Origin of the sequence: Rathayibacter sp. AY1D1 (genome assembly GCF_002932635.1) — a bacterium.
In the GTDB taxonomy this organism is placed as follows: Bacteria; Actinomycetota; Actinomycetes; order Actinomycetales; family Microbacteriaceae; genus Rathayibacter.
Window position 1 is genome coordinate 1 of record NZ_PSVY01000011.1, and the last position, 89456, is coordinate 89456.

Sequence of the window (89456 nt, forward strand, 5' to 3'; positions counted from 1 at the left end):
GCCGATGGTACTGCAGGGGGGACCCTGTGGGAGAGTAGGACACCGCCGGACACCATTCACGATGGCCACCCAGAAATGGGTGGCCATCGCTGTTTAACCACCACCTCGGATCCCCGCTGCTCACTGGAGCGCGGTGCGGGTTAGGGTGGTGCGACGGTTACGGCCGTCCTCCCCGCCTTCGGGTGGGTCAACTCCACAGAGCATCACCACGACAGGCGAGGAACGCATGGACGACTCAGGATCCGACCGCAACGACCGGGACTCCGGACGTCGTGACGAGCGGCCGCCTCGCGCCGGCGGCCCCGGCCGCTCCTCGAACGATCGCGGCGGCTCGGGCGACTCCCGCCCCCGCCGCGACGGTGATGCTCGTCCTCCCTATCGTGGCGGTGGCGACTCCCGTCCGCAGCGTGATGGGGACTCTCGTCCTCCGTACCGTGGTGGTGGCGATTCGCGTCCGCAGCGTGATGGGGACTCTCGTCCTCCTTACCGTGGCGGTGGGGATTCGCGTCCGCGGCGTGATGGGGACTCTCGTCCTCCTTACCGTGGTGGTGGGGATTCCCGTCCGCAGCGTGATGGGGACTCCCGTCCTCCTTACCGTGGCGGTGGGGACTCTCGTCCGCAGCGTGATGGGGACTCTCGTCCTCCGTACCGTGGTGGTGGGGACTCTCGTCCGCAGCGTGATGGGGACTCTCGTCCTCCGTACCGTGGTGGTGGGGACTCCCGTCCGCAGCGTGATGGGGACTCTCGTCCTCCGTACCGTGGTGGTGGGGATTCGCGTCCGCAGGGTGATGGGGACTCTCGTCCTCCGTACCGTGGTGGTGGGGACTCCCGTCCGCAGCGCGACGGGGACTCTCGTCCTCCGTACCGCGGGGGTGGGGATTCCCGTCCTCAGCGCGATGGGGACTCCCGTCCTCCGTACCGTGGTGGTGGGGATTCCCGTCCGCAGCGCGATGGGGACTCGCGTCCTCCCTATCGCGGTGGCGACTCGCGTCCGCAGCGGGACGGTGACTCTCGGCCTCCCTATCGCGGTGGCGAGTCGCGTCCCCAGCGTGACGGGGACTCCCGTCCTCCTTACCGTGGCGGTGGAGATTCGCGTCCGCAGCGTGATGGTGACTCCCGCCCTTCCTACCGTGGTGGTGGCGACTCTCGTCCGCAGCGTGACGGGGACTCGCGTCCGCCGTTCCGCGGTGGATCGCGCGATGGGGGAAGCAGGCCGTGGTCGGACGATCGTCGGGGCGGCGGACGCGGACGCGAAGGCTTCGGCGGCGGACGCGGCGGCCCCCGCGAGGAGCCGGAGCTCACCGAGGAGGAGCGCGAGCGGCGCTCCCTCCAGTCGGTGCGTCCGCGCCACGACGACCCGGACCTTCCGGACGACGTGCAGGCCAAGGACCTCGACAAGGTCGCCCGCAACGAGCTGCGCACGCTCTCGAAGGACAACGCCGAATGGGTCGCCCGTCACCTGGTGATGGCCGGCCGCCTCCTCGAGGAGGACCCCGAGCTGGCGCACCGCCACGTGCTCTCGGCGGCCCGCCGCGCGGGACGCATCGCCGTTGTCCGCGAGTCGCTGGCCATCTCGGCGTACGCGACGGGCGACTTCGCCCTGGCGCTGCGCGAGCTGCGGACCTTCCGTCGGATCTCCGGCTCGGACGAGCAGGTGCCGCTGATGGTCGACTCCGAGCGCGGCGTGGGCCGGCCCGACAAGGCGCTCGAGCTGGGTCGGTCGATCGACCGCACCACGCTGAGCCCCGGCGCGCAGGTGTCGCTGGCCATCGCCATGTCCGGCGCCCGCCTCGACCTCGGGCAGGCGGAGCTCGCTCTCATGGAGCTCGAGATCCCGCAGCTGGACCCGGACCGCGCGTTCTCGTACAGCCCGGATCTCTTCGCCGCCTACTCGCTCGTCCTCGAGGAGGTCGGCCGCTCCGAGGAGGCGGCCGAGTGGCAGCGTCGCGCTGACATCGCGGCGCAGGCCGTCTTCGCGGCCGAGGGCGGCGGTGACGACGAGACGATCGAGGTGATCGAGGAGGAGCACGAGTCGGCGGAGGCCGAGTCCGCTCCCGATCGCGTTGAGGAAGGGACCGCGGTCGACGACGCGGACGACTACCTGGACGACGAGGACGGCCCGACCGCCGTCGACGACGCGGACGAGGACGAGGTCCACCGGACTGTGTCCGAGGAGATCGCCGACGACGACGACGCGTACGCGGACGACGCTGATGCGACCGCTGGCGCCGAGGCCGACCTCGTCGACACGGACGAGCCGACCTTCGCGGACGAGTCCCTCGAGTCGGACGATCTCGCCGAGACGGACCCGGATGAAGCTCTCGACTCGGCTGGCCCGACCGCCGACGAGTCGGTCGAATCCGCCGACACCATCGAGGAGGACGCCGATGTTCCGCAGCAGCAGGACTGAGCCCACCCCGCTCGACGGCCGCGACTCTGTCCTGGCCGACCTCGACGGGGTCGTCTACAAGGGTGCCGACGCGATCCCCTTCGCGGTGGAGAGCCTCAACCGAGCGGCCGAGACGCTGCGGGTCGGCTACATCACCAACAACGCCTCCCGCACGGACGCCTCCGTCGCCGGGCACCTCTCCGAGCTGGGGCTGAGCGTCCGGCCCGAGGACGTCGTCACCTCCCCGCAGGCGGCGGTCGTGCTGCTCGCCGACCTGGTGCCGGCCGGCTCGACGATCCTCGTCGTCGGGGCGGAGGGCCTCACCTCCGAGGTCGAGCGCGCCGGGTTCGCCGTGACGCGCAGCGCGGAGGACTCGCCGGCGGCGGTCATCCAGGGCTTCGCGCCCACGGTCGGCTGGGAGCAGCTGGCCGAGGCCTCGTTCGCGCTCCACACGGGGATCCCGTGGGTCGCGACGAACACCGACTGGACGATCCCCGTCGCCCGCGGCATCGCCCCGGGCAACGGGACCCTCGTCTCGGCCGTGCACACCGCGGTCGGTCGGCTCCCGGTCGTCGCGGGCAAGCCCGAGCGGGCCATCTTCGACGCGGCGACCGCGCGCTTCGGCTCGACGAACCCGCTGTTCCTCGGCGACCGGCTCGACACCGACATCGCCGGCGCGAACGGCGCCGACATGGAGAGCGCCCACGTGCTCACCGGGATCGACCGGGCCAAGCAGCTCCTCGCCGCGGAGCCCAAGCTCCGGCCGACGTACATCCTCGGCGACCTGCGCGAGCTGCACCTGCCCTACCCGGCGACGACGGTCTCGCGGAACGGCACGCACGCCGTCCGCGGCGCCAAGGTCCGCCTCGACGGCGACTCCGTGGTGATCGTGGACGCCGGCGACGACGCGACCGATCTGCTCCGGGCCGCCTGCTCGGTGATCTGGTCGTCCGGCCGCGCGATCTACGGCCTCGACGTGCCGGAGTCGCTCTACAGCTGAGCCTGCTCGGCGGGCTCCCGGCGTCCCTCGCGGCGCAGGAGCCCGTCGAGCCGGCCGGCCAGACCGACCGCGACGATCGCGATCAGCGCGGCGTACGAGAAGGTCGCGGCGAAGACCCCGGTCCCGGCCCCGATCAGGCCGGTGACCGCCGCCGCGAGGAGGCCCGTCAGCGCGAGGGAGACCGAGGCGCCGGTCGAGTCGGCGATCTGCAGGGCCGAGCTGTTGAAGCCCTCCCGGCCCGGAGCGGAGAGCGCGAGCGTCATCGTCCCCATCCGCGGGAACATCGTGCCCATGCCGCCGCCGGCCAGGAACCAGCCCACGCCCGCGACGATCGGGCTGAGGGCGAGCACCGTGACGAGCAGCACGACTCCGATGCCGGCGAGCACGAGCGACGTGCCGAGCCGCATCGCTCCGCCGTGGCTGAGGCGGGTACCCGGGCGTCCCTGGATGTTCGAGCCGAGAGCCCAGGAGACGGCGCCCGCGGTGAGCATGGCGCCCGAGAGCCAGGGTGGCAGGCCGTACTGCTCCGAGAGCAGCAGCGGCAGGTAGACCTCGGTGCCGAAGAACGCCGCGGCGACGAGGGCGCGGAGGAGGATCACCGACGGCAGGACGCCCCGAGCGCGCAGCGTGCCGTCCGGCAGGAGCGCGCGAACCGCCACGACCACGACCACCACGGCGGCCGCGGCCAGGAGCCCGGCGAGATCGGGCGCGAGCTCGGCGCTCGTGCTCAGCACGACGACTCCGGCCGAGACGACCACGGCGCGGGCGATGCGGCCCACTGCCCGGCGATCGAAGGGGAGGCGCTCGCGCGGCTCGAGCGAGCGGAGCGTCGGCGCGATAGCGGCGCTCGCGAGGGCCACCAGGGCGACGACTCCGAAGAAGACCCAGTGCCAGCTCGCGAGCTCGGCGACGACTCCGGCCACCAGCGGCCCCACCAGCGACGGCACGACCCAGGCCGCGGCGAAGGCGCCGAAGATCCTCGGATGCAGCTCGCTCGGGTAGACCCGCGCGACGAGCACGTAGAGGGTGACGGTGATCCCTCCGCTGCCCAGCCCCTGCAGCAGGCGGGCCGCCACGAAGACCGGCATCGACTGCGCGGCACCCGCGGCGACGAGACCCAGGGTGAAGAGCAGGATCGCGACCACGAGCGACGGCGTCGGGCCGCGGCGGTCGGCCGAGGAGCCGGCCGCGACCATCCCGACCACGGCGGCGGCGAGCGTCGCCGCGAAGGCCAGGGGGTAGAGGGCGCGGCCGTCGAGATCGGCGCTGACGATCGGCATGATCGTCGTCACGGCGAGCGACTCGAACGCGCAGAGGAAGACGAGGCTCGTCGTTCCGATGGTCGTCAGGAGGAGGGGAGCCGAGGTGATGCCGCGGCGATCACGAGAACGCACCTGCTCAACAGTACGCCGAGCGCACGGCCGGTCAGCGGTAGACGGCCCAGTCGTCCTTCGCGAGCACCGTCGGGGTGCCCTCGATCTCGACCAGCCAGCCGCGGTCGTCGCGCTCGAGGTAGCGCCCCTGCACGATCTCGGGGGCCCAGCCGCCGTCGCGGGAGGAGATCCAGCGGACGAAGCGGACGGTGCCTCCGCGCCGGAACAGTGTGCCGTTGTGGTCGCTCATGCGGGGATCTTCTTCACGGAGAGGTCGTCGGGCGACGAGGTTTCGGGGAGGAGGTGGAGGCCGAGGCGGCCGTTCGAGGCGTTCGAGAGCTCGCGCAGCCAGTGCGGGTTCAGCTCGATCGCGGCGGTGCCGTCGTACTCGTAGCGGGTGGGGATGCCGGGGTGGAGCCACAGTTCGGACCGGCGGCCCTCGGCGTCCTCGATCGTCAGGAGGAAGCCCTCGCCGCGGCGGAACCGCGAGGTGATCACGGTCTGGAGGTGGGCCAGGGCGCGGTCCTCGAAGGAGTGCGAGCTGGCGGGTGCGCCGTAGAGCAGTCGTCCCATCGCGCGCACCTCCTCACCGTCGGCGGCGCACGGAAGGCGTGCCGCACCGTCGACACTAGGTATTGCTAAGTCGGTTGACTAACAGTCTCGGCGCCGACTGCGCTTTCGGGACACACGCCGTCCGAACGCCGGAGAAGTGGTTCGATGGGGGCAGCGAGTTCCCGTCCGGGGCGCCTGCCGCTCGGAAGGTGCACTTCGATGGACGCTCGGCCAGACCTGTTCGCTCTGCTCGCGCGATTGCGCACGGCGGAGCGCGACTACGACGGCCGTGTGGAGCGGCGCCTGGGCATCGGCGCCACGGATCTCGCGGCCCTGCGGCTGATCGGAGTCGGGGAGCGGCGCGACGAGATCGTCCGCGCCGTCGACCTGTCCGCGGCCCTGTCGATCACGACGGCGGCCGTCTCCCTCCTCGTCGACCGCCTCGCCCGCGCCGGTTACGTGGACCGCACTCCCGACCCGTCCGACGGCCGCGGCCGCATCCTCTGCTTGACGGAGCGCGCGCAGAAGGCCATCGTCGGCACCGACGACCCGACCTACGAGCAGATCCGCGCGATGGTCGCGAAGGTGCCCGAGTCGGAGGCCGCGACCGTCGCGGTGCTGCTCGACGGCCTCAGCCGCATCCTCGAGGGGCAGCCGCCGCCCGAGCTCGTCGACTGATCAGCGCTGCAGCGTGGCGCTCGGCGACTCGCCGAACCGCTCCGCGTAGGCCGCGCTGAAGCGGCCCGCGTTCCCGAAGCCCCAGTGCCGGGCGACGGCGGCGACCGTCGTCCCGAGGGGCGGACTCACGGCGAGCTCCTCCCGGGCGCGGTCGAGCCGCACCAGGCGCAGGTAGGCGATCGGGCGCATCCCGAGCACCCGCTGGAACGCGGACTGCAGGCCCCGGACGGTCAGGCCCGACGCCGCCGCCATCTCGGCGGGGCCGATCGGCTCGCTGCAGTGGGCGTGCACGTACTCGACGGCCGTGCGGATCCGTGCGTTCCGAGGGGCGAGGAGCTCGGGCGGGACCGGAGCGGACTCCGGAGGGTAGAGGTCGAGCAGCGCAGAGGCCGTGGCGCGGGTGAGCTCGTCCCAGAGCAGCGGCTCGACGCGCTCGCTGCGCAGCGCGCGGGCGGAGTCGGCGACGGCGGTGCGCCAGCGGCGGATCGCCGCGGCGTCGGGGCGGTGCTCGGAGTCGAAGACGAGGGACCCGACGAGGCCCCGCTCGGCGGCGACCCGGTCGACCACTCCCCGGTCGAGGTGCACCAGGCGCTGGTCGAAGTCGACGTAGTCGAAGGCGAACGGCCGGCCGACGGGGAAGAGGACGGGACGGTTCTCCTCCATCGCGATCGAGGCGCGGCCGACGTCGATCCGGCCGGAGCCGCCCACGATCCACTGCACGACGACATCGTCCGAGTCACCCACGCCGCCCGCGAGGCGCCCGGACATCCGCGAGGTGCGGAGGGTCATCCCGCCGTCGCCGATGGCGGCGTAGCGGTAGCTGAAGTCTGCAGCGGTGGTGGCGGCGCGCCACTCGTCGCCGTTGTAGAGCCGCGCGAGGCTGTGCCGCGCCTCGTCCGGATCCTCGCCGCGGGCCTCCAGCCGGACGCGAGGGTGGTGATCGTCCACAGGTCGTTCCGGTGCCTCAGCGCGTGAGGCGCTCGATGAGCTCGCGGTAGCGCGCGGCCGTGCGCTCGACGATCTCGGACGGGAGGGTCGGCGGGAGGCCCTGGCCGTCCCAGTTGTCGGAGAGCCAGTCGCGCACGATCTGCTTGTCGAACGAGCGGCCGCGGATGCCGGCGTCGTAGTCGTCGGCGTCCCAGTAGCGGGAGGAGTCGCTCGTGAGGACCTCGTCGCCGAGGGTGACGACTCCGGTCCCGCGGTCGACCCCGAACTCGAACTTCGTGTCGGCCAGCAGCACGCCGCGGGCCAGGGCGATGGTGGACGCCTCGCGGAAGACGGCGAGCGAGAGGGTGCGCAGCGCCTCCGCGGCCTCCTCCCCGACGATCTCGACCGTGCGCTCGAAGGTGATGTTCTCGTCGTGCTCGCCCTGCGGGGCCTTCCACGCGGGGGTGTAGATCGGCTCGGGGAGCGCGTCGCCGTCGTGGAGGCCCTCGGGGAGCGGGACGCCGCAGACGGAGCCCGTCTCCCGGTACTCCTTCCAGCCGCTGCCGGAGAGGTAGCCGCGCACGACGCACTCGATCGGGAACATGTCGAGCGTCTTCACCAGCATCGACCGGCCGCGGACCGCCTCGGGGATGTCGCCGGGGATCAGGTGGTTGGGGACGTCGGAGAGCTGCGCGAACCACCAGAGGGAGAGCGTGGTCAGCAGCTCGCCCTTGCCGGGGATACCGGGCTCGAGGACCGCGTCGTACGCGCTGACCCGGTCGCTGGCGACGACGAGCATGCGGTCGGCGCCGAGCACGGGGTCGGCGTCGTCGGGGGTGTAGAGGTCGCGCACCTTGCCGGAGTAGGCGTGCTGCCAGCCGGGCAGCGGCGCCGTGGTGTCGAAGGACAGGGAGTCGTCGCGGGTCACCGCACCATTCTCCCCGATCCGGGGGGCTCCGCGGCTCCTGAAGACCTCCTGTGTCCTGGCGGATCGGGGCTGTCAAGCACGCGCGGCCGCCGATCCCGCGCGCCTAGCGTCGAGACATGACTTCGCAGAACGACCAGACTCCGCAGAACGACCAGTACACGTTCCAAGACCCGACCGCGATGTTCGCCGACATCGACACGGAGGCCCAGTACCAGGAGGGCTCCGGCCTCGACTCGAAGATGGACGACCCCGCCGACCGCGGCGAGTCGACCTACCGCGGCTCCGGCCGTCTGACCGGGCGCAAGGCGCTCGTCACCGGAGGCGACTCGGGCATCGGCGCGGCCGTCGCCATCGCCTACGCCCGCGAGGGCGCCGACGTCGCGATCGTCTACCTCCCCGAGGAGGAGTCCGACGCGAAGAAGGTCGTCGCGTTGATCGAGGAGGCCGGCCGCACCGCCGTCGCCATCCCCGGCGACATCACCGACCACGACTTCGCGGTGGGCGCCGTCGCGAAGGCCGTCGAGGGCCTGGGCGGACTCGACATCCTGGTCAACAACGCGGGCAAGCAGCAGCACGTCGAGGACTTCCTCGAGCTCTCGGACGAGCAGTTCGACGAGACCTTCAAGACCAACGTCTACGCGATGTTCTGGATGACGAAGGCGGCCGTGCCGCACCTCGCCCCGGGCTCCGCGATCATCAGCACCTCGTCGATCCAGGCCTACCAGCCGTCGCCGATGCTGGTCGACTACGCCAGCACGAAGGCCACGATCAACACGTTCTCGAAGGCGCTCGCGCAGCAGCTCGCGCCCAAGGGGATCCGCGTGAACGTCGTCGCCCCGGGCCCGATCTGGACGCCGCTGCAGACCGCGGGCGGCCAGCCGTCCGACAAGCTGCCCGAGGTCGGCTCGCAGACGCCGCTCGGACGCTGGGGCCAGCCGGCCGAGCTCGCTCCCGCCTACGTGTTCCTCGCCTCCCCGGAGTCGAGCTACGTCGTCGGCGAGACGCTGCACGTCAACGGCGGCATGCCCACGCCGTAACACTCGGCGCTCACGGCGGGCCCGGTCGCGGAGCGGAGGAACCTCTTCCGCGCCGTGGCGGGGCCCGCCGTTTTGGTTGTCGTAACAATCGACTGCTGTGCAGGTTCGTGCGCGAGAGTCGGTGCATGACCGATTCCCTGCCGATCCTCGACCTGTCCCGCCTCGACCGGGGGGAGGCGGAGGCCGCCGCCTTCCGCCGCGACCTCCGGGAGACCACGCACGACGTGGGCTTCTTCTACCTCGTCGGCCACGGCGTGCCCCAGGACCTCCTCGACGACGTCGTCGCCGTCTCCCGCCGCTTCTTCGACCTGCCGGAGGAGGAGAAGCTCGCGATCGAGAACACCCTCAGCCCGCAGTTCCGCGGCTACACCCGCTTCGGCGCCGAGCTCACCAACGGCGACGTCGACTACCGCGAGCAGGTCGACATCGGCATCGACCGACCGGCCGTTCCCGCCGGGCCCGGCGTCGCCGACTACGAGCGCCTCGAGGGGCCGAACCTCTGGCCCGAGGCGCTGCCGGAGTTCCGCGAGGTCTTCGAGCGCTGGCACGCGGAGCTCGCCGCGGTCGCGATCCGGCTGCTGCGCACCTGGGCCGTCGCGCTCGACGCCCCGGAGGACGTGTTCGACGAGGCGTTCGCCGAGCGGCCGTTCTCGCTGGTGAAGGTCGTCCGCTACCCGGGCACCTCCGACCCGGAGCCCAAGCAGGGCGTGGGCGCGCACCGCGACGGCGGCGTGCTGACGCTGCTGCTGGTCGAGCCCGGCAAGGGCGGCCTGCAGGTCGAGCACGACGGCTCGTGGATCGAGGCACCCGCGATGGAGGGCGCGTTCGTCGTCAACATCGGCGAGATGCTGGAGCTCGCCACGGGCGGCTACCTCAAGGCCACGCTGCACCGCGTGATCTCGCCGCTGATCGGAACGGACCGGATCTCGATCCCGTTCTTCTTCAATCCCGCGCTCTCGGCCACCATGCCCTCGCTCCCGCTGCCCGAGGAGCTCAAGTCCGGCCTCTCGGTCGACCCGACGAACGCGCCGATCCTCGAGACCTACGGCGAGAACGCGCTGCGCTACCGGCTCCGGGCCCACCCGAACGTGGCGGCCGCCCACCACGCGGACCTGCTCGCTCCCACCGTCTGACCCGGGAACGACGAAGGGCCCCCTTCCGCGCGAGCGCAGGAGGGGGCCCTTCGTCGTCAGTGAGTCAGCAGCGCGCGGCGGCCACGGGGACCGTCGCGGTGAACGCGGGCTGGCCGGTCGCCGATCCGGTCACCGTCACCGTGCCGGCCGGCATCGAGGCCAGGCGGGTGGTGAAGGCGGCGGAGGCGGACGATCCGGGTGCGATCGCGGTGAACGACTTCGAGCCGTAGGCCGAGGTGATCGTGACGTCCGCGGCAGCGGTGTCGGTGTTCTTCACGGTCGCGGTGAGCACGATCTTGCCGGCGACGCAGCGCGTGGCGACGGCGGGGACGAGCTCGAGGGTGTCCAGCGGGACGGCGGCCGAGACCGACGTGCGCACCAGCTTGTCCGCGTACCCGGTGTAGGAGGCCGTGACGCCGGTCACGCCCGCCGGGACCGAGACGCTCGCCGAGCCGCCGGAGAGCGGGACGGTCGAGGTCCACGAGCCGCCGGTGAAGGTGACCGAGCCGACGACGTCGCCCCTGTCGGCCGCCGCGACCGTCGCCGTGACCGTGCGGCCGTCGGCGGTGAGGGTCGTGGTGGAGTCGACGGCAGTGACGCCGGTCCAGTTCTTCATGGCGGTGAGGACCGTCTGCGGGACGCTCACGAACGCACCGTGCCGCGGGCTGGCCGGGAGGCCGGCGCGGCTCTTGGGCGAGACGTTCCAGTCGGCCGACTGCGAGAGGCGGTTCGTCTGCGAGCTGCCGGCGATGGCCGCTCCGGAGGTGATGAAGGCCTTGTAGCCGCCGTCGCCGTAGTTGTCGACGAGGAACGCGTAGCCGTCGCCCGCGCCGGTGGTGTCGTTCGGGTCGCCCGCGTTCAGCTTGATGATCTCGGGTCCCTCACCGGCCTGGCCGGTCTCGAGCGAGGTCATCCGGGTGTCGGTGAGCTGCCAGGTGGTGTTCGGGTCGGCACTCCAGTTCGAGGAGGTCGTCCCGGCGGTCAGGACCTTCGACTTCTCGAGGAAGATGTCCTTTCCGGCCTCGAGGGTGCCGGCGGCGCCGCCCTCCTCGTTCTTGGTGAAGCGGTAGTAGTAGTCGCCGATCTTCGTGATCGTCGAGTCGATCCGCGCGTAGCCGGTGTCCTGCCAGGTGGCGGGAGGAGCGGTGAAGGTGCGGAAGTCGCGGGTGATCACGGAGAAGACGCGGGAGTAGAGCTTGTCGTTGTTGGTCTTCGTCGCGTCGGAGTAGAGGCGCGAGGAGAAGAACACGACGTAGGACTGCAGGGCGTCGTCCCAGTACGCCTCGGGCGCCCAGGTCATTCCGGCGGCCGGCTGGTTCACCGTGATGCCGGTGTCGGCGCCGTTGGTGCGGGTCCACTGCACCAGGTCGGTCGACTCCCAGACCTCGATCTTCAGGCTGCCCTTGGACTGGGCGTCGCCCCAGCCGGTGCCGCAGGAGATGCAGAGGTCGGTGGCGACCATGTAGTACTTGTCGCCGTTGTGCGAGCGGAGGATGAACGGGTCGCGCAGGCCCTTCGTGTCGGTCGTCGAGGTGATGACCGCCTTCCCGCCGTTGACCGGCGAGAAGGTGAAGAAGTCGTTGCCCGAGGTCGCGGCCTGGTAGATCTTCTCGTCGCCGTCCGACTTGAAGTACGCCGAGGCGTAGCCCGCGTCGGGAGCGGTGCGGCCGAGCTCGGCGACCGTCAGCGTGAAGGCGCGCGTCTCGGCGACGCCGTTGAGGGTGGCCGTCGCGGTGAGGGTGACGGTCCTGTCTCCGGAGCCGTAGGCCGGCCGGGTGACGACGCCGCCGCCGCGGTAGGGGTCGGCCGCGCCGACCGCCGGAGCCGCGTAGGAGGTGTTCGTCGGAGTGACGAGGGCCGGGTCCGAGGAGGTCCAGGTGATGTCGGTGCCGTTCCGGGCGCCCTTCACTGCGAGGGGGAGGTTCTCGGTGGTGCGCGTGGCGAGCTTCAGCGCGTCGAGGTCGTCGTTGATGCTCGGGGCGAGCACGACCACCTCGAAGGCGATCGTCGCGCCCTGGGCGGTGGTCGCCGTCAGGGTGACCGGGGTGTTCTGCGCGATCGAGCGCGAGACGACGCCGGTGGCCGAGACGACCGCGCTGTTCGAGGAGGTCCAGGTGAGCGGGACGCCGCTGCTGGAGGCGGGTAGCGTCAGGTTCGAGGAGACCTGGGTCAGCGACGGGTTGCCGGCCAGCAGGACGGGCTGGATGTCCGAGCGCAGCAGGGCGGAGGTCGCGGACGCCTTCGCCGTGGCGGTCGGCATGCTCGAGGCGACCTGCTCGGCGGTGAGGGAGGTGTCCCAGAACTTCACGTCGGTGACGTCGGCGGTCACGAGCGCGTCGCCGGAGTAGAGCGAGCGGCCGAGGTAGCCGAGAGTGGACCCGGTCGGCACGATGCTCGCCATCGACTTCGTGGTGTTCGCCGTCGAGATCTGCGTGCCGTCGCGGTAGAGGGTCAGCACGGTGCTCGACCCCGTGCCGGTGCCGACGAGCGTGAGGGTCGTGAACCCGGGGTTCAGCGTGCCGCCGAACGGCATGCGGGTCTCGCCGTTGTTGGTGGGCTCCTTGACGCGGATGCCCGCGAGGACCTGTCCGCTGGGCGAGCCGTCGGGGTTGCGCGGGTTCACGAAGACGTGGTTGCCGAGCTGCGTGGTGTTCCACGGGCCGACGCCGTCGCCGATGACCCAGCCGAACTGGTTGGCGGTGGTCTGCGTCTTCACCGTGTACTCGACGGCGAAGGCGTTGTCGGCTCCGGTGACCAGGCCCTGGGGGAGGCTCGCGTAGCCGTCGTTCTTGAACCGGGCGACCTGGTCGCCGCCGGCGTTCGCGAAGGACGCGTCGGTGAGGCCGGTCAGGGTGGCGTTGCGTCCGTTGCCCGAGATGTCGAGCAGGGCCGAGCCGGCGTGCGACATGTCGTAGTGCGCGGTGGGCGCCGGGACGTCGACGGCCTGCGCCGAGACGGGGACGAGAGCGCCGGTGAGGGCGACGCTCGTGCAGGCGAGAGCGGAGAGGAAGAGGGATCGCACGCGGCGCCGAGGCGCGGCGGCAGGGGGCTCCGGGGAGCGTCGTCTCATCGTCGAGACCTTTCCTTCAGGGGAGGGATGCGTCGAGCCGAGGGGACCGACGCGTGTGTTCACGTTAACGTGTGAGCCGCCTCAGAGCCATGGGGGAATTGCTCCGGCGTCGGGAGCGAACCATGCGCCAGGGGCACGCCTCGGCGCAAGACCTGCACCCCCGAGCGCCCAGGGCGTAGCGTGAGCCCACCGCATCCTGGCCCCCGGTGACGGAACCATGCCCATCCGCCTGCCCTGCGAGGACTTGACCATGACGACGCTCTTCCACACCGGTGGCTCCCTCTCCCTCGACGACGCGACCGCCGACGCCGTCGTCCGCTACTCGCTCGCGCTCGCGCAGCGGCACCGGATGAGCACGGTCAGCGTCGCCGACGACTCGGCCCCCTCCTCCGTCGTGACGCTCACCGTCGGGCTCGGCGTCCCCCTGGTGGTCGCAGGGGCCGGTAGCGCAGCGGCGGAGTCGAGCACCGAGATCCTCGAGCGCCTCGACGCGCTCGACAGTGCGGGCGGACCGGTGCCCGCCTCGGACGTCGACCCCCGCGCGACGTGGGAGCTCGAGAACGAGTACTGAGCTCTGAGCCGCGGCGCCGCCGGCGCGGATCCGCCCCGCTCCTGCTCCGCGCGCGCGGAGCGTCAGCGCCGGTAGTCGCGGATGATCTCCTGGGCGAGCGTCGTGATCGGGGTCGACGTCGCTCGCGCGCGGACCCGCAGCACCTCGAAGGCCTGCTCGACCGTGGTGCGGTGGGCGTAGGCGAGGATCCCCTTCGCCTGCTCGATCAGCACCCGGCTGTCGAGGGCGTGCTGCAGCTGCTCCTGAGTGACCGTGCTCTGCTGGAGCGCGCGCTGGTGCAGGATCCCGATCGTCGCGACGTCGGCGAACGCCTGCACGACCGCGATGTCGTCCGGATCGAGCCGCCCCGGCCGGGCCTGGAAGAGGTTGAGGGAGCCGATCGTCGTCCCCGCCGAGCGCATCGGCACGCAGTGCGCCGAGAGCACGTCGAGCTCGACCGCCAGCGTCCGGAACTCCGCCCACTCCTCGCCCACGGCGCGGGCGTCCTCGACGATCACCGGCCGCCCGGTCTCGAAGCACTGGATGCACGGGCCCGACCCGCTGTCGAGCTGGAGCAGCTCGATCAGCCGGGTGTCCTCGTCCGTGGAGGCGAGCACCTCGAGGGAGCCGGTGGAGTCGGCGAGGACGAGCCCCGCCGAGACGGCGTCGAAGAGGGTCGCGCTGCTCTCCACGAGGGTCTGGGTGAAGTCGACGACGTCGTAGTCGTCGACCAGTGTGTCGTAGAGGGCGACGAACGTCTGGATGACGCTGCGCTCGCGGGAGTTCGTCACCATGTGTCGTCCTGGGCGGTGAGAGGGCGGTCGGGGAACCCGTCGTGCCGGGCCACGATGCCGGAGGCGACATCGACGACGGAGCGCTGCTGGGCGAAGGCGTGGGCGCGCAGCAGCAGCTGCGCCTCCTCCGCCGTGCTGCCGTAGCGCGCGATGATCATGCCGGTCGCCTGGTGCACCACGCGTCGGGAGCGCGGATTCGTGCTCTCCTCGACCTCGTTGTCGCGCAGCACCGCGGCCAGCACCAGCAGCGCCGTCGCGGTGGTCGAGGCGCTGATCCGGCCGAGGAGGGAGTCGCTGAGCGACGTGGGGCGGCGGGAGTAGAGGTCGACCGCGCCGATCGAGAGCCCCGCGATCGAGAGCGGGAAGGCGAAGACCGCGCGCACCGCCGTGGGGCCGATCGCCTCGGTGAAGAGCGGCCAGCGCTCCTCCGCGCCGGTGTCCGGCACCGAGACGGGGCCGGCAGCGCGGATCGCCTCCCAGCACGGGCCCTCGCCGAGGTCGATCTGGATCTCGTCCAGCCGGCTCGCGGTGCTGTCGCTCGCGGCGACGGTCTCGCCGCCGAAGGGGCTGCCGAGCGTGGAGATCGCGACGCCGTCGATCGGATACCCGCGCAGATACGGGTCGCAGAGAGCGTCGGAGTCGGTCACCGCGCCCATTTTAGCCGTCGGCTCCGCTCGGAGCGACGCTCCGCCGGACCGGCGGGGACCACGACGCGGTGACGCGCGGGGGCCCGCCTGGCTGCGCTGCCCGGGCGCACGAGGCGACGGCCCGTGAAGCGGCTCGTCGGGCGCGGACGGTGCATGGTGCGGGGCGACGGGAGCCGGAGGACGGCGGCCTGCACGGCGACGGAGCGGCTCAGGCCGGGGTCGATCGAACCGGGACGCTCGAGGGCGGCGATGAGGTCGTCGAGGACGGCGAAGGCGGGATCTGTCATCACGGCTCCTGGCCGGGTGTCCGCGGCCGTTGTCGTGCGCCGAGGCGCGGGAGGTGTCGATCGGGTGCCGCCGTGCGGGGTCCGCGCACGACGTCGACGAGGTCCTGCCCGACGGTACGGGGCGCGGATCGACCGGACGACGTGGTTGACCTCTCGGAGGTCCGCCGCTACTCGTGCTCTGCGTTGAGCTCGTCGAAGTCGTTCGTGATGATCGACAGCGGGGTGTACGGCGTGATGAGGAGGAGCGCCGGGTTCGCGCGACCCTCGCCGTAGTTGACGGTCAGCCACTGCGGGGTCGGGGAGGCCAGGGCGGCCTCGACCTCGGTGCGGAACTCGTCGAGGCTCCTGTTGTTGACGGTGTAGGCGGTGCCGTTGTAGATCAGGTCGATGCGCTTCACAGCTGGTCGCCCTTCGCCGGGGGACGCACCGGTTCGGCGGGTTCCGAGATCACGTACAGCCCGCCCGCGGAGTTCGCGAGGTCGGTGAGCGCGGAGATCCAGGCGGGGTTGATGCGGGGCATCCGGCCGCCGAAGTACTTGTAGCGGAGCGCGTGGGAGGGGTGGATCCAGATCGCGCTGCGGCCGTCGCCCATGCTGTGGTCGTCGCGCCAGCTGAGCAGGAACGACTCGTTGCGGCGCAGCTTCGCGGTGATGACGATCTGCAGGTGCGCGAGCACGCGGTCCTCGAAGTCGATCTCGACGGTCCCGTCGTAGTGCAGCTTCCCCATCGGCGTCTCCAGCCCCTGATCTCCGGCCGGCAGGCGCCCGCCGTTGCCACCACCCTTCCGCAGACCGGAGGGATCCGACAACCCGGCTGCCATTCTCTGCTCGATCTGTCCAGGTCTTCCGTCAGCGGCGGTCCTCTGTCAACCTCCTCCCTCCACGCAGCCGGCGCTGCCGAGCATGGACGGCATGAAGCACATCCTCTTCGCCGACAAGACGATCCTCGTGGGGGACGAGGCGGCCGACGCGCTCGTCGAGTACGCCGTCGCCCTCGCCGCGAAAGGCGCGGCCGACACCGTCGAGTACACGGGGATCGGCGCGGACGGCGGGACGGTCGACGCCACCTTCCTCGTGAACGCCGCGGCCGCCCTCATCGTCGAGACCACGCCGAGCGACCTGCCCGAGCCGGACAACGCGGCGGAGGTGGCACGGCTGCGCGAGCGGATCGACGCGCTCACCGGCGAGCATCCCGTGCAGCCCGGCGACGGCGAGCTGACCAGTGGTGCCGACTACGAGGACTCCTACGAGCAGTGAGTGGTTCCCCGTGGTGCGCGTCCGGGCGCGACCGGCGTCCGCTACCACTGCGAGGCTCCGCAGTGAACCCCCTGATCGGCTGAGGGGAGGCGGACGTACCGTGGCCCTGCGGGTCGCCGACGACACGATCACCGGTCGACCGCTACGGGCACGGCCGCGGGTCGGCCGGGGAGGACGGACACCATGACCGGAGACCATCCCTTCTGGGTGCGCCTCGCGCGCAAGGAGCCGCAGTGCGCCATCGTGCGCGGCCGGGTCTTCGAGATCGGCGCCCCCGACGAGCGGGACGGCGCCTTCCTCCTCACGGTCTGGGAGAAGGGGCGGCCCGTCGGGCACGTCCTGAACGTGGATCCGCCCGCCTACAAGCCGTGCGGACCCGGGCACCCGGTCGAGCCGCAGCGGGTCGACGGGGTCGAGGAGCTGCTCGAGCTCCTGGTGCCCCAGCGCACCCGGCTCGCGGCGCACGGCTGACGCCGCTCCCGTCCGCGGGGGCCGCCCGAGTCCTGTGCACCGGGAGCGGGGCGAGCGCTGAGCACCGGTTGACTGACGCCCGGGACGGGGGAGTCGTGCGGCCGGGCGGCGGCTGGCATCCTGACCTCGGTGCGACGAGCGCGCCCGCGAGGGGGAGCCCGATGAGCACCACCGAGGACGTCGACGACGGGACCGCTGAGTTCGGGTACCGCCCCTCCCTCACCCGCGGCATCGGCCGCTTCGGCAGCTTCGCCGCGGGCGTGAGCTACATCTCGATCCTGACCGGCACATTCCAGCTCTTCTCCTTCGGCTTCGCGCTCGGCGGTCCCGCCTACTGGTGGTCCTGGCCGATCGTGTTCACCGGGCAGCTCATGGTCGCGCTGTGCTTCGCTGAGCTCGCCGCCCGCTACCCGGTCGCGGGCTCCGTCTACAACTGGAGCAAGCGCCTCGCCGGGCCGACGGTGAGCTGGCTGGCGGGCTGGCTGATGGCCACCGCGTCCGTGGTCACGCTCGCGGCCGTCGTGCTGGCGTACCAGGCGACGCTCCCGCAGATCTGGAGCGGGTTCCAGCTCGGCGGCTCCGCGGGGGTGAGCGCGGTGGTCTGGGGAGGACCGCTGATCGCGTTCACCACCGCGGTCAACGCGCGCGGCGTGCGGCTGATGGCCCGGATCAACAGCGTCGGCGTGCTGATCGAGCTCGTCGCGGCGGTGCTGCTGGTGGCGGTGCTCGCGGTGAACGTGGTGCATCCGCCGACCGTGCTGCTCGACACCAGCGGCTACGGCGGGAGCACGCCGGGCGGGTACGCCGGCGCGTTCCTCATCGCCGCGATCGCGTCGGCGTACGTGATGTACGGGTTCGACACCGCGGGTTCGCTCGGCGAGGAGACGGTCGATCCGCGCCGGACCGCGCCGACGGCGATCCTGCGGGCGGTGACCGCCTCCTTCGTCCTCGGCGGCCTCATCCTGCTGCTGGGGATCCTCTCGGCGCCCGACCTCGCCGACCCGGCGCTCGGGCAGGCGTCGGGCGGGCTGCAGCGGATCGTGCTGCAGGTGCTCGGCGGCCCCCTCGGATCGGTCCTCCTGCTCTGCGTGGTCGTCGCGATCACGGTGTGCGCGCTGGCGGTGCACACGGCGGCCATCCGACTGATCTTCGCGATGGCCCGCGACAACGCCCTGCCTGGCAGCCGCGTGCTCGCCCGCGTCGACCCGCGGCGCGGGACACCGGTGGCGCCGGCGCTGGTCGTCGGGGTGCTCGCGGTGCTGATCCTGGTCGTGAACATCGGGACGCCGGCGATCTTCACGGCCGTGACGAGCGTGGCGGTCATCCTGATCTACCTCGCCTACCTGCTGGTGACGGTGCCGCTGCTGATCGCCCGGCTCCGCGGCCGGTGGCCCGCAGCCGCGCCCGGGCGCTTCTCGCTCGGCCGCGCGGGCCTGCCGGTGAACGTCGTCGCGGTGCTCTGGGGCGCGGCGATGACGGTCGACCTCGCGTGGCCGCGCGTCGAGGTCTACGGGGAGGAGCTGCGCTGGAGCGCGGTCGTCGTGGTCGCCGCGGTCGTCGGGATCGGCCTGGCCTGGTTCCTCCTCCGCGGCCGGCACCGCCTCGGCACCCTGCCCGCGCACGCGCTCCCCTCGCCGCCGCCGCAGGGCTGAGTCGCACGAGAAGGCCCGTTCTCGAGGGGCAGGACGATCCTTCCCGGGCGACTCGGCGGCGGCACCGGGAGGAGGATGGGGGAGCGGGTGCTCGGCCGAGCGCCGCGGGGAGGAGCGCGCGTGCGGAACCGCCTGGCGACTCCGTCCCTGCTCGCGCACGCCGTGCTCATCCAGGCCGTCGCGTTCCTGCTCCGGCCGGCCGCCGTCTACCAGGCGATCCGGCTCGACGTGCCGGCCTGGGCGCTCGGGGCGCTCGGCGCCTCGTTCGCGCTGGTGCCGCTGCTGATCGCGCTGCCGGTGGGCGGGCTGGTCGACCGGGTCGGCGCCCGGGCCGTGATGGCCGTCGGCTCGCTCGTCGCGGTGGGAGCGGCCGCGGTGCTGCTCCTGGCGGGCGGGAGCGTCGCGGGGCTGCTCCTCGGCATCGCCCTGCTCGGCGCGGGGCACCTGGGCTGCGTGGTCGGGCAGCAGACCGTCGTCGCGGGCGGCACCGGAGGGACGCGGCTCGACAGCCGCTTCGGCTACTACACGTTCGCCGCGTCGCTCGGGCAGGCGATCGGGCCCGCATTCATCCCGGTGCTCGCGGGCGGCTCGGTGCGGCCCGACCCGGCGCCGCTGTTCCTCGTGGGCGGGATCCTCGCGGTGCTGCTGCTCGTCTCGACGGCGGGGATCCGCAGCCCGTCCCCGCGCGGACCCGCGGCGGAGGGGGCTGCGGCTCCGGGCTCGACGCTCGGTCTCCTCCGGGTGCCGGGCCTCGCGCGCGCCCTGCTGACCAGCGCGACCGTCGTCGCCGCCGTCGACCTGACCGTCGTCTACCTCCCCGCCCTCGGCGCCGAGCGCGGGCTCCCGGCTGGCGTCGTCGGGGCCCTGCTCACCGTGCGCGCGCTCGCGTCGATGGCCTCGCGGCTCCTCCTCGGCGCGGCCACCGCCCGGCTCGGGCGCACCCGAGTGATGGTGGGCGGCATCCTGATCTCGGCGCTCTGCCTGGTGCTGGTCGCCCTGCCCGCGCCGACCGTGCTCCTCTTCGTCGCGGTCGCCGCCCTCGGCCTGGGCCTCGGGATCGGCCAGCCCATCACGATGTCGTGGCTGATCGAGCGGACCCCCGCCGACCGCCACGGCCGCGCCCTCGCGCTGCGCCTGGCCGGGAACCGCCTCGGGCTGATCGCCCTGCCCAGCCTCCTCGGCGTCCTCGCGGCGGCGGCCGGAGCGGGCGGTGTCCTCATCGGCACCGGTGCCGCGGTCGGCGCGACCCTCCTCCTGCTGCGCGGGGTGCGCCTGGACTGAGGTGCCGGGGGCGCAGCGGATCGCCGGCGCGCGCCGCGTTCCCGGGCCTCTCCGTCGGAAGACCGGAGGATCAGCTGCCCGGCTCCTCCACGCGGACGTCCTCGGCGGCCTTGTCGGCGCGCCAGCCGCGCCAGACCGGCTGGCGGAGGGTGCCGGAGGCGGTGCGCTCGCGGTAGCGGACCTCGCCGACCAGGACGGGCGACACCCAGTGCACGCCGCGCGACTCGAGCGGAGGGACGGAGACGGCGGGCTCCTCGGTGGCGTGCTCGGCCAGGCGGTCGACCAGTCCGCGGCGCTCGCGGTCACTGAAGCCGGTGCCCACACGGCCCGAGTACGCGAGCCCGTCCTCGCCGGGGATCGCGGTCAGCAGCGCCCCGACCGACCCCTGGAGGCCGCCCTCGCCCTCGCGCCAGCCCACGATCACGACCTCCTGCAGCCGGTGGTGGGTGAGCTTGATCCAGTCGCGCGAGCGGCTGCCCTCCTGGTAGCGCGAGTCGCGGCGCTTGGCGACCACGCCCTCGAGGCCGAGGGTGCGGCTGGTGGCCATCGCCTCCTCCAGGTCGCCGTCGAACACGGACGGGACGTGCACGCGCTCGTTCTCGGCGACGAGCTCGACCAGTGCCGAGCGACGGGTGTCGTAATCGCTCCCGGTCAGGTCCTCTCCTGCGCGCTCGAGCAGGTCGAAGACCATCAGGTGCACCGGAGTGGACCGGGCGGCCGCCTCGATCTCGCGCGGCTTCGTCAGCCCGCCGCGGGTCTGCAGGGCGCCGAAGTCGGGGCGCCCGCGAGCGTCGAGGGCGACGATCTCGCCGTCGAGCACGGCGTCGGCGGCGGCCTCGGCGAGCGGGGCGAGCAGGTCGGGGAACGCCGCGGTCAGGTCGTTGCCGTTGCGGCTCGTGAGGGTCGCGGTGCCGCCCTGCACCCGCACGAGAGCGCGGTAGCCGTCCCACTTCATCTCGATCGCGGCCCCGGGGTCCACGTCGCCGCGGCGTCCGGCCGTGGCGAGCATGGGGCGGTGGCGGCGCGGAGCGGAGTCCTCGGCCGGGCGGTCTGCGGAGGGTGCGGGCCGGGGAGCGGGCGACGCGGCGGACGCGGCCGCCCGGCCCCGTCGCTGCGTCCCGTGCCCGTGAGCGGGACCCGGCGCCATCAGGTGCAGGAGCCAGTTCTTCTCGGCGCCCTCCCTCGAGCCCGTGTGCAGCAGGGCGTAGCGACGGGGCTCGCCGCCGAGCCCGCCGTCGGGGCGGCCGGTCAGCACCGCGATCACCTCCTTCCCCTCGCGCCACTTCTCGAGCGCGTAGGTGCCCTCGTCCCAGATGCGCACCTCGCCGCCGCCGTACTCGCCGGCCGGGATCGTGCCCTCGAAGGTCGCGTACTCGAGGGGGTGGTCCTCGGTCTGCACCGCGAGCCGGTTCGGGTCGCCCTCCAGCGGCGGGCCCTTCGGCACCGCCCAGCTGACCAGGACGCCGTCGTGCTCGAGCCGGAAGTCGTAGTGCAGGCGCCGCGCGTGGTGCTCCTGGATGACGAAGGAGTCGCCCGAGGAGGAGCCCGCGGACCCCGCCTCGGGCACCGGCTCCGGCGTCCTCGACGCGTCGCGCATGCTGCGGTAGGTCGCCAGGCGGTCGGAGGAGGCGTCCGTCGCGGCGAAGCCCGCCATCCGCTCCGGGGTCGGCTCGAGCCCGGCACCCCGGGCGGCGAGCAGCGGGCGGAGGAGGTCGCCGTCGCTCCGCAGCCGCTCCACCACCTCGTCGGGCGACAGGTGGCGCAGGTTGTCGGCACCCAGCTCCTCCCACGTGCGGGGCGCGGCGGCGGCCGGCCGGAGGCGCCCCCGGAGGGAGTAGGGGGCGATGGTCGTCTTCGCCGCGCTGTTCTGGCTCCAGTCGACGAGGACCTTGCCCTCGCGCAGGGTCTTCTTCATGCCCGAGACGACGAGGTCGCGGTGGTCCGACTCGAGCACGCGCGCCAGCTCGTGCGCGACCGCCGAGATCTGGTCGCTGGAGGCGGAGGCGTCCAGTGGGCAGTAGAGGTGGATCCCCTTGCTCCCACTGGTCACCGGCAGCGGAGCCAGCCCCATCCCCTCCAGGAGGTCGCGGGCGAGGAACGCGACCTCGGCGCACTCGGCGAGTCCGGCACCCTCGCCCGGGTCGAGGTCGAGCACGAGGCGGTCGGGCGGACGGCGCTCGCCGTCGGAGCCCACCCGCCACTGCGGGACGTGCAGCTCGAGCGCCGCCTGCTGCGCCAGCCAGGTGAGCCCGGCGACGTCGTCGACCAGCGGGTACTCGACGTCGCGCGACGAGTGCGCGAGCCGGGTCCGGCTCAGCCAGTAGGGGGCGGAGGAGGGGAGGTTCTTCTCGAAGAAGACCTCGCCCGGATGCTCGGCGGTGCCCACTCCGTCGACCCAGCGCTTCCGGGTGACCGGGCGGCGCGCGAGATGGGGAAGCATCGCGGAGGCGACGGAGGCGTAGTAGGAGAGCACGTCGGCCTTGGTGAAGCCCGTCTCCGGGTAGACGACCTTGTCGAGGTTCGTCAGCCGCAGCCTCCGCCCGCCGACCGAGACGATCTGCTGCGAGGCGGCCATCCACCCATGGTGGAGGCAGGTGCGCGCCGAGGGAACCCCGGACCGTCGCGGGAACCCGCAGCGAGCCGCCTCCACGACTCGGGGTTCCCTCGGCGGCGGGGAGTAGCGTCGACGCACCACGTCCGAAGGAGCCCTCCGTGCCCGACACGATCGCCGACATCCCCCTCACCACGATCGACGGCACCACGTCGACCCTCGCCGACTACCCGCCCGTGCGGCTGATCGTCAACGTCGCCTCCCGCTGCGGCCTCGCCCCGCAGTACGAGAAGCTCGAGGCCCTGCAGAAGAGCTACGGGGAGCGCGGATTCACGGTCCTCGGCTTCCCGAGCAACCAGTTCCTCCAGGAGCTGAGCGACGAGGACAAGATCAAGGCGTACTGCTCGACGACCTGGGGGGTCACCTTCCCGATGTTCGAGAAGGTCCGCGTCAACGGCCGCTCGGCGCATCCGCTCTACGCGGAGCTCACCAAGGCGGAGGACGAGAACGGCAAGGCCGGCCGGGTGAAGTGGAACTTCGAGAAGTTCCTGATCACGGCCGACGGCACGGTCCACCGGTTCCGCCCGACGGTCGAGCCCGACGACCCGCGGATCGTCGACCTGATCGAGGCGTCGCTCCCCAACTGATCCCGCTCAGGGGCGGGCGCGGGGCGGAGCACGCCACCCGTCGCGGATCAGCGGTCGCGGAGCCCCAGGGCCGAGCGGGCGTCCGCGGGCTCGACGCCCTCGGGGCAGACGATGTCCGAGACGTCGAACGGCGTCGCGCGCGAGAACGGGATCATCTCGATCCCGTCGACGTGGCGCAGCAGCACGAGGCCGCCCTCGCCCTCGCGCAGGCTCCGGCGCACCTGGCGCAGGAAGATGCCGGCCATGTCGAGTTCGACGACGAAGGAGCGGCCGCTCACGTCGATCCGGCAGCCGATGACCGGCTGGGAGCCGACGGAGACGGAGTCCGGCACGCGGCGCGGCTCGATCGGCTGCTCCTTGCGGAGGGTCCGCACCGGGGTGAGGGTGGGCAGGCCGGTCGCTCGCGCGGTGTCCGTCATGGTCGTCTCCGTCCGTCGACGTCCGCCGATGGTTCCGGGGACGTCTTCTCGACGGTACTTCGCGTCCCCCGCAGAGGGGACGGGGTTGACGGCCGTGCGATCAGGGGGCAGCGGGGCCCAGGAGCGGCGGAGCTCAGGAGCCCTGGCGCTGCTCCTCGGGCTCCGGCAGGACCGAGAGCTCGCCGTGCATGCTGGCGACGCTGAGCATCTGCTCGATCCACGCGCGGTTGAGCTTGGGCTGGTGCGCCTCGGTGAAGCGGAAGTGCAGCGGCACCGACGGGTGCAGCCAGACGGAGCTCCGGCCGTGTCCGGTGGAGGCGTCCTCCATCCACGAGAGCGAGAAGGCTTCGTTGCGGCGCAGCTTCGAGAGGACGGCGACCTTCAGGTGCGCGAGGACGCGCTCCTCGAATTCGATCTCGAGGTTCTGCGGTCCGTAGATGAGCGTGGCCACGGGCCCCCTTCGTTCATCGGGCCGGCCCTGGCGGACGGCTCCTCGGGGGACGGTATCCGCTCGGACCCCGGTGCGGGGAATCGGGCGGAAGACACGCCGGACCCCCATTGACAGTCCCGCGGACGGGACGTAGCACTGCCGGGCGTGCTGGGCGCCACGTTAGCCGACGCATGTAGCGAGAGTCGATGTTCCGTCGCGGATCTCCCGTCGGCCGGGGCCGGCCCGGGAGCGAGCGCGGGCACCTCCGGCTGCCGGCCGCGCCGCTCAGGATCCCGTCACGGCCCGGCCGGCGCGTCCCACCCCTCCTGCGGAGTCGCGCAGGTGCCGCGGAAGACGTACTGCGACGGAAGCTTCCGCTGGTGCGAGGACCAGTCGATCGCCGGCCGACGCTGATCCGGAGGCAGGTAGCCGAGCCGGTACACCGCCATCAGCTCCAGCTCGTCGGGCACGGCGAGCAGCGACTCGATCCGCGCCCACGCTCCCGGCACCTCCATCGGGAACGACACGAACTGGATCCCCATCCCCAGCTCGACCGTGCTCAGCCAGACGTTCTCCATCGCGGCGCCCATGCTGAACACCGAGTAGAAGGAGGAGAGCTCGCCCGGCCGGTACTCGGAGCGGTCGAGCATCACCCCGAGCAGCAGCGGCGATCCCGCGACGAGCCGGCGGTTCTCCTCGCCGAGCGTCTGCGGGACGCGGAGGGAGTTCATCAGGAACTGCCCGCGCTTCGTGAAGACCTGCTTCGTGAAGGGGCGGAGCGGAGCCGGCAGCTTGTCGAACAGCATCCCGTCGCGCCGCTGCTCCATCTCCTCGCTGCTGAAGCGGAAGTAGGGCTTGTAGCGCTCGAAGAACGTGCCGTTCGACATCGCGGTGGTCATGCTCTCGCCGCTGATCGCGGCGATCCGGTCGATCGTCTCGCGCTCCTCGACGAGCACGAACCGCCACGGCTGGCTGTTGAGCTGCGAGGGCGCCCGGCCGGCCACCTCCATCAGGAGCCGCTGGTGCTCCTCGGAGACGGGGTCGGGCAGGAACGCGCCGTTGGTGGTCTTCCGGCGCCGGACGACATCGAGGAACTCCATGCCTCGATCCTGCCCCGATCGATCGCGCAGAGGGGGGAGCGGCGGCGGCCCGGGGCGCGCGCGGTAGCATCGAGGGTCCTGTGCAGGCTCGAGGGAAGCGGTGGAACGGTGAAGACGAGGGTCATCTTCTACCTCCTCGGAGGTGTGTTCGTGCTCGGCGCGGGCATCAACTCGGTCGTGGGCAGCGGCTTCTCGGTGCCGAACCTGCTGACGATGCTCTGCGGCGCGCTGATCCTCGCGATCGCCGGCTGGCAGGCGCTGCGCTCGTACCGCTCCGACCCCGACCGCGACGTCGAGCCCCCGCGCTAGAAGCCGGGGCGCGTCAGCGCAGGGCCGACCCGGCCCTCAGACGCTGGAGCACGCCTCGGTGCCGCGCCGGCCGCCGCGTCCGCCCGAGAGCGGCGAGCACGAACGGAGCCGCCGCCAGCGCGATCGCCGGGTGCCGGCGTCCGTGCGTCCCCGCGAAGGGGATCACCGCCAGCGGGACGGCGGCGGGAGCCAGCGCGGACGCGGCGCGGGGGTCCGACCGCCGCAGCGTCGCCCAGGCCAGAGCGGTGAGCGTCGACGTGCAGATGTAGAGCGCGTGATGGATCCAGTGCCAGCGGCCCGTGCGGAGAGCGCCGGTGGCGACGGCGGTGCCGAGGGCGCAGTTGGCGGAGTAGCTGACAGCGGCGGCGCGCAGCCAGAGCGGACCGGAAGCGCTCGCCCTCCGCCGCGTCCTCACACCTCGCCCCGCGCAAGCAGCAGCCGGTAGGGCGCCGCGCGCTCGACCCGCCACCCCTCGGGCGCCACAGCCCGCAGCTCGGCGGCGGTGAAGCTGCGCCGCACCGACAGCGACCCGTCGTAGTGGAGGAACGAGCCGGCCGCGATCGGTCGCGTGGCCAGCAGGTAGGCCGTGTAGGCCAGCCGCGAGCGCTCGATGTCATTGTGGAGGGCGCGCGGGGCCAGGCGCTCGCTGTCGGCGAGCAGGTCGGCGAGTGATTCCGGCGACAGGTGGTGCAGCACGTGGTTGGAGGTCACCAGGTCGAAGTGCTCGCCCTCGGCGACCAGGTCGGCGCTGCTCGCGCGGCGGAACTCGACTCCGGGCGGCGCGGGCGTCGACGTGGCGAAGGCGGAGGCGCGCTCGTCCGGATCGACGGCGGTGATCGCCAGGCGGAGGCCGTCCTCGCGGGCCCAGCCGGCGAGGGAGCGGGCGACGTCGCCGCCTCCGGAGCCGATGTCGAGCAGGCGGAACGGCTCGTCGGGCCGCAGCAGCGGACGCAGGCGCGAGCGGTAGAGGCCACGCCACCCCGAGACCAGCCGGTTCACGGTGCCGAAGCGGGCGTAGGTGGCGTCGAGCAGGGTGCGGTCGCAGTCCGGGTCGTCCATCAGCTCCTGCTCGGAGACCTCGCGGTGGCGCAGGTCCGGCGCGAGAGGGGCTCGCGGAGTCACTCCCCGCCCCGCTTGGTGAGCAGCGCGAGCTCGACGGTGAGGCCGGGGCCGAACGCCATCGCGCCGATCCGCTCGCCGTCGGCCGCCTCGCCGTGCAGCAGGCGCCGCAGGATGAAGAGGACGGTCGCGCTCGACATGTTGCCGTTGGTCCGCAGCACCTCGCGCGACGGGGCCAGCTGCTCGTCGCTGAGGGCGAGCGAGGCCTGCACCTTGTCGAGGATGCTGCGGCCGCCGGGGTGGATCGCCCAGCGCTGCACGTCGCTCCGCTCGACCTCGGCGCCGGCCAGCAGCGGGGCGACGGCCGCCTCGATGTTCGCTCCGATGATCGAGGGCACGTAGGTGCTCAGCCGCATCGAGAAGCCGTGGTCGCCGATCGTCCACGCCATCTCGGTCTCGCCCTCGTCGGTGAGCGTCGTGGCGAGCGCGTCGAGCTCGAGCACCGGGGTGCCGGGCGCGGCCTCGCGGGCGGTGACGACGGCCGCCGCACCGCCGTCGGCGAAGACGGAGGTCGCGACGATCTGCTCCGGGTCGTTGGAGCTGGTGAGGTGGATGGTGCACAGCTCGACCGCGACGACGAGGACGACCGCCTCCGGGTCGGCCTCGCAGAACTGGCGGGCGGCGCGCAGGCCGGGGAAGGCGCCGTAGCAGCCCATGAAGCCGAGGTGGAAGCGCTGCGTCGAGGGTGCGAGGCCGAGGCGGCGGACCAGCTGGTAGTCGGGCCCCGGGGCGTAGAAGCCGGTGCAGGAGACGGTCACCACGTGGGTGACGTCCTCGGCCGTCATCGACGCGGATGCGAGGGCGCGGCGGGCCGCCTCCGTGAAGAGCTCGGGAGCGCGCTCGGTGTAGACGGCGTTGCGCGCGGCCGTCCCCGGGTCGAGCACCAGGCCGCTCCCCGCGTCGTAGAAGACGCTCGCACCCTCCCGCTCGACCCGGTCGAGCTCGTCGACCACCGTGCTGCGGGTGTCGATCCCGGACGCGTCGAAGGCCGCGCCGATCAGGCGGGACCCGAGCCGGGTCATCGCGGGCTGGGACGCGAAGAGGTCGCGCACCTCGGACTGGCGCAGGACCGTGGTCGGCACCGCCGTCTCGATGCTGCGGATGTGCACACTCACCCGCAGGAACCTATCGCGGAATCCTGCGGGTGAGCGGTGCCCTGGAGCGTGATCAGAGGATCGGCTTCCCGCCGGTGACGGCGATCGTCGACCCGCTGATGTAGCTCGCCTCGTCGGAGGCGAGGAGGACGTAGGCGGGGGCCACCTCGGCCGGCTGCCCGGGGCGGCCCAGCGGGACCTGCTCGCCGAACTCGGCGACGGCCTCCTCCGGCATGGTCGAGGGGATCAGCGGCGTCCAGATCGGGCCGGGCGCGACCGAGTTGGCGCGGATGCCCTTCTCGCCGAGCGCCTGCGCGAACGAGGCGGTGAGGCTGAGGATCGCCGACTTCGTGGCGGCGTAGGGGAGCAGCTGGTACGACGGCTGGTCGGACTGCACCGAGCTCGTCGCGATGATCGACGCGCCCTCCTTCAGGTGGGGCAGCGCCGACTTCACGAGGTGGAAGTAGGCGCTGATGTTCGTCGCGATCGTGCGGTCCCACTCCTCGTCCGGGATGTCGGTGACGCTCTCGCGGCTCATCTGGAAGGCGGCGTTGCTGACGAGCACCTCGAGGTGGCCGAAGCGCTCGACGGTCTCGGTGACGACGGCGCGGCAGTGCGCCGGGTCCTGCAGGTCGCCGGGGAGGAGCAGCGCCTCGCGGCCGGCCTCCCGGACCCACGTCGCGGTGTCCTCGGCGTCGTCGTGCTCGTCGAGGTACGAGATCGCGACGTCGGCGCCCTCGCGCGCGAACGCGATCGCGACGGCCTTGCCGATGCCGCTGTCGCCGCCCGTGATGAGGGCGACCTTGCCGCTGAGGCGGCCGGTGCCGCGGTAGCTGGTCTCGCCGTGGTCGGCCTTCGGCGTCAGCTCGGCCTCGGTGCCGGGCGGTGTCTGCTCGGGGGATTCCGGAGTCATGACTCTCCCTCTCGTGTCGTCGGTCGGTGCCTCCATGCAAGCGGGTGGGAGGGAGGGGGCGCAGGGGGTTGACGCCCGGACCGCTCCGTCCTGTCGTCAAGCCCGCGACACCGAGGGCTCCCTGGGTCTTGACTGAGCGTGTCGCCCTTCTTCGGGGCGCTCGGCCAGGAGGTTCGACATGAGCACGACAGACAGGGATCCGGCTGACGGCGGACTGCCGCGACGCGCAGAGGGCTCGGCGGCGGGCGGCACGGCGCGCATCGACTCGGCGGGGGACACGGGAGCGGCTGCGGCGACGGACCGCTCCGCGACTCCGGACCGCTCCGCCTCCTCGGACCGTTCCGCCTCGACGGACCGCTCCGCTTCGACGGACCGATCCGACTCGGCGCACTCGGCCCCCGAGCACCGCGCGCCCGTCGACCCCGACTCCGCCGAGGCGAAGCAGGCCCGTGCGGCCGCGCGCAAGGACATCCACCAGCGCGAGCGCGACCGCTTCGGCGGCTTCAAGATCGGCTGCGCCTTCTTCGGCTGGCTCGCCGCCACCGGACTCGCCGTCCTCCTGACCGCCCTCGTCACCGCGATCGGGGCCGCCGTCATCGGCACCCAGGACGTCACCGGCGACCTCGCGGCCGACCCCGCCGCGTTCGGCTGGGCGGGCGCGATCGCACTGCTGGTCATCCTCCTCGTCGCCTACTACTGCGGCGGCTACGTGGCAGGCCGCATGGCCCGCTTCAGCGGAGCGAAGCAGGGCGTCGGAGTGTGGGCCTGGGCGGTCGTCGTCGCGATCGTCGTGGGCATCGTCTCGGCGATCACCGGCGGCAGCCAGGCGCTCTCCGCGGTGAGCGGCTTCCCGACGATCCCGCTCGACGCCGGCGACGCCACGGCCGCGGCGGTCCTGACGGCGCTCGCCGCCCTGGTCGTCGCGCTGGTCGGCGCCGTGCTCGGCGGTCTCGCCGGCATGCGCTTCCACCGCCGCGTCGACCGCGAGGGCCTCTCCGGCCTCTCCGTCTGACGCTCCCGTCCCTGCTCCCTCCCCGGAAGCTGCCGCTCCGTTACGCCACGCACGCCGTGTCGCGCACCGGAGTGGCAGCTCGCGGAGGGGAGGTAGGGTCCATCGCGTGACGGGGGAGCGAGGGACGCGGCTGGCGGACGAGCTGCGGGAGTGGGACGCGGGCGCGCTCGCGGACCTGCGGGACGAGTACCTGGCGTTCCTCGAGCAGCGCGGCGAGTCGGCGCTCGAGCGCGACGGCGGCCCCGAGCACGTCACGGCGAGCTGCTTCGTGCTCTCGCCGAATCTGGCGCAGGTGCTGCTCTGCTTCCACCGCAAGGGCCGGTTCTGGGTGCAGCTCGGCGGTCATGTCGAGCCCGGTGACGACTCCACGGCCGACGCGGCCCTCCGCGAGGCGCAGGAGGAGAGCGGAGCGGCACGACTGCAGCCGCTCGGCGTCCTGCCCCTCGACCTCGACCGGCACGCGCTCGGCGACGGCTTCGGCCGCTGCTCCCGCCACTGGGACGTGGGCTACGGTGCGATCGCCGATCCGGACGCTCCCGTGACCGTCAGCGACGAGAGCGACGACGTGGCCTGGTGGCCGGTCGACGCGCTGCCCGCCGAGGTGCCGCCGGGGTTCGCCGAGCGGCTGGCCGGGGCGCTCGCCGCGGCGCGTCTCCTCCGCGATGCGGGGTCGCTCGGCGGCTGATCGAGGCCCGCCTCCACCCACTCCGCGTCCCGGCAGCGCGCCTGCGACGAGTCCTCCCCGTGACTCCGGCGCCGTGCGGCACGATGGGGCGATGAGCAGCACCGCTGACCCCGTCGTCGTCCTCGCCGGTGCGAGCGGATTCCTCGGGACGGACCTCGCCCGCCGCTTCACCGCCGACGGCTGGACGGTGCGGAGGATCGGCCGCTCCGGGCCGGACGCGCGCTGGGGCGACACCGTCGGCATCACCCGCGTGCTCGACGGTGCGCGCCTCCTGGTGAACCTGGCCGGCAAGAGCGTCGACTGCCGGTACACCGCGGCGAACCGCGCCGAGATCCTCCGCTCGCGCGTGGCGACCACCGCGGAGCTGCACCGGGCGGTCGCGGCGGCCGCGACTCCTCCGCCGGTCTGGATGAACGCGAGCACGGCCACGATCTACCGGCACGAGGAGGAGCGGGCGAACACCGAGGACGAGGGCGTGCTCGGCGAGGGCTTCTCGGTCGACGTGGCGCGGGCGTGGGAGTCGGAGTTCTTCGCCGGGGAGACGCCTGGCGTGCGGCGCGTGGCGCTGCGGATGTCCATCGTGCTCGGAGACGGTCCGGCGACGGCGATCCTGCTGCGGCTGGCGCGGCTCGGCCTCGGCGGTCCGCAGTTCGACGGGCCGTGGCCCTCGACGCGCGCGCGCCGCGAGGCCGGTGTGCACCACGAGCACCGGCGCACCCGCGGCCGTCAGCACTTCAGCTGGATCCACGTGGAGGACGTCCACCGGTCGATCCGCTTCCTCGAGGAGTCGACCCTCGACGGGCCGGTGAACCTCGCGTCGCCGAATCCGAGCGACAACACCGAGCTCTCCCGGCTGCTCCGCGCCGCCGTCGGCCGCCGGATCGGCGTGCCGGCTCCGCGCTTCGTCCTCGAGCCCGCGACGCTCCTGCTCCGCACCGAGTCCGAGCTCCTGCTCAAGTCCCGCTGGGTCGTGCCCGCCCGCCTCGAGGACGCCGGCTTCACCTTCGCGCACCCCCACCTCGCCGAGGCCCTCCGCACCCTGGCCTGACCCGCCCCCCGCGAGGCGACCGACCTCCGCCGCGAGCCCGTGTCGCGGAGGTCCGAGTCCGAGCGCGGATCCACCCCACCCCGGCCACCCTCGAGGCGTCGACCGGAACGCGTGCCGAGCGTTCTGGACGCGCCGACCGCGCCCCGCTCTCCGAGTACCCGGCCGGTCTCTGAGTCGACCGCGCCACGCCGCGCGGGGAGCGGCGTGGCCGACATCACGCTGAGGTCGCTCTACTTCGCGACCTTCGCCGCGATGTCGCTCCGATACAGCCCGCCGTCGAGGTGGATCAGGTCGAGCGCGCGGTACGCCCGCTCCCGCGCCTCGGCGAAGTCGGCACCGCGTGCGACGACGTTGAGCACGCGGCCGCCGGTGGCGACGAAGCTCCCGTCGACCAGCTGGGTCGCCGCGTGGGCGATGGTGACGCCGGGGACGTCCGCCGCCGCGTCGAGTCCGGTGATGGTCCGTCCGGTGACGGCGTTCTCGGGGTAGCCCTCGCTCGCGAGGACGACCGTGACGGCGACCTCGTCCGTGAACGCGGGCCACGGGACGGAGGCGAGCGCGCCGGTGGCCGCCGCGTGCAGCAGCGCGGACAGCGGGGAGGCGAGGCGGGGGAGGACGACCTGGGTCTCGGGGTCTCCGAAGCGGGCGTTGAACTCGATCACGCGCAGGCCCGCGTCGGTCACGATGAGGCCGCAGTAGAGGAGTCCGACGAAGGGGGTGCGCTCGCGCTCGAGCTGGCGGATGGTCGGGATGGCGACCGTGTCGATCACCTCGTCGACGAAGGCGCGCTCGCTCTCCCAGCGGTCGGCGAGCCAGGGGAGCGGGGAGTAGGCGCCCATGCCGCCGGTGTTCGGCCCCTCGTCGCCGTCGCTCAGGCGCTTGAAGTCCTGCGCGGGGGAGAGGGGGACGACGTCGTGGCCGTCGGAGAGGAGGAAGAGGGAGACCTCCTGGCCGGCGAGGAACTCCTCGATGAGGACGTCGCCGGACTGCAGCCAGAACTCGGCGTGCGCGATCGCGGCGCTGCGCGACTCCGTCACCAGGACGCCCTTGCCCGCGGCGAGGCCGTCGGCCTTGACGACCGAGGGGAGTCCGTACTCGTCGATGGCGCGGGTGGCGTCGACCAGGGTGGAGACGCGGGTCGCGCGGCCGGTGGGCACGCGGGCCATGTCCATCACGCGCTTCGCGAAGGTCTTCGAGCCCTCGAGTGCGGCGGCGGCCCGGTCGGGGCCGAAGGTGGGGATGCGGCGCTTGCGGAGCGCGTCGGCGACTCCGGCGACCAGGGGCGCCTCGGGGCCGATGACGACGAGCTCGATGCCCTGCTCCACCGCGAAGTCGCTGACCAGCCGGGGGCTGTTCGTGTCGAAGTGGATGACCTCGACGTCGCGCGCGATGCCGGCGTTGCCGGGCGCCGCGATGATCTCGTGGTGCTCCTCCTCCGCGAGGAGAGCCGTGATGATGGCGTGCTCACGGGCACCCGAACCGAGGACGAGGATCTTCACCCTGACAGGATAGGGCGCCCCGCGCCGGGGCTGGTCCCTGTGACGTCCTCCTCCGCAGGGCGGCGCTGCGGACGCCGACACGCCGGGCGGAGCCCCGCGGAGGCCTCCGGGAGCGAGCGGCGGCGGCAGGATGGGTGGATGGCCAAGGGCAGGATCGACGAGGCGAGCGGGCAGTCCGCGGTGCGGGCGGCGCTCGCCGGAGGAGCGGACCGGAACACGACGGCGACGGCGGTGCGGTTCCTCCTGCAGATCATCGAGACGAACGTCCCCGGGCGCAGCGTCGAGTTGCGCGTTCCGCCGTTCGGCGCGGCCCAGTGCGTCGAGGGCCCGGGCCACACCCGCGGGACTCCGCCGAACGTGATCGAGATGGACGCGGCGACCTGGCTGCCGCTCGCGACCGGCTCGCTGCCGTGGAGCGAGGGTCTCGCGAGCGGGCGGATCCACGCCTCCGGAGTGCGCGCGGACCTCACGCCGTTCCTTCCCATCCTGCGCGTCGGCTGAGCGTCGGCGAGTTAACTTCTCGTAAACGCGGCGGTGAGCCGTCGTCAGAACGTTTGACCTGGGCTCCGCCGTCGGGTTGTCTGGGAATAACCCCCTCACGCGGCACGAATCCTCTCCGGATCCACCGCTCGATGCTTGGAGTCCCCTTCACGATGCGCAGTACTTCCCCGGGCCGACGCGGCCTCACCCGACTCCTCTCCGCGACCGCCGTCGGCGCCGTCGCCGGAGCGGCCCTCCTCGGCGCCACGCCCGCCGTGGCGGCCGAGGGCGATGTCGCCATCGACATCCTCTCGATCAACGACTTCCACGGGCGGCTCGCCGCCGACCGCGCCGTCGCCGGAGCCGCCGTGCTCGCCGGTGCCGTCGACTCCTACCGCGCCGCCAACCCGAACACGCTGTTCGTCTCGGCCGGCGACAACATCGGCGCCTCGACCTTCGTGTCGAAGGTGCAGGGCGACATCCCCACGCTCGACTCGCTCAACGCGATGGGCCTCGACGTCAGCACCCTGGGCAACCACGAGTTCGACCAGGGCCGCGCCGACGTCGACGGCCGCGTCGTGGACGCCTCGGCGTTCCCCTACGTGAACGCGAACCTCTACGACACCGCAACCGGCGAGCGCGCCTACTCCCCGTACGTGATCACCGAGCAGGACGGCGTCTCCGTCGCCTTCATCGGCGCGATCACCGAGGACCTCGGCAAGCTCGTCAGCCCCGCCACGATCTCGACGCTCTCCATCGAGCCGATCGCCGAGAACGTCAACGAGGTCGCCGCGCAGCTCCAGGACGGCGACGCGGCCAACGACGAGGCCGACGTGGTCGTCCTGCTCCTGCACGAGGGAGCCGACGCCGACGCGGCCGAGCTGAACACTCCGGAGGCGGACCCCAAGTTCGGCGCGATCGTCAACGCGGTCGCCCCGAACGTCGACGCGATCGTCTCGGGCCACAGCCACCAGGAGTACGACGCGGGCATCGACGCGGGCCGGGCCTTCCCGACCGTCGTGTCGCAGACCGGCAGCTACGCCGAGAACATCGGCCGCATGTCCCTGACCGTCGACCCGGCGACCAAGCAGCTCACCTCGCTCACCAGCGAGGTCGTGCCGCTGACGAAGGTCGTCGACGACCCGACCTCCGACGACCCGGCCAAGACGATCGTCGTCGGTGCCTTCGAGCCCGACCCCGAGGTCGAGACCATCGTCGCCGACGCCCAGGCCGTCGCCGTCCGCGAGGGCAGCGTGAAGGTCGGCACCATCACCGAGGACATCTCGCGCGCCTACCGCCCGGACGGCACCACGACCAACCGCGGCTCGGAGTCGACCCTCGGCAACCTCGTCTCGGACGCCCAGCTGTGGGCCACCCGTGAGCTCGGCACGCAGATCGCCTTCTCGAACGCGGGCGGCCTGCGCGACGACCTGTCCTACACCGCGACTCCGGACCAGCCCGGCGACGCGGACGGCGTGGTCACCTACGCCGAGGCCTCCGACGCCCAGCCCTTCGCGAACACCCTGGTGACCCTGCAGCTGACCGGCGAGCAGATCTCCGACCTGCTCGAGGAGCAGTGGGTGGGCAGCTCCAGCCACCCGCAGCTGAACCTCTCCACCTCGAAGGACCTCACCTACGTCTTCGACGCTACGGCGCCCGAGGGCTCGCGCATCTCGCAGGTGTTCTTCCAGAACGAGCCGATCGACCCGGCCGCGACCTTCACCGTCGTGACCAGCAGCTTCCTCGCGAGCGGCGGCGACGGCTTCAGCACCTTCACCGAGGGCACCGGCACGGCCGACTCCGGCCGCATCGACCTGGACGCCTTCGTCGGCTACATCCAGGACCTCGGCACCGTCAGCCCCGACCCCGTGCAGCGCACGATCGGCCTGACCGACAACGTCCCGGACTCGGGCGAGTACGCGGTCGGCGACACCATGACCGTCGACCTCTCCTCGCTCCTGTTCAGCACCGGAGCCGCGGCCGATACCACCGTGACCGCGAGCGTCGACGGCACCGTCGTCGGCACCGCGACGATCGACCCGACCCGGGCCGTCACCGACGACTCGACCGGTCGCGCCTCGTTCTCGGTCCCGATCGACGAGAGCCTGGCGGGCGGCGCGCACACCGCGACGTTCGTGCTCGACACCACCGGCACCGAGATCAGCGTCGGCTTCGCCGTCGCGGCCGGCGCCGGAGCGGGCACCCCGACTCCCGGACCGACCACGGAGCCGACGCCCGCGCCGACCACGCCGCCCACCACGGGCCCCGCGCCGACGCCGACCACTGCTCCGGTCGCCGGCTCGCACCACCTCGCCGAGACCGGAGTGGACGCGACCCCCGCGTTCGCCGCCGGGATCGCCGCTCTGCTGCTCGGTCTGGGCATGACGGTCGCGCGCCTGCGCCGCCGCACCGCCGCGAAGTAGTCGCACCACGCGCACGACGGGCCCTCGACTCCGGTCGGGGGCCCGTCGTCGTGTGCGGGGCGAGCCGATGGTCGACCCCCGGGAGCCGCGGCGGGGAGGCGCTCCCCGAGGAGCGGCAACAGCCCCCGGAGACGCGAGAACGCCGCCTCCCGATCGGGAGACGGCGTCGGAACGCGATGAGGTGCTGTCGCGGAGCGGCGGGGCTCAGTGCTGCGCGGGGACCTGACGGTAGCCGTCGCGGCTGGCGACGAGCACCGTCGACACCGTGCCCCATGCGGCGAGGCCACTGAGGACGACGAGGATTGCGATGCTCATGAGTGTTCTGCCTTTCGTTGCGGCGGCTTCTGATCCATCCGCCGGGATGCTGTGTACAACGTCCAGTGTCCGGCCGCGTGTTCCGTAGGACAATCGAACTGTTCTTGCCCTGACGTGTAGTTTCTCTACATGGACGTGCGACGGCTGGAACTTCTCCGCGAGCTCTCGATGCGCCGCTCGATCACGGCCGTGGCGGAGGCGACGCACCGCACGCCCTCCGCGGTCTCGCAGCAGCTCAAGGTGCTCGAGCGCGAGGCCGGCGTGCCGCTGATCGAGCGCTCCGGCCGCGGCGTGGTGCTCACGGCGGCGGGACGCGAGCTCGCCCGGAGCGCCACCGAGATCGCGATCGCGCTCGAGCGGGCCGACGCCGTCTGGCAGACGTTCAAGAACAACCCGATCGGCGAGGTCACCATCGCGACCTTCCCCACTGCGGGCCAGATGCTCCTCCCGAACGCGCTGGTGGCGCTCCGGAGCGTCGAGGGGCTCGTCGTGCAGTGCGAGGACGCGGACCCCGGCACCGACGAGTTCGCCGACCTGACCGCCGACTTCGACATCGTGCTCGCCCACTCGCCCACCGGCAGAAGCGCCTGGGCCGGCCGCGGACTCGCGATGGCGGAGCTGATGATCGAGCCCCTCGACATCGGCCTGCCGGCCGGGCACCGCCTCGCGGACCGGGCGACGGTGTCGGCGGCGGATCTGGTCGGCGAGACCTGGATCGGCGTCCCGGACGGGTTCCCGTTCGAGCGCGTGATGCAGGACATCGAGACCGCGTCCGGCGAGGCGGTGCGGGTGGAGCAGCGCTTCGCGTCGACCCGCGTGACGGAGGCGTTCGTCGCGGCGGGCCTGGGCATCGCGGTGCTCCCGCGCTACACGGCGGGCGGCGCGGGAGTGGTGGTGAAGCCGCTCCGCGGGGTGAACTCCGTGCGGCACATCGTCGCGCTGATGCGGCCGGACCGGGCGGAGCGGCTCTCGGTCCGCACCGTCGTCCGCGAGCTGCGCGCGCAGGCGGGCCGGCTCGTGCACGCGCTCTGAGCGATCACGGTGCCGTGCCCTCGCCCGCGCGGGGGAGAATGGAGGCATGAGCGATCCCGCCCGCCCCGAGGTCACCCGCGAAGAGGTCGACGTCCGCCGCTCCCCGCGCGTCTGGCGCATCCTGACCCTCGGCGTCGGGCTCGGAGCGATCGCGGCCTTCGTGCTGACCTTCGCGCTGCCCGAGACGCAGGGCTTCTCCCGCGGGCAGGTCTTCGGCTTCAGCCTGCTGCTCTTCGTGACGCTGTTCGGCGCTCTCGCGGGGCTCGTCGTGGTGCTGCTCGACCGGGTCGTCGGCCGGAAGGTCGTCCGGACCACCGCCGAGCGGATCGTCGAGCGCGAGGACGCGGCCGAGGAGCCCGTGGCCGAGGAGGCCCTGCCCGACGCGCGGACGACGTCCGACGAGGACGACCCGCAGACGGGGTCCGACCGGGTCTAGCCGGCGGAGGCGGGCCGCATTGCGGCCGCGGCACTCCGCCCTGCGCTGAGGGTCCCGCCCGCGGCTCGCGCTCGCGGACGGGACCGCGGCGTCAGCGTCCCCGGCGCGACGAGGAGCGGCGGCTGCTGCTCGGGGTGGACGTCGGGCGCTTGGCGGCGGCGCGCTTGGCCTTCTGCGACTTCGAGATCTTCTTGGCCACGAAGGTGAGCAGGAACGGCAGGATTCGGTAGATCACGGGGGACTCCTCGGGTGCATGCGCGCGGGGCCGCGCACCCTCCGATCATGGAGCGGCGCACGGATCCGCGGCACCCGTTGCGCCGCGCCCGGCGCTGTGCAGAGCTCAGCTCAGCTGAGTGCGCTCCACCCAGTCGAGGTACTCCGGGGTGACGGTGCCCGTGACGTACTCGCCGGTGAAGCAGCTGGTCTCGAGGTCGGTGACGTCCGAGCCCTCGAGGATCGCCGCCTTCATGTCGGCGACCTCCTGGTAGATCAGCTGGTCGGCGCCGATCGCCTCCGAGATCTCGGGGATGCGGCGGTTGTGGGCCACGAGCTCCTGGCGCGAGGGCATGTTGATCCCGTACACGTGCGGGTAGCGCACGGGAGGCGCGGCGGACGCGAAGGTGACCGTGTTCGCGCCGGCCGCGCGGGCCATGTCGACGATCTCCTTGGAGGTGGTGCCGCGGACGATCGAGTCGTCGACGATCAGGACGTTCTTGCCCTTGAACTCGCTCGACATCGCGTTGAGCTTCTGACGCACCGACTTCTTGCGGACCGCCTGCCCGGGCATGATGAACGTCCGGCCGACGTAGCGGTTCTTGTAGAAGCCCTCGCGGTACTCGATCCCGAGCTTCTGCGCGACCTGCATCGCGGCGGGGCGGGAGGAGTCGGGGATCGGCATGACGACGTCGATCGCTCCGCCCGGGGTGTACTGCGCGATGGTGTCGGCGAGGCGGTCGCCCAGGCGCAGGCGCGCCTCGTAGACCGAGATGCCCGACATCACGGAGTCGGGGCGGGCGAGGTAGACGTACTCGAACGAGCACGGGATGAGTCGCGGATCCTTCGCGCACTGGCGGCTGGCCATCCGGCCGTCGGGGGTGATGAAGACCGCCTCGCCGGGAGCGACGTCGCGGACGATCTCGAAGCCCTGCGCCTCGAGCACGAGCGACTCGGAGGCGACGACCCAGTCGTCCGGCGCCCCGGTGTTGCTGCGGCGGCCGACGATGAGCGGGCGGATGCCGAAGGGGTCGCGGAACGCCAGCAGCCCGACGCCGGCGATCAGCGCGATCGTGGCGTAGGAGCCCTCGACGCGCTCGTGCACGCGGGCGACGGCGTCGAACACCTCGTCGGCGTCGAGGTCGCGGCCCGACATCGAGGCCTGCAGCTCGTTCGCCAGCACGTTGACCAGCAGTTCCGTGTCGGAGGTGGTGTTGAGGTGGCGGCGGTCGATGCGGAAGAGCTCCTCGGTGAGCTCGCGCGTGTTCGTGAGGTTGCCGTTGTGGACGAGGATGATGCCGTACGGCGCGTTCACGTAGAACGGCTGGGCCTCCTCCTCGCGCTCGGCGTTGCCCTTCGTCGCGTAGCGCACGTGGCCGAGGCCCATGGATCCGAGCAGCGAGCGCATGTCGCGGGTGCGGAACGCCTCGCGGACCTGTCCCGCGGCCTTCTTGATGTGCAGGGTGCTGCCGTCGGCGGTCGCGATGCCGGTCGAGTCCTGGCCGCGGTGCTGCAGGAGGGAGAGGCTGTCGTAGATGGACTGGTTGACCGGTCCGGAGGACACGATCCCAACGATTCCGCACATGCCGGAGGGGCTCCCAAGGGGATAGCAGGGGGGTTTGACGGTCCATCCTGGCACGCGGGGGACTCATCCCCTAATGGTTCGCCGTGGGCGGATCCGTGGTCGTGGGGGTACTCAGGGCGGCGTCGACCGGCGGATCGGCCGGGCGGTCGGTCGGGGAGCCGCGCGGCCGCTCAGCTGCTCGGAGCCGTCCAGGCGCCGGCGAGGCTGCGGTCCAGGACGCGGCGCCAGCCCTGCGGAGCCGCGGACTCGCGGCTGGTCGTGCCCGCCATCCAGAGCAGGGCCATCAGGTCGTCGTGGGTGAAGTCGGGGGAGAGGGATCCGTCGCGGTGGGCGGCCTCGACGAGATCCCGGCCGAGCTCGATCGAGCGGTCGCAGGCGTCGATGAGGGCGACTGCGTCGCGGGCCTGCGGAACTGGGTCCTCAACCTCCACTCCGCGCTCGAGCCCCGGGGCGTCTACGCCGCCCACGTGGCGATCACCGCGCTCATCGACGGCGGCCACCCGGACGCGGCGGCCGAGGTCATCGCCCGGTCCTACCTCGACCTCCACCGCAGCCGCGACCGCGCCGAGCTGCACTACGTGGCCTGGGACGCGTGACCGCGGGCGCGGAGCGGGAGCCGCCGGTGCGGCGGACCCGGATCCGCGCCGCGGCGGGAGAGGGCAGTCGGTAGGGTCGTCGCGTGAGTGATGAGACGAGCAGCTACGCCCGCGCAGGAGTCGACACGGCGGCGGGGGACCTCGCCGTCGAGCTGATGAAGTCGGCGGTGTCGGCGACGCACGACAGCCGGGTCCTCGGCGGGGTCGGCGGCTTCGCGGGCCTCTACGACGTCTCCTTCCTCCGCGACTTCCGAGCCCCCCTCCTCGCGACCTCGACCGACGGCGTCGGCACCAAGGTCGCGCTCGCCCAGGCAATCGACAAGCACGACACCATCGGGCAGGACCTCGTCGGCATGGTCGTCGACGACATCGTCGTGGTCGGCGCCCGCCCCTTCTTCATGACCGACTACATCGCGTGCGGCAAGGTCGTCCCGGCCCGCATCGCCGACATCGTCGCCGGCATCGCGCGCGCCTGCTCCGAGACGGGCACCGCGCTCGTCGGCGGCGAGACGGCCGAGCACCCGGGCCTGCTCGGACCCGACGACTACGACGTGGCGGGCGCGGCGGTCGGCGCGATCGAGGCCGACCAGGTGCGCGGCGCCGACCGCGTGCGCGACGGCGACGTCGTGGTGGCGATGGCCTCCTCCGGACTGCACTCGAACGGCTACTCGCTCGTGCGCCACATCCTCGCCGAGCGCGGCATCGGCTTCACCGACCGCTCCGAGGAGCTGGGCGGCGTGGTCGGCGAGGTGCTGCTGGAGCCGACCCGCCTCTACACCCGGCCCCTCCTCGACCTGCTCGACGACGTCGAGCTCGGCCCGGCCGTCCACTCCATCAGCCACGTCACCGGCGGCGGGATCGCGGCGAACCTCGCGCGGGTGCTGCCGCGCGGCTCCTGGGTCGAGGTCGAGCGGGCGAGCTGGAGCCCGTCCGACGTGTTCCGCGCGCTCGCCGCGATGTCCGGCGCGACGCTCGAGAGCACCGAGGGCACCTGGAACCTCGGCATCGGCATGTTCGCCGTGGTCGCGGCGGAGGCGGCCGACGGCGTGATCGCGCGCCTCGAGCGCTCGGGCGTCCCGTCGTGGGTCGCGGGCCGCGTCTCGACCGCCGCGCGCGGGTTCGAGGGCTTCGAGCAGGGCGCGAAGGGCGTCGACGGCGGAGCGGTCCGCCTGGTCGGGTCCTACGCGGGCTGATCCCCGGAGGCGCCGCGGATCAGCGCGGTGCGGCGTGCGCGCGCTCCCAGGAGTGCTCGTGCCGGGTCAGCAGCCACGAGCCCGCCGCGCAGAGGGCGCAGGCGGCCGCGGTGGCGAGCAGGGCGGTCGCCCAGGTCGGGGCGTCGCGGCTGACGAGCAGGTTCGCGGAGGCGACCAGCACGCCGAGACCGGCGCCCGCGCTGGTGCCGAGCACGAACGGGCCGTCGCGGCGGCTCGCGACGCGCACCGCGACCATGCCGGCGACCGCTCCCGCGCCTCCGACGACTCCGATGCCCGCGCCGGAGGCCGCTCCCATGAGCAGGCCGAAGCTCACCAGCCCGGGCGGGCCGTCGGCGGCGAGGACGCCGGGCAGGTAGAGGACCAGGGCGACGGCGGCGCCGACCGCGCCGCCCACCAGGATCGCGCCGACCAGCAGGGCGGCGGTGACGTAGCCGACCCGCGCGACAGGCCGCGCGGATCCTCCGGGTTCGAACATTCGCGACTCCATCGACGCGGGCCCGCGGGGCAGCGGGCGGTCCTCGGACAGTACGCCCGAACGCCCCTCGGCGGAACCGCCGTCGGGGATCGGCGGGACTAGCGGCGGAGGGTCTCGCTCGGGAGCTCGCCGAACCGCGTCGCGTAGTGCTGGGCGAAGCGGCCGCCGCTGATGAACCCCCAGCGTGCGGCGACGTCGCCGACCACCAGCGAGCCGATCGATCCGGCCGAGAGCTCCTCGTGCGCGCGCTCGAGGCGGACGTCGCGCAGGTAGTGCCGCGGGGTCTCGCCGAAGGCGCGCTGGAACGCCAGCTGCACGCCGCGGACCGTGAGCCCGGCCGCGTCGGCGATGTCGGCCACTCCGAGGGGCAGGTCGGCGTTGGCCTGCACGAACTCCACAGCCCGGCGGAGGCGCCGCGCGCTGACCGAGGGCGGCACGGCCGGCAGCGGGGCGATGCGGTGGGCGAAGGTCTGCAGGGCGGCGAGCGCGGCGATGCGGGCGACGCCGTCGCGCTGCAGCACGGTGGGCGTGTGCGGGGAGGCGAGGGTGTCGCGCAGGAGCCGGATCGCCGCCCACCAGGCGGTCGTGTCGCGCGCCACAGGGGCGAACCGCAGCGGGCCGGGCTCGGTGCCGTGCAGCTCGGCGGCGATCGCCTCGAGGTGGGCGGCCTCGAAGTGCACGAGCGCGTCGCGGTACTCGAGGGCCTCGAAGCCGAAGGGCCGGCCGCTCGGGAACATGGCCGGGCGGCCGACGACGAGGCGGTGCTCGTCGCGCCCCAGATCGAGGGAGGCGCGCCCGGCGGTCAGCCAGAGGGCGACGTAGACGTCGCTCGGGGCCACCGTGCCGCGCACCCGGCCCAGGAAGGAGGCGGAGTGGAGGCTGACGGGCCCGGGCCCGGTCGTCGTGTAGCGGAACGCGAACGGCACGACCGAGCGTTCGGCCCGGAAGCCGGAGCCGTTGTACGAGCCGGCGTAGAAGTCGCGCGCCTCGTCGAGGTCGTTCCCGCGACGCTCCGACTGCCACACGGGCAGCCGTGCGGACGGGGAAGTGCTCATCCGGTCAGTGTCCCAGGGGGCACCGACATTCTGCACTCAGTGGCGGAAAGCGGGAGAACGTGCTCAGCCGAGCGACCCGCGCTCCAGGTGGGGTCCCTCGCCCGCCGGATCGTCGCCCGCACGCGAAACGGGGCCGCCCCGAGGGAGCGGCCCCGATTCACGGGAGGAGTCACGCACGCTTCTGGTGCGGCTCCTCGACGAGGTCCGTGTCGTCGCCGTCGTCCTCGGCGTCGATCCACTTCGAGTAGTCCGGCTCGTCCGGGTGGCTGAGCTCGCGCTCGAGCGCGCTGTAATCGACCGCCGGGCTGAACGACTTCAGCTCACGGGCGATCTTGGTGTTCTTCGCCTTCTGACGGCCGCGCCCCATGGGTGACCCCCTCACGATGACAGGCCAGACGGGCAGTGAGCCGGCTGGGGAAAAGAGCAGACAGGGAAAGTTGAAATCTACGCGGTAGTTTAGCAGACGGGGGACACGCCACCCCGGGCCTCGATCTGCCGGACGGCCGCCCATCCTCGACCGCGTCAGGAGCACCGTGGACAGCGTCGCCCCACCGCGTCCCGTCGTGGTGATCGGCGCGGGCCAGGCGGGTCTGTCCGTGGCCTACTACCTGCGCCGTCTCGGCCTCGTCCCCGGGCGCGACCTGATCGTCCTCGACCGCGGTCCGGAGCCCGGCGGGGCCTGGCAGTTCCGCTGGGAGGCCCTGCGGCTCGGCTCCGCGCACCGCGTGCACGATCTCCCGGGCATGGAGCGGATGGGGCTGTCGTTCCGCACGGCCGATCACCGGCGACCGGCACGGGACGTGGTCCGCGAGTACTACGGGCGCTACGAGGAGGAGCTCGGTCTCGAGATCCGCCGTCCGGAGTCGGTGCGGCGCGTCACGAGTGCGACGCCGCACGACACGGGGTCGCCGCTCGTCGTCGAGTCCGACCGCGCGGTCGAGCGCGCGAGTCTGCTCGTCAACGCGACCGGCACCTGGGGATCGCCCTTCGTCCCGCACTACCCCGGGCGCGACCGCTTCCGCGGCGTGCAGATCGACCCGACCGAGTACGTCCGCGCCGAGGACTTCGCCGGGAAGCAGGTGCTCGTGGTCGGCGGCGGCACCTCGGCGATCGGCTTCCTGCTGGAGCTCGAGCGGGTGGCGCGCTCACTGACGTGGGCGACGCGGCGACCGGTGGTCTACCACGACGGCGAGCAGCTGGCGATGGAGTCGGCGGTGGAGGCGGTGGCCGAGCAGGACCGCGCCGCCCGCGCCGGGCTGCCCCTCCCGAGCATCGTCGGCGGCACGGGCGTGCAGCGCACCCGCCGGGTGGTCGCCGGGATCGAGCGCGGGCTCCTGCACGAGCGGGGGATGTTCTCGTCGATCGAGGAGGAGGGCGTGCGCTGGCCGGACGGCTCCTTCACGCGCGCCGACGCGATCATCTGGGCGACGGGCTTCCGGCCGGAGCTGCGCCACCTCGCTCCGCTCGGGCTGCGCGAGCGCGAGGGCGGCATCGCGGTCGCCGACGGAGCCTCGCTGACGGATCAGCGCGTCTTCTTCGCCGGCTACGGCCCGACGGCCTCGACCATCGGGGCGAACCGCTCGGGCCGGCGCATCGCGCGCGCGGTCGTGGCGCGCCTGCCCTGAGCGCGCCTGCCCTGAGCCGGCCTGATCTGAGCCGGTCCGCCCTGAGCGGCGCGGCGCCTCAGATCCTGCCGTCCCAGTCCACCGGCACCACGGAGCCGCGGTAGCGGATCCCGTCCACGCGGATCGGCCCGGCGAGCGCGGGCGAGAGCGGCGCGACGACCAGGGTGTCGCCTCCGGGAGCGAGCCCCAGCGCCGCCGACAGCACGGCGACGGAGGCGGCCGCCGACCAGGCCTGCGGTCGGCAGGCCGCCGGGTACGGCACCGGCGCGTGCACCTCGGCGGCGGGGTCGCCCGAGTGCAGCTCGGGCATCCGGTAGCCGAAGCCCTCGGCCGCGGCGATCAGTCCGCGCGAGAGGGTCGTCGCCTCCGCCCCGAAGCCCTCCCGGGCGAGCCCGGTGACGGCGATCGCGGTGTCGTGGGCCCAGACGGAGCCGCCGTGGTACGACAGCGGCCAGTAGCCGCCCGAGCCGGTGTCCAGGGTGCGCAGGCCGAAGCCCGAGTCGAGCCCGGGGGAGACCAGCAGCTCGGCGACCCGGGCGGCGTGCTCGGGGAAGAGGATGCCGGTGCCGAGGAGGTGGCCGAGGTTGCTGGTGATCGTGTCGACCGGGCGCCCGGCCGCGTCGAGCGCGATCGCCGGGTAGCCGCCGTCGGCGTCGTCGATCCAGAACGCCTCCGCGAAGCGCGCCTTCAGCGTCGACGCCGCCTCGCGCGCCTCGTCGAGCGATCGCGCGCTGCTCGAGCGGGGCGCCCAGGAGTCCCGCCGCTTCGCGGACCGGGTGGCGCAGGTGCTCCCGACCGCCGACCCCGAGGCGGGGCGATCGGCCGCTCGGGCGCTCTACGAGGCGAACTCCTTCCGCACGCTGCACGGCGATGCGTTCTGGAGCCCCGGAGGAGAGCATCGAGACGCGTTCATCGATCGGACGACCCGGCTCGTGGACACGATCCTCGGCTGACGCGCTCCTACCGCCGGACCTGGGCAGGCCGTTCGCCGGACCTCGCCGTGCCCCGACGCCCCTCCTGGGCTGCTCGACCGGCAGAGGCCGCTCACGCTGATCGAGCAGCGCGCGCAGCGCGCGTATCGAGATCCGCTTGTGTGCAGCGGATCTCGATACGCCCCTGCGGGGCTGCTCGACCAGCATGCGGGAGTGCCGCCGCTACTCCGCGAGGAACTCCAGGACGACGCGGTTCCACTCCTCCGGGTGGCTCACGGTCACTCCGTGCGGGGCGCCGTGGACGACGTGCAGCTCGGAGCCGGGGATCGCCGCGTGGGTGCGGGCGCCGGAGCCCTCGAACGGAACCGTGCCGTCGCCGTCGCCGTGGATGACGAGCGCGGGCACCGACACGTTGGGCAGGTCCTCGCGGAAGTCGGTGGTCGCGAACGCCGTCATGCAGGCGAGGGCGGCGTGCTTGGCCGACTGCTTCGCCAGAGCGATCGCCTCCTGGCGCTGCTCCTCCGTCACCTTCAGCACGCCGTCGACCGAGAAGAAGTCGGTGGTGAACCGGTCGTAGAAGTCGTCTTCGCTCTTCGTGAGGCCCGCGGTCATCTGCGCGGCCTGCGCCTTCTCGAGCGGGCCGTCCGGGTTGTCGTCCGTCTTCATCAGGTACGGCGGGACGGCCGAGGCGAAGACGACGCTGTGCAGGCGATCGGCGCCGTACTTCGTGAAGTAGCGGGCGACCTCGCCGCCGCCCATCGAGAAGCCGACCAGGGTGACGTCCTGCAGGTCGAGCTCGGTGAGGAGGGTGTGCAGGTCCTCGGTGAGCGTGTCGTAGCTGTAGCCGGTGAGCGGCTTGTCGCTGCGCCCGAAGCCGCGGCGGTCGTAGGTGACGACGCGGTAGCCGGCCTCGGCGAACGCGGGGACCTGCTCCTTCCACGACTCGCCCGAGAGGGGCCAGCCGTGGATGAGGACCACGGGGCGGCCCGATCCGCCGGTGTCGTCGACGTGCAGGTCCGTGTCCTTGAAGAGTCCGTGGTGGGCGGTGATCTCGGCCATGGCGAGTGCTCCTTCCGGCGCCGACGATCGGCGTCACTCGATGTTCGAGGACGTCCCTGCGAGCGGATGGCCGGGGCGGGGAGGGTTGACAGCTCCCGTCACTCCGCGACGACGGCCGCGGCGAGGCCCCGCAGCGCGGTGTGCAGCCCGGGGCTCATGGGCAGCCCGGCGTCGAGCACGGCGTTCGCGGCGGCGACCAGCACCGGTGCCGCGGGGGAGGAGACCACGGTGAGGCCGGCGGGCGGATCCGCGTCGCCCGAGGGCCGCACGACCAGGACGAGCCGGGAGCTGGGAGCGCTCGTGCTGATCGTCGCTCCCGATCGGGCGGGCAGCACCGCGAGGGTGCCGCGGCCGACGAACTCGCGCTCCTCCCGGCTGGCGACGGTGAACGCGCCCTCGAGCGGGAGCAGGAGCACCACCGACCCCGGGTCGGCGCGGGGGCTCGGGCGGAAGTCGATCGTGCCGGCCGTGTGCCAGATCCGGCGAAGGAGCACGCCCTCGGCGGCCGCTTCCTGCCCAGTGACGGCGAGGGCGGGGTCGGGCCCGGCCTCGGCGTGGCGGGCCCGCAGCCAGTGCCGGGCGGAGTCGCCGCGGAGGGGCATCGGGTGGATCAGCGGATCGGACACGGCGGCTCCCGAGGAACGCGGACCTGAATCGGCCGAGACAGTGAGGAACCATCATCCTAGGAGCGGCGGGAGGCGTCGTCCCCGGAGTGGCGCGTCCTCACATGCGGATGCCGCCCCGGCCGCGCTGAGCGCGACGCCGGAGCGGCATCCGAAGAGTGGTGCGGACTACTGGAATCCGCCGCCGCGGTCCTCCGGGTCCTCGATCGGGTCGGAGTCGGGAGCGTCGATCGAGTAGGTCACGTGGACCGCCTCGCCGACCTCCTTGGCGGAGACGGCGTTGTAGACGAGGTGCGTCTCCTGGCCGTCGACGGCGGCGTAGACGTCGACCTCCTTCTCGTAGCCCCCCTCGGTGCTGACGCGGTTCTCGGTCTGGCCGTCGAACGGCCCGCCCTGGAAGAAGGCGAGGTAGCTCTCGCCCTCGGCGAGTGCGCGGATGTCGTTGCTCATGCCCCCAGGTCTACCACTCGGCGACTCCCCGCCGCTCGGCCTTGCGCTCGGCGGGCGGAGGAGGGCCGGGGCGGCGGCGGCCTTGCCTCGAGGCGGCGGCACTGCTCGACGGGATCTCTCCGCACGCGCCGTCAGGGCACGAGCCGCTGCGTGATCGAGGCCGTCGGCCCGCTCAGCGCGATCTCGGCGAGCGCGCCGTTGACCAGGGGCATCTGCGGCGGCTGGTGCCCGGTGTCGACGTCGAGGATCACCGGCACGCCGAGATCGCCGAGAGCGCGCCGCACCGCGTCCTCCTGGCTCAGCTCCGGCAGGGACGCGCCCGCGGTCCGGCCGATCAGGACGCCGGTCGCCTGCTCGAACCAGCCCGCGAGGCGGAGGGAGGTGAGCATCCGGAGCACCGAGACGGAGTCGGACCCGGCCGCCTCCAGATAGACGACGGTGCCCTCCGGCGCGTGCCGGCGAGCGAAGCCCGGAATGTCGCCGTAGGGCGTGCCCGCGAGCAGGGACACCGTCTCGAGGCATCCGCCGATCAAGCGGCCGGACATCGCCGCGTCCGCTGCCCCGTCGAGCGAGCGCCAGCGGGTCGGCTCCTCGTAGGCCCGATCGCGGTCGAGCGGCTCGTCCGCCCACGCACCCCACGGACGGCTCCGGCGTCGCGGCGCGGCGTGCTGCGTGAACGCGGCCCCGGGCTCGAGGCCGGCGACCTCCGTCCAGCGGTGGAACCCGACCGGCAGCTCCCACGGCTCGTCCATCAGATTGGCGCCGTGGATCGTCGCGAGCCCGGTCGTCGTCGTCAGGGGCAGGAGCAGCGTCGAGACGTCCGACCAGCCGACGAACCAGGGCCGGGCCTCCGCGAGGGCGTGCCAGTCGAGCCTCTCCAGCAGCTCGACGGCGAGCTCGCCGCCCCATGGAGGAAGGACCGCGTCCCCGCTCCGGAAGGCGTCGTGCAGGTCGGCGGCCCGATCCGCGGCGGACGCCGGAACGAGTCCGCCGAGGAGGGCGTGCGGCCGGACCCGGACGTCGTATCCCGCCGAGCCGAGTCGGCGCGCGGCGTCCTGCAGCCGGTCGTGCAGGTACGCGGGGACTCCCATCGAGGGCGCGGGCACCTCCACCCGGCCTCCGACGCGGAGGGGTGCGGGGTACGTGATGCTCGCCATCCGACGACGCTAATGCCCCTCGCGGCGACCGGCTTCGGATGCCCGGTCCGGCGAGTACCTCCGCGCCCTTCCTGCCCCGACTCGCGGGCGGCCGCTGAGCGCGATCGCGAGAGGGGTCGGCGCGAGTGCCGCGCCGCCCACCCACCCACTCGTGCGCAGCGCCGCCCGCCGGGAAGAAAGATGGGGCCAGGAGGCGCACCGGAACGTGACGTCCCGGTCTCGCGCAGGCGTCTCGGCTCCGCTGCTGCCTGCGGCGATCAGCGCCACGCGGCGCCTTCAGCTCGTGAGGCGGCCGATCTCATCGTCGGAGAGGAGGCGGTCGGAGTAGAGCACGATGCGAGCCGCGGGGTCGGGGCTGTGCGCGTCGGGGCCCTCCCACCTCCGGTCGAGACCGAGTCGAGCGACCGTGCGGTGCGATCGCTCGTTGTGTTCCGCGACGACCGCGGTCACGGGGAGCTCGGGTCGGAGCCGCCGCGCCCCCGCGATGCCTGCGGAGGCGACCTCCTGGGCGTACCCCCTGCCCCAGTGGTCCGGATGGACGGTGAACGCGACGTTCCAGGCCGTGTCGGCGAGGAGGGTGCAGCCGCCGATCCCGATCGCACCGTCCGCGCCGCCCTCGGGACTCCGCAGCCGGACGACCCAGCTGCTGAGGTCGTCCCGTTCCCACTGCGCCGTCCGGTGGGCGAGCACCGCCCGGGTCTGCTCGACGGAGCCGTGTCGGAGGAGGGGGTCGCCCGCCGCGATCCGCTCGTCGGAGTACAGCCGCCACAGCTCGTCCAGATCGCTCTCGGCGGGACGGAACAGCCGGAGCCGCTCGGTCGTCTCGTCGGGGCGATCACCGGCGCCGATGCTGCTGCCGCTCGTTCGAGGCGGGACTCGGGGCCATCGGGGCGGTCGCCGAGGAGTGAGGCGAGCGCGGTGACCGCGCCTGGACGTCCACCCGCTCAGCCCGTGATCAGGCCGGTGAGGCGGTCGGCGGCGGCTCCGACGGTCGAGACCGCATTGACCGTGACGAGGCAGGCGATTCCCCAGAACCAGGTGCGACCGGGTGCCCCGGCGCTGCGCCGCTCGAAGGCGAGCCACCAGGCGCCGACCACCGAGACGCACGCCGCGACCACCGAGCCGAGCGCCATGCGGACGTACTCCTCGGGACCGGGGGAGGACCAGGCCGTGGTCGCGAGGACGATGAGCAGCGGGACCACGATCATGCCCAGCGCGCCGAGCAGCACCGCGTGGAGGTGACTGCGGGGAGGGGCCCCGGCCGTCGTCGTCGCGGTCCGCGTCCGTGTCGTGTCCATGCCGCGTCCCCCGTCGCCGCGGTCCGGTCCGCGCTGCCCCGACGCTATCCGCTCGCCGTCCCGCCGTCACCCAGCACCTCCGAGCGGGCCGCGTGCCCGGTGGCGTCAGCACCGCGCCGCCCGCGCCGCCCCGGCCGAACGCCGAGAACGTAGGATGTCCGGGATGACGATCGGACGCCGCCTCTTCCTCTCGGGAGCCGCCACGGGAGTCGGGCTCCTGGCTCTCGCGGGCTGCACGCCGTCGCGTCCGACGCCGACCCGCTCCGTCACGAAGGCCCCCGTGCCCACGCCGAGCACCACCGCCGTCCCCGCGCCGGCCGCCTTCGTGCGCTCCGCCTGGGCCGAGGATCCGTACGCGCTCGGCTCCGTCTCCTACCTGCCCGTCGGCGCGACGCCGCAGCACCGCACCGACCTGGGCACCGCGGTCCTCGACCGCGTCTTCCTCGCGGGCGAGGCCACCGACACGGAGGCGCCCGGCACGCTCCAGGGCGCCTGGAGCTCCGGGGTCCGCGCGGCCGCCGAGATCAGCGCCGTCGCCGACGAGGGCGAGCGGATCGCGATCGTCGGGGCCGGTCTCGCCGGAGCGGTCGCCGCGCGGCGCCTGTCCGACGCGGGCTTCGACGTCACCGTGGTGGAGGCGCGCGAGCGCACCGGCGGCCGCATCGCCACCGCGGCTCCGGACGGCTGGCCGATCGCCGTCGAGACCGGAGCCTGGGCCCTCACCGGCGCGGGAGCCGCCCTGCGCGAGAGCATCGCGGACGCGGGCGTGGTCACGACCGCGGTCGACCTCGCCGACGTCCGCTCGAGCGACGCCGACGGCGCGGCCCTCGACACCGGCACCACGGGTGCCGACGCCCTGACCCGTGCTCTCGAGTGGGGAGCGGAGCAGCCGGAGGACCTGGCGCTCGCCGAGTCGTTCGCCGGCTCCGGAGCGCCCGACCCCGCCGAGGCCGAGCCGGGCTCCGGCGACGGCGACGCCGCCCGCGTGGCGGCGCACCTCGCCGGGACGACCGCGCTGCGCACCGGCGCCGCTCCCGAGGAGCTCTCCTCCTGGTACGGACTGGGCGACGCCTCCGCCGCCACGACCGCGGAGGAGCTGAGCGACGACTCCGGCGACGCGCTGCTGACCGACGGGCTCGCGCCCCTGGTCGACACCTTGCTCGCCGACGTCGAGGTCTCGCTGCGCGCCGTGGTGAGCGGGATCGGCTACACGGACACCGGGGTCAGCATCCGGCTGGGCACCGGCGAGTCGTTCACAGCCGACCGGGTGCTGGTCACCGTGCCGATCGGGGTGCTCCAGACGGACGCGATCGCCTTCGACCCGCCGCTCCCGTTCGCGCAGCGCGCGGCCGTCGCGGCCCTCGGCTCCGGTGTCGTCGAGACGCTGTGGCTGCGCTTCGACGAGGCGTTCTGGGAGGCCGACGCCTCCGCGCGCTGGTCGCTCGTCGGCTCCGAGGCGGGCATCACCGAGTGGCTCAACCTCCAGCCGTCGACCGGCGAGGCGGTGCTCGTCGGGCTGGTCGGAGCGGATCAGGCCCTCTCGCTGCAGGATCTCAGCGACGACGAACTGGTCACCCTCGCGCAGACGGCGCTCGAGCCGTTCGCCGTCGTCCCCGGCTGACGAGCTCGCGGAGCCGCGCCAGCGGCCCCCGCCACTCCGACGCGTGCGCCGCCCCGAGCGGCCGCACCCGGCTGAGCGCGAGGACGAACGCGGCGATGCCGGAGATCAGGCTCAGCACGATCACGTCGTAGAGCACGAACATCACGGGTCCGTCGACCTGGCCGGGGTCGAGGAAGAAGTACGGGTACCAGCCGATGAGGGCCCCGCGGACCAGGGTGATGACGCCCCAGACGATCGGGAAGCCGAGCACGGTCAGCGCCCCGCGCCAGGCGACCGGGCGGCGGCCGGGTCCGAGGATCCAGTCGAGGATCGCGAGCGTCGGGATCACGAAGTGCAGGAGCGCGCTCGACCAGGGCACGTCGACCCGCACGCCGCGGTTGTTGGCCTCGACCGCGATCAGCCCGAAGACGATCCCCGACACGACCATGTAGGTGAGCACGAGCGCCCTCACGGTGCTGAGCCAGCGCGGCTCCCGCTCGCGCGCGAGGGCGACCAGGCCGGACAGGCCCAGTACCACGACCCCGGCCATGTTCGACTGCGTCGTGAAGTAGGCGAAGAAGTTGTCGATCTGGAACGCGCGGAAGCCCAGTGTGTAGAAGAAGTCGCCGACGAGTCCGACCGCGCCCAGCCCGGCGAGGGCCAGGCGGAGGATCGCGAACGCCTTCCGCACACCCGCTCCGATCCGTCGCCGCTGGGCCCGGAGGGCCGGACTTCCGGACGATTCTACGGTCGCCGCGCTCGGAGCTCCCCGAGCACGCGGCTCCGCCGGGCGGGGGAGGCGGGCCTCGCGGAGGCGATCTAGCGTGGAGGGATGGCGCGCGCACAGGACGGGAAGGGTTCGGGTCGGATGTCGTCGGAGGAGGCGTCCCGGCGCTGGAACGCGGTCACGGGTCCGCTGTTCCTCGCGGCGGGAGCGGTCTTCGCGGTCCTCGGGAATCCGGTCTGGCCGGTGTTCCTCGTCCTGGGGATCACGTTCCTCGGGCTGACCGCCGGCCCCGGGAGGCCGACGAGCCGGAGCGGAGCGCAGGAGCCGGACCGCGATCGGTGACGCGCGCTTCGCGACGCGGACACTCGCCGGTCGCGTCGCCGGGATAGCGTGCGTGTCATGCCCTTCACGCCGAGCCACGCCGTCGTCGCGCTCGCGTTCTCGAACGGCCGGATCCCCGCCGCGGCCGTGGCCATCGGCGCGATGGTCCCGGACATCGGCATGTACCTCCCGATCGCCGTCGCCCGCGAGTCCACCCACTCCCTCCTCGGCGTCGTCACCGTCGACCTGCTGCTCGGGATGCTCGGCCTCGCGCTGTGGAGCGCGGTCGTCGCTCCGGCCTGGCGCGACCTCGCGCCCGCGCTGGTCCGCTCGCGCCTGCGTCCCCGGCGCTCGCCGCCCCGCGGGGCCGCCGCATGGATCCGCGTGCTCGTCTTCGCGGCCGCCGGCATCGCGATCGGAGCCGCCAGCCACGTGATGTGGGACGGCTTCACCCACCGGGGCGGCTTCTTCGTCTCGGCGATCCCGCTGCTGCAACAGGAGCTCGGGCCCTTCCCCGGCTTCCGGTGGGCGCAGTACGCGAGCGGCGTGCTCGGGCTGCTCGGGCTCGGGATCGGCGCGGTGGTCTGGTACATCGGTCGCCGTCCCCGGAAGCTCCGCTCCGACGGCCGGCAGCCGGTGCGCATCGCGGCCGCGGCCGTGGTGCTCGCGGCCGCGGTGGTTCCCGCCGGGATCGTGCTGGCGGGGGCGGGCATCGATCCGCTCGACGCCGCCTACCGGGCGCACGTGGTGCGGGCGGCGATCCTGCTCGTGGGCGGCGGCGCGGCGGCCGCGGTCGCCGTCGCGGCGGTCTGGTGGCTCACCGGCCGAGGGGTGCGCGGGGCCGTCGTCTGAGACGACGGAGGACGAGCCTGTCGTCTGAAGGGAGCACGGGCATCCGTCGCGAGGAGGATGCGCCGGTGCATAGCCCACCGATAGCGTCGGACACGGCCCGTTGGGGCGGGCCGCCTTCGGGGGAAGGCACTAAGGGGAAATCGGGGGCTCGCGGCACACGCCGCGGGCCCTCTACCCGTTTCCGGGCCCCGCCGGCCGGGAGCTCCCGCCGCCTCAGCGCCGCTTCGAGCGCGGCCGGTTCTGCGCGGCCGGGCGCTGCGGGATGCGCGGAGCGCCCTCGCCGGCGGCTCCCTGGGGGAGCGAGGACGCGGGCGGGATCGGGCGGCGGGTCACCGGGCGCACCGGCTCGCCGCGGCGCGTCTGGCCGGGGATCGGCCGGGAGCGGCGCCCGTAGATGAGCTCGGACGAGTCGAGCAGCCACGGCACCAGCGCCACCGTCACTCCGTGCACCAGCAGGAGCTTCTGGCGGATCCGCCGCGACTTGTGGTTGTGGAGGAACGCCTCCCACCAGTGCCCGACGATGTACTGCGGCATGTAGACCGTCGTGATCTCGGAGCCGTGCTCGAGGCGGTGGGCCTTGATGTACTTGATCAGCGGGTACGAGATGTCGCGATAGGGAGAGGCCACGCAGCGCAGCGGCACCTCGATGTCCATCTGCGCCCAGTCGGCCTTCAGCTGCGCGGTCTGCGCGTCGTCGATGGAGGAGTGCACCGCCTCCAGCGTCTCGTGCCGCGCCGCGATGGCGTAGTCGAGCGCCTTCAGCGTGGGCTTGTTCATCCGGCCCACCAGCACGATCGCGTGGTCGCCGTTGGCGCCGAAGGTCGTGGTCGGGTCGACCTCGATCTCCTTCTCGACGTCGCGGTAGTAGCGGTAGACGCCGGCCATCAGGACGCCGAGGATCGGCATCACCAGGTAGACGAGCCAGGCGCCGTGGGTGAACTTCGTGATCGTGACGACGACGAGCACCGCGAACGTCAGCGTCGCGCCGAACAGGTTGATGGCCAGGCTCGTGTAGACGGTGCGCGAGCCCTCGCCGTTGCGGATCATCCGTACCCAGTGCTTGACCATGCCCGACTGCCCGAGCGTGAACGAGACGAAGACGCCGATGATGTACAGCTGCACGAGGCTCGTGAGCGAGGCCTGGTAGACGAGCAGGATGATCGCGGCGACGAGCGCCAGGATGATCACTCCGTTGGAGTAGATGAGGCGGTCGCCGCGGGTGTTCAGCGACTTGGGCGCGTAGCCGTCGCGGGCCAGCACGGAGCCCAGCAGCGGGAAGCCGTTGAACGCGGTGTTCGCCGCGAGGAGCAGGACGGCGGCCGTCGCGGCCTGGATGATGAAGAACAGGATCGTGTTGTTGCCGAACGTGGCGGCGGCGACCTGCGCGATCACCGAGCGCTGCGGGGTCGTGGCGCAGTCGGCGAAGCCCACCAGATGGCAGGCGTTCTCGGCGTAGTGCACGTTCGAGAGCAGGGCGAGGGCGGTCAGGCCGACGAAGAGCACGATCGCGATCGTGCCCATCGCGACGAGGGTGCGCTGGGCGTTCTTGACCTTCGGGGCGCGGAACGCGGGCACACCGTTCGAGATGGCCTCGACGCCCGTGAGCGCCGCGCAGCCGCTCGCGAAGGAGCGCAGCAGCAGGAGGACGACGGCCGCCTGCGTGAGCTGCTCGCCCTGCACGGTGAAGCCCGCCGACTCCGCGACCGGGGTGTCGCCGAAGGCGGTGCGGACCAGGCCGACGACGACCATCACGAAGACGCTCGCGACGAAGAGGTACGTCGGGACGGCGAAGGCGCGGCTCGACTCCGAGACGCCGCGGAGGTTCACGGCCGCCAGCAGCACCACGAAGAGGATGGCCAGCTCGACCCGCAGCGGCGCCAGCTCGGGCACCGCGGAGATGATGTTGTCGACTCCGGAGGCGACCGACACGGCCACGGTGAGCACGTAGTCCACGAGGAGGGCGGCGGCGACCGTGAGGCCCGCCGTCTCGCCCAGGTTGGTGCGGGCGACCTCGTAGTCGCCGCCGCCGGACGGGTACGCCCGGATCAGCTGGCGGTAGCTCAGCACCACCACGACGAGGAGGACGACCACGCATGCGGCCACCCAGGGGGCGAAGGTGAGGAAGGAGAGTCCGCCGAGCAGCAGGATCATCAGCAGCTCCTGCGGCGCGTAGGCCACGGAGGAGAGCGGGTCGCTGGCGAAGATGGGGAGCGCGAGCCGCTTCTGCAGCAGCTGTCCCTCGAGCTTGTCGCTGGGGAGCGGCTCGCCGATGAAGAAGTGCTTGGCGGTGCGCAGCTCGGTCGCGTCGGCCGATGATCCGTCCGCGGCGGACGGGGGGCCCTCGTGTGTCACGAGCGATGACACTACTCCGTGCGAGGGGGCAGTCAAGACGGCCGGGAGCAGGCCGAGCGGAGGCTGATCCCGCGCTGTGACCGGGAGTTTCCCGGTGCGGCGGGGAGCGACGGCCGGCGTCCTCGCGGCCGGCGCCCCGAGCGGGGGGTCAGCGGCCGTCGCGGGTCGCGGCTCCGATCAGGCCGGTGAGGCTGTCGCGGAGCGCGATGAGCTCCTCGAGGGGGACGTCGAGCCGCTCCACGATCTGAGGAGGAACCTGCAGGGCCTGCTCGCGGAGGGCCGCTCCGGAGGGGGTCAGCGCGACGTCGAGGCGGCGCTCGTCGTCGCTGCTCCGGGCGCGCGTGACGTGGCCGCTCGCCTCCAGGCGCTTCACGAGCGGGCTGAGCGTGGCCGGCTCGAGGCGCAGCGCGGAGCCGAGGTCGGCGAGCGAGCGGGGGCTGCGCTCCCAGAGCGCGAGCATCACGAGGTACTGCGGGTGCGTGAGCCCGAGCGGCTCGAGCACGGGGCGGTACAGCCCGATGACGGTGCGCGCCGCGACGGCGAGGGAGAAGCAGACCTGGTTCTGGAGGGCGAGCGGGTCGGTTTCCACGGCGTCATCCTCTCATCGTGCCCTGATGGTTAGTACACTAAGGATATGACGCGGAAGAAGACCGGCTCCCTCTACCAGCGCTTCAACGCGCGGCTGTTCCCCTGGATCGGCCCGCCGCCGCTCGGCCCGTACGACCAGCCCGAGCAGGAGGCGCCCGCGGGGCAGGCGTGCCCGCTCTGCGGTCGGCCGATGTCCGAGCACGTCATCGACCGCTCCGGTCCGCGCACCCAGCTGTACTGCCCGAGCGACCCCTCCTGAGTCGCACGCCCCCGTTCGGGGGTCGGGGGCTTCGGGCGGCGGGGGCGGATGATGAGCGCATGTCCCGTCTGAGCCCCACCGCCGCCCGCGTCGTCCAGTACAGCCGTTTCGGCGACGCGGACGTCCTCGAGATCGCCGAGGTCGAGCGGCCGAAGCCCGGGGCGGGCGAGGTGCTGGTCGAGGTGCTCTCCGCCGGGGTGAACCACATGGAGGCGTTCATCCGGCAGGGCCAGTTCGACTCCGACCACTCCGCGGCCTTCCCGATGCGCCAGGGCACCGACTTCTCGGGCGTCGTCGTCGCCCTCGGTGAGGGCGTCACCGACATCAAGCTCCGCAGCGACGTGGTCGGCCACGCGCTCGTCGGCTCCCACGCGACCCACGTCGTGGTGCCGCGCCGCAACCTCGTCGCCAAGCCCGCCTCCGTAAGCTGGGAGGTCGGCGGCGCGCTGTTCCTCGCCGGAGTGACCGCGTGGCGCGCGCTGGAGGCCACGCATGTGGGACCCGACGACACCGTCCTCGTCTCCGCGGCGGCCGGAGGAGTCGGCAGTCTCGAGATCCAGCTGGCGAAGCTCCGCGGCGCGACGGTGATCGGCACCTGCGGCGAGCGCAACTTCGACTACCTCCGCCAGATCGGCGTGAAGCCGGTGGTCTACGGCGACGGGATCGCCGACCGCATCCGGGCGGCGGCGCCCGGCGGGGTCACCGTGTTCCTCGACAACTTCGGCGGGGAGAACGACGCCCTCGCCGACGAGCTCGGCATCGCGGCCGGCCGATTCCACTCCAGCGACGACCGCAAGGAGATCGAGCTGCGCGCCGTCTGGCCCGACGCCGAGACCGCCCAGCGCGACACCGAGATCCTCGGCGAGCTGGTCGGCCTCGTCGGCGAGCAGAAGCTGCGGGTGCTCGTCTCGGGCTTCTACCCCTTCGACCAGGTGCAGGACGCCTTCGACGACCTCGAGAAGCGGCACTCGCGCGGCAAGATCGTGCTCGGCATGAACCCGGTGGACCCGGCGAAGGTCACCAAGGCGCGCGACATCCACGAGGCCGGCCGCTAGCCGCACCCTCCCGGCGGCTGTCCGGGCTGCTCTCCGGGCGGCCACAATGGGGCCGTGGCGCGCGGACGCCCGGGAGGAGTGACGCGATGGAGGAGCCCGTCGTCGCGATCGTCTGGATCGTCTCGTTCGTGGTGGTGACCGTCCTGGTCACCGGGCTGTCGGGGCGGGTGAACTGGTCCGCTCCCGTGGCGCTCGTCGCCGTCGGGGCCCTCGCCTCCTTCGTCCCCGGGATCCCGGAGGTGGTGGTCGAGCCGGACGTGGTGCTGTTCGGGATCCTGCCGCCTCTGCTCTACGCGGCGGCGATCCGCACCTCCGTCCTCGACGTCCGCGCTCGTGGCGACAGCATCCTCCTGCTGTCGGTCGGGCTCGTCGTCTTCACGGTCGCGGTGGTCGGCGCGGTGGCCTGGATGGTCGTCCCGGCGATCACGGTCGCCGCGGCCCTCGCGTTCGGCGCGATCGTGGCGCCCACGGACGCGGTGGCGGTCACGGCGATCGCGGGGCGGCTCCGCCTGCCGCGGCGCATGCTCACGGTGCTCGAGGGCGAGAGCCTCCTCAACGACGCGACCGCGCTGGTGGCGCTGAACGCCTCCCTCCTGGCGATCGTCAGCACGGTCACTCCCGGGCGCATCGCGCTCGACTTCGTGCTGGCCGTGGCAGTGGGCGGCGGAGTCGGGATCGGCATCGCCGTGCTGCTCGGGTTCGTGCGCAAGCAGGTGCAGTCGTCCGTGCTGGACACGAGCCTCTCGCTCGTGACGCCCTACGTCGCGTTCATCCCGGCGCAGCTGCTGCACGGCTCCGGGGTGCTGGCGGTCGTGGTCGCGGGGCTCTACCTGGGCTACCGGGCGCCGGTCATCCAGTCCGCGCAGGCGCGGATCGCGGAGTCGCTCAACTGGCGGACGATCCAGTTCCTGCTCGAGAACGCGGTGTTCCTCTTCATCGGGCTGAGCCTGTCGTCGGTGGTGGAGGCGACGGCCGACTCGGGCATCGGGGTCTGGCAGACGGTCGGCATCGGCGCGGCCGTGCTCGCGGCGCTGGTCGGGAGCCGCGTGGCCTGGATGTGCATGACAACGCTGCTGTTCCGGCACGGTCCGCGCCGGCTGCAGCAGCGCGGGTGGACCTGGCCGACCGCGATCGGGGTGTCGTTCGCGGGCATCCGCGGCGTGGTCACCCTCGCCGCCGCGTTCCTCCTGCCCGCGGAGACGCCGCAGCGCGCGTTTCTGCAGTTCCTCGCCTTCATCGTGGTGGCGGGGACGCTCGTCGAGGGGCTCGCGCTCCCGCGGCTCGTCCGCGCCCTGAAGCTGCCGGCCCCGAACGAGATGCAGGAGCACGTCGAGAAGCAGATGCTGCTCGCCGAGGCGCAGGCCGCCGGGCTAGCCCGGCTCGACGCGGAGCCGCAGGACGGAGTGGAGGACCGCGTGCTCGACCGGCTGCGGCGGAACGCGACGTTCCTCGCCGACGCCCTGGAGAACCCGCCGGAGGGCGAGGGTGTGGAGCCGCTCCCGCAGGCCTACAACCGGCTCCGGCGCGTGATGATCGCGGCCGAGCGGGAGGCGGTGCTCCGCGCCCGCTCCGAGGGGCGGTACCAGGAGCCGGCGGTGGTGAGCGCTCTGGCGTTCCTCGACGTGGAGGAGGAAGCGCTGGCGGTCGGACGGCAGTAGCGCCGGGAGGGCGGGGACCCCGGGCGGGATCCCCGCCCTCCGGGCGGTGCGGTGTCCGGGCTCAGTCCAGGGTGGAGCGGACCGAGGCGCGGGCCTCGTCGAGCGCGGCGCGCAGGGCGTCGACGCTCGCGGTCGTCACGGATCCCGAGGAGGCGGCGGTGCGCAGCTCCGCGCGCAGCTCGTCGCGGAACTCGGTGAGCAGTACCTCGGCGTCGCGCAGGGCGATCCGCGAGGCGGTGCGCGCGTCGGGCGAGACCGGCGCGGTCTGCTCCGGCGCGGGCTGCTCGGAGGGGGTGCCGGACGTGTCCTGCGGACGCGGCTCCTCGGCGGAGTGCTCCGGTCGGCGTCCGGGCTCCCGCGAGTCGCGGGCGGCGCTGGCCAGGTCGGCGCGGAGGCTCTTCATCGCCTCCGCGACGCCGAGGCGGACCTCGTCGGCGAGCCGGCGGACGGAGTCGGTGAGCTCCTCCTCGATGTCGCCCAGGTCGGTCGCGCGGTTCGCGAGCTCGGCGCGGCCGGCGTCGGTGATGGAGTAGACCGTCTTGCGGCCGTCGGCCTCCTTCGTGACGAGTCCCTCCTCCTCGAGCTTCGCGAGGCGCGGGTAGACCGTGCCGGCGCTGGGCGCGTAGGTGCCGCCGAAACGCTCGCTGAGCGCCTGGATCAGCTCGTAGCCGTGGCGCGGCGACTCGGCGAGGAGGTTGAGCAGGTAGAGGCGCAGGCGGCCGTGCGCGAAGACGGGGCTCACAGCGAGCTCCCGTCCATCGGGCGGCGATCGTCGGCGGGGCCGGTGCCGGGAGAGCCCCAGCCCTCGCCCACCGAGGCGGAGGACGCGGCGACGGACCGGCGGACGACGACCACGTCTCCCGAGACGGAGTTGGCGGCGACGTCGACCCACTTCGAGTCGAGCGAGCCCGTGGTCGAGGTGAAGCCCCGGCCGAAGGTGCCCTTGACGACGGAGCCGTCGAGCTGGAGCGTGCCCGAGACGGTGTTGATGCGGTAGCGGGCGCCGAGGCCCTCGTCGACGCGGATCGTGAGGTCGCCGCTGACGGTGTTGGCCTGGATCCGGTCGGGGGTGCCCTCGGCGTCGACGAACACGCTGCCCGAGACGCCGTCGACGGTGAAGCGGGTGAGCTCGCCGGTCGCGGTGACGTCGCCGGAGACGGTGCGCGCGGTGACGCGGCCGGTGTGGCTGCGGACCGAGAGCTCGCCGTGGACGGTGTTCACCTCGATGTCGCCGTGCAGGCCGTCGACGACGATGTCGCCGCCGACCGTCGAGACGCGGGCGTCGCTGTGGAGACCCGAGACCAGGCCGTCGGCCGAGACGGTGTCGAACTTGAGGTCGACGCCGCGGGGGACGAGGAGGCTGATGTCGGCGCGGTCGCCGCGGCGGCCGAGACCCTTCACGACATCGACGATGGTGTCCCAGCGGAGCTGGACGTGGTCGATCTCGAGGCGGTCGCCGTCCATCGAGACCTTGAGCGGGCGACCGTCGACGCTGTGGACCTCCACGCGAGCGGTCGGCTCGTCGTGGGCGATGACGTCGATCTGGCCGCCGACGAGGGCGACCTTGACCGAGCGGACGACGTCGAGGTCGATGACCTTCGTCTCGCCGGCCTGTACGAGCCATTTCTCGAGGGACATGAGCTCCTCCTCCTGCACCGGGGTGCCTTTCTGAAACGCGATACATCGCGAGTGGACGAGAGTCACGATATATCTCGATCGTTGCGGTCGGCAACGGGGCTCGGCCGGTTCCCAGCGTCGAGGGGCCGGGACCGGGGCGGGGCCGAGGCGGGATGAGGCCGGGGGCCGGAGCCGAGGCCGCCGTCGAGGGGGTGAGGCCGCGGCGGGCGCCGTGGTAGACCGGGCGCATGGACCCGATCGCGGCACTCGAGGAGATCGCAGCACTGCTCGAGCGGGAGCGGGCCTCCCGCTACCGGGCGAAGGCGTTCCGCCGGGCGGCCGCGGTGCTGGAGGGGATGGCGTCCGCCGAGCGGGACGACCTCGCCCTCGTGCGGCGGGCCTCCGGGATCGGCGACACGACCTTCACGGTGATCGAGCAGGCGCGGTCGGGCCGGGTGCCCGACTACCTCGCGGAGCTGCGCGGCTCGGCTCCTCCGCCCGCGAGCGCGCTGCGGGGACGGCTGCGCGGCGACCTCCACAGCCACAGCGAGTGGTCCGACGGGGCGACGCCCGTCCTCGCGATGGTGGACGCGGCCCGCGCGCTCGGCCACGAGTACCTGGCGCTCACCGATCACTCGCCGCGGCTCCGGGTCGCCCACGGTCTCAGCGCGGAGCGGCTGGAGGAGCAGCTGGCCCATCTCGCGGGCCTCGACACCGGGCCCCTGCGGCTGCTCAGCGGGATCGAGGTGGACGTCCTCGAGGACGGCGCGCTCGACCAGACGAACGAGCTGCTGGACCGCCTCGACGTGGTCGTCGCGAGCGCCCACTCGAAGCTGCGGCTGCCCTCCCGTGAGATGACGGCCCGGCTGGTCGCGGCGGCCTCGGATCCGCGGACCGACGTCCTCGGCCACGTCACGGGGCGGCTGGTGTCGGGCGAGCGCGGCACCCGCCCGCCGTCGACCTTCGACGCCCGGGCCGTGTTCCGCGCGTGCGCCGACCACTCCACCGCGGTCGAGATCAACGCCCGCCCCGAGCGCGAGGACCCGCCGGACGAGCTGATCGCGCTCGCGCTCGAGGAGGGCTGCCTGTTCTCGATCGACAGCGACGCGCATGCTCCGGGTCAGCTGGGCCTGCTCGACTACGGGGCGGAGCGGGCGGAGCGGCTCGGCGTCCCGGAGGAGCGGATCGTGACCACCTGGCCGGTCGAGCGGCTCCTGGAGTGGACCCGCGGCTGAGGATCCTCGCGCGTTGCGCAAACGAACTGCGGCCATCACCCCCTTGACAGGAGGCCGTACCGCGGGAGGAGATCCGACGCAAGTGGCGAAATCCCAGCCGCCCACGCGGCATGCTCGGTACCGGCCCGCTCCTCCCGGGCCGCTCCAGCGGTCGGGAGTCGCGCTCCGTCGCACTCTCCACTCCGACAGACCAGGTGAACCATGGCCACGCAGACCGCTCTCGACGCCGTGCGCGCCGCTCCCACTCTGCTCGAGGCCGTCCGGATGGCGGATGAGCTGACGGTCGCCGCGGTGAGCGACGGCGGCGGCCGCGCGGTGCGCCTGCTCACCCGCGCCGCTCTGGACCCCTCGGACCAGCTCACCGCGATCGCGGCCGTGCACTCGCTCGCGCAGGTCTTCGACGAGGAGGCCGACCTCGCGCTGCTGATGCTGCTCGAGGACGAGCGCCCGTACCTCCGCGAGCACGCCGCCTGGGCCTTCGGCGGGCGCCTGCCCCGCCCCGCTGCGCTCGGACCGCTGCTGCGCCTGGTCCGCGACGGCGGCTTCTCGGGCATGCTCGCGCAGCGCACCGTCCTGCTCTGGGCCTCCTCGACCCCCGACCTCGTCGCCGTCGCGCTCGAGGGCGCGCTGCTCGGCGAGCGCGGAGCGGCGGCCCGGGCACGGCTCGTCGAGACCCTGGGCCTCGTGCCCGGCACGATCGCCGCGCGCACCCTCCTGCACGTGGCCGCCGATCACGCGGAGGGGCTGGAGGCGCGGGCCGCCGCGACGGACGCGCTCGGCGAGCGCGGCTCCGACGACGCCGAGCTCCTGCTCACCGGCCTGGCCGAGGAGGCGGCGCCCATCGGGCCCCTCGCCCGGCTCGCCCTCGGCGACCTCGCCCCCGCACCGGCCGTGGAGGCAGGGCCGACGGTCGCGCAGCTCTTCGTCCACGCCGACATCGACGGCACCCTGACGCGGGTGGGCGCCGGCGACAACGGCGGCATCGCGACCCTGCTGGTGCGCCTGGGCGACTCGCTCGTCGAGCAGGAGGGCATCGACCGGGTGCTCACGCTCTCGCGCGGGACTCCGGCCGAGGCCGAGCGCGCGCTCGGCGAGCTGCCCGACTCCGGCCACGGCTTCGCTCCGGTCCCGTTCGTGGGGCCGCCCGTGGCCATGCCTCAGGCGTGGAGCCGTCGCATCGCCGCCGAGCGCGGCATCCGCCGGATCCTGCGCGCGGCCGGCCGGGTCGACGTGCTGCACCTGCGCATGGCGGACGTCGGATCCCTCGCGGCGGCCGCGGTCGCCCGGGAGCTCGAGATCCCCGTCGTGTTCACCCTCGCTCCGGACCCGCACGCCCTGATCGCGGGCCTGGACGCCTCCGGCGCCCTCACCCGCGCGGACTTCGGTGAGCGCGACGCCGCCGAGCACTTCTGGTTCCGCGTGCGCCTGGTGCAGCGCCTGGCCGCCGACGCCGCGCACACCGTCCTGTTCCCGCGGGAGGAGCTGGCGGCGACCATCCGCGAGCTGATCGGCGTCGACATCACCGCGCACCCGGAGCGGCACACGATCGTCCCGGAGGGGATCGACGTCGGCCTGGTCGAGCGCGGCGAGGCGGCCGCACGGGCCTCCGCCGCCGGTGAGCCGGTCGCGCTGGACGAGGGCGGGGACCTGGCCTCGCTCGACCTCCTGCTGGAGGAGCTGCCCGAGCACCGCCGCGGCCTCCCGCTGCTGCTCAGCGTGGGCCGCCTGCACCGGGTGAAGGGGATGGCGGCGCTCGCCGAGGCCTGGGCGTCCGACCCCTCGCTCCGGGAGCGCGCCAACCTGCTCCTGGTCGGCGGCGACCTCGCCGACCCGAGCCCCGACGAACGCGAGCAGCTCGACCGCGTCCGCGCCGTCGCGTCCGACGGGCTGCTCCTGGCCGGCCACCGCCCGAACGGGACCGTGGCCCGCTGGCTCGGCGCGATCCGGCACGGCCGACCGGGGCTCTCTGCTCCGGGAGGCGCCTACGTCTGCGCGAGCGTCAAGGAGGAGTTCGGCATCGCCCTCCTCGAGGCGCTCTCCGCAGGACTGGTCGTCGTCGCTCCGGCGACAGGCGGGCCCGCGACCTACGTCGAGGAGGGGGAGACCGGCTTCCTGGTCGACACCGCCGACCCCGCGGCACTCGCCGCCGGCGCCGCCGCCGCACTGGATCTCGCAGGAGGGCCTCTCGGCGAGCACGCCGCGGCCCGCGGGCGTGCGATGGTCGCCGAGCGCTACACGGTGCAGGCCATGGCTCATGCCCTCTCGGGCGTCTACGCGCACGCGACCGCGGACCAGGAGCGTCCCCTCCGCTCGCCGCTCGTGCTGGGGGCCTCGTGACCCTGCTGATCATCAGCCCCGACTACGCGTCGCACCTGCTGCCGCTGGCGACCCTCGGCACGGCGTGGCAGGAGGCGGGCGAGCGCGTCGTCGTGGCCACCGGCGACGCGACGCGCTCCATCGTGGACGGCTTCGGATTCGAGCACATCGCGCTCCGGCTGGGGCGCGGCTCCAACCCGGGCACGATCCGCGCGGAGGAGCAGGCGCCCGACGAGGGCGCGTCCCTCCGCGGCTTCTTCGACGCCACCCGGCGCGGGATGGTCCCGACCCTCGCCTACCAGGCGCGGGAGCGGCTCACCGACCTGCTCTGGGATCCGGCCGGCGTCGCCGCGCGCCTGCGCGTGATCCTCGACGAGGTGCAGTCCGACGCGATCGTGGTCGACCACCTCGCCTTCACCGCGCGCGTGGCGCTGAAGGCACTCCGCGTGCCCTACGGCGACGTCGTGCTCGGCCACCCCAGCGCGCTCACGGTGCCCGGCGAGGTCTACGGCTTCCCTCCGGTCTGGCCGGACGCCTTCGCTCCGGAGCCCGACGACCTCGATGCGCTCCGCGCCCTCTGCGAGCGTGTGCGCGACTCCTTCACCGCGGAGTGGAACGCCGCCCTCACCACCCTCGACCCCGGGGCGGCGCCCAGCGCCGACGCCTTCGCCGAGAGCGGCGACGTCCTGCTGCTCAACTACCCGGGCGAGCTCCACGACTCGGCCCGCACCGCTCAGCTGCCGCCGCACGCGTTCCTCGGCTCCGCCGTCCGCGAGGAGCCCGACGACGCGGAGGTCGAGGAGTGGCTCGCCGCGTCCGAGGACCCGGTCGTCTACGTGAGCTTCGGCAGCTTCCTCTCGGTGCGCGACGACGTGCTCGCCCGGGTCGTCGAGGCCCTGGCCGGCGTCGAGGTCGGGGGCAGGCCCGTCCGGGTGGCTCTCGCCTCCGGCGCGACCGAGCGCTCGGCCCTGGGCGAGGTCCCCGAGGGCTGGCTGGTCCGCGGCTTCCTGCCGCAGGTCGCGCTCCTGCGCCGGGCCGCGCTCGCGGTCAGCCACGGCGGCAACAACAGCGTCACGGAGGCGATGACCGCGGGCGTGCCGCTCGTCGTCCTGCCGTTCTCGACGGACCAGTTCGCGGGGGCGGCCGCACTCGAGGACGCCGGATTCGCCGCCGTGCTCGACCCCAACGCCGCATCCGCGGGACAGCTCGCGGAGGCTGCGCGGCGGATGCTCGCACTCGACGCTCCCGCCCGGGAACGGCTGACGGCGCTCGCCGAGGGCCTCGCCCGCGAGACGGGGCCGCAGCGGGCCCTCTCCGCCCTGAGCGGAGCGACCGTCCAGCGCTAGCCTGGGCCGATGGTCGAGCCGACACCCCGGGACGCGCCCCTGCGCGCCGAGCGGGACGCTGGGCGGGCGGAGCCGATGCTGGGCGCTCTCGGCGCGTTCGGGCGCTTCGAGGGAATCGTCCCTCCGCTGTTCGAGGCGGCCGTGCGGATCCTGCACCCCTCCGACGACCCGCCTCGGCGCTGGCGCGAGGTCGCCGAGCGGGAGGGGACGCTCCTGCATCCGCTCGCGCAGTGGTACTCGCTCACCGGCGAGCATCCCGACGAGTACGCGGAGCCCCGCCTCGGAGTGCTCCCGCTCGACGAGCTCGCGGCCGTCGCCGCCGTGCTCGCGGAGCACACGAGCACCCCCGAGGACTGCCTCGCCGTGTTCTGGGAGGGGTTCGGCGTGCTGAGCGGCGGGTCGCGGATCCTGATCTCCCGCGCGGACGCCTCGGACGAGCTGCCCGAGTGGATGAGCGACACCCGGCCGACCGGCTGGGAGCACCCCGAGACCGCCGCCGCGGCGACGGTCGAGCTGCCGGGGCGGGAGGGGCCTCTGCTCTCGCTCGACGTCAGGGTGCTCGAGGACACCGCGTGGGCGCGCGCGGCGGGCTTCGCCGACGCCTCCGGGCTCGTCGTGCAGACTCCGCTCGCGCTCTGGCCGGAGGACCGGGCCTGGTACCTCGCGAGCGAGGTCGACTTCGACTCGACGCTGATCGGCGGCTCGCGCGCCCTCGTCGACGACCTGCTGCGGCTCTCCGCCGCGGGGCGCATCGAGGCGCTCCTGCTGCCGGAGCAGGTGGACCTCACGAGCACCGGTGACCGGCTCAACCCGAGGCGGCGGTGACGGGGTGAGTGACGAGGACGACGAGCGCTGGCTCGTGGTGAAGGGCCGCCGATGGCGGCGCACCGACCCCTCGCTGCCGGAGGACGTGGTCGCCGGCCTCACCTCGCACCTCGGGCGCGGGCGCTCGGGAGTGCGCTCCGCCAGGCTGCACGAGGACGCGGAGGCGGAGGCGCTGGCGCGCAGGAGGGTCGGGCTCGCCAAGCACGGGCTGGGCGAGCGCGGACCGGCATGGTGGGACGAGCCCGAGGCCGATCGTCTCGAGCGCGCCCGCGAGGCGCTGCGGGCGCTCGAGGAGCTCGACGCTCCGGAGGACTGACTCGGCTTCTGCATCCCCCGAGCGTGCTCGTCGGGCGAGGCGGGCGGGGAGTGCCCGAGCGGATCCGGGGAGAGCGCGCGGAACCGCGGCCTGTGGAGGAGGACCGCCCCAGCCGAGGCCGCCCGCCGAGCCCGCCCGCCCCTAGCGGAACCTCACCACGAAGCCGTCCTCCGGCCCGGTCGGGAAGCTCTGCAGGCTCACGCGCAGATCCTGCCCGTCCTCGACGTCGTACGGGTGCCCCGCGGCCAGGAGCTCCAGCGCCGCGGACAGCAGGTCGACGGTCGCCGGCTCGCCCGGGCACCGGTGGTCGCCTCCGTAGTGCCCGCCGCCCTGGGCGATGAAGCCGTTGCGGTCGACCGGCGACCGGAACCGCTCCGGATCGAAGCGGCCCGGCGCCTCCCAGTGCGAGCCGTGGTCCGTCGCGTAGAGGTCGAGCAGCATCCACTGCCCCGCGGGAAGCGTCTCGCCGCGGAAGTCCAGCTCCCGGCGGGCCCTTCCTCCGACCATCGGGAAGAACGGGTAGAAGCGCCGCACCTCGTTCGCGAACGCGACGCGCTCCTCCTGGTCGGCGAGCCGCTCGCGCCACTCCGGATGCCGGTGCAGCGCGAGCGCCGCCAGCACCACGAAGCGCCCTACCGCGACCGTGGGCCGCAGCACGTTGATCAGCTCCACCGCGGCGACCTCGACGGGCAGGAGGCCGCCGTCCTCCTTCTCGTGCGCGATCCGGTGCAGGGGAGTCGGGGAGGGTCCGGCCGTCCGGCTCGCCGCGATCAGACCCCGCGCCCACCGCTCGGTCGAGCGGCGGCGGAGTCGCGCGGCCCAGTTGGGCGGGCCGAAGCGCCCGGCGTTCTCGATCATCGTCCGGAGCTCGTCCGTGCGCCGCAGCACCTCCTCCTCGTCGGCCTCGATGCCGGCCCAGGACAGGACCGCGCGGCCCAGGACCTCCGCGGCGACCTCCTGGAGGCGGACCCGCTCGCCCGTCAGCCGGGCGGCGGACGCCTGCCACTCCCGCGCGAAGGCCGAGACCAGCCTCGACCGCTGCTCGGGCGTCTCCACCAGATCCAGGAACATGCGCTTCCGCCGCCGGTGCGGCTCGTCCTCGAGGGTCTGCACGCTGCCCTCGTCCTGCAGGAGGTGCAGCACCGAGCCGGGCAGCGCGCCCTCGCGGTCGAAGCGCCCGCCCTCGTAGAAGAAGCGCGCCGCCTCGATGCCGCGCGCCATGATCACGGGCCGTCCGAGGATCCGGGTGCGGAACGCGTCCGCGCCCACGTCGTCGAAGCGCCGCGTCCCGAAGAGGTAGCCGTCGGCGAGGACGGCCGCGCTGCTGTCGACCGCGGGGAGGACGGGGATCGAGGCGGCGATCAGCCGGCCGATCCCTCGGTGTCGTCGCCCTCGGCCTGCGAGGGCTTGTCGACGCCCGCGTCGTCGACGTGGTCGTGGTTCTGCGGGTTCTCCTGCGGCTGCTCGGTCCGGTCGGCCATGGTGCTCCTCTCGCGTCGGCGCGGTGCGCGCCTCGCGGCCACGGTAGGAAGAGCGCGGCGGACCCGGGTACCCCGTTGACTCGCGGGGGAGGGGCGGGCAGACTCCGCCGCCCTCAGCGCCTCCGCAGGAGGACCGGCGCGGTCGCCCAGACCACGGCGAGCAGCAGCAGCACGCCTCCGCCCGCCCAGAGGCCTGCCGGCCCGCCCAGCACGACGTCGAACACGAAGCCCACGACTCCGACGAACAGCAGCGATCCCGCCGCGAGGCACACCGTGACCACCCGGTTGCCGAACCGCACCAGCTCGGCCTTCCTCCGCCGCTGGAACAGCAGCCGGTGGGCGATGACGGGCGCCAGCGCCAGGATCGTGACGCACGCGGCGAGCAGGACGAGCACGAGGTAGAGCGCCACGTCGGGCGGCGCGAGGTCGGCGAAGCGCTGCTGGAAGCACAGCGTCAGCAGGAAGCCGCCCAGGATCTGCGTGCCGGTCTGCACGACCCGCAGCTCCTGCAGGATCTCGTTCCAGTTGCGGTCGGATCGCTCCTCCACCGTCTCGTCGCGACCGGAGTCGGGGGCGGAGGGGTCGACGGGTCGGTCGCTCATGGGACGAGGGTAGAGCTCAGGCGAGCAGGGACTCCGCCAGCGAGATCGCCCCGCGCACCCCGGACTCGTCGCCGAGGGCCGGGCGCACGATGCGGATCCGCCCGCCGCCCGTCCCCGTCGCTCCGGGCGCGCCCATCAGCCGCTCGACCTCGGCCTCGACCGCGGGGACGAGCCCCGGCGTCTTCGACACGCCTCCGCCGACGACCGCGAGCCGCACGCCCGCGACGTAGGCGAGCGTCGTGACCAGCTGCGCGAGGTAGTAGGAGCTGAAGCGGAGGTTCGCGGCCGCCTCCTCGGTGCCGAGGCGGGAGCCGTCGACGCCCCAGCGCGCCGAGATCGCGGGACCGGCGACCAGGCCCTCGAGGCAGTCGCCGTGGAACGGGCAGGTGCCGGCGAAGCCGTCCTCGGGGTGGCGGCGGGGCAGCAGGTGCGCGACCTCGGGCCAGCCGCTGCCGGCGAGGAGCCGTCCGCCCGCGATCACGCCGCCGCCGACTCCGGTGCCGACGGTCAGGTAGACGAAGTCGTCGACTCCGGCCCCGGCGCCCCAGCGGGCCTCGCCCAGGGCGGCTCCGTTGACGTCGGTGACCAGCGCGAGCCGCGCGCCCGGTGCGGCCGCGCCGATCGGGCCGAGGACGTCGGTGCCCTCCCAGCCGAGCTTCGGCGTGGAGGTGAGGTGTCCGTAGGTCGGCGAGCCGGGGTCGATGTCGAGCGGGCCGAAGGAGGCGACGCCGACCGCGGCGACGGTGCCGTCGACTCCGTGGCCGCTGACGAAGCCGGCCAGATCGGCGAGAGTCTCGGCGGGCCCGCGGGTCGGCAGGGTCGTCGTCGCGAGGATCCGCTCGGGATCAGCGGCGTCGGCGACCGCCGCGACGACCTTCGTGCCCCCGGTCTCGATGCCGACGAGGAGGGGACGGTCGGCGGTGGCGCTCATGGATCTCCAGGGCTCGTGCGGTGCGTCTCGGGTCTCAGCAGGCGGACAGCGAGCGCACCTGCGCCGACAGGGTCAGGGGGCTGCCGAGGAGCAGCACCTGATCGAGGTCGTGGCCCTGCATCTTCACACGGGTGCTGCGCGGCAGGCAGGTCGGCTCGCTGAGGTAGAGCGGGGCGCCCTGCTTCGCGGCGACCGGGCCGACGGCCAGCGCGTCGGCGAAGCCGGTGGCGGTCGCGAGGTAGACGGTGTCGCCCAGCTCGGACGGCGGGAAGACGTCGTTGAGGCGTCGGCTGGTGTCGTGGCGGTCCGTCCCGGCGATGCGCGACACGGTGCCGGCGATCTTCGCGGCGCGCAGGTCTGCCTCGACGGCGGTCGAGATCGACGGCGCACCGCCGAGCAGCTGCACGGAGGAGGGGTCGAGTCCGGCGAGGGTGTCACGGGTCGGCTGGTCGAGGCGCGAGCGGGCGCCGTCGACGAGGAGGACGGGCTCGGCGCGGCGGCCGGCGATCGGCGCGACCGAGAGGGCGTCCGGGAAGTTGGTGCCGGTCGCGACGAAGACGTTCTCGTAGCTGCCGTCGGGGAAGGCGTCCTCGACGATCCGGCGCGAGGTGTCGTAGCGGTCGACGCCCTCGATGCGCTCGGTCGGGATCCCGAGGGCCTTCACCTGCTGGAGCACCGACTCGCTCACGGAGAGGGCGCTGCCGACCACGACGATCCGCTGCGGGGCGAGGCGGCGCAGCTCGGCCGCCACCACGGCGGGCAGGACGCTCGGGTCGGTGAGCAGGAGGGCGCCGCCCTGCTTCGCGGCGGCGGGGCCGGCGCTCAGCGCGTCCGGCCAGTTCGCTCCGCTGGCGAGGTAGACGACGGGGGCGCCGTCGGCGAATCCGGAGGCGGTCACCGCGACGGCGGTCGCGTACCGGTCGGTCCCGGCGAGGCGGGCGACGTCGGAGGAGTAGGCGGACGGGAAGAAGTCGATACCGCTGCGGCCGCCCGGCGGCACGGAGACGACCGCGCGCTCGTCGAGGCGGGCCAGGCGCGAGAAGTACTGGTCGTCGTAGGCGGGGTACCCCGGCTCCACGAGGCGCAGGAGGTAGTCGCCGGCGGGCAGGGCGAGGTCGCCCGTGTCCCACGCGCGGGCGGCGCCGGGGGCTCCGGTGACGGGGACGGTGTCGAGGAGCGAGTACGTCCCTCCGTCGACCCACCAGGCCTGCACGTCGAAGGAGGGGGAGGAGACGCCGGGGACCGCGTCGGCGGTGATCGATCCGGACAGCTCGGCGGTGCGCAGGAGGGAGATGGCGACGGACTCGTCGGTCCCCCGGGTCGTCCTCGCGGCCTCGGCGACCGGGGTGTCGCCGAACCAGGTCGGGTACCAGTCGTCGCTGCCGATCAGGTTCGCGCGGACGGTGAGGGGCTCGCCGCCGGGAACGGGGAGGGAGAAGTCGGCGCCCGTGTCCGCCTCGGCGACCACGTCCCCCTCGGCGTTCTGGACCTGGACGTAGAAGGACGGGTTCGCGGGGGCGGGGTGCTCCTCGTCGGCGTCGCGGAGCGCGATGGTGCCGGAGAGGACGACCTCGGCGGACGCCTCCTGCGCGGCGCTCGCGCTCGGGAGATCGGGGGCGGCGACGGCCGGACCGGCAGCGAGGCCGGCCAGCAGGAGAGCGGAGACGCCGATCGCGGCGAGGGAGCGTGCGGGCACGGCGGGCCTTTCGGCAGGATCCGCGGGAGGCCGCGGCGGACACGGTGTCTGAATGCTAGCCGCCGCCCGCCTCCGGGCGAGGGCGGGTGTCGGCGGGATGGGCCCCCGTCCGGGGGACGATGGTGGTGGATTCCCGGGGCCGCCGGAGGAGTCCGCGCAAGCAGACTCCCCCGGCGACCCGGGTCGGATCCCCTACTTGACGACCGCTGCGGTGGCGGCGGAGGTGCGCGTCGCCGTCGTGTAGTCGGCCTTCTTGCCGGTGACGGTCACCGTGATCTTCTTCCCCACCGTGGCGCTGGTCGGCTTGTAGGTGGCGGAGGTCGCCCCGGAGATCGCGGTGCCGTTCGCCTTCCACTGGTAGGTGAGGGCCACCGGCGAGGGACCCCAGGTGCCCGGCTTGGCGGTCAGGGTGGAGCCGACCTTCGCGGTGCCGGTGATCGTCGGGGTCGCGGCGGAGAGGGTGCCCGCCACCACGGCGCTCGTCTTCGCGGAGGTCTTCGTCACGGCGGTGAATCCGGACTTCGACCCCGTGACCGTCACGGTGATCGTCTTGCCGAGAGTGGCGCCGGTCGGCGTGTACGTCGCTGACGTCGCCCCGCTCAGAGCGGTGCCGTTCGCCTTCCACTGGTAGGCGAGGGCGACGGGGGAGGGGCCCCAGGTGCCGGGCTTCGCGGTGAGGGTCGAACCGACCTTCGCGGTGCCGCTGATGGTCGGCGTCGCAGCGGTGATCGCGCCGCCGGTCACGGCAGCGGTCCCGGAGGAGACGCGCGTGGTCGAGACGTAGCCCGACTTCGAGCCCGTGACGGCGACGGTGATCACCCTGCCCGCGTCGCCCGCGACCGGACGGTACGTGGTGCCGGTCGCCCCGCTGATCGCGGTGCCGTTCGCGCGCCACTGGTAGGCGAGGGCGACGGGGGAGGGACCCCAGGTGCCGGCGCTCGCCGTGAGCGTCGAGCCGACTGCGGCGGTGCCGGTGACGGTCGGAGTCGCGGCGGTGAGGGCGGTGCCGCCGATGCGCACGACCGTCGAGGCCGCCCCGCTGTCGCCTCCGGCGTTGATCGCGCTGACGCTCATCGTGTAGGTGGCGCCCGCCGCCAGGTGCGTGAACGTGAAGGAGCGGGCGGTGGCGGCGACCGTCGTCGACCACGGACCGGCGCCCGCGTTGTCGACGCCGTTGCGCGAGACGCGGTAGCCGGTGATCGCCGGGTTGCCGGCCGACTCCGGAGGCGCCCAGGAGATCGTCGCGGATCGCACGCTGTCGTTCGTGGTGCCGGCGACGCGCGTGGGAACGGAGGGGGCGACGTAGGGGTCAGCGGTCTGGACGAAGGTCGTCGGGGAACTGGTGCCGAGCGCGTTGATGGCCTGGACGGTGAAGGTGTAGGACGTGTTGGGCCGGAGGTTCGTGAAGGTCTGCGAGCGGCGGTCGGCCGAGACGACGGTCGACCAGGGGCCGCTGCCGGCCGCGTCGGTGCCGTTGCGGCTGACTCTGTAGCCCGTGATGGGGCTGCCGCCGTCGTAGTACGGGGCGTCCCACTGGACCGTGATGGAGGTGCCGGAGGAGTCGGCGTACACGCCGCCAGGCGAATAGGGCGCCGAGATGTCGGCGCCGAAGGTGGCGCAAGAGGCGGGAGAGTCCGCATAGGTGTTGTGGTCTCCCCCTTCGTACGACTCCTCGCTCTCAGAGGTCGCCCAGAGGCAGAAGACGTACCGGTGGTGGGGCAGGTACGGGAAGTCGTAGGAGGTGTCTGTAAATGGAAGGCTGCCATCAAAGTAGCCGTGGTCGGTCGGGTCGTCGGATGACGCCAAGTCGTTGATGGTGTAGCGGTACTCGTCGAAGTTGCAGGCCTGGCCATTGACCGACGGTCGTGCCCATCGGGCGGAAGCCAGATACGTGGACGCGTCCGCTGCAACGCTTAAATCTCCCGGTGCGGGCACGTCCCAGAAGTGCAAGAACGAGGCTTCGCTCGGCGAGCTCTGCGTCGACGACGCAACGAGCGGCAGGCCGTCGGTGCCGCCCGCGAAGGGCGCCCGGAGGTCGGTCACGCTCGACACCTCGAAGGCATAGTTCTTCTGCGAGCGGGGGAGGTTGATCGTGGCGGTCGTGGTCTTCCCGGTCTCGACGAGGCTCACCGAATAGGACTTCCCGTAGTTGTCTTCGTAGTAGTAGGCCGAGTAGCGGGCGGACACGTGGATCCGATATCCGGCCGTCGCCGACGCGGACGGCGTCCAGGAGACGGTGACCGCATCGGTGCAGTCGTTGTCGGTCACGGTCACGTTCGTCGGCGCGGCCGGCGATCCTGCGGCCTGGGCCTGGGCCGGGGTCGCGACGAAGAGGGAGAGGAGCAGGGCGAGGAAAAGGGAGACGCTGAGGGTCTTCGTTCGCATGGAGGAGGGCATCCGGATTCGTCGGAGCGAGAAGGCCGACGACTGTCGGGCCGGAGGGATCGTCCCATGCCGCTTATCGCTGCCCTAAGTCCCCCATTCAGGGCAGAATGCGGCGGATTCCACAGATGTCATCAGCGCGATGACAAGAGAGAGGGATAAGGCCTTCTCGCCGAGAGGCGCAACGTCGTCCCTCGGAAAGCCGCCTCAAGGCGAGAGTCGCGGCGGCATCACAGTGCCCCGCGGAAGAGCCGCGGTGGTTTTCCGCGCCGCACCCACCGTTCACGCGCGTTCCGTGCGCCCCACGGCGAGAACCGCACGATCGGCGCGTGCAAGACTGGGCGCGAGCGTGCTCCATCCCGCTGCGTCATGCGCGGGGCACGGAGCCACTGGACCCGGTCCGCTCATCCGCATCCTTTCGCAGGAGGACTCGAATGACCGATACCGCCGTGCTCGCCGAGGCACCCGCCCGAACCCCCGTCGCGAAGACGATCCTGATGTGCCGTCCCGAGCACTTCACCGTCGTCTACCGCATCAATCCGTGGATGGACCCGCAGGTCCCCACCGACACCTCCCTCGCCGTCCGGCAGTGGCAGACCCTCTACGACACCTACGCCGATCTGGGCTTCACCATCGAGCTGATCGAGCCCGAGGCCGGACTGCCGGACATGGTCTACGCGGCCAACGGCGGATTCGTGATCGACGGCATCGCCTACGGCGCCTCCTTCACCTACCCCGAGCGCCAGCCGGAGGGCCCGGCGTACATGGACTGGTTCCGCTCGGCCGGCTTCGACGTCCGCGTCCCCGAGGAGGTCAACGAGGGCGAGGGCGACTTCCTCCTCGTCGGCGAGCGGATCCTCGCCGGCACGGGCTTCCGCTCCGCCTCCGACTCGCACGCCGAGGTCGCCCGCGTCTTCGGCCGCGAGGTCGTCACGCTCGAGCTCGTGAACCCGTCGTTCTACCACCTCGACACCGCGATCGCCGTGCTCGACGACACGAACATCGCCTATCTTCCGAGCGCGTTCAGCGAGGAGGGCAACCGCACCCTCCGCGAGCTCTACCCCGACGCGATCCTCGTCTCGGAGGAGGACGCGTCCGTGCTCGGGCTCAACTCCTTCTCCGACGGCCTCAACGTCGTCATCGCCTCCCGCGCGACGGGCTTCGAGCGCCAGCTGCGCGAGCGCGGCTACAACCCGATCGGCGTCGACCTGTCCGAGCTGCTGCTCGGCGGCGGCGGCGTGAAGTGCTGCACGCTCGAGCTGCGCCGCTGACCCACTCCCCGTGGTCGGCGACCAGCAGCGCCGACCCACCCTCCACTGTCCACGATCCGTCGCACTCGACGCCGAGTGCGACGACTCCTGGAGAGTCGATCGTCCCCTCAGGAGGAACGACATGAGCATCACCGACACCGACACCGCCCGCTCCGCCGCCCTCATCGCCGCGGAGGAGGAGCACGCCGCCCACAACTACCACCCGCTGCCCGTCGTCGCGGCCACCGGCGACGGCGCCTGGATCACCGACGTCGAGGGCGTCCGCTACCTCGACTGCCTCGCCGCCTACTCCGCCGTGAACTTCGGCCACTCGCACCCGGTGCTGCTGGAGGCGGCCCGCGAGCAGCTCGGCCGCGTCACCCTGACCAGCCGCGCGTTCCACAACGACCGCCTCGGCCCGTTCGTCACGGCGCTCGCCGCGCTCGCCGGCAAGGACATGGTCCTGCCGATGAACACGGGCGCGGAGGCGGTCGAGTCGGGCATCAAGGTCGCCCGCGCCTGGGGCTACCGGGTCAAGGGCGTCGCTCCGGGCCGGGCGAACATCATCGTCGCGGCGGGCAACTTCCACGGCCGCACGACCACGATCATCTCGTTCAGCGACGACGCGGAGGCGCGCGACGGCTTCGCCCCGTTCACGCCCGGATTCCGCACGGTCCCGTTCGGGGACGCGGAGGCCCTCGAGGCCGCGATCGACGACGACACCGTCGCCGTGCTGATCGAGCCGATCCAGGGCGAGGCGGGCATCGTCGTGCCGCCGGCCGACTACCTCCCGGCCGTCCGCGAGATCACCGCTCGCCGCAACGTCCTCTTCATCGCGGATGAGATCCAGTCCGGCCTCGGCCGCACCGGCGCCACCTTCGCCTGCGACCTGGTCGGAGTCGTCCCCGACGTCTACCTGCTCGGCAAGGCGCTCGGCGGCGGCATCGTCCCCGTCTCGGCCGTGGTCGCGAACGCCGACGTGCTCGGTGTCCTGCAGCCGGGCCAGCACGGCTCCACCTTCGGCGGCAACCCGCTCGCCGCGGCCGTCGGCCTCGCGGTCGTCGAGATGCTCGCGACCGGCGAGTACCAGGCCCTCGCCCGCGAGCGCGGCGCCCAGCTGCACGCCCGCCTCGAGGCGCTCATCGGCCGGGGAGTGGTGGCCGTCCGCGGCGCCGGACTCTGGGCCGGCATCGACATCGACCCGGGGCTCGCCTCGGGCCGCGCCGTCTGCGAGGCCCTGATGGCCCGCGGAGTGCTGGCCAAGGACACGCACGGCTCGACGATCCGCCTGGCGCCGCCGCTCGTGGTCACCGCTGCCGAGATCGACTTCGCCGTCGACGAGCTGGAGGCCGTGCTCGAGTCGCTGCGCTGAGGCGCACCGTCCTCCCTCCGCGAGGTGCCGCTCCGGTCCGCGACACGCTGTGCCGGCCGCACCGGAGCGGCATCTCGCGCGGAGGGGTCAGCGAGCGGCGCCCGCCGTCGCCGACTCGGGCAGGCTGCTCATGGGGAGGGTGTACTCGCCCTTCAGCGCCGAGATCCAGACCGTGGTCGGGGCGACGGCGGCGAAGTTCGAGTTGAGCAGCGCCATCAGCGTGGTGTGCAGGGAGTGCGCGTCGATCGAGCCGGCGTCGTTCGCGATCGCGATCGCGCCCGTCGCATCCGAGAGGACCTCGGCGCGGAGCCCGTGCGTCTCCGCCTCGGCGGCCGAGGCGAGGATGCAGTTGTTGGTCATGTAGCCGACGAGGGTGATCGTGTCGACGTCGTGCTCGCGGAGCCAGTCGAGCAGGTCGGTCCCCGCGAAGACCGTGCCGAACTGCTTCGTGACGTTCTTCCACGAATCCGAGCGGCGCTTCTCGATCTCCGGGTGCAGCGCGAAGGACGGACCCGACGGGTCGAAGATCGGCGCTCCCTCGCCCGCGCTGTGCTGGACGACGGCGATCGGGAGGCCCGCGGCGGCGGCGGAGTCGAGGGCGGCGGCGATCCTCGGCAGCGACTGCGCGTGCGGCGGGTACTGGATCTCGAGCGGGCCGCTGAAGTACTCCTGCTGCACGTCGACGAGGATCAGTGCGCGGCGCGGTGTGGTCATGAGGGGCTCCCATCGGTGGCGGACGTACCCGATCCTCCCGCCCGGGGCTGGGAGCGGCGGTCAGCCACGCGGCCCGCGACCCGGTCGTGGGCGCAGGCCCACACCTCCTCGTGCTCGAGCGGAGTGAGGACGCCGGCGTCGAGCAGCCGGTCGGCCCGCCGCAGCGCGGCCGCGATCGCCGCCTGCTCGGCGACGGCGGGGGAGTCGACGTCCGCGATCACGAGCCGGCGGGCGCAGGCCTGGCGGAGGCGGCGGGTCGAGCGGGCCGAGAGGAGCAGGAGCGACGCGGTCGGCAGGGCGAGCGCGGCCAGCAGGAGGAGCGGCAGCCGGTCGAGCGCGAGCGTCCCGACGGCGCCGGCGGCCGTCACGGCCACGACCAGCTGCGGACCGGCCGCGTGCAGGCGGAGGCGCCTCCGCTCCTCGGCGGAGGTGCCGGGCGCGAAGACGACGAGCTCGCTCCGGACGACGCGGTACCGGCTCGCACCGACGGTGTGGCGGCCCCAGCGGGGGCCGGCGTCGAGGAGGCGGAGGAGCAGGTGCACGAGCGCCATCGTCTGCCCGCGACGGCGGGTGCAAGGGGATCCTGACGGAACGCGGACGCGTACCGGGCCGATCCGCACGGTCCGCTCGCGCGACGCTCACGACCCCCTCACGACGCGGGATCGCGCGCCGACGTCCCTCCCCAGCCGATTACCCGTGAGGAAAGCGTGAGGATCCGCTCATTCCGGGCGGGCGCGCTCCTCACGGCGAGTAGAAACATCCAGTGACCTCTTCCGTCGTCCGTGGCGACCCCGACGCCCTCGAACCCTCCCCTCTCTCCTCCGCGCGCGCGGGCGGGGTGAAGGCGTGGCTCCTCGAGGGCCTCCGCGACGACTCCGGAGCGCACCCCGGCCCCCACGCGGCCACCGGCAGGACGCACTCGTGGTGGCGCGTCATGTGCCTCACCGGCGTCGACTACTTCTCGACCCTCGGCTACCAGCCGGCCATCGCGGCGCTCGCCGCGGGCCTCGTCTCTCCGCTCGCGACGATCGTCCTGGTGGTGCTGACGCTCCTCGGCGCGCTCCCCGTCTACCGCCGCGTGGCCCGCGAGAGCTTCCGCGGCGAGGGGTCGATCGCGATGCTCGAGCGCCTGCTGCCCTGGTGGGGCGGCAAGCTCTTCGTGCTCGTGCTGCTGGGGTTCGCGGCCACCGACTTCATGATCACGATCACCCTCTCGGCGGCCGACGCGACGGCGCACGCGGTCGAGAACCCGTTCGCCCCCGCCTGGTTCCACGGGGCGGAGGTGCCGCTCACGCTGGGGCTGATCGCCCTGCTGGGGATCGTGTTCCTGCGCGGGTTCCGCGAGGCCATCTCGATCGCGGTCGTGCTCGTGGCCGTGTTCCTCCTGCTCAACGCGATCGTGATCGCCGTGGCGATCGGGCACGTGGCCGAGAACCCCGTCGTCATCGGCGACTGGTGGTCGGCGCTCACGACCCAGCACGGGAATCCGCTGATCATGGTCGGCATCGCGCTCATCGTGTTCCCCAAGCTCGCGCTCGGGCTCTCCGGCTTCGAGACCGGGGTCGCGGTCATGCCGCAGATCCGCGGCGACGCGGGCGACACCGAGGACGCCCCCGTCGGCCGCATCCGCGGGGCGAAGCGGCTGCTCATCACCGCCGCCGTCACGATGTCGGCGTTCCTCATCACCTCGAGCTTCGTCACTACGCTGCTCATCCCGCAGGCGCAGTTCCAGCCGGGCGGCGAGGCCAACGGCCGCGCGCTGGCCTACCTCGCGCACGAGTACCTCGGCGAGGGCTTCGGCACGGTCTACGACGTCGCGACGATCTGCATCCTCTGGTTCGCGGGCGCCTCCGCGCTGGCCGGCCTGCTCAACATCGTCCCGCGCTACCTGCCCCGCTACGGCATGGCGCCGCAGTGGGCCGGCGCCGTCCGTCCGCTCGTGCTCGTCTTCACCGTCGTGGCCTTCGTCATCACGATCCTCTTCCGCGCCGACGTCGACGCGCAGGGCGGCGCCTACGCGACCGGCGTGCTGGTGCTGATCACCTCCGCGTCCGTCGCCGTGTTCCTCTCGGCGAAGCGCAGGAAGCAGCGCAAGCGCGCCGTGGGCTTCGCGGTCATCGCGCTGGTCTTCGTCTACACGACGGTCGTGAACGTGGTCGAGAGGCCCGACGGCGTGCGGATCGCGGCGGTCTTCATCGTCGGCATCCTCGCGGTCTCGCTCGTCTCGCGGGTGCACCGCTCGTTCCAGCTGCGCGCCACCTCCGTGGCGTTCGACGCCGCAGCGATCGACTTCCTCACCACGGACGCCGACGACTACGGCGTGATCCGCATCCTCGCGAACGAGCCCGACGACGGCTCCGAGGCGGAGTACCGGGACAAGCTGGCGGAGGAGCAGCGCGACAGCAACCTGCCGATGCGCGGCCCGGTGCTCTTCCTCGAGGTGCACACCACCGACTCCTCCGACTTCGAGGAGGACCTGGTCGTGCAGGGCCGCGTCTGCCACGGCTTCCGCGTGCTGACGGTGACCAGCGGCAACATCCCGAACACCATCGCCACGGTGCTGCTCGAGATCCGCGACCTCACCGGCGTGATCCCGGACGTCTACTTCGAGTGGACCGAGGGCGGCCCCATCTCGAACATGTTCCGCTTCCTCATCACCGGCACCGGCGAGGTCGCCCCCGTCACCCGCGAGGTCCTCCGCCGCGCGGAGTCCCGCCGCGACCGCCGGCCTGGCGTGCACGTGGGCTGACGCCTGCTGCGAGGCGGGGGCGTGGCGGCGCGGAGGTGCCGCTCCTGCTGCGGGATTCCGCCGAGACGCCTCTCCGTCATCGAGACACCGCGGCAGGAGCGGTGCGTCGGCGGAGGAGGCGGTGTCCCGGCGCGCGGCGGCCCCGTAGCGTGGGCGCGGGCGCCCGTCGGGGCGCCGACACCGACGAACGGACGACGATGACCCTCGAGGACCAGCGCGCGCACATCCTGACCGGCGCCGTGTACGACGACATGACCCCCGAGCTGGTCGCCGCGCGCGAGCGGGCTGTCCTCGCCTCGAACGCGTACAACGCGAGCTTCGGGCGTTCGCCGGTCGAGCGGGAGGCTCTGCTCCGCGAGCTCGTCGCCTCGGTGGGCGCGGACGCGCACCTCGAGCCGACGTTCCGCTGCGAGTTCGGGTTCAACATCACGATCGGCGACCGCTTCTACGCGAACTTCGACTGCATCCTGCTCGACGGCGCCCCCATCACGATCGGCGACGACGTGCTGTTCGGCCCGCGCGTCTCGATCTACACGTCGAACCACGCCCTCGACCCGGCCGAGCGCGCCGCCGGCGCCTGCACCGCGAAGCCGGTCGTCGTCGGCGACGGCGTCTGGATCGGCGGCGGCGTCACGATCAACCAGGGCGTCACCATCGGCGACGGGGCCGTGATCGGCTCGGGCAGCGTCGTCACCCGCGACGTCCCTCCGCTCACCATCGCCGCCGGCGTCCCCGCCCGCGTCCTCCGCCAGATCACCCCCGACGACCGGACCGGCTACCGCCCGGCCCACTGACGCCGGCCCACTCCGGCTCCGGAGCGCCGGTTCCGAGACGCCGGCTCCGAGAGCCGCTCCCGGGCGGCGCTCGGACGGCAGGCGGCGATCCGCCCTCAGGACTTCACGGTCGACAGGGGCTCGGTGATGCTCTCGAGGCTGCGGCGCTCGGCGTCGACGCCGAAGATCAGGCCGATCACGCCGCCGAGGATCATCACGGCGGCGCCGACGAAGTAGCCGATCGTCAGCGGACCGCGGTCGCTGCCGTCGCCGATCAGGGCGCCGTAGAGGGCGGGGGCGACCGCTCCGGCGATCTGGCCGAGGGTGAAGAAGTACGAGATCGCCTGGCTGCGCAGCTCGAGCGGGAAGATCTCGCTCACGGTGAGGTAGGCGCTCGAGGCTCCGGCGGAGGCGAAGAAGAACGACACGCACCAGAGGATCGTCTGCGTGGTCGCGGTCAGGACGTCCATGCTGAAGAGGACCGCCGAGACGGCCAGGACCGCTCCTGAGACTCCGTAGGTGAGGAAGATCATCTTCCGCCGGCCCCACACGTCGAACAGGTGGCCGAGCACCAGCGGCCCGACGAGGTTGCCGATCGCGAACGGGAAGAAGAAGTACGAGATCGCGCTCTGCTCGACTCCGTAGAAGTTCTCGAGCACCAGCGCGTAGGTGAAGAAGATCGCGTTGTAGAGGAACGACTGGGTGATCATCATCGTCGCGCCCACCAGCGTCCGCTTCGGGTACTGCCGCAGCAGCACCCGGGCGATGGTGCGGAACGGGATGCTCTCCGTCGCCTTCACGGTGATCGCCTTCGCGTCGTCGACAGGCTCGAGCACGCCGCCCTCCGCCTCCACTCGGCGCTCGATCTCGTCGACGGTGCGCTCCGCCTCCTCCTCGCGGCCGTGCGTCATCAGCCAGCGGGGGCTCTCGGGGATGTGGCGGCGGAGGTAGATGATCGCCAGTCCGAGGATCGGGCCGAGGAAGAAGCCGAGGCGCCAGCCGACGTTCTCGGCGAAGAGCGCGTCGTTCAGGAAGAACAGGTTGGCCGCGGAACCCAGAGCCGCGCCGCCCCAGTACGTGCCGTTGATCGCGATGTCGACGCGGCCGCGGTACTTGGAGGGGATGAGCTCGTCGATCGCGGAGTTGATCGCCGCGTACTCGCCGCCGATCCCCATGCCCGCGAAGAAGCGGAACACGGCGAGGAAGACGTAGTTCGGCGCGAGTCCCGCCAGGCCGCTGGCGACCAGGTAGATGACGAGCGTCAGGATGAACAGCTTGCGCCGCCCGAGCTTGTCGCTCAGCCGCCCGAAGATCAGGGCGCCCGCGATCTGGCCGCACAGGTAGATCGTGCCGAGCAGGCCGACCTCGAAGGCCGAGAGCCCGAACTCCTTCGCGAAGCCGGCGGAGGCGACGATCTGGATCTCGAGGCCGTCCAGCACCCACGAGAAGCCGAGGCCGACGACGATCGACCAGTGGAAGCGGGTCCAGGGGAGCCTGTCGATGCGGGCGGGCACGAGGCTCCGGACCGGGCCGCGCGGACTGGTGGATGTCGACATGGCGAGCGCCTTCCTGTCGCCCCGGCGTCGTTGCGGAGGAACGCTGTCCCGAGCGCGGCGAGACGACACTAGACCCGCGGGCGGCTCCATATCGCCGGGCTATTCACCCCTTGTCACGGACCGCCGAGCGGGTGTATTCCGGGCATCATTGCCCGCCCGGAGGAGGAGCGCGGCGCGGAGCTCATCGGTCCGGATCCGGAGCGCGGCGCGGTGGACGCGAGCCCGGATCCGTCCCGCGGGGCCTGACACCGCCCGCCTCCTCGGCCTAGCGTGGAGGCATGATCGACGCGACGCCCGCGGGCACCCCCACCTACGTCCTCAGCGAGGGGCCCGTCTGGGATCCGGACACCGCCCGCCTCACCTGGGTCGACATCGAGGCCGGCGCGGTCCTGTCCGCCCCCGTCACCGCGGAGGGGATCGGAGCGATCTCGCGCACCGACGTCGGCGAGCAGGTCGGCGCCGCGCTGCCCCTGGGCGACGGGCGGACGCTCGTCGCGCTGACCCGACGGCTCGCGATCCTGGAGGTCGACGGCTCCCTCACGCGCGGCTCCGAGCTGCTGCAGGAGGGGCACCGCTTCAACGACGGCACGATCGACCCGCAGGGGCGCCTCCTGGTCGGCTCGCTGACCCTCGGCGAGTCGGCGGGCGACGACGTCCTGCTGCGCATCGAGCACGACGGATCCGTCACCGTGCTCGACGACGACCTGCGGCTCTCGAACGGACTCGGCTTCTCGCCGGACGGCTCTGTGCTGTACTCGGCCGACACCGAGTCGGGCGTGATCCACCGCCGCTCCTACGCGGACGCCGAGCACGGCCCGCGCGAGCCCTTCGTCGAGCTCGAGGAGGGCGTGTTCGCCGACGGACTGACCGTGGACGCCGACGGCCGCGTGTGGGTCGCGGTCTGGGGCGGGAGCGGCGTCCGCGTGTTCGAGGCCGACGGCAGCCCGGTCGAGGGCGAGGGCATCAGGATCGACGCCCCGCACTCCTCCAGCATCGCCTTCGCGGGCGAGGACCTGGACATCGCGGTCGTCACCTCCGCCTCGCGCGACCTCTCGGCGGACGAGCGGGCGCGTCATCCGCACGCCGGCGGACTGTGGATCGCGCAGCCCGGAGCCCGCGGCCGCGCCGCCACGCGCTGGGTGGAGGGCCCTCTGCCCTAGGCGCGGCCGGTCGCCCGTCAGACGGCGGGCGCCGTCGGCGGGCTCGGCTCCGACGCGGGCTGCGGCACGAGGGTCAGCCGCGAGATGCGGTAGCGGTCCGTCTCGGCCACGCGGAGCAGGTGGTCGCCGACGAGCACCGAGTCGCCCACGACGGCCACACGGCCGATCCGTTCGAGGACGAATCCGCCGACCGTCTCGTACGGACCCTCGGGCAGCTCGATGCCCAGCTGCTCCGCCAGGTCCTCGAGGATCATCCCGCCGTCGACGTCGTGCAGCTGCTCGGCCGCCTTCGCGTCGACCGCCTGGCGGGCGCCGTCGTACTCGTCGTAGATCTCGCCGACGAGCTCCTCGAGCAGGTCCTCCAGCGTGATGATGCCGTCGGTCCCTCCGTACTCGTCGATGACGACGGCGATCTGGTGGCCGTCCTGCCGCATGGTACGCAGGGCCGCGAGCACCTTCGTCGTACCGGGGACCGCGAGGATCGGGCGGGTGATGTCGGCGACGCTGCTCGCGGTGCCGGCGCGGCCCGCCTCCGGGAACGCGGACATCAGGTCGCGCACGTGGACGAAGCCGAGCACGTCGTCGAAGTCGTCGCCGACCACCGGGTAGCGCGAGTGCGGCTGGTCGAGGACCGCCGCGTAGCCCTCGGCCACGCTGAGCGCGCCGCGGAGGAAGTCGACGTCCGGGCGCGGGCGCATCACCTCGGCGACGCGGCGGTCGTCCGCGCGGAAGATGTCGGTGAGCAGCCGGCGGCTGTCCTCGTGGATCTCGGTGTTGCTGGAGATCATGTCGCGCACCTCGTCGGCCGAGACGCTCTCGCCCTTCTCGCGCGGGTCGGCGCCGAGGAGGCGGACGACGGCGTCGGTCGAGATGGACAGCAGCCAGATCACGGGGCGCATCAGGCGCGCCAGGGCGTTGAGCGGGGGCGCGAGGGCCTTGGTGAACGCGACGGACTTCTGCATCGCCAGGCGCTTGGGGACCAGCTCGCCCAGCACCAGGGAGAGGTACGCGATGACGAGGGTCATCAGGATCAGGGCGACGGTCGAGGCGGCGGAGGCCGAGAGGCCGAGCGACTGCAGCGGCGGCACGAGGTCGGGCGCGATGGTCGAGGCGCCGTACGCCGAGGAGAAGAAGCCGGCGAGCGTGACACCGATCTGGACCGCGGAGAGGAACGTGTTGGGATTGCGGACGAGCTCGGCGATGCGCCGGCCGCGCTCGCTGCCGGCCTCGATCGCGCGGACCTGGCTCTCGCGGAGGCTGACGATGGCCATCTCGGTGCCCGCGAAGACGCCTCCGAGGAGGACGAACAGCACGACGAGGCCGATGTTGAGGAGGGTGTCGAGATCCACGCCGACCAGAGTAGGGATGCCGGCCGTGAGAACGCCTCGTGGACTCTCAGGGAGTGGGTCGGGCGGGGCGAGGCCCCGCCCGCCCGCTCAGGACGCGTCGGCCGGGCGTACGCCGATCGTGAGGATGAGGTTCGCGTAGATGCGGCGGTCGCCCGAGGCGATGGTGAGCGCGACGTCGGGCGTGCGCGCCTCGGCGTAGAAGGCGTGCCGCTCGAGCGAGGTGAAGGGGACGCCGTCGAGGGACCGGCGGAAGGCGTCCTGCGCGGGGACGTCGATCCCGGGCGCGGGGGTCATGACCGTCGCCTCCTCGACGACGATCGCCGAGAGCAGGGCGTCGAGGATCTCGTCGACGGTCAGCATGTCGGGCCGGAGGTTCAGGTGCACCAGGGCGGAGTTCGGTCCGAGCGTGGTGCCGACGGGGTAGTTGCCGTCGGCGATGAGGACGCGGGAGCCGTGGCCGGCGCGGGCGAGCGCGTGCAGGATCTCGGGGTGGAGGAGGGTCGTGGTCAGCAAGAGGAGCTCCTAGAGGTCGTGGAGGTGGGCGACGGACGAGCCGGCGAGCAGGCGGCCGGGGAGCCTCCGCTCCTGGGGACCGGGCTGCTCCGCCCCGGAGTCGAGGCGGAGGCGGACGAGGGCGGCGGCCTCGGCGGCGATCGCCTCCGTCGGCTGGGCGATCGTGGTCAGGTGCGGGCGGACCACGCGGGCCAGCTCGACGTTGTCGAAGCCGACGACGGAGAGGTCCGTCGGCACGCGCAGTCCGGAGTCGCCGAGGGCGATCAGGGCGCCGACCGTCAGCTCGCGGTTGCTGGCGAACAGGGCGGTCGGCCGGGGGCTCAGGGCGAGGATCCGCTCGACGGCGGCGACCCCGCTCTCGACCGTCAGCGGGCCGCGCACCACGGCGTCGGCGGCGGGGTGCACGCCGCGCTCGGCCAGGGCGGCGAGGAAGCCGGCGGTCCGCTCCCGGGTGGAGGACACTCCGTCCTCCCCGCCGAGCACCGCGATCGAGCGGTGGCCGTGGTCGAGGAGGTGGCGGGCGGCGGAGGCGCCGGCGCCCGCGTTGTCGAGCGCGACGCGATCGGTGACCAGTGCGTCGTCGATCCAGTCGACGGCCACCACGGGGGTGCCCTGCTCGGAGGCGCGGCGCAGCGCGTCGACGTCGCCCGCGGACGGCACCGCCACGATCCCGTCGACCATCTTCTCGAGCAGCAGGTCGACCGCGGCTCCCGGCTCGGGGCGGCTCACGCCGACCAGCACGCCGATGCCCTCTCCGCGCAGGGCCCGCTCGAGGCCCGCGATGATCGAGAGGTGGAACTCGTTGTCGAGGGCGGGCAGCAGCACTCCGACCGTGCGGGAGCGCCGCGAGCGCAGGCCTCGAGCGAAGCCGTTGACCCGGAAGCCGACCTCGGCGGCCGCCGCCTCGATCGCCGCCCGGTTCTCGGGGCGCACGGGGAGCCCGTTGTAGTGCTTCGAGATGGTCGAGAGCGAGAGGCCGGTCAGCCGCTGCAGGTCCTTGTAGGTGGCCACGTCACAGGGTGGCGCGGGGCGAGCCGTAGCCGCTCCAGCCCGGGATCGTGCCGTCGGCGTCCCACAGGTCGAGCCAGCCGGTGCTTCCGGGCCAGAGGAAGACCTGGCCCTTGATCAGACGGTTGTTGCGTTCGGCGCCGCGCAGCGCCTCCTGCTCCTCGGCCGTGAGCACCAGGGAGGCGGCGGCCAGGTTCGCCTCGATCTGCTCCGGCTTCACCGCGAACGGGATCGGGATCTGGCCGCGGTTCACCGCCCAGGCGAGGCACACGACGGCCGGATGCACGCCCCGCTCCTCGGCGATCGCCCGCACCGCGGGGTGCTCGATGTCGACGATGTCGCCCTCCACCCGGTCGCGCTCCGGCCGCGACGGCGAGCCCAGCGGCGAGTAGCCGATCGGCAGGATGCGGTGGTCGAGGCAGAAGCGGAAGAGCTCCGGCTGCTGGAAGCAGGGGTGCAGCTCCATCTCGTTCAGCTGCGGGGCGATGCGGACGTCGGCGAGGATCCGCTCGAGCTTGGGGATCGTGACGTTGGAGGTGCCGAGGTGCCGGACGAGGCCCCGGTCGACCAGGCCCTCGAGCGCCCGCCAGGTCTCGAGGAACGCCTCGTGGACGTACGGGCGGGCGTGCGGATCGCGCGCGTCGGTCTCGGCGTGCGGCGGGTGGTGGTTGGGGAAGGGCCAGTGCACGAAGACGGCGTCGAGCACGTCGAGGCCGAGATCGGCGAGCGAGCGCTCGACGGAGGCGACGGCCGCCGCGGGCTCGTGCGCGTCGTTCCAGATCTTCGACATGACGAAGAGCTCGTCGCGGTCGACTCCGGAGTCGGCGATCGCCCGGCCGACGCGCGGCTCGTTGCCGTAGACGGTGGCGCAGTCGAGGAGGCGGAAGCCGGCGCGGAGGGAGTGCTCGACCGCGAGGCCGACGGTCTCGGCGTCGTAGCGGTCGGAGCCGAACGTCCCGGCGCCGATCGCGGGGATGCGGCTGCCGCTCGCGAGGACGCGGTGGCTCGGCGGAGTGGGGGCCATGCGGATCCTCCTGGTGCGGCGGCGGGGGCGAAACGTTGCGCTCCACGGTAGGCGGGAAAGGATGGTGACGTCAACGATGCCGTGGACTGGGGTGCGTAACGTTTCGTGCGGTGGGTGCTTTCGTCCTCCGTCCCTGCCCCGCCTCCCTCGAGAGTCCAGTAGTCGTCGCACTCGAGAGCGACTGCGAGGACTCCTGGACTGTCGAGAAGAGCCCCGCCCCTCCGCTCAGACCAGCCGGCGCGACTCCTCCGTGACCACGCGGAACCAGCGCGCGCCGTAGCCGTCGAGGGGCACCGACACGGCGCCGTCCTCGCCGAGCGGGAGCGACTCGCCGCCGAGGGAGTCGACCAGCCGCGCCCCGGCGGGGGTGTCGGGGAGCGTCAGGTGCGCCGTGCGCGGGTTCGACGCCAGGTTGTGCACCGCGACGGTCGTGCCGGTCGACGCGGACATCCGGTGCGCGAGCACGCTCGGCTCGTCGCAGGGGAGGTGCGTGTACTCGCCCCAGCCGATCTCCGGCGACCGCCGGTACAGCCAGGCGAGGCCCTTCACGTGGGCCAGGAGGGAGTCCGGATCCTGGAGCTGCGCGGCCGCATTCACGTGCTCGGGTCCGAAGCCGCCGCCGGGAGGGGTGGCGATCAGGTCGGAGGCGTCGGCGCGCGAGAACCCGCCGTTGGCGGCGCTGCTCCACTGCATCGGGGTCCGCACGGCGCTGCGGCCCGGGATGTCGGCGTTCTCGCCCATCCCGATCTCCTCGCCGTAGTAGAGCACCGGGGTCCCGGGCAGCGAGAAGACCAGGCTGTGGACCAGGCGGACGCGGCGCGGGTCGCCGTCGACCATCGGCGGGAGGCGGCGGACGATGCCGCGCCCGTGGATCCGCTGCGACTGCTCCGGAGCGAACGCCGCGAAGACCTCGTCGCGCTCGTCGTCGCTCAGCTGGTCGAGGGTGAGCTCGTCGTGGTTGCGCGCGAAGTTCGCCCACTGGCTGCCGACGGAGATCTCGGGGCGGCTCGCGAGCGCCTCGACGAGCGGCGCCGCCTCCTCCCGGGCCAGCGCGAGGTAGAGGCGCTGGTTGCCGATGAAGTCGAACTGCATCGACAGCTCGTCCGCGTCCTCGCCGCCGAAGAAGCCGAGCTGCTCCTCGCGGGTCACGTTGACCTCGCCCAGCAGCATCGCCTCGCCGGAGCGCCGCGAGACGAAGCGGCGCAGCAGGCGCAGCCACTCGTGCTCGTCGCGGGCGCCGGGCTCGATCAGGTACGGCACCGCGTCGACCCGGAAGCCGTCGACGCCCAGCTGCAGCCAGAACCCGATGAGCTTCGCGATCTCGTCGCGCACGGCCGGGTTCTCGGTGTTGAGGTCGGGCTGGTGCCGGTAGAAGTGGTGCAGGTAGTACTGGCCCGCCTCCTCGTCACGGAACCAGACGCCGTCCTCCGCGTCCGGGAACACGTTCGCGGGCTGATCGGCGGGCGGCTCGTCGCGCCAGACGTAGTAGTCGCGGTACGGGCTGTCGGGGGAGGAACGGGCGGCCTGGAACCAGGGGTGCTGGTCCGAGGTGTGGTTGACGACGAGGTCGACGATCACGCGCATCCCGCGGTCGTGGGCGGTCCGGATCACCTCGACGACGTCGCCGTGGTGCCCGAAGCGCTCGTCCACTCCGTAGAAGTCGCTGATGTCGTAGCCGTTGTCGCGGCCGGGGGACCGGTAGAACGGCGCGAGCCAGAGGCAGCTGACGCCGAGCTCGGCCAGGTAGTCGATCCGGTGGACGAGGCCCTCGAGGTCGCCGACGCCGTCGTCGTCCCAGTCCATGAACGTCTTCACGTCGAGGTTGTAGAAGACGGCGGTGCGCCACCACAGGTCGCTCGTGTCGGTGACCCTCATGCGCGGGGCTCCGGGCGGGAGGAGGCGGAGGGTGCGGGGGTGAGTGGCGCGGGCGCGGTTGTGAGCGTGCGGGTGGCGGCGGTGCGGGTGGCGGCGTGCGGGTGCTCGTGATGCGTCACGGAGGGGCTCCAGGGG

General features: G+C 73.1%; 89 protein-coding genes and 1 pseudogene. 39 read left to right on the forward strand and 51 right to left on the reverse strand.

Annotated elements, in window-relative coordinates; translation table 11 throughout:
* Nucleotides 1–1336 precede the first annotated feature (1336 nt).
* Nucleotides 1337–2410, forward strand: coding sequence for a hypothetical protein (locus C5C56_RS09185; RefSeq protein WP_258065640.1), 1074 nt, complete (start codon nucleotides 1337–1339; stop codon nucleotides 2408–2410).
* Nucleotides 2388–3389, forward strand: a complete 1002-nt coding sequence (locus C5C56_RS09190) for an HAD-IIA family hydrolase (protein WP_104319455.1) — start codon at nucleotides 2388–2390, stop codon at nucleotides 3387–3389. The genes C5C56_RS09185 and C5C56_RS09190 overlap by 23 nt, the downstream gene beginning before the upstream one ends.
* Here the strand turns inward: C5C56_RS09190 and C5C56_RS09195 are convergent.
* The 3 genes from C5C56_RS09195 to C5C56_RS09205 are packed head-to-tail and all read right to left on the reverse strand — an operon-like array spanning nucleotide 3380 to nucleotide 5335.
* Nucleotides 3380–4783, reverse strand: coding sequence for an MFS transporter (locus tag C5C56_RS09195; RefSeq protein ID WP_258065641.1), 1404 nt, complete (start codon nucleotides 4781–4783; stop codon nucleotides 3380–3382). The genes C5C56_RS09190 and C5C56_RS09195 overlap by 10 nt on opposite strands.
* Nucleotides 4784–4814: 31 nt before the next feature.
* Nucleotides 4815–5012, reverse strand: coding sequence for a hypothetical protein (locus tag C5C56_RS09200; protein ID WP_068256013.1), 198 nt, complete (start codon nucleotides 5010–5012; stop codon nucleotides 4815–4817).
* A complete protein-coding gene (locus C5C56_RS09205) occupies nucleotides 5009–5335 on the reverse strand; it encodes a hypothetical protein (RefSeq protein WP_104223794.1) in 327 nt (108 codons plus the stop codon). Before C5C56_RS09205 ends, C5C56_RS09200 begins: the two co-directional genes overlap by 4 nt.
* Before the next feature lie 198 nt (nucleotides 5336–5533).
* Between C5C56_RS09205 and C5C56_RS09210 the strand changes: the two genes are divergently transcribed.
* Nucleotides 5534–5992, forward strand: a complete 459-nt coding sequence (locus C5C56_RS09210) for a MarR family winged helix-turn-helix transcriptional regulator (protein ID WP_104326055.1) — start codon at nucleotides 5534–5536, stop codon at nucleotides 5990–5992.
* On the opposite strand, the gene C5C56_RS09215 is transcribed toward C5C56_RS09210, so the two are convergent.
* Complete coding sequence (locus C5C56_RS09215) at nucleotides 5993–6940, reverse strand: helix-turn-helix domain-containing protein (protein WP_104233810.1); 948 nt, start codon at nucleotides 6938–6940, stop codon at nucleotides 5993–5995.
* Nucleotides 6941–6956: 16 nt separating this feature from the next.
* Complete coding sequence (locus C5C56_RS09220) at nucleotides 6957–7847, reverse strand: phosphoribosylaminoimidazolesuccinocarboxamide synthase (protein WP_258062286.1); 891 nt, start codon at nucleotides 7845–7847, stop codon at nucleotides 6957–6959.
* 116 nt (nucleotides 7848–7963) lie between these two features.
* Between C5C56_RS09220 and C5C56_RS09225 the strand changes: the two genes are divergently transcribed.
* Together C5C56_RS09225 and C5C56_RS09230 are read left to right on the forward strand one after the other, a co-directional pair.
* Nucleotides 7964–8884, forward strand: a complete 921-nt coding sequence (locus tag C5C56_RS09225; protein ID WP_104223791.1) for a glucose 1-dehydrogenase — start codon at nucleotides 7964–7966, stop codon at nucleotides 8882–8884.
* Between the two features lie 125 nt (nucleotides 8885–9009).
* Nucleotides 9010–10017 carry an isopenicillin N synthase family oxygenase gene (locus C5C56_RS09230; RefSeq protein ID WP_104233812.1) on the forward strand — a complete coding sequence of 336 codons (1008 nt, stop codon included), beginning with the start codon at nucleotides 9010–9012 and terminating at the stop codon, nucleotides 10015–10017.
* Between the two features lie 64 nt (nucleotides 10018–10081).
* Here the strand turns inward: C5C56_RS09230 and C5C56_RS09235 are convergent, their stop codons facing one another.
* Entirely contained in the window at nucleotides 10082–13039 is a 2958-nt protein-coding gene (locus tag C5C56_RS09235) for an immunoglobulin-like domain-containing protein (RefSeq protein WP_258065642.1), read from the reverse strand.
* 298 nt (nucleotides 13040–13337) lie between these two features.
* Between C5C56_RS09235 and C5C56_RS09240 the strand changes: the two genes are divergently transcribed.
* Nucleotides 13338–13658, forward strand: coding sequence for a hypothetical protein (locus C5C56_RS09240; protein ID WP_104223789.1), 321 nt, complete (start codon nucleotides 13338–13340; stop codon nucleotides 13656–13658).
* Nucleotides 13659–13720: 62 nt separating this feature from the next.
* Here the strand turns inward: C5C56_RS09240 and C5C56_RS09245 are convergent, their stop codons facing one another.
* The 5 genes from C5C56_RS09245 to C5C56_RS09265 all read right to left on the reverse strand — a co-directional run bounded on the left by C5C56_RS09245 (nucleotide 13721) and on the right by C5C56_RS09265 (nucleotide 16092).
* A complete protein-coding gene (locus tag C5C56_RS09245; protein WP_104319456.1) occupies nucleotides 13721–14431 on the reverse strand; it encodes a GAF and ANTAR domain-containing protein in 711 nt (236 codons plus the stop codon).
* On the reverse strand, nucleotides 14425–15078 hold the full coding sequence (locus C5C56_RS09250; RefSeq protein WP_104351715.1) for a GAF and ANTAR domain-containing protein: 654 nt from the start codon (nucleotides 15076–15078) through the stop codon (nucleotides 14425–14427). Before C5C56_RS09250 ends, C5C56_RS09245 begins: the two co-directional genes overlap by 7 nt.
* Nucleotides 15075–15365 carry a hypothetical protein gene (locus tag C5C56_RS09255; protein WP_104233816.1) on the reverse strand — a complete coding sequence of 97 codons (291 nt, stop codon included), beginning with the start codon at nucleotides 15363–15365 and terminating at the stop codon, nucleotides 15075–15077. Before C5C56_RS09255 ends, C5C56_RS09250 begins: the two co-directional genes overlap by 4 nt.
* A gap of 167 nt (nucleotides 15366–15532) precedes the next feature.
* Entirely contained in the window at nucleotides 15533–15763 is a 231-nt protein-coding gene (locus tag C5C56_RS09260) for a hypothetical protein (RefSeq protein WP_104319457.1), read from the reverse strand.
* Nucleotides 15760–16092, reverse strand: coding sequence for an ATP-dependent DNA ligase (locus tag C5C56_RS09265; protein WP_104223784.1), 333 nt, complete (start codon nucleotides 16090–16092; stop codon nucleotides 15760–15762). Before C5C56_RS09265 ends, C5C56_RS09260 begins: the two co-directional genes overlap by 4 nt.
* Nucleotides 16093–16276: 184 nt before the next feature.
* Here C5C56_RS09265 and C5C56_RS09270 point away from each other — a divergent pair, with 184 nt between their 5' ends.
* The 4 genes from C5C56_RS09270 to C5C56_RS09285 all read left to right on the forward strand — a co-directional run bounded on the left by C5C56_RS09270 (nucleotide 16277) and on the right by C5C56_RS09285 (nucleotide 20025).
* Entirely contained in the window at nucleotides 16277–16621 is a 345-nt protein-coding gene (locus C5C56_RS09270) for a hypothetical protein (protein ID WP_104226802.1), read from the forward strand.
* 183 nt (nucleotides 16622–16804) lie between these two features.
* Entirely contained in the window at nucleotides 16805–17092 is a 288-nt protein-coding gene (locus C5C56_RS09275) for a hypothetical protein (protein WP_104223782.1), read from the forward strand.
* Nucleotides 17093–17253: 161 nt separating this feature from the next.
* Nucleotides 17254–18744, forward strand: a complete 1491-nt coding sequence (locus C5C56_RS09280) for an APC family permease (RefSeq protein ID WP_104319458.1) — start codon at nucleotides 17254–17256, stop codon at nucleotides 18742–18744.
* A 120-nt stretch (nucleotides 18745–18864) separates the two neighbouring features.
* Nucleotides 18865–20025 (forward strand): MFS transporter, encoded by a 1161-nt coding sequence (locus C5C56_RS09285; RefSeq protein ID WP_159940156.1) that lies wholly within the window; start codon nucleotides 18865–18867, stop codon nucleotides 20023–20025.
* A 70-nt stretch (nucleotides 20026–20095) separates the two neighbouring features.
* On the opposite strand, the gene C5C56_RS09290 is transcribed toward C5C56_RS09285, so the two are convergent.
* Nucleotides 20096–22600, reverse strand: coding sequence for an ATP-dependent DNA ligase (locus C5C56_RS09290; RefSeq protein WP_104226805.1), 2505 nt, complete (start codon nucleotides 22598–22600; stop codon nucleotides 20096–20098).
* Between the two features lie 137 nt (nucleotides 22601–22737).
* Between C5C56_RS09290 and C5C56_RS09295 the strand changes: the two genes are divergently transcribed.
* Nucleotides 22738–23223, forward strand: a complete 486-nt coding sequence (locus C5C56_RS09295; RefSeq protein WP_258059459.1) for a glutathione peroxidase — start codon at nucleotides 22738–22740, stop codon at nucleotides 23221–23223.
* A gap of 47 nt (nucleotides 23224–23270) precedes the next feature.
* Here the strand turns inward: C5C56_RS09295 and C5C56_RS09300 are convergent, their stop codons facing one another.
* The 3 genes from C5C56_RS09300 to C5C56_RS09310 all read right to left on the reverse strand — a co-directional run bounded on the left by C5C56_RS09300 (nucleotide 23271) and on the right by C5C56_RS09310 (nucleotide 25172).
* The gene (locus C5C56_RS09300) at nucleotides 23271–23642 is read right to left on the reverse strand and encodes a hypothetical protein (RefSeq protein ID WP_104223778.1); all 372 of its coding nucleotides are present in this window, start codon (nucleotides 23640–23642) and stop codon (nucleotides 23271–23273) included.
* Between the two features lie 133 nt (nucleotides 23643–23775).
* Nucleotides 23776–24093 carry a hypothetical protein gene (locus tag C5C56_RS09305; protein ID WP_244229547.1) on the reverse strand — a complete coding sequence of 106 codons (318 nt, stop codon included), beginning with the start codon at nucleotides 24091–24093 and terminating at the stop codon, nucleotides 23776–23778.
* A gap of 275 nt (nucleotides 24094–24368) precedes the next feature.
* Nucleotides 24369–25172: a nitroreductase family protein gene (locus tag C5C56_RS09310; RefSeq protein ID WP_104226806.1), complete on the reverse strand. Its 804-nt coding sequence runs from the start codon at nucleotides 25170–25172 to the stop codon at nucleotides 24369–24371.
* A gap of 108 nt (nucleotides 25173–25280) precedes the next feature.
* On the opposite strand from C5C56_RS09310, the gene C5C56_RS09315 reads away from it, so the two are divergent.
* The gene (locus tag C5C56_RS09315) at nucleotides 25281–25481 is read left to right on the forward strand and encodes a hypothetical protein (protein ID WP_104223776.1); all 201 of its coding nucleotides are present in this window, start codon (nucleotides 25281–25283) and stop codon (nucleotides 25479–25481) included.
* A 13-nt stretch (nucleotides 25482–25494) separates the two neighbouring features.
* Here C5C56_RS09315 and C5C56_RS09320 read toward each other — a convergent pair whose 3' ends face one another.
* From C5C56_RS09320 to C5C56_RS09335, 4 genes are read right to left on the reverse strand one after another with little or no spacing between them, the layout of a single operon-like run.
* Nucleotides 25495–25896 (reverse strand): hypothetical protein, encoded by a 402-nt coding sequence (locus C5C56_RS09320; protein ID WP_104297498.1) that lies wholly within the window; start codon nucleotides 25894–25896, stop codon nucleotides 25495–25497.
* The gene (locus C5C56_RS09325) at nucleotides 25893–26603 is read right to left on the reverse strand and encodes a class I SAM-dependent methyltransferase (RefSeq protein ID WP_258060494.1); all 711 of its coding nucleotides are present in this window, start codon (nucleotides 26601–26603) and stop codon (nucleotides 25893–25895) included. The genes C5C56_RS09320 and C5C56_RS09325 overlap by 4 nt, the downstream gene beginning before the upstream one ends.
* A complete protein-coding gene (locus tag C5C56_RS09330) occupies nucleotides 26600–27715 on the reverse strand; it encodes a type III polyketide synthase (RefSeq protein ID WP_104313569.1) in 1116 nt (371 codons plus the stop codon). The genes C5C56_RS09325 and C5C56_RS09330 overlap by 4 nt, the downstream gene beginning before the upstream one ends.
* Nucleotides 27716–27767: 52 nt before the next feature.
* The gene (locus C5C56_RS09335) at nucleotides 27768–28607 is read right to left on the reverse strand and encodes an SDR family oxidoreductase (protein WP_104247379.1); all 840 of its coding nucleotides are present in this window, start codon (nucleotides 28605–28607) and stop codon (nucleotides 27768–27770) included.
* A 178-nt stretch (nucleotides 28608–28785) separates the two neighbouring features.
* On the opposite strand from C5C56_RS09335, the gene C5C56_RS09340 reads away from it, so the two are divergent.
* The 3 genes from C5C56_RS09340 to C5C56_RS09350 all read left to right on the forward strand — a co-directional run bounded on the left by C5C56_RS09340 (nucleotide 28786) and on the right by C5C56_RS09350 (nucleotide 31352).
* The gene (locus tag C5C56_RS09340) at nucleotides 28786–29619 is read left to right on the forward strand and encodes a hypothetical protein (protein ID WP_258065643.1); all 834 of its coding nucleotides are present in this window, start codon (nucleotides 28786–28788) and stop codon (nucleotides 29617–29619) included.
* 106 nt (nucleotides 29620–29725) lie between these two features.
* A complete protein-coding gene (locus C5C56_RS09345) occupies nucleotides 29726–30304 on the forward strand; it encodes an NUDIX hydrolase (protein ID WP_258059461.1) in 579 nt (192 codons plus the stop codon).
* Between the two features lie 91 nt (nucleotides 30305–30395).
* A complete protein-coding gene (locus tag C5C56_RS09350; RefSeq protein ID WP_104226810.1) occupies nucleotides 30396–31352 on the forward strand; it encodes an epimerase in 957 nt (318 codons plus the stop codon).
* Nucleotides 31353–31582: 230 nt separating this feature from the next.
* Here the strand turns inward: C5C56_RS09350 and purD are convergent, their stop codons facing one another.
* Nucleotides 31583–32851: a phosphoribosylamine--glycine ligase gene (gene purD / locus C5C56_RS09355; protein WP_104233829.1), complete on the reverse strand. Its 1269-nt coding sequence runs from the start codon at nucleotides 32849–32851 to the stop codon at nucleotides 31583–31585.
* Between the two features lie 138 nt (nucleotides 32852–32989).
* On the opposite strand from purD, the gene C5C56_RS09360 reads away from it, so the two are divergent.
* The 4 genes from C5C56_RS09360 to C5C56_RS09375 all read left to right on the forward strand — a co-directional run bounded on the left by C5C56_RS09360 (nucleotide 32990) and on the right by C5C56_RS09375 (nucleotide 37537).
* Complete coding sequence (locus C5C56_RS09360) at nucleotides 32990–33352, forward strand: sterol carrier family protein (RefSeq protein ID WP_104319459.1); 363 nt, start codon at nucleotides 32990–32992, stop codon at nucleotides 33350–33352.
* A 152-nt stretch (nucleotides 33353–33504) separates the two neighbouring features.
* Nucleotides 33505–35754, forward strand: coding sequence for a bifunctional UDP-sugar hydrolase/5'-nucleotidase (locus C5C56_RS09365; protein WP_181136517.1), 2250 nt, complete (start codon nucleotides 33505–33507; stop codon nucleotides 35752–35754).
* A 444-nt stretch (nucleotides 35755–36198) separates the two neighbouring features.
* Nucleotides 36199–37101, forward strand: a complete 903-nt coding sequence (locus C5C56_RS09370; RefSeq protein ID WP_104223768.1) for a LysR family transcriptional regulator — start codon at nucleotides 36199–36201, stop codon at nucleotides 37099–37101.
* A 46-nt stretch (nucleotides 37102–37147) separates the two neighbouring features.
* Entirely contained in the window at nucleotides 37148–37537 is a 390-nt protein-coding gene (locus C5C56_RS09375) for a hypothetical protein (protein ID WP_104250788.1), read from the forward strand.
* Nucleotides 37538–37628: 91 nt separating this feature from the next.
* On the opposite strand, the gene C5C56_RS17820 is transcribed toward C5C56_RS09375, so the two are convergent.
* Nucleotides 37629–37772, reverse strand: coding sequence for a hypothetical protein (locus C5C56_RS17820; protein ID WP_159940146.1), 144 nt, complete (start codon nucleotides 37770–37772; stop codon nucleotides 37629–37631).
* Between the two features lie 105 nt (nucleotides 37773–37877).
* Nucleotides 37878–39335 carry an amidophosphoribosyltransferase gene (gene purF, locus C5C56_RS09380; RefSeq protein WP_104223766.1) on the reverse strand — a complete coding sequence of 486 codons (1458 nt, stop codon included), beginning with the start codon at nucleotides 39333–39335 and terminating at the stop codon, nucleotides 37878–37880.
* Nucleotides 39336–39628: 293 nt separating this feature from the next.
* On the opposite strand from purF, the gene C5C56_RS09385 reads away from it, so the two are divergent.
* Entirely contained in the window at nucleotides 39629–39931 is a 303-nt protein-coding gene (locus tag C5C56_RS09385) for a hypothetical protein (RefSeq protein WP_146086471.1), read from the forward strand.
* 83 nt (nucleotides 39932–40014) lie between these two features.
* Nucleotides 40015–41124 (forward strand): phosphoribosylformylglycinamidine cyclo-ligase, encoded by a 1110-nt coding sequence (purM, locus tag C5C56_RS09390; protein ID WP_104288439.1) that lies wholly within the window; start codon nucleotides 40015–40017, stop codon nucleotides 41122–41124.
* A gap of 19 nt (nucleotides 41125–41143) precedes the next feature.
* Here the strand turns inward: purM and C5C56_RS09395 are convergent, their stop codons facing one another.
* The 3 genes from C5C56_RS09395 to C5C56_RS09405 form a co-directional block, all read right to left on the reverse strand.
* On the reverse strand, nucleotides 41144–41620 hold the full coding sequence (locus C5C56_RS09395; protein WP_104226816.1) for a hypothetical protein: 477 nt from the start codon (nucleotides 41618–41620) through the stop codon (nucleotides 41144–41146).
* Between the two features lie 98 nt (nucleotides 41621–41718).
* Nucleotides 41719–42675, reverse strand: coding sequence for an AraC family transcriptional regulator (locus C5C56_RS09400; RefSeq protein WP_146086472.1), 957 nt, complete (start codon nucleotides 42673–42675; stop codon nucleotides 41719–41721).
* Between the two features lie 169 nt (nucleotides 42676–42844).
* Nucleotides 42845–43042 (reverse strand): DUF3073 domain-containing protein, encoded by a 198-nt coding sequence (locus C5C56_RS09405; RefSeq protein ID WP_097167615.1) that lies wholly within the window; start codon nucleotides 43040–43042, stop codon nucleotides 42845–42847.
* 166 nt (nucleotides 43043–43208) lie between these two features.
* Between C5C56_RS09405 and C5C56_RS09410 the strand changes: the two genes are divergently transcribed.
* Nucleotides 43209–44300 (forward strand): FAD-dependent oxidoreductase, encoded by a 1092-nt coding sequence (locus C5C56_RS09410; RefSeq protein WP_104257889.1) that lies wholly within the window; start codon nucleotides 43209–43211, stop codon nucleotides 44298–44300.
* Between the two features lie 58 nt (nucleotides 44301–44358).
* On the opposite strand, the gene C5C56_RS18435 is transcribed toward C5C56_RS09410, so the two are convergent.
* Both C5C56_RS18435 and C5C56_RS18480 read right to left on the reverse strand, forming a co-directional pair.
* The gene (locus tag C5C56_RS18435; protein WP_308471501.1) at nucleotides 44359–44610 is read right to left on the reverse strand and encodes a hypothetical protein; all 252 of its coding nucleotides are present in this window, start codon (nucleotides 44608–44610) and stop codon (nucleotides 44359–44361) included.
* Between the two features lie 27 nt (nucleotides 44611–44637).
* Nucleotides 44638–45015, reverse strand: a pseudogene (locus C5C56_RS18480) (amylo-alpha-1,6-glucosidase); the annotation flags it as partial.
* Nucleotides 45016–45076: 61 nt separating this feature from the next.
* Between C5C56_RS18480 and C5C56_RS17825 the strand changes: the two are divergent.
* A complete protein-coding gene (locus C5C56_RS17825; protein ID WP_181137576.1) occupies nucleotides 45077–45253 on the forward strand; it encodes a hypothetical protein in 177 nt (58 codons plus the stop codon).
* 201 nt (nucleotides 45254–45454) lie between these two features.
* On the opposite strand, the gene C5C56_RS09420 is transcribed toward C5C56_RS17825, so the two are convergent.
* From C5C56_RS09420 to C5C56_RS18300, 6 genes are all read right to left on the reverse strand, one after another.
* Nucleotides 45455–46291 (reverse strand): alpha/beta fold hydrolase, encoded by an 837-nt coding sequence (locus C5C56_RS09420; protein WP_104319461.1) that lies wholly within the window; start codon nucleotides 46289–46291, stop codon nucleotides 45455–45457.
* A gap of 98 nt (nucleotides 46292–46389) precedes the next feature.
* Nucleotides 46390–46917 carry a hypothetical protein gene (locus tag C5C56_RS09425; RefSeq protein WP_104223759.1) on the reverse strand — a complete coding sequence of 176 codons (528 nt, stop codon included), beginning with the start codon at nucleotides 46915–46917 and terminating at the stop codon, nucleotides 46390–46392.
* Nucleotides 46918–47082: 165 nt separating this feature from the next.
* Entirely contained in the window at nucleotides 47083–47364 is a 282-nt protein-coding gene (locus C5C56_RS09430) for an oligoribonuclease (protein ID WP_104319462.1), read from the reverse strand.
* 131 nt (nucleotides 47365–47495) lie between these two features.
* Complete coding sequence (locus C5C56_RS09435) at nucleotides 47496–48521, reverse strand: S66 peptidase family protein (RefSeq protein WP_104319463.1); 1026 nt, start codon at nucleotides 48519–48521, stop codon at nucleotides 47496–47498.
* 276 nt (nucleotides 48522–48797) lie between these two features.
* Nucleotides 48798–49559, reverse strand: a complete 762-nt coding sequence (locus C5C56_RS17830; RefSeq protein ID WP_258065644.1) for a GNAT family N-acetyltransferase — start codon at nucleotides 49557–49559, stop codon at nucleotides 48798–48800.
* Nucleotides 49466–49819 carry a hypothetical protein gene (locus C5C56_RS18300; RefSeq protein ID WP_258062734.1) on the reverse strand — a complete coding sequence of 118 codons (354 nt, stop codon included), beginning with the start codon at nucleotides 49817–49819 and terminating at the stop codon, nucleotides 49466–49468. Before C5C56_RS18300 ends, C5C56_RS17830 begins: the two co-directional genes overlap by 94 nt.
* Before the next feature lie 163 nt (nucleotides 49820–49982).
* Here C5C56_RS18300 and C5C56_RS09445 point away from each other — a divergent pair, with 163 nt between their 5' ends.
* Nucleotides 49983–51440, forward strand: coding sequence for an NAD(P)/FAD-dependent oxidoreductase (locus C5C56_RS09445; RefSeq protein WP_181137578.1), 1458 nt, complete (start codon nucleotides 49983–49985; stop codon nucleotides 51438–51440).
* Here C5C56_RS09445 and C5C56_RS09450 read toward each other — a convergent pair.
* Nucleotides 51391–52110, reverse strand: coding sequence for a Pr6Pr family membrane protein (locus tag C5C56_RS09450; protein WP_104233845.1), 720 nt, complete (start codon nucleotides 52108–52110; stop codon nucleotides 51391–51393). The genes C5C56_RS09445 and C5C56_RS09450 overlap by 50 nt on opposite strands.
* Nucleotides 52111–52251: 141 nt before the next feature.
* Here C5C56_RS09450 and C5C56_RS09455 point away from each other — a divergent pair, with 141 nt between their 5' ends.
* Together C5C56_RS09455 and C5C56_RS09460 are read left to right on the forward strand one after the other, a co-directional pair.
* A complete protein-coding gene (locus C5C56_RS09455; RefSeq protein WP_146076574.1) occupies nucleotides 52252–52488 on the forward strand; it encodes a hypothetical protein in 237 nt (78 codons plus the stop codon).
* A gap of 57 nt (nucleotides 52489–52545) precedes the next feature.
* Complete coding sequence (locus C5C56_RS09460; RefSeq protein ID WP_104319465.1) at nucleotides 52546–53319, forward strand: DUF4184 family protein; 774 nt, start codon at nucleotides 52546–52548, stop codon at nucleotides 53317–53319.
* A gap of 213 nt (nucleotides 53320–53532) precedes the next feature.
* On the opposite strand, the gene C5C56_RS09465 is transcribed toward C5C56_RS09460, so the two are convergent.
* Together C5C56_RS09465 and C5C56_RS09470 are read right to left on the reverse strand one after the other, a co-directional pair.
* Complete coding sequence (locus C5C56_RS09465) at nucleotides 53533–55614, reverse strand: APC family permease (protein WP_104223800.1); 2082 nt, start codon at nucleotides 55612–55614, stop codon at nucleotides 53533–53535.
* Between the two features lie 205 nt (nucleotides 55615–55819).
* Nucleotides 55820–56260, reverse strand: coding sequence for a MarR family winged helix-turn-helix transcriptional regulator (locus tag C5C56_RS09470; protein ID WP_104263100.1), 441 nt, complete (start codon nucleotides 56258–56260; stop codon nucleotides 55820–55822).
* Nucleotides 56261–56305: 45 nt separating this feature from the next.
* On the opposite strand from C5C56_RS09470, the gene C5C56_RS09475 reads away from it, so the two are divergent.
* From C5C56_RS09475 to C5C56_RS09485, 3 genes are all read left to right on the forward strand, one after another.
* Nucleotides 56306–56518: a hypothetical protein gene (locus tag C5C56_RS09475; protein WP_104223750.1), complete on the forward strand. Its 213-nt coding sequence runs from the start codon at nucleotides 56306–56308 to the stop codon at nucleotides 56516–56518.
* A 59-nt stretch (nucleotides 56519–56577) separates the two neighbouring features.
* Nucleotides 56578–57573, forward strand: coding sequence for an NADP-dependent oxidoreductase (locus C5C56_RS09480; RefSeq protein ID WP_104238704.1), 996 nt, complete (start codon nucleotides 56578–56580; stop codon nucleotides 57571–57573).
* Nucleotides 57574–57659: 86 nt separating this feature from the next.
* A complete protein-coding gene (locus tag C5C56_RS09485) occupies nucleotides 57660–59231 on the forward strand; it encodes a sodium:proton antiporter (protein WP_104223748.1) in 1572 nt (523 codons plus the stop codon).
* Nucleotides 59232–59292: 61 nt separating this feature from the next.
* On the opposite strand, the gene C5C56_RS09490 is transcribed toward C5C56_RS09485, so the two are convergent.
* Nucleotides 59293–59973 (reverse strand): PadR family transcriptional regulator, encoded by a 681-nt coding sequence (locus C5C56_RS09490; protein WP_104247409.1) that lies wholly within the window; start codon nucleotides 59971–59973, stop codon nucleotides 59293–59295.
* Nucleotides 59970–60869, reverse strand: coding sequence for a hypothetical protein (locus tag C5C56_RS09495; RefSeq protein ID WP_244230533.1), 900 nt, complete (start codon nucleotides 60867–60869; stop codon nucleotides 59970–59972). The genes C5C56_RS09490 and C5C56_RS09495 overlap by 4 nt, the downstream gene beginning before the upstream one ends.
* Before the next feature lie 227 nt (nucleotides 60870–61096).
* Here C5C56_RS09495 and C5C56_RS09500 point away from each other — a divergent pair, with 227 nt between their 5' ends.
* From C5C56_RS09500 to C5C56_RS09520, 5 genes are all read left to right on the forward strand, one after another.
* On the forward strand, nucleotides 61097–62083 hold the full coding sequence (locus C5C56_RS09500; RefSeq protein ID WP_104223746.1) for a PHP domain-containing protein: 987 nt from the start codon (nucleotides 61097–61099) through the stop codon (nucleotides 62081–62083).
* A gap of 201 nt (nucleotides 62084–62284) precedes the next feature.
* Nucleotides 62285–64420, forward strand: a complete 2136-nt coding sequence (locus C5C56_RS09505; RefSeq protein WP_104319466.1) for a glycosyltransferase — start codon at nucleotides 62285–62287, stop codon at nucleotides 64418–64420.
* Nucleotides 64417–65745 (forward strand): glycosyltransferase, encoded by a 1329-nt coding sequence (locus C5C56_RS09510; RefSeq protein WP_104319467.1) that lies wholly within the window; start codon nucleotides 64417–64419, stop codon nucleotides 65743–65745. Before C5C56_RS09505 ends, C5C56_RS09510 begins: the two co-directional genes overlap by 4 nt.
* A gap of 9 nt (nucleotides 65746–65754) precedes the next feature.
* A complete protein-coding gene (locus C5C56_RS09515) occupies nucleotides 65755–66570 on the forward strand; it encodes a hypothetical protein (protein WP_104319468.1) in 816 nt (271 codons plus the stop codon).
* A gap of 4 nt (nucleotides 66571–66574) precedes the next feature.
* The gene (locus C5C56_RS09520; protein ID WP_104223799.1) at nucleotides 66575–66886 is read left to right on the forward strand and encodes a biopolymer transporter Tol; all 312 of its coding nucleotides are present in this window, start codon (nucleotides 66575–66577) and stop codon (nucleotides 66884–66886) included.
* 141 nt (nucleotides 66887–67027) lie between these two features.
* Here the strand turns inward: C5C56_RS09520 and C5C56_RS18440 are convergent, their stop codons facing one another.
* The 5 genes from C5C56_RS18440 to C5C56_RS09545 form a co-directional block, all read right to left on the reverse strand.
* The gene (locus tag C5C56_RS18440) at nucleotides 67028–68155 is read right to left on the reverse strand and encodes a cytochrome P450 (protein WP_104319469.1); all 1128 of its coding nucleotides are present in this window, start codon (nucleotides 68153–68155) and stop codon (nucleotides 67028–67030) included.
* Nucleotides 68156–68480: 325 nt separating this feature from the next.
* A complete protein-coding gene (locus tag C5C56_RS09530) occupies nucleotides 68481–68969 on the reverse strand; it encodes a DUF6328 family protein (RefSeq protein ID WP_104223741.1) in 489 nt (162 codons plus the stop codon).
* A 16-nt stretch (nucleotides 68970–68985) separates the two neighbouring features.
* Nucleotides 68986–69900 (reverse strand): ROK family protein, encoded by a 915-nt coding sequence (locus C5C56_RS09535; protein ID WP_104247415.1) that lies wholly within the window; start codon nucleotides 69898–69900, stop codon nucleotides 68986–68988.
* A gap of 34 nt (nucleotides 69901–69934) precedes the next feature.
* On the reverse strand, nucleotides 69935–71596 hold the full coding sequence (locus C5C56_RS09540; protein WP_104319470.1) for a cell wall-binding repeat-containing protein: 1662 nt from the start codon (nucleotides 71594–71596) through the stop codon (nucleotides 69935–69937).
* 192 nt (nucleotides 71597–71788) lie between these two features.
* A complete protein-coding gene (locus tag C5C56_RS09545) occupies nucleotides 71789–73981 on the reverse strand; it encodes a fibronectin type III domain-containing protein (RefSeq protein WP_181137579.1) in 2193 nt (730 codons plus the stop codon).
* Nucleotides 73982–74412: 431 nt separating this feature from the next.
* Here C5C56_RS09545 and ddaH point away from each other — a divergent pair, with 431 nt between their 5' ends.
* Nucleotides 74413–75249: a dimethylargininase gene (gene ddaH, locus C5C56_RS09550; protein WP_104226838.1), complete on the forward strand. Its 837-nt coding sequence runs from the start codon at nucleotides 74413–74415 to the stop codon at nucleotides 75247–75249.
* 121 nt (nucleotides 75250–75370) lie between these two features.
* Nucleotides 75371–76600: an ornithine--oxo-acid transaminase gene (gene rocD, locus C5C56_RS09555; RefSeq protein WP_181137580.1), complete on the forward strand. Its 1230-nt coding sequence runs from the start codon at nucleotides 75371–75373 to the stop codon at nucleotides 76598–76600.
* 87 nt (nucleotides 76601–76687) lie between these two features.
* Here the strand turns inward: rocD and C5C56_RS09560 are convergent, their stop codons facing one another.
* Nucleotides 76688–77314 carry an isochorismatase family protein gene (locus tag C5C56_RS09560; protein ID WP_104233860.1) on the reverse strand — a complete coding sequence of 209 codons (627 nt, stop codon included), beginning with the start codon at nucleotides 77312–77314 and terminating at the stop codon, nucleotides 76688–76690.
* Nucleotides 77311–77856 carry a DUF6611 family protein gene (locus C5C56_RS09565; RefSeq protein ID WP_146086473.1) on the reverse strand — a complete coding sequence of 182 codons (546 nt, stop codon included), beginning with the start codon at nucleotides 77854–77856 and terminating at the stop codon, nucleotides 77311–77313. The genes C5C56_RS09560 and C5C56_RS09565 overlap by 4 nt, the downstream gene beginning before the upstream one ends.
* 221 nt (nucleotides 77857–78077) lie before the next feature.
* On the opposite strand from C5C56_RS09565, the gene C5C56_RS09570 reads away from it, so the two are divergent.
* Together C5C56_RS09570 and C5C56_RS09575 are read left to right on the forward strand one after the other, a co-directional pair.
* Complete coding sequence (locus tag C5C56_RS09570) at nucleotides 78078–80063, forward strand: amino acid permease (protein WP_374954274.1); 1986 nt, start codon at nucleotides 78078–78080, stop codon at nucleotides 80061–80063.
* A 197-nt stretch (nucleotides 80064–80260) separates the two neighbouring features.
* A complete protein-coding gene (locus C5C56_RS09575; RefSeq protein ID WP_104261687.1) occupies nucleotides 80261–80857 on the forward strand; it encodes a sugar O-acetyltransferase in 597 nt (198 codons plus the stop codon).
* Between the two features lie 95 nt (nucleotides 80858–80952).
* On the opposite strand, the gene C5C56_RS09580 is transcribed toward C5C56_RS09575, so the two are convergent.
* Complete coding sequence (locus tag C5C56_RS09580; RefSeq protein WP_104319473.1) at nucleotides 80953–82392, reverse strand: MFS transporter; 1440 nt, start codon at nucleotides 82390–82392, stop codon at nucleotides 80953–80955.
* Between the two features lie 278 nt (nucleotides 82393–82670).
* Between C5C56_RS09580 and C5C56_RS09585 the strand changes: the two genes are divergently transcribed.
* Nucleotides 82671–83552, forward strand: a complete 882-nt coding sequence (locus C5C56_RS09585) for an SMP-30/gluconolactonase/LRE family protein (protein ID WP_104269764.1) — start codon at nucleotides 82671–82673, stop codon at nucleotides 83550–83552.
* A gap of 17 nt (nucleotides 83553–83569) precedes the next feature.
* On the opposite strand, the gene C5C56_RS09590 is transcribed toward C5C56_RS09585, so the two are convergent.
* From C5C56_RS09590 to C5C56_RS09610, 5 genes are all read right to left on the reverse strand, one after another.
* Complete coding sequence (locus C5C56_RS09590; protein ID WP_104319474.1) at nucleotides 83570–84901, reverse strand: hemolysin family protein; 1332 nt, start codon at nucleotides 84899–84901, stop codon at nucleotides 83570–83572.
* An 87-nt stretch (nucleotides 84902–84988) separates the two neighbouring features.
* Nucleotides 84989–85414 carry an RbsD/FucU family protein gene (locus C5C56_RS09595; RefSeq protein ID WP_104225080.1) on the reverse strand — a complete coding sequence of 142 codons (426 nt, stop codon included), beginning with the start codon at nucleotides 85412–85414 and terminating at the stop codon, nucleotides 84989–84991.
* A 9-nt stretch (nucleotides 85415–85423) separates the two neighbouring features.
* Nucleotides 85424–86425: a LacI family DNA-binding transcriptional regulator gene (locus C5C56_RS09600; RefSeq protein WP_104261685.1), complete on the reverse strand. Its 1002-nt coding sequence runs from the start codon at nucleotides 86423–86425 to the stop codon at nucleotides 85424–85426.
* A 1-nt stretch (nucleotide 86426) separates the two neighbouring features.
* Nucleotides 86427–87446: an aldo/keto reductase gene (locus C5C56_RS09605; protein WP_104319475.1), complete on the reverse strand. Its 1020-nt coding sequence runs from the start codon at nucleotides 87444–87446 to the stop codon at nucleotides 86427–86429.
* 225 nt (nucleotides 87447–87671) lie between these two features.
* On the reverse strand, nucleotides 87672–89321 hold the full coding sequence (locus tag C5C56_RS09610) for an alpha-amylase family protein (protein ID WP_104317843.1): 1650 nt from the start codon (nucleotides 89319–89321) through the stop codon (nucleotides 87672–87674).
* Between the last annotated feature and the right edge of the window lie 135 nt (nucleotides 89322–89456).

What these genes read in the sequence shown, in the direction of transcription:
- C5C56_RS09400 (WP_146086472.1), bottom strand. Translation starts at nt 42,675, where the DNA reads ATGAGCACTTCCCCGTCCGCACGGCTGCCCGTGTGGCAGTCGGAGCGT.
- C5C56_RS09275 (WP_104223782.1), top strand. Translation starts at nt 16,805, where the DNA reads ATGACCGGAGACCATCCCTTCTGGGTGCGCCTCGCGCGCAAGGAGCCG.
- C5C56_RS09475 (WP_104223750.1), top strand. Translation starts at nt 56,306, where the DNA reads ATGACGCGGAAGAAGACCGGCTCCCTCTACCAGCGCTTCAACGCGCGG.
- C5C56_RS09255 (WP_104233816.1), bottom strand. Translation starts at nt 15,365, where the DNA reads ATGACAGATCCCGCCTTCGCCGTCCTCGACGACCTCATCGCCGCCCTC.
- C5C56_RS09365 (WP_181136517.1), top strand. Translation starts at nt 33,505, where the DNA reads ATGCGCAGTACTTCCCCGGGCCGACGCGGCCTCACCCGACTCCTCTCC.
- C5C56_RS09580 (WP_104319473.1), bottom strand. Translation starts at nt 82,392, where the DNA reads ATGTCGACATCCACCAGTCCGCGCGGCCCGGTCCGGAGCCTCGTGCCC.
- C5C56_RS09500 (WP_104223746.1), top strand. Translation starts at nt 61,097, where the DNA reads ATGGACCCGATCGCGGCACTCGAGGAGATCGCAGCACTGCTCGAGCGG.
- C5C56_RS09240 (WP_104223789.1), top strand. Translation starts at nt 13,338, where the DNA reads ATGACGACGCTCTTCCACACCGGTGGCTCCCTCTCCCTCGACGACGCG.
- C5C56_RS09420 (WP_104319461.1), bottom strand. Translation starts at nt 46,291, where the DNA reads ATGGCCGAGATCACCGCCCACCACGGACTCTTCAAGGACACGGACCTG.
- C5C56_RS09280 (WP_104319458.1), top strand. Translation starts at nt 17,254, where the DNA reads ATGAGCACCACCGAGGACGTCGACGACGGGACCGCTGAGTTCGGGTAC.
- C5C56_RS09350 (WP_104226810.1), top strand. Translation starts at nt 30,396, where the DNA reads ATGAGCAGCACCGCTGACCCCGTCGTCGTCCTCGCCGGTGCGAGCGGA.
- C5C56_RS09610 (WP_104317843.1), bottom strand. Translation starts at nt 89,321, where the DNA reads ATGAGGGTCACCGACACGAGCGACCTGTGGTGGCGCACCGCCGTCTTC.
- C5C56_RS18435 (WP_308471501.1), bottom strand. Translation starts at nt 44,610, where the DNA reads ATGCCCGAGCTGCACTCGGGCGACCCCGCCGCCGAGGTGCACGCGCCG.
- C5C56_RS09460 (WP_104319465.1), top strand. Translation starts at nt 52,546, where the DNA reads ATGCCCTTCACGCCGAGCCACGCCGTCGTCGCGCTCGCGTTCTCGAAC.
- C5C56_RS09585 (WP_104269764.1), top strand. Translation starts at nt 82,671, where the DNA reads ATGATCGACGCGACGCCCGCGGGCACCCCCACCTACGTCCTCAGCGAG.
- C5C56_RS09340 (WP_258065643.1), top strand. Translation starts at nt 28,786, where the DNA reads ATGAGCACGACAGACAGGGATCCGGCTGACGGCGGACTGCCGCGACGC.
- purF (WP_104223766.1), bottom strand. Translation starts at nt 39,335, where the DNA reads ATGTGCGGAATCGTTGGGATCGTGTCCTCCGGACCGGTCAACCAGTCC.
- C5C56_RS09605 (WP_104319475.1), bottom strand. Translation starts at nt 87,446, where the DNA reads ATGGCCCCCACTCCGCCGAGCCACCGCGTCCTCGCGAGCGGCAGCCGC.
- C5C56_RS09370 (WP_104223768.1), top strand. Translation starts at nt 36,199, where the DNA reads ATGGACGTGCGACGGCTGGAACTTCTCCGCGAGCTCTCGATGCGCCGC.
- C5C56_RS09360 (WP_104319459.1), top strand. Translation starts at nt 32,990, where the DNA reads ATGGCCAAGGGCAGGATCGACGAGGCGAGCGGGCAGTCCGCGGTGCGG.
- C5C56_RS09445 (WP_181137578.1), top strand. Translation starts at nt 49,983, where the DNA reads ATGACGATCGGACGCCGCCTCTTCCTCTCGGGAGCCGCCACGGGAGTC.
- C5C56_RS09485 (WP_104223748.1), top strand. Translation starts at nt 57,660, where the DNA reads ATGGAGGAGCCCGTCGTCGCGATCGTCTGGATCGTCTCGTTCGTGGTG.
- ddaH (WP_104226838.1), top strand. Translation starts at nt 74,413, where the DNA reads ATGACCGATACCGCCGTGCTCGCCGAGGCACCCGCCCGAACCCCCGTC.
- C5C56_RS09430 (WP_104319462.1), bottom strand. Translation starts at nt 47,364, where the DNA reads ATGAGCAACGACATCCGCGCACTCGCCGAGGGCGAGAGCTACCTCGCC.
- C5C56_RS09210 (WP_104326055.1), top strand. Translation starts at nt 5,534, where the DNA reads ATGGACGCTCGGCCAGACCTGTTCGCTCTGCTCGCGCGATTGCGCACG.
- C5C56_RS09290 (WP_104226805.1), bottom strand. Translation starts at nt 22,600, where the DNA reads ATGGCCGCCTCGCAGCAGATCGTCTCGGTCGGCGGGCGGAGGCTGCGG.
- C5C56_RS09310 (WP_104226806.1), bottom strand. Translation starts at nt 25,172, where the DNA reads ATGGAGTTCCTCGATGTCGTCCGGCGCCGGAAGACCACCAACGGCGCG.
- C5C56_RS09455 (WP_146076574.1), top strand. Translation starts at nt 52,252, where the DNA reads ATGGCGCGCGCACAGGACGGGAAGGGTTCGGGTCGGATGTCGTCGGAG.
- C5C56_RS09270 (WP_104226802.1), top strand. Translation starts at nt 16,277, where the DNA reads ATGAAGCACATCCTCTTCGCCGACAAGACGATCCTCGTGGGGGACGAG.
- C5C56_RS09225 (WP_104223791.1), top strand. Translation starts at nt 7,964, where the DNA reads ATGACTTCGCAGAACGACCAGACTCCGCAGAACGACCAGTACACGTTC.
- C5C56_RS09535 (WP_104247415.1), bottom strand. Translation starts at nt 69,900, where the DNA reads ATGAGCGCCACCGCCGACCGTCCCCTCCTCGTCGGCATCGAGACCGGG.
- C5C56_RS09205 (WP_104223794.1), bottom strand. Translation starts at nt 5,335, where the DNA reads ATGGGACGACTGCTCTACGGCGCACCCGCCAGCTCGCACTCCTTCGAG.
- C5C56_RS09335 (WP_104247379.1), bottom strand. Translation starts at nt 28,607, where the DNA reads ATGACTCCGGAATCCCCCGAGCAGACACCGCCCGGCACCGAGGCCGAG.
- C5C56_RS09505 (WP_104319466.1), top strand. Translation starts at nt 62,285, where the DNA reads ATGGCCACGCAGACCGCTCTCGACGCCGTGCGCGCCGCTCCCACTCTG.
- C5C56_RS18300 (WP_258062734.1), bottom strand. Translation starts at nt 49,819, where the DNA reads ATGGACACGACACGGACGCGGACCGCGACGACGACGGCCGGGGCCCCT.
- C5C56_RS09530 (WP_104223741.1), bottom strand. Translation starts at nt 68,969, where the DNA reads ATGAGCGACCGACCCGTCGACCCCTCCGCCCCCGACTCCGGTCGCGAC.
- rocD (WP_181137580.1), top strand. Translation starts at nt 75,371, where the DNA reads ATGAGCATCACCGACACCGACACCGCCCGCTCCGCCGCCCTCATCGCC.
- C5C56_RS09480 (WP_104238704.1), top strand. Translation starts at nt 56,578, where the DNA reads ATGTCCCGTCTGAGCCCCACCGCCGCCCGCGTCGTCCAGTACAGCCGT.
- C5C56_RS09245 (WP_104319456.1), bottom strand. Translation starts at nt 14,431, where the DNA reads ATGGTGACGAACTCCCGCGAGCGCAGCGTCATCCAGACGTTCGTCGCC.
- C5C56_RS09495 (WP_244230533.1), bottom strand. Translation starts at nt 60,869, where the DNA reads ATGTCCCTCGAGAAATGGCTCGTACAGGCCGGCGAGACGAAGGTCATC.
- C5C56_RS09575 (WP_104261687.1), top strand. Translation starts at nt 80,261, where the DNA reads ATGACCCTCGAGGACCAGCGCGCGCACATCCTGACCGGCGCCGTGTAC.
- C5C56_RS09395 (WP_104226816.1), bottom strand. Translation starts at nt 41,620, where the DNA reads ATGTTCGAACCCGGAGGATCCGCGCGGCCTGTCGCGCGGGTCGGCTAC.
- C5C56_RS09405 (WP_097167615.1), bottom strand. Translation starts at nt 43,042, where the DNA reads ATGGGGCGCGGCCGTCAGAAGGCGAAGAACACCAAGATCGCCCGTGAG.
- C5C56_RS09230 (WP_104233812.1), top strand. Translation starts at nt 9,010, where the DNA reads ATGACCGATTCCCTGCCGATCCTCGACCTGTCCCGCCTCGACCGGGGG.
- C5C56_RS09545 (WP_181137579.1), bottom strand. Translation starts at nt 73,981, where the DNA reads ATGCGAACGAAGACCCTCAGCGTCTCCCTTTTCCTCGCCCTGCTCCTC.
- C5C56_RS09300 (WP_104223778.1), bottom strand. Translation starts at nt 23,642, where the DNA reads ATGACGGACACCGCGCGAGCGACCGGCCTGCCCACCCTCACCCCGGTG.
- C5C56_RS09435 (WP_104319463.1), bottom strand. Translation starts at nt 48,521, where the DNA reads ATGGCGAGCATCACGTACCCCGCACCCCTCCGCGTCGGAGGCCGGGTG.
- C5C56_RS09200 (WP_068256013.1), bottom strand. Translation starts at nt 5,012, where the DNA reads ATGAGCGACCACAACGGCACACTGTTCCGGCGCGGAGGCACCGTCCGC.
- C5C56_RS09515 (WP_104319468.1), top strand. Translation starts at nt 65,755, where the DNA reads ATGGTCGAGCCGACACCCCGGGACGCGCCCCTGCGCGCCGAGCGGGAC.
- C5C56_RS09190 (WP_104319455.1), top strand. Translation starts at nt 2,388, where the DNA reads ATGTTCCGCAGCAGCAGGACTGAGCCCACCCCGCTCGACGGCCGCGAC.
- C5C56_RS09265 (WP_104223784.1), bottom strand. Translation starts at nt 16,092, where the DNA reads ATGGGGAAGCTGCACTACGACGGGACCGTCGAGATCGACTTCGAGGAC.
- C5C56_RS09375 (WP_104250788.1), top strand. Translation starts at nt 37,148, where the DNA reads ATGAGCGATCCCGCCCGCCCCGAGGTCACCCGCGAAGAGGTCGACGTC.
- C5C56_RS09560 (WP_104233860.1), bottom strand. Translation starts at nt 77,314, where the DNA reads ATGACCACACCGCGCCGCGCACTGATCCTCGTCGACGTGCAGCAGGAG.